62 protein-coding genes and 1 other RNA gene (1 of these 63 only partly in view) are annotated in these 115,343 nt (G+C 40.3%); 22 read left to right on the top strand and 41 right to left on the bottom strand.

Annotated features, from left to right (window positions below; all coding sequences use genetic code 11):
* The 5 genes from FFJ24_RS01180 to FFJ24_RS01160 form a co-directional block, all read right to left on the bottom strand.
* Positions 1–1,846: the 5' portion of a glycoside hydrolase domain-containing protein gene (locus FFJ24_RS01180; RefSeq protein WP_138820421.1), read on the bottom strand. It extends 245 nt beyond the left edge of the window; only the first 1,846 of its 2,091 coding nucleotides appear in the window; the start codon lies at positions 1,844–1,846; its stop codon lies off the left edge, out of view.
* Between the two features lie 1,181 nt (positions 1,847–3,027).
* The gene (locus FFJ24_RS01175; protein WP_138820420.1) at positions 3,028–3,546 is read right to left on the bottom strand and encodes a DUF2911 domain-containing protein; all 519 of its coding nucleotides are present in this window, start codon (positions 3,544–3,546) and stop codon (positions 3,028–3,030) included.
* Between the two features lie 125 nt (positions 3,547–3,671).
* Positions 3,672–4,295, bottom strand: coding sequence for a bifunctional 2-polyprenyl-6-hydroxyphenol methylase/3-demethylubiquinol 3-O-methyltransferase UbiG (locus FFJ24_RS01170; RefSeq protein WP_138820419.1), 624 nt, complete (start codon positions 4,293–4,295; stop codon positions 3,672–3,674).
* Positions 4,296–4,386: 91 nt separating this feature from the next.
* Positions 4,387–6,081, bottom strand: coding sequence for a sodium:solute symporter (locus FFJ24_RS01165; RefSeq protein WP_138820418.1), 1,695 nt, complete (start codon positions 6,079–6,081; stop codon positions 4,387–4,389).
* A gap of 100 nt (positions 6,082–6,181) precedes the next feature.
* Positions 6,182–8,650 (bottom strand): PIG-L family deacetylase, encoded by a 2,469-nt coding sequence (locus FFJ24_RS01160; RefSeq protein ID WP_138820417.1) that lies wholly within the window; start codon positions 8,648–8,650, stop codon positions 6,182–6,184.
* Between the two features lie 287 nt (positions 8,651–8,937).
* Between FFJ24_RS01160 and FFJ24_RS01155 the strand changes: the two genes are divergently transcribed.
* Positions 8,938–10,275: a sigma-54 dependent transcriptional regulator gene (locus tag FFJ24_RS01155; protein ID WP_138820416.1), complete on the top strand. Its 1,338-nt coding sequence runs from the start codon at positions 8,938–8,940 to the stop codon at positions 10,273–10,275.
* 106 nt (positions 10,276–10,381) lie between these two features.
* On the opposite strand, the gene FFJ24_RS01150 is transcribed toward FFJ24_RS01155, so the two are convergent.
* Positions 10,382–10,834 (bottom strand): hypothetical protein, encoded by a 453-nt coding sequence (locus tag FFJ24_RS01150; protein WP_138820415.1) that lies wholly within the window; start codon positions 10,832–10,834, stop codon positions 10,382–10,384.
* A 46-nt stretch (positions 10,835–10,880) separates the two neighbouring features.
* Here FFJ24_RS01150 and FFJ24_RS01145 point away from each other — a divergent pair, with 46 nt between their 5' ends.
* Positions 10,881–12,515 carry an ABC transporter substrate-binding protein gene (locus FFJ24_RS01145; RefSeq protein ID WP_138820414.1) on the top strand — a complete coding sequence of 545 codons (1,635 nt, stop codon included), beginning with the start codon at positions 10,881–10,883 and terminating at the stop codon, positions 12,513–12,515.
* 335 nt (positions 12,516–12,850) lie between these two features.
* Here FFJ24_RS01145 and FFJ24_RS01140 read toward each other — a convergent pair whose 3' ends face one another.
* From FFJ24_RS01140 to FFJ24_RS25915, 18 genes are all read right to left on the bottom strand, one after another.
* Positions 12,851–14,935, bottom strand: a complete 2,085-nt coding sequence (locus tag FFJ24_RS01140) for a prolyl oligopeptidase family serine peptidase (RefSeq protein WP_138820413.1) — start codon at positions 14,933–14,935, stop codon at positions 12,851–12,853.
* Between the two features lie 81 nt (positions 14,936–15,016).
* Positions 15,017–16,450, bottom strand: coding sequence for a SusD/RagB family nutrient-binding outer membrane lipoprotein (locus tag FFJ24_RS01135; RefSeq protein WP_138820412.1), 1,434 nt, complete (start codon positions 16,448–16,450; stop codon positions 15,017–15,019).
* Between the two features lie 11 nt (positions 16,451–16,461).
* Positions 16,462–19,593, bottom strand: a complete 3,132-nt coding sequence (locus FFJ24_RS01130) for a SusC/RagA family TonB-linked outer membrane protein (RefSeq protein ID WP_168202354.1) — start codon at positions 19,591–19,593, stop codon at positions 16,462–16,464.
* Between the two features lie 319 nt (positions 19,594–19,912).
* Entirely contained in the window at positions 19,913–22,360 is a 2,448-nt protein-coding gene (locus tag FFJ24_RS01125; RefSeq protein WP_138820411.1) for a TonB-dependent receptor domain-containing protein, read from the bottom strand.
* A 197-nt stretch (positions 22,361–22,557) separates the two neighbouring features.
* Complete coding sequence (locus tag FFJ24_RS01120; RefSeq protein WP_138820410.1) at positions 22,558–23,796, bottom strand: cyclopropane-fatty-acyl-phospholipid synthase family protein; 1,239 nt, start codon at positions 23,794–23,796, stop codon at positions 22,558–22,560.
* Between the two features lie 9 nt (positions 23,797–23,805).
* A complete protein-coding gene (locus tag FFJ24_RS01115; RefSeq protein WP_138820409.1) occupies positions 23,806–24,618 on the bottom strand; it encodes a DUF1365 domain-containing protein in 813 nt (270 codons plus the stop codon).
* A 184-nt stretch (positions 24,619–24,802) separates the two neighbouring features.
* Positions 24,803–26,191, bottom strand: coding sequence for an NAD(P)/FAD-dependent oxidoreductase (locus tag FFJ24_RS01110; RefSeq protein WP_246862712.1), 1,389 nt, complete (start codon positions 26,189–26,191; stop codon positions 24,803–24,805).
* Positions 26,175–27,206, bottom strand: coding sequence for a cyclopropane-fatty-acyl-phospholipid synthase family protein (locus tag FFJ24_RS01105; protein WP_138820408.1), 1,032 nt, complete (start codon positions 27,204–27,206; stop codon positions 26,175–26,177). Before FFJ24_RS01105 ends, FFJ24_RS01110 begins: the two co-directional genes overlap by 17 nt.
* A gap of 150 nt (positions 27,207–27,356) precedes the next feature.
* On the bottom strand, positions 27,357–28,157 hold the full coding sequence (locus FFJ24_RS01100; protein WP_138820407.1) for a DUF1295 domain-containing protein: 801 nt from the start codon (positions 28,155–28,157) through the stop codon (positions 27,357–27,359).
* Positions 28,158–28,244: 87 nt separating this feature from the next.
* Positions 28,245–28,580, bottom strand: coding sequence for a DUF1475 family protein (locus FFJ24_RS01095; RefSeq protein ID WP_138820406.1), 336 nt, complete (start codon positions 28,578–28,580; stop codon positions 28,245–28,247).
* A 1,315-nt stretch (positions 28,581–29,895) separates the two neighbouring features.
* On the bottom strand, positions 29,896–30,624 hold the full coding sequence (locus FFJ24_RS01090) for an acyl-CoA desaturase (protein WP_138820405.1): 729 nt from the start codon (positions 30,622–30,624) through the stop codon (positions 29,896–29,898).
* 138 nt (positions 30,625–30,762) lie between these two features.
* Positions 30,763–31,260 (bottom strand): phosphoheptose isomerase, encoded by a 498-nt coding sequence (locus FFJ24_RS01085; protein WP_025142534.1) that lies wholly within the window; start codon positions 31,258–31,260, stop codon positions 30,763–30,765.
* 362 nt (positions 31,261–31,622) lie between these two features.
* Positions 31,623–33,179: a RagB/SusD family nutrient uptake outer membrane protein gene (locus tag FFJ24_RS01080; RefSeq protein WP_138820404.1), complete on the bottom strand. Its 1,557-nt coding sequence runs from the start codon at positions 33,177–33,179 to the stop codon at positions 31,623–31,625.
* Positions 33,180–33,205: 26 nt separating this feature from the next.
* Positions 33,206–36,406, bottom strand: coding sequence for a TonB-dependent receptor (locus tag FFJ24_RS01075; protein WP_138820403.1), 3,201 nt, complete (start codon positions 36,404–36,406; stop codon positions 33,206–33,208).
* A 717-nt stretch (positions 36,407–37,123) separates the two neighbouring features.
* On the bottom strand, positions 37,124–37,852 hold the full coding sequence (locus tag FFJ24_RS01070; RefSeq protein WP_138820402.1) for a hypothetical protein: 729 nt from the start codon (positions 37,850–37,852) through the stop codon (positions 37,124–37,126).
* A 545-nt stretch (positions 37,853–38,397) separates the two neighbouring features.
* A complete protein-coding gene (katG, locus tag FFJ24_RS01065) occupies positions 38,398–40,674 on the bottom strand; it encodes a catalase/peroxidase HPI (protein WP_138820401.1) in 2,277 nt (758 codons plus the stop codon).
* A gap of 561 nt (positions 40,675–41,235) precedes the next feature.
* Positions 41,236–41,427, bottom strand: a complete 192-nt coding sequence (locus tag FFJ24_RS01060; protein WP_138820400.1) for a hypothetical protein — start codon at positions 41,425–41,427, stop codon at positions 41,236–41,238.
* Between the two features lie 12 nt (positions 41,428–41,439).
* Positions 41,440–41,610 (bottom strand): hypothetical protein, encoded by a 171-nt coding sequence (locus FFJ24_RS25915; RefSeq protein ID WP_168202353.1) that lies wholly within the window; start codon positions 41,608–41,610, stop codon positions 41,440–41,442.
* Positions 41,611–42,013: 403 nt separating this feature from the next.
* On the opposite strand from FFJ24_RS25915, the gene FFJ24_RS01055 reads away from it, so the two are divergent.
* Positions 42,014–42,724 carry a DKNYY domain-containing protein gene (locus FFJ24_RS01055; RefSeq protein WP_138820399.1) on the top strand — a complete coding sequence of 237 codons (711 nt, stop codon included), beginning with the start codon at positions 42,014–42,016 and terminating at the stop codon, positions 42,722–42,724.
* Between the two features lie 65 nt (positions 42,725–42,789).
* On the opposite strand, the gene ssrA is transcribed toward FFJ24_RS01055, so the two are convergent.
* Positions 42,790–43,156, bottom strand: a transfer-messenger RNA (tmRNA) gene (gene ssrA / locus FFJ24_RS01050).
* A gap of 382 nt (positions 43,157–43,538) precedes the next feature.
* Here ssrA and FFJ24_RS01045 point away from each other — a divergent pair.
* Positions 43,539–44,129: a GIN domain-containing protein gene (locus FFJ24_RS01045; protein ID WP_138820398.1), complete on the top strand. Its 591-nt coding sequence runs from the start codon at positions 43,539–43,541 to the stop codon at positions 44,127–44,129.
* A 904-nt stretch (positions 44,130–45,033) separates the two neighbouring features.
* On the opposite strand, the gene FFJ24_RS01040 is transcribed toward FFJ24_RS01045, so the two are convergent.
* Entirely contained in the window at positions 45,034–45,513 is a 480-nt protein-coding gene (locus tag FFJ24_RS01040) for a hypothetical protein (RefSeq protein ID WP_138820397.1), read from the bottom strand.
* Between the two features lie 537 nt (positions 45,514–46,050).
* Here FFJ24_RS01040 and FFJ24_RS01035 point away from each other — a divergent pair.
* Positions 46,051–47,166 carry an alpha/beta hydrolase-fold protein gene (locus FFJ24_RS01035; protein ID WP_138820396.1) on the top strand — a complete coding sequence of 372 codons (1,116 nt, stop codon included), beginning with the start codon at positions 46,051–46,053 and terminating at the stop codon, positions 47,164–47,166.
* 429 nt (positions 47,167–47,595) lie between these two features.
* Positions 47,596–48,765 (top strand): alpha/beta hydrolase-fold protein, encoded by a 1,170-nt coding sequence (locus FFJ24_RS01030; protein WP_138820395.1) that lies wholly within the window; start codon positions 47,596–47,598, stop codon positions 48,763–48,765.
* A gap of 249 nt (positions 48,766–49,014) precedes the next feature.
* Here FFJ24_RS01030 and FFJ24_RS01025 read toward each other — a convergent pair whose 3' ends face one another.
* The 7 genes from FFJ24_RS01025 to FFJ24_RS00995 form a co-directional block, all read right to left on the bottom strand.
* Positions 49,015–51,996 carry a glycosyl hydrolase 115 family protein gene (locus tag FFJ24_RS01025; protein ID WP_138820394.1) on the bottom strand — a complete coding sequence of 994 codons (2,982 nt, stop codon included), beginning with the start codon at positions 51,994–51,996 and terminating at the stop codon, positions 49,015–49,017.
* Between the two features lie 64 nt (positions 51,997–52,060).
* Entirely contained in the window at positions 52,061–54,973 is a 2,913-nt protein-coding gene (locus tag FFJ24_RS01020) for a glycosyl hydrolase 115 family protein (RefSeq protein ID WP_138820393.1), read from the bottom strand.
* A gap of 272 nt (positions 54,974–55,245) precedes the next feature.
* Positions 55,246–57,180 (bottom strand): RagB/SusD family nutrient uptake outer membrane protein, encoded by a 1,935-nt coding sequence (locus tag FFJ24_RS01015; RefSeq protein WP_138820392.1) that lies wholly within the window; start codon positions 57,178–57,180, stop codon positions 55,246–55,248.
* A gap of 12 nt (positions 57,181–57,192) precedes the next feature.
* A complete protein-coding gene (locus FFJ24_RS01010; RefSeq protein WP_210419441.1) occupies positions 57,193–60,282 on the bottom strand; it encodes a TonB-dependent receptor in 3,090 nt (1,029 codons plus the stop codon).
* Between the two features lie 668 nt (positions 60,283–60,950).
* Positions 60,951–62,921 carry a sialate O-acetylesterase gene (locus tag FFJ24_RS01005; RefSeq protein ID WP_138820391.1) on the bottom strand — a complete coding sequence of 657 codons (1,971 nt, stop codon included), beginning with the start codon at positions 62,919–62,921 and terminating at the stop codon, positions 60,951–60,953.
* A 193-nt stretch (positions 62,922–63,114) separates the two neighbouring features.
* Positions 63,115–67,278, bottom strand: coding sequence for a hybrid sensor histidine kinase/response regulator transcription factor (locus FFJ24_RS01000; RefSeq protein WP_138820390.1), 4,164 nt, complete (start codon positions 67,276–67,278; stop codon positions 63,115–63,117).
* 205 nt (positions 67,279–67,483) lie between these two features.
* Positions 67,484–68,584: an endo-1,4-beta-xylanase gene (locus tag FFJ24_RS00995; RefSeq protein WP_138820389.1), complete on the bottom strand. Its 1,101-nt coding sequence runs from the start codon at positions 68,582–68,584 to the stop codon at positions 67,484–67,486.
* Positions 68,585–68,878: 294 nt separating this feature from the next.
* On the opposite strand from FFJ24_RS00995, the gene FFJ24_RS00990 reads away from it, so the two are divergent.
* The 4 genes from FFJ24_RS00990 to FFJ24_RS00975 all read left to right on the top strand — a co-directional run bounded on the left by FFJ24_RS00990 (position 68,879) and on the right by FFJ24_RS00975 (position 76,468).
* Positions 68,879–69,967 carry an endo-1,4-beta-xylanase gene (locus tag FFJ24_RS00990; protein ID WP_138820388.1) on the top strand — a complete coding sequence of 363 codons (1,089 nt, stop codon included), beginning with the start codon at positions 68,879–68,881 and terminating at the stop codon, positions 69,965–69,967.
* A 291-nt stretch (positions 69,968–70,258) separates the two neighbouring features.
* Positions 70,259–72,886 carry a glycoside hydrolase family 3 protein gene (locus FFJ24_RS00985; protein ID WP_138820387.1) on the top strand — a complete coding sequence of 876 codons (2,628 nt, stop codon included), beginning with the start codon at positions 70,259–70,261 and terminating at the stop codon, positions 72,884–72,886.
* Positions 72,887–72,934: 48 nt separating this feature from the next.
* Entirely contained in the window at positions 72,935–74,314 is a 1,380-nt protein-coding gene (locus FFJ24_RS00980; RefSeq protein ID WP_138820386.1) for a glycoside hydrolase family 43 protein, read from the top strand.
* A 99-nt stretch (positions 74,315–74,413) separates the two neighbouring features.
* The gene (locus FFJ24_RS00975; RefSeq protein ID WP_138820385.1) at positions 74,414–76,468 is read left to right on the top strand and encodes an alpha-glucuronidase; all 2,055 of its coding nucleotides are present in this window, start codon (positions 74,414–74,416) and stop codon (positions 76,466–76,468) included.
* A gap of 737 nt (positions 76,469–77,205) precedes the next feature.
* On the opposite strand, the gene FFJ24_RS00970 is transcribed toward FFJ24_RS00975, so the two are convergent.
* From FFJ24_RS00970 to FFJ24_RS00955, 4 genes are read right to left on the bottom strand one after another with little or no spacing between them, the layout of a single operon-like run.
* Positions 77,206–79,137, bottom strand: a complete 1,932-nt coding sequence (locus tag FFJ24_RS00970; RefSeq protein WP_138820384.1) for a glycoside hydrolase family 97 protein — start codon at positions 79,135–79,137, stop codon at positions 77,206–77,208.
* Positions 79,138–79,173: 36 nt separating this feature from the next.
* Positions 79,174–81,615 (bottom strand): beta-L-arabinofuranosidase domain-containing protein, encoded by a 2,442-nt coding sequence (locus tag FFJ24_RS00965; RefSeq protein WP_210419440.1) that lies wholly within the window; start codon positions 81,613–81,615, stop codon positions 79,174–79,176.
* Positions 81,616–84,078, bottom strand: coding sequence for a glycoside hydrolase N-terminal domain-containing protein (locus FFJ24_RS00960; protein ID WP_138820383.1), 2,463 nt, complete (start codon positions 84,076–84,078; stop codon positions 81,616–81,618).
* 22 nt (positions 84,079–84,100) lie between these two features.
* Positions 84,101–84,976 carry an esterase family protein gene (locus FFJ24_RS00955; protein ID WP_138820382.1) on the bottom strand — a complete coding sequence of 292 codons (876 nt, stop codon included), beginning with the start codon at positions 84,974–84,976 and terminating at the stop codon, positions 84,101–84,103.
* Positions 84,977–85,452: 476 nt separating this feature from the next.
* On the opposite strand from FFJ24_RS00955, the gene uxuA reads away from it, so the two are divergent.
* Complete coding sequence (gene uxuA / locus FFJ24_RS00950; protein WP_138820381.1) at positions 85,453–86,637, top strand: mannonate dehydratase; 1,185 nt, start codon at positions 85,453–85,455, stop codon at positions 86,635–86,637.
* An 89-nt stretch (positions 86,638–86,726) separates the two neighbouring features.
* Complete coding sequence (locus FFJ24_RS00945) at positions 86,727–88,391, top strand: glycoside hydrolase family 43 protein (protein WP_138820380.1); 1,665 nt, start codon at positions 86,727–86,729, stop codon at positions 88,389–88,391.
* Positions 88,392–89,249: 858 nt separating this feature from the next.
* On the opposite strand, the gene FFJ24_RS00940 is transcribed toward FFJ24_RS00945, so the two are convergent.
* Entirely contained in the window at positions 89,250–90,350 is a 1,101-nt protein-coding gene (locus FFJ24_RS00940) for a glycoside hydrolase family 43 protein (RefSeq protein ID WP_138820379.1), read from the bottom strand.
* A gap of 490 nt (positions 90,351–90,840) precedes the next feature.
* Here FFJ24_RS00940 and FFJ24_RS00935 point away from each other — a divergent pair, with 490 nt between their 5' ends.
* The 9 genes from FFJ24_RS00935 (at position 90,841) to FFJ24_RS00895 (ending at position 106,699) form a co-directional block, all read left to right on the top strand.
* Positions 90,841–91,782 carry a sialate O-acetylesterase gene (locus tag FFJ24_RS00935; protein WP_246862711.1) on the top strand — a complete coding sequence of 314 codons (942 nt, stop codon included), beginning with the start codon at positions 90,841–90,843 and terminating at the stop codon, positions 91,780–91,782.
* 9 nt (positions 91,783–91,791) lie between these two features.
* Positions 91,792–93,165: a glycoside hydrolase family 43 protein gene (locus tag FFJ24_RS00930; protein ID WP_138820378.1), complete on the top strand. Its 1,374-nt coding sequence runs from the start codon at positions 91,792–91,794 to the stop codon at positions 93,163–93,165.
* A gap of 142 nt (positions 93,166–93,307) precedes the next feature.
* Positions 93,308–94,687: a glycoside hydrolase family 43 protein gene (locus FFJ24_RS00925; RefSeq protein WP_246862710.1), complete on the top strand. Its 1,380-nt coding sequence runs from the start codon at positions 93,308–93,310 to the stop codon at positions 94,685–94,687.
* A 756-nt stretch (positions 94,688–95,443) separates the two neighbouring features.
* Positions 95,444–97,396 (top strand): glycoside hydrolase family 97 protein, encoded by a 1,953-nt coding sequence (locus FFJ24_RS00920; RefSeq protein ID WP_210419439.1) that lies wholly within the window; start codon positions 95,444–95,446, stop codon positions 97,394–97,396.
* 373 nt (positions 97,397–97,769) lie between these two features.
* Positions 97,770–100,172 (top strand): glycoside hydrolase family 127 protein, encoded by a 2,403-nt coding sequence (locus FFJ24_RS00915; protein WP_138820376.1) that lies wholly within the window; start codon positions 97,770–97,772, stop codon positions 100,170–100,172.
* Between the two features lie 256 nt (positions 100,173–100,428).
* On the top strand, positions 100,429–103,566 hold the full coding sequence (locus FFJ24_RS00910; protein ID WP_168202351.1) for a SusC/RagA family TonB-linked outer membrane protein: 3,138 nt from the start codon (positions 100,429–100,431) through the stop codon (positions 103,564–103,566).
* 11 nt (positions 103,567–103,577) lie between these two features.
* Positions 103,578–105,047: a RagB/SusD family nutrient uptake outer membrane protein gene (locus tag FFJ24_RS00905; protein WP_138820373.1), complete on the top strand. Its 1,470-nt coding sequence runs from the start codon at positions 103,578–103,580 to the stop codon at positions 105,045–105,047.
* A gap of 4 nt (positions 105,048–105,051) precedes the next feature.
* Positions 105,052–105,720 (top strand): hypothetical protein, encoded by a 669-nt coding sequence (locus FFJ24_RS00900; protein ID WP_138820371.1) that lies wholly within the window; start codon positions 105,052–105,054, stop codon positions 105,718–105,720.
* A gap of 25 nt (positions 105,721–105,745) precedes the next feature.
* The gene (locus FFJ24_RS00895) at positions 105,746–106,699 is read left to right on the top strand and encodes a hypothetical protein (protein ID WP_138820369.1); all 954 of its coding nucleotides are present in this window, start codon (positions 105,746–105,748) and stop codon (positions 106,697–106,699) included.
* 433 nt (positions 106,700–107,132) lie between these two features.
* Here the strand turns inward: FFJ24_RS00895 and FFJ24_RS00890 are convergent, their stop codons facing one another.
* Together FFJ24_RS00890 and FFJ24_RS00885 are read right to left on the bottom strand one after the other, a co-directional pair.
* On the bottom strand, positions 107,133–107,342 hold the full coding sequence (locus FFJ24_RS00890) for a hypothetical protein (RefSeq protein ID WP_138820367.1): 210 nt from the start codon (positions 107,340–107,342) through the stop codon (positions 107,133–107,135).
* A 318-nt stretch (positions 107,343–107,660) separates the two neighbouring features.
* On the bottom strand, positions 107,661–111,194 hold the full coding sequence (locus FFJ24_RS00885) for a family 43 glycosylhydrolase (protein ID WP_138820365.1): 3,534 nt from the start codon (positions 111,192–111,194) through the stop codon (positions 107,661–107,663).
* A gap of 312 nt (positions 111,195–111,506) precedes the next feature.
* On the opposite strand from FFJ24_RS00885, the gene FFJ24_RS00880 reads away from it, so the two are divergent.
* A complete protein-coding gene (locus FFJ24_RS00880) occupies positions 111,507–114,572 on the top strand; it encodes a beta-L-arabinofuranosidase domain-containing protein (RefSeq protein WP_138820363.1) in 3,066 nt (1,021 codons plus the stop codon).
* Positions 114,573–114,677: 105 nt separating this feature from the next.
* Here FFJ24_RS00880 and FFJ24_RS25910 read toward each other — a convergent pair whose 3' ends face one another.
* Positions 114,678–114,842 carry a hypothetical protein gene (locus FFJ24_RS25910; protein ID WP_168202350.1) on the bottom strand — a complete coding sequence of 55 codons (165 nt, stop codon included), beginning with the start codon at positions 114,840–114,842 and terminating at the stop codon, positions 114,678–114,680.
* Between the last annotated feature and the right edge of the window lie 501 nt (positions 114,843–115,343).

Here is a 115,343-nt window from a genome sequence, read left to right as displayed (position 1 = left end):
GCACGTTTAAATAATAAATCGGCCACCCTACGCAGGCAGGAGAAAAACCGCTTGCCGCAAAAACATACCAGGCACTCATCGCTCCGGCATCATCGTCCATCGTACGCAGATAAGCATCTGGCTGGTTTCTGTAAATTTTACCGATGTAACTGCCGATTCCGCGGCTGTTATCGTTAAAGTAATTCTGGATTACCGTATCAGCCGCCAATTGATGCATCCAGTACTGCGATTTATAACCAGACCTGGTAATATTATACATCAATGGCACCTGCAAATCTGGTTCATTGGCATGGTTGTATAAGTCACGGGCAAAAAATTCATCCAGTTTTGCCAGATAAGATTCTTCTCCTCCGTCCAATTCAATTAATCCTTTAAAATCATAAGGCACAAACCACCGGTATTGCCAAATGGTTCCCTGGTATAAACCGCGGGCCTGCATGCGGTCAACATCATTTTTGGTCATATCTTTAAAGTCTTTGTTCCAATATTTCTTGTATTCAAGTGCTTTATTGAGATAAAAATCAGATTTTTCTTTATTCTTTAAAATCCTGAAGATTTCTGCCAATGCCCAGTTATCGTAACTCGATTCTAAAGCTTTATCCGGAGATTTATAATCCAGACCATTTGCTTCTTTCTCTAGTGAATCTGCAATTTTATTAAAATCTACCGGATAGCCCTTACGGTAGGCATCAAGCAAAACCACAATGGCATGTTCTGAGCGTACAGTATTTGAGGGTTCATTCTGCCCCGCATAATCTTTTTTACCTGAGTTATACAGATCAGCAATAGAACTCACCATTCCGGCATACCTGTCTTGTTCAATTAGCGAAAGCAAGGGTAACTGTGTACGGTAATTGTCCCATATCGCCCAGCCGTTGTAACGGATTTCTTTATCTTTCTGAATTTCACCCTTTGTATTGCGATATGTTCCGTCGGTTTCAGAAATCACATAAGGCGACTGCATGGTACGGTATAAAAGCGAGTAGAACAACTTTGCACTTTCCAGATCGCCATTTACGGTAATTTTAGAAAGATTTGAATTCCAATCGGCGTTGCTTTGTTCTTTTACGGTATTGAACGGATTTTTATTGATAGCTGCTTTTGCGGCTTCGACACTGACAGAAGAAAGGGCGATATTGATTCCTGCCGAAGTTACCGCTCCTTTGAGCATGGCAATCATTTTATGATCGCCGATTACTTTCCATGACACATTATCGCCGATTTCCATATAGTAGAACATCTTGTATTTACCTGCACCACAGGTTGTTCTTGAGGTAATCCATCCGCTTACCGTATTACCGTTCACATCGTGAGATTCAGCTACAAAAGCACCGTTAAAAGCATAACCTAAATCGAGGTAAAAACCTTTAGGGCCTTTCGGAAATTGATAAGCATGCTTTCCAGCCTTGCCTAATACGGTAAAACTGGCTTTAATGTTATTTTCAAAACCAACTTCATAATATCCCGGACTGGCTTTTTCAGAAACCTTAATCAGCTCTGACTGTGCCGGATCGTTACCTAAAAATGGTTTGATGAAAATATTACCGCCCGAGCCCTGACAGCCTACACCTTCAAACCGGTTGTGTGTAAAACCTTCGAATTTCCTGGCCAGGTATTCGTACCCCGTATGTGTTTTAGGGTAAGTCTGCGGACCAATGCTCAACATACTAAAAGGTGCCGATGCAGCTGGCGACATCTGCCCATGATCGGCAGAAGAGCCTAGAAAAACATTCACCTGATCAACAGGTTTAGCAGTTCTAATAGAAAAATGTTGTGCTTTTTGTTGTGCTAAAACGTTTAATGAAAGAAGCGGCAATAAGGCCAATAATTTAAAGGGAAACTTCATTATAGGGTGCTGGTTTGTAATTCGGCCTAAAATAACATTTTAACATGAAGTTGATATTATGTGTTAGGTTCTTTACAAAATGGGAGAAAATGCTTTAACAAATATGTTTGTTTATTTTGAAGCGCAATGCCTTTACTAAACAAGAAGTTTCCTCCCGTTTTTCGTTTTTACGCTTCGCTGCCTCGTACCTCGTTGCTGCAGGGTAAACGCTTCAACCGGGGCTAGGTGGCTACAGCAGTATTTCATTTGTTTGGCTGCAGGGTGTACAAACTCTTGTTTCTAAACCCGATTGCAATGAAAAGCCCACAGCGATGGACTTATAATGGAAAGCGGGACTGAAGATGCCAAGACCACCTGAACTGCTCATTTCCTAGTCAAACATATTCTATTTCGGTCTGTGAGACACCAACCCATAGGATAATAAGAAAAAACACAACACTTTTTATAGAATAACCACATCACTATTTAATATAGTCCCAAGGCAAGGATATCACAATAAAAGAAAGGGGTACACTACAGGAAAAATTTACGAATGCATTAATCGCATTAAAGAATATTCAGGAAAAGAGCATGGCTGCTATGCAATCAAAGAACTTCCCAAGTAGGAACATTAGAGAGGTTTTATTAAAAAACAGTTTTATAAAATAACAAGTTTGTTCCCGTTTTCTGCTTTTACGGTTCGCGGCCTCGTTGCTGCGGGGTAACGCTTTAACCGCGGCTATTAGGCCACAATAGTTTTCATTTTTGAGGTTAGGACGCATAGCCCACAGTTCTTAAACCCGACAACAGTGACAGCCTCCGATTTTTTCTATCGGAGCTATAGCGAATGGCGGGACTGCAAACCGCCAGGAACCACAAGCCCTTCCTTTCCTAAAGCCATTTTCGATATTAGTTTATTGAAAAATAGATTTCAAATTAAAATTGCTTCCCCGAAAATCGGTCCAAACTGTCGGCTGAAAAAGCCTCATCGCAATGACGATTTCCTATTGAGAGGTATTATGGTACTGACTCTACCTGCTTAGATCTTATCCAGGCAGATTTTGCTTCGCAGAGCCTTCGGGTTCTCGACTGCGTTACACCCGATTGCTATCGGGTCTGCTCGAAATGACGATTCTTCGAGGAGATACATAAAAAAGCCGTCCCAATTTTTAAACTGGGACGGCTCTTAAAATTTTATCTAATTATTTAATATTAACCGGAACAGAAATTTTATCCCAATCTAAAGAGAAACCACTTTTGGTAATTTTGTAAACCAAACGTTCTTGTGTTGCTTTTAATGCTTTGGTTTTAACTTCTACGCGTAAAGCATCTTTTGCTTCTTCGTATTTGTAAGCACCCCATTGTTTAGGTTCTTTGTTAAAAATGGCTGTCCACGTTCCGCTTTCTTTAGGAATTAAAAAGAAGCTGTATTTTCCTGCAGCCAAAGGTTTACCTTCTACCACGATATCTTTATCGGTTTCGAAAGTTGTAGCCTCGTTTGCACCAGCACGCCATACTTTGTCGAATGCTTCCAGGCCTCCCCAGATTTTACGTCCTTTTACGGCTGGGCTGCTGTAATTGATGGTGATGGTTGCACCTTTAACTTTTCCGGTTGCTGTAGCCGCGGGACTTGGCTTAGGCTGAGCATCTTGAGCCATTGCACTTACAGAAACGGTAATTGCTGTAAAGAGCAACGCGATTGATTTAATCATCGTTTTCATAGAATTATATTTATTTGTTTTTGTTGTTTTTTTGATTTTACGAATTTATGGCTTTCGGTTGAATAAAACTATAATCCCAGTGTCTAAAAACGCTGGAAATGCTTTATTATTTCACTTCTGATTTTCTATTTTTTCCGACCCACAAACCTAATTACAGAACCTTGCCCGTTATGGAACAAACCTTCGCTCAGTTCAATTTCTTTTTCTTCCAATACAATAATCTCATAATTTTCGAAATCGGCTCTTATTTCTTCGACAGAAAATAGCATATCGATTTCTTTTGGTCCACCAACTTTTTCATTTTTGGCAAGATAATCAAGATGTTTCTTGCTAAAAGCTTCGAAAATAAGCAAACCGCCCTTGCGCAAATAATTGCTTAGTGTTTTGTGGTAGGTTGATTTAATTGCTGATGGAAAGTGAGCATAAATTAAGGCAATGGCATCAAACTGTTCAGCTTTATAGTCCAGCTCCTGAAGTTCGCCCAACTGATAATCAATGCTAACGTTATTGTTTTCTGCAACTTGTAGTGCTTTGTTTTTTCCTTCAATACTAATATCAAAGGCTGAAACCTTCCAACCGAGTTTAGCTGCAAAAACAGCATTTCGGCCTTCGCCTTCTGCCGGAAAAAGTATTGTTCCGGTCTTGAGTTGCACCAACTGCTCTTTTAAATAGTTATTCGGTTGTTCACCATAAGCAAACTCATCAGTACTGTATCGGTCATTCCATCTATCAACCCAAGCGTCGTTCATATTTAGCGTTATCTATTTTACCGAAAATAAAGGTATTACATTTTAGGCTTGTGCACGGCGAATGAATATCTGCTGCACGTAAAAATTAACGTTATTTGTCGGATACGGTTTTGGGGTTAGCAAACAAGAGGCCGATTACTGAGAACATAATTACTGCTGCTGCACCGATTACATTGAGCCAGAGGAATGAAACAATATTGAACTCATATACAGCGACAACGGTAACTTCGGAAAGGATGGCTGCAATAAAAACCAGGGAGCCGTTTATCTTTTTAAAATAAAATGCCACCAGGAAAATACCTAAAATTGGCCCATAAAATAGCGAGCCCAGTACATTAACGGCTTCAATCAGCGAACCCATTTGTGTAGCAAACATGGCAACAGCTATTGAAAAAATACCCCAGGCTAAAGTATGTAAACGGCTATATTTTAATTCAGTTTCATCATCTACTTCTTTTTTACCGAAAATGAGGTGTACATCTTTTAAGGAACAGGCGGCCAGCGAATTTAATGCTGCTGAAATAGAGCCCCAACTGGCCAAAAATATGACAGCGAAAAGCAGTCCGATCATCCCAACGGGAAGCGTATTCTTTACAAAGTATAAAAAGATATAATTGGTATCGGTTTTTTCTGCATTGTAATTCGATTTGTTGATGGCCTCTTCCACTCTGCCGTGCAGTTCTTTTACCTGTTTTTGGGTCGATTTAAAATTCGCTATTGAAGAATTTAAAGATGGTGATTGCTTTTCCTTTTCTACAAGGATATTTTTTGATTGCTGGTTAAATTTCTGCGCTAAAACATCGTGTTCCTTTTCGAAAGCTGCGGCTTGCTGAGGTTGGGTTTCTTTTAAATACTGATAGGACCTTTCATTGAAATAAATTGGTGCCGGTTTTAAAGAGAAAAAAGCAAATAATAATGCACCGATTAAGAGGATAGCAAACTGCATCGGTATTTTAACCAATCCATTTAATAATAATCCCATTTTAGCATTGGTATTGTCTTTTGCGGTAATATATCTTCCAACCTGGCTCTGATCTGTGCCGAAGTAAGAAAGTGCGAGAAAAAAACCTCCAATTAAACCACTCCAGATATTGTATTTATCCTTCCAGTCGAAATCGGTGGTAATTACATTTAATTTACCCGATTTCCCGGCCAGGTAAAGCGCATCTTTAAATCCGATTCCATCAGGCATGTGCTGCACCAAAAGGTATCCGGCGAATGCCATGGTACCCAGGATAATCAAAAACTGTAGTTTTTGTGTATGTGCAATTGCCTTAGCTCCGCCTACATAAGTATAAATCAATAAAATGCCGCCGGTAAGGATATTGGTTAAATAAATATTCCAGTTTAAAACACTGGATAGGATAATACTGGGTGCGTAAATACTGATCCCCGTTGATAATCCACGCGAGAACAGAAATAGCAATGAAGTTAAAACCCTTGTTTTTTTATCAAAACGATTCTCCAAATATTCGTAGGCTGTATATACATTTAACCGTTGAAAAATCGGGATGAAAGTAATGCAGATCACAATCATTGCCAGGGGCAGACCAAAATAATACTGCACGAAGCGCATGCCATCAGTATAGGCCTGCCCTGGTGCTGATAAAAAAGTAATCGCACTTGCCTGTGTAGCCATAATACCCAATAGCACAATGTACCAGGGCATTTTATTATCGGCCTTTAAATAGGATGCATTACTTTTTTGCCCGCGACCAATAAAAACGCCATAGGTTACCACAGCAAGTAAAGTAAATATCAGTACGGACCAATCGATATTACTCATGCCCAGAATTTAGTAAACAGGTAATAAAATACAATCTGAAATACCAGTGCAAGTGCCAAAAGGATGTACCAGGTGTTCCAGTTTTTAAGTCGGTTTTTCATCACTTCCCGGCTGATAAAAAGTTAAAGAACAACCTGGCTGCGCCAACATTTCCGGCGGGCAATTGTCTAAAAAATGCCAGAGGCGTATAAATGAAATTTCCCTTGCCATATTTAGCATACAGGGTTGAGCCTCGAAGCGGCTCTTCACCGGTATCGTTCATTTCGAAAAGGGGTTCGTATTTGGCATCCCATTGATCAGGGAAATAAGCTCCACGCTCCTGCACCCAGCCTTTAAAATCCTCGGCAGTAATTTTATTCGGATAATTTAAGAGTTTATGGCCAGGGTTCAAGAATTTAACCTCCGCATTTTCTTCGGTAACCCTTTTGCCACTAATCGAGAATGGATAAATCCCGAAATCCTGTAAGGCCATGTCCTGTGTGGTATTGTACTGCATTACAATGGTTCCGCCATTTTCTACATAATTACGCAATGCAGTTTGCCAGTTTTTAATCCTTTTCTCAGTATTGATCATCCTTACGCCAGTTACCACGGCATCATAAGTGGCCAGTTTTGAAGCATTTAGGATGTCGGCTTCATTAAGTACATCTACTTGCAAACCAGCCTGTCTTAAAAATTCAGGGATTAAGTCGCCTGCTCCTTCAATGTATCCAATTTTTTTGGCCAATACCTTCACATCGCCTTTGATCAACCAGGTGGTAGCGGGCACAAAATACTGCAAGGTTGGTAAATGCGGGTATTGGATCAATACCTGACCTTTGGAATATTCATTCGCTTCTGACGAGAAAACAGCTTCAAGCTTATTCTGACTGGTTTTTATTTTGGCCAGATCTTCAACCGGGATCAGAAAATCTTTGGTGGTGATGGTATTCTCTGGCAAATTGATTCCCTGAAAGGTTTTTATCACCTGATTGCCAATCTTAAAACTCACTTTACCATAATTGATGTTTTTATTTGCTCTTAAACGGAGTGTAACACTTAACGCTTCTTTTTCTTTAGCAAAATAAACAGGCTCGGCAAAACTCAAATCAAGCGGTGGAATAATCCGCAGGGTTTCTACAACGTCACCTTTAACAGGATCTAATTTTTTATAAGATAAGGGCAGTTTAATCTCAAATTTTTCATTTTCAATCTTTAGCGACAATAACACATTAAGTGGCGACTGCATTTCTGGTAATCCGATTAAGGTATCGTTGGCAACACTGAAAGTCGCAGCATCTTTTGCTGGTTTGGCCAGCCAATAAGGTTCGGTAATTGCCGCATCAGCTGGAACCTGAATTTTACGTTCAATGGTAATCAGCGAATCGTTAGATAGAGTCCTGTTCAGGTTATCTGTTTGGTTTAACCAGTTTACACTTACTAACGTTACCGGAGTGGCTGATCTCGAAATTAAATTTAAACGGAAATTATATCCATTGCCTGCTATGGCTTCGGGCTGGTTTGTAACCACTTCGCCCATAAAACCTGCACAACTTAAAATAATCTGATCGATAGCCGCCAGTTTATCTTTTCTTAAACCCGGATCCTGTAATTCGGCAATTTTCTTTCTCAGCATCAACAGTCCATGCAGGCTTTTATCTGGCTGGTTGTAATTGAAAGATAACAACACAATATCAATCAGTTCATCAATATCACCAATTCCTTTTTCCGACCAGTTAAGGTTTAATCCATCAAATATTGTCCGCTTTGCAGGGTCGCCCAAAATATTGGTAAAATACTCAGTGCGTACACCAGCCACGGATTGTGTTCCTGCGCCCTGGCTTTTATGCAGACTTCGGCTTAAACCGGCCAACTCGCCATACCCCATGCCCAACTGTGCATCGTACTGACCAACGGTTACTTTTAACTGATTCTCGGCTGTAGTGTTTACAGATCCGAACCTGAAGGTATTCCACAACAATCTTTTTGGTTGCCAAACTGAAACGTATTTCAGCTGGTTGGGAAACATATTTTTATCGGCGGCAGCTTTGAAAGCCTTTTCTGCAACAACTGCAGAAGCAGCATGCTGTCCATGTCCTGCAGCAACGGTAGGCGGGAAACGGCAGATGATCACATCAGGTCTGAATTTTCTGATTACCCAAACCACATCAGCCGTAATGCTATCGGCATCCCACTGTTTAAAAGTATCGTTGGTATTTTTTGAAAAACCAAAATCAATGGCCCGGGTGAAAAACTGTTGTGCACCATCTAACCTCCGTGCTTCCAAAAGTTCGTGCGTTCTGATCAGGCCCAGGGCTGCGCCTTGTTCGGTACCCAAAAGGTTTTGCCCGCCATCTCCCCTGGTAAGTGATAAATAGGCCGTTTCTACATTTTGATCGTTAATTAACCACGAAAGTAAGCCTGTATTTTCATCATCCGGATGGGCTGCTAAATATAAAACTTTAGGCAGGTGTTTTAAGGTTTTGAGTTCTCTATAAATCTCTGAAGATTTTGCCGGGCGAACTTGTTGCGCCGCACAGAACATTACCGGTAAACATAGGGTGAATATGGCAGTTAATCTTTTAAACATATTATTTGTTTTGCGAAATTCAAATATGCTCAAAAAGCTTTTACTTTAGTGCCTCCGAAACGAAAAAGGTACAAATTAGTTTAGTCTGACGTCCTGAGTCCATAGCCTACAGTCTTAAGCGCCATCCATTGCCTAGAACCCACAGACCATTATTTTTAGTACCCTTTCATTCTGTGAAGATACAGAACCAGGGAATTTCAAAACAAGTTTAACCTTTACTAGTTTTTTATCCAAATTTTATCTGCCTCGGTGTTTTTATCCTTAATATTGCAGCATAAATTTAACCTATGAATGGGATGGTCCTCATCATTGATGATGAAAAGAAAATTTGCAGTTTACTTTCCAGGATTATAGAGCTCGAAGGTTTTAAAACCTTACAGGCCAATACCGGAAAAGAAGGGCTAAAGCTTTTAAAAAGTAATGACGTTAGCATTGTCATCAGTGATGTAAAGCTTCCCGATGTAAATGGTGTTGCGCTGGTTAAAGATATCAAAACCATAAAACCCTACGTAGAAATTATTAACCTTACCGCTTATGGTACCATTGCCGATGGTGTTTTGGCTATCAAAAATGGGGCATTTGATTATCTCGTAAAAGGCGACGATAACGAGAAAATTATTCCGCTTTTATACAAAGCGATGGATAAATCAAATCTGCAGCGCAGGGTTTCCGATCTCGAAAACAAAATCACGAGGAAACATAGCTTCGATACAATTATCGGTCAGTCAAAAACATTAAAGGAAGCCATTGATCTGGCAAAAAAAGTAAGCACAACAGATACTACCGTTTTATTGCTCGGTGAAACCGGAACAGGAAAAGAAGTTTTTGCACAGTCTATCCATTACGAAAGTCTTAGGTCGGCAAAACCATTTGTTGCCTTAAACTGCAGCGGTTTTAGTCCGGATTTATTGGAGAGCGAATTATTCGGATATAAAGCCGGGGCCTTCACGGGTGCCAATAAAGATAAGAAAGGGTTATTGGAAGAAGCTAATGGGGGTACTTTGCTGCTAGATGAAATCGGCGAGATGAACCTCGATTTACAGGCAAAATTGTTGCGTGTTCTGGAAAGTCAGACTTTTATCAAAGTAGGCGATACCCAAACCCAACAGGTAAATGTTCGGATTTTAGCAGCTACCAATAAAGATTTAAAAGCTGATGCACTATCAGGAAAATTCCGGTCTGATCTCTACTACCGGCTTTCAGTTTTCACCATCACCTTGCCTCCACTACGTGAGCGTAAAGCCGACATCCCTGCACTGGCCATACATTACCTGAAAGAATTTGCCAATAAGGTAAATCGATCGGCACCAAAAATGGATGATAAAATCTTATCCATATTGAGCGTACACAGTTGGAAAGGAAATATTCGTGAATTAAAAAACGTAATCGAGCGTTTGGTTATTTTATCAGATGGCGATGTCTTAAGTACTGCAGCTCTCCCACCCGAATTCTTTGAGTTTATACCAATAGAAAACGATTATAACCTGCAACAGATAGAAAAACAGCACATTCAAAAGGTGCTTATCCACACCAAAGGGAACAAAACCGAAACTTCGAGGTTATTGGGAATCGGTTTAACTACACTTTACCGAAAAATAGAGGAATATCAGATTAGAGAGGTTTAAAGGCAGGAAGGATGAAGGTCAAAGTTGGAATGTTTAAAGGTTGGAATGTTTTGAATCCGAGAACATCAGGATTACTTTTCTCATCTGTCTCAAATCTTACATCTTTTTAAACTTCAAACCTGATCCACTTGTCGCCTTCATGGCCGAAAATAAAGGACCCCGGATGCAACATCTCAGCAATATCTTCTATTAGAGAAACGGCGTTTTCTGCAGTTCTCTCGCGTTCTACATCATCGTTCAATAGGATTATCCGGTTATTTTTTACGGCTGGCCAATCGGCATCTAATACAGAAGGAACTTCCCGCATTAAATCAGTAAGCGTTTTGCCCGGCTGATAATAAATGATGAAAACGGCGCTTAAAATATCGGTTTCTAACATGCCTCCTGCCAATGCAATTTCTTCTGACAACAGATAGCCTGGATAATTACCGGTATCTATACAGGCTACAGGCATTTTATCCATAAATTTAATCTTGTGTTCCACTAAATCTAAACGTTCCTGCAATTCTTCCTGTTTAGCTTCATCGAGGCCAATAAATAAATCGTTTAAAAAAGACATCTGCATTAAATTTATTAATTTGTGCAAAAATAACATTCCTGATCGCATGAGAGGCTCATTTAAGTATATATTTTGGTTTTTTTGTGTAATCTTATTCTTTTCATGTAAGGAGAATGCTGATCATCATGACAAAAAAGTATTCAACATCAACCTCGATCAGGGTTTAACCTCTATTGATCCGGCTTTTGCACGCAACCAGAATGCCATCTGGATGACTAACCAGATTTTTAATGGTTTGGTACAGATCGATTCATCCTTGCAAACCCTTCCCTGCATAGCCAAAAGCTGGCAGGTTTCGGAAGATGCACTTACTTACACATTTAATCTGCGCAATGATGTATATTTTCACGACGATCCGATATTTAAAAATGGAAAAGGCCGAAAAGTAGTTGCAAGCGATTTTGCATACAGTTTTTACCGGTTAATTGATCCAAAAGTGGCCTCATCGGGTGGGTGGATTTTTAGCGACAAGGTAAAGGATAAAAGCAATTTTATTGCGCTGAACGACTCTACTTTCCAGATTAAACTGGTACGCCCTTTCCCACCCTTTATGAGTTTGCTCACTACACAATATTGCTCTGTTGTACCTAAAGAAATTGTAGAACACTATGCTAAAGATTTCAGGAGTCATCCCGTTGGTACCGGCCCTTTCAGATTTAAGTACTGGAAAGAAGGGGAAATATTGGTGCTTTTAAAAAACGAACGTTATTTTGAAAAAGATGAAAAAGGAAAGGCATTACCCTATCTTGATGCGTTGAAAGCCAGTTTTATTACCGATAAACAAAGTGGATTTATGAGTTTCCTGAAAAAGGACCTGGATTTTTACTATAATGTAGATGGCAGTTATCGCGATGATATCCTGACCAAAAGCGGAAAGATGACCTCGAAATACAAAGGAAAATTTACATTGACCAAAAGCCCGTATCTGTGTACCGAGTATGTTGGTATTTTGGTTGATACCAGTCTTTCGATTGTGAAGAATTCGCCGTTGCGCTTAAAAAAAATCAGACAGGCCATCAATTATGCTATAGACCGTGACCGATTGATTAAATACCTGAGAAATGGAATTGGTGTTGCGGCAACATCTGGTTTTATTCCTAAAGGTATGCCTGGTTTTGATAGCCTTGCTGTCCGGGGATATTCCTACAACCCAAAACTTGCTGCCAAACTTTTAGCGGAAGCTGGTTTCCCGGAAGGAAAAGGCATGGGAGAAGTCACCTTAAACACCACTACAACTTATAAAGATCTGATCGAATTTATTCAGGGGCAGCTTACTGCAGTAGGTATTAAAGTTAAAATTGATGTAAGTCCAAGTGCCAGCCTTAGGGATTTAATGTCTAAAAACAGTGTGAACTTTTTCCGAGGTTCCTGGCTAGCCGATTATGGCGATGGAGAGAATTTCCTTTCCATGTTCTACTCAAAAAACAAAGTTCCCTATGGACCAAATTACACCGCTTTTTACAACAAAGAGTTCGATGAGCTGTTCGAAAAAAGCTATTACGAAGCCGATAATGAAAAAAGGTTTGAGCTGTACCGTAAAATGGATCAGATCGTAATGGATTATGCCCCTGTTGTTCCGCTTTTCTACGACCAATCTGTAGTGATGCTGCAAAACAATATTAGCGGGTATTCCTTCAATCCGCTGAGCCTGATGATTTTGAAAAGAATTAAAAAGAAATAGAAGAATCGTCAACTTAAACGTTGTCAGTCTGAGCCTGTCGAAGACCTTTAACAGTTCTTCAATAAATATTGTCCTTAATATAAAAAACCATTGACAGATCCTTATAGAAAGATCGTCATCTAGATCCGATAGCTATCGGATGTAGCGCAGCGAAATGGAGAGATCTTTTAACCTGAGTTCGATTAATAATGTGCTTAATTAGGTTATTTGGCGCCTTGCATGAAGGGTTGTCACCCTGAACTTGTTTCAGGGTCTTTATAGCAAGGCGGTTTAACAGGAAAGATGCTGAAATAAATTCAGCATGATGATCGCGTCAAAAAAAGTAACAGTAAAATCTATTTCATCTCCATTAACTTCCTTTTAAGAAAATCGGCAGTTGCCTCACTCACCTTTAAACCGTTAGAAAACTTCATCCAGTGGTGGGTATCATCCGGAATAACTAAAAATTCGAATACCATTTTTTTATCCTCAAACCTTTTGGCCAGGTCTACACTCTGATTAAAAGCAACATTGCGGTCGTCATCTGCATGGATAATCAATGTTGGCGATGTCCAGGTGTTAATATAACTCACCGGAGATGATAATTTGGCAATACTTGCGGCTAGTGCAGCATCTGGGGCAGGTTCCTTTCCTTCGGCTCCCGGATTGCTAAACCGATAATTTACGCCATGGATATCTACGCCTGCTGCAAACAACTTAGCATCTTTTCCAAGCGCCAGCGCAGTTAAGTAGCCGCCATATGAGCCACCATAAATGCCAATTTTATTTTTATTGATGTTTTTCTGATTCGCTAACCATTCGCCTGCTGCCTTTATATCCTGATATTCTGCGGCTCCCTGCGCCCCGGCATTTAATGGTTTATGAAAATCAAAACCATAACCAATACCCAAACGATAATTTACAGATAAAACCGTAAAACCGATATTCACCAGGTACTGGTTTAAAGCATAATCAATGGAGTAATAATCCATCGGGTTCCAGCCCAAAAGCATTTGCCGTTGAGGACCACCATGAACATATACGATTGCTGGCTTGTTTTTAGTTCCTTTTTTGGGAGAAAACAATTGTCCGTATACAATATTGCCGTCGGCTGCCTTGAAATTTACGTGCTTTGGAATTACCATTTCTTTGATGGGGAAATTGTTAGGGATAAGTGATTCGCCGATGAGTTTAACTGCCTTTTTATCATTTAATACAGCAGGTAAAAGCGGGCGTTCTGCTGTAGAACTTAGACAGAAAAAAGTACGGTTATCTCCCGAAATTACCGGATAGGCTTCAATACCTTTACCAAAACTCAATGCCTCCATGTTTGCCTTATTTACGGATACTTTGTAAATATGTCTCCTGTCTAAATCATCGGCTTCTTTACCTGTGTTTGCTGCAAAAACCAATGTTTTTTTATCATTGCTCAGTTTAACATTTTCAATGGCAAAATTACCGGGGGTAAGCAATAAACGGCCTGATCCATCAGGATTAACAGCATATAGGTGCGGCCAACCATCTTCATACGAAGTGAATATTATCTTACCGTCGGCCCATTGCAAATTGGTACCACCATCAATCGAAGGATAAGAGCCCCTGATCGTTTCGGGAGCTTTCCAAATCTGTGTTCCTTCTCCGGTATTTACGTTAAACGTCCATATAGCCCAGGGTTGATGTTTTCGGGTTAAAATCGAATCCGTTTCAATGCCTGTTCCTGCCGTGCGGATAAAAGCAATCGCATGGCCATCTGGCGACCAAACTGGTGCATTATCTTTAGAAAAAGATGGTAACAGCCACTGTATCGCGGTTTGCTGATCGGTATAAATACCTATAAAAGAATGATCGGTCCGGTTGGATACAAACACAATCTTCTTCCCATCCGGCGACCATCTGTAACCTGTGTTAATGCCTTTTGCATAAAACAGGTTTTTGGCCGGAAACGATCCATCAATGGGGGCAACCATCACCTGACCTGTTTTGCTAAACAGCACCTGTTCGCTATTTGGTGAAATAACGGGATTATCTCCTTCACCAATTGCAATAACTTTTCCACCACCAAAAGGCACAGCAAACACCTGTATTTTTGGTGCAATTGGAAATGAATTTGCGTTAACCGGTCCGCCATCTCTTCCACCATGATCTCCTCCACGTACAAATACAATCCATTTGCCATTTGCAGAAATAGATAAACTGGTTAATTCCTGCCCGTCATCATCATGATAACCGGTATTTTTTATTGCTTTGTAATCAGGCGCTTCAGCAGTATAAATATTTCTTTTTCCTTGCTCGTTTGTGGCCCAAGCGATTTTAGCGCCAACAGGCGAGGCTACCAGTTGTGTCGGAAAAGGATAACTTAAAACTGATTTCAGTGTAAAGTTTTGCGCAAAAATTTTAGCGGCAGATATTAGCAGGAGCAGGATAAGCAGCGATTTTTTCATTACTTAATATGGGGCAGATAAATTAAAAAAGCCCTAACCGATGTGCAGTTAGGACTCTGATTATTGTTTTTTATAAGCATGTTACTGATCCCACCACAGTTTGGTTGTTCTTGCCACATCTGCCGGAACATTTGCCCCGTTTTTACTACGTTCACCCTGTGGATAATCCAAACGACGGATAAAGGTTGGAAGCGCAAAATTAACTGGCAGGGTAAAATCCTTGTACTTGTAATCGAAACGACGGGCATCGTTCCATGCTTCAGGATTTAAATAGGTTGCAATGTATTTTTCTTTAAAAATCAGGTCTTTTGTTAAGTCCGCAGCACCAACACTAACAACAGGATTGGCCAGATAAGCATCTCTAGCAGTTGTTGAAACCGTTAATTTATCCATATTAGCACCAATACCAGCCAGATAAGCTGCGTAGGCTTTCGTTTTATCGGTATCGAAATAAGCTTCAGCTTCGATAAATTTCAACTCGGCATAGGTAACAATAAGTATTGGTGATGTGTTGCTGGTCCATGGAGAGTTACTAGAAATATAACATTCATCTTTCGTGGTGTTTGCACCAGGTAATCGGTTACCGGCACCATTTACGGTTCCGATGTAAGTATTATTAACGGTTTTATCGGTAATTTTTTCGATGCGCGGGTCAAAAACGGTAAAAGTTTTACCGTTTAAGGCATCAATAAATTGCTCAGAAAGCCATCCACCCAGCGATTGTTGCGAATTGGATAGTGCCACATTCGCCCATGGATTACGCTCTTTAAAAGTAGCCATGCCGGCATCATCTGCATTAGTGGTAAAGGAACTACTTAGCGCTGCCAATACTGCTGTAGGATTATAAGAACTGGTTTTACTAATTTTGTTCAATAATCTGGCTTTTAAAGCATAAGCCATTTTTAACCAGTTTGCCCTTTCTGTGGCGGGAGTTTTTCCATAAATTAAATCGCTTGTAGGGGCCAGTTTAACTGTTGCATTGGTTTTGGCAAGTTCAGTAATGGCTTCATCCAATAGTACGATAGCCTGGTTATATACCTGCTGTTGTTTGTCGTATTTTGGCTTAAGGTTGTTGATATCGAAAGCCTGCGAAAACGGAGCATCTCCCCATAAATCATTTATCAGGGTAAGGTTATAGGCAATAATTACATCAGCCACACCTTTATATTCGCTGGAGCCTTGAGCAACTGCCAGTTTTTTCATTTCGTTAGCATCGGCCATGGCAAAATAAAGTGCATCCCAGGTAGTGCTAAAATCAATGGCCTGATAGGTATCACCAGCGGCGTTAGCTGAAGGACTGGCGGTATATTGCACATAAGGAGCGACAATACTTCCGATAAGGTAATTGTTATTTCCGATTTTGTAAGTTGATGTAGCCAACAGTGCATTGAGTGTTGGCACGGGAACCTGATTCGGATTATCAGACAATTTATCTAAATAATCGTCTTTACAACTCTGCAAACCTAGTGTTGCAATTATAGCTGCGCACCATGTATATTTTATAATTTTTTGCATCGTAATTCTATTTAAAAACCAACATTAAGAGTAAACATAATTGTACGGGCAGATGGATACGTAAATCCGGCAGAGCCATCATTATTACTACCCGAATCGAAAGAACTCGATTCCGGATCTACACCATAATATTTCGTCCATAACCATAAATTATTTCCGGTAACGGACAGTGAAGCATTTTTGATTGATTTAGCCGGCAACCAGTTCTCCGGCAAATTATACGTTAAACTTGCAGAACGTAAACGTACCCATGAGGCATCGCTTACAAAAGGCTCAGAAACGTTCCGGTAATAGATGCGGTAATAACCTTCTCCATAATTAACACCATCTACTGTATTCTGCCCCAGCCATACTGGTTTGGTGTTTGGTGTTCCATTGGCTAATACACCATCAAATACCTTATACGACCTTCTGTCAGCAGTATAATCAGGCAATCCGAAGGCCGAATAAAAATCCTCTAACCAGTTGTATTTTTCAAATCCTAAACGCGCATCAAACAATACATTTAAACTGAATTTTTTGTATTTGAAAGTATTGCCCATACCGATGATATAGTTTGGCTGCGAATTACCCAGTAATTTTTGCTTGCCACCTGAAATGCTCGGGAATCCGTTTGCTCCAATTAGTAATGGAAGATTTTTATCCAGTACAATCGGATCTTCCGGCGTACTGCCATAATAACGGTTAAAATAACTGCCATAAATATTGCCATAAGGCTGCCCCTGGATCAGTTTCATCGTTACTCCGGCATTGCCATAACCTCTAGCGGCACCGTAAACAATTTCAGATATGCCATTAGGCATACTCAATACCATGTTTCTGTTGGCCGAAAAATTAACATTTACATCCCACCTGAAATCTTTTGATACAATTGGTTTACCATTCAATACCAGCTCAACTCCCCTGTTCCTGATATCGCCGGCATTGATGGATTTGGTTACATAACCTACTGCCGAAGAAACCTGCGTTTGGATGATCTGATCTCTGCTTAATGAATAATAGTATGTAAAATCGAAACCTAAACGATTTTTAAAGAATGACATCTCTAAACCAGCCTCATAGGTATTGGTAAACTCAGGACGAAGATCGGGATTGCCAAGATTTGGCGCAATGGTTAAACCACCTGTTCCGGTTGGCAACTGGGTATAAGGCGAATATCCGGTAAATGTAGAATACTCGGACGCATCCTTTCCTATCCTTGCATAAGACAAACGTAACTTGGCCTGATTAATGACAGTTGGTAACTTAAACTGATCGGAAAATACATAACTTAAACTTGCTGAAGGATAGAAAAACGATCTGTTCGCTTTTGGCAACGTAGAAGTGATGTCATTTCTTCCGGTTACGGTTAGGAAAAGATAATTTTTGTAATCAAAAGTCGCTTCTCCAAAATAACCGATCAGTCTTTTTTGTTTCAAGGTCTGCGTTGGTGTAAGTACACCCGCATTTGCTAAATTAAAGAAATCGTACACACCAAGAATACTTCCTAAAGTACCGACCTCTTTCGATTTACGGTCGTAAAGCTCTTGTCCAAGCCTTAAAGTCCCGGTAATATCATCCGTTAGTTTAGAAGTAAGTGTGGCAACGACAGTGCTGTTAATGGTTCTAAACTTAGTATTGTATTCACCATAAAAACCCTGGGCATTATCATACATAGCTTCAGTAGCATACATTGGTCCGCGGGCAGTGCGCACACGGTTATCATTATAGGTATCTACACCTAAGCGATAAGAAAAGTTAAGCCATTTGGCAGGATCATAACTCAGGCTTGCCCCACCAATAAACCGGTTAACATCACCTTTAAACCTGTTGTTTGCTGTACCCCAGATTGGATTATTGGTACCGAAGTATTTTTGCGAACCGTCTGCATTCTGATAATCTGCTACATCATAACGCGGCGACCAATAAGCCAAACTTTCGCCAAAACGGTCTGCACTGTATGTATATCCGCCAGAATTGGTAAAATTCATATTTACAGCGGCCTTAAATTTTGGACTGATGGTAAAGTCTGTATTCAAACGTCCAGAGAAGTTTTTATTATCGGTATTTGGCATCATCCCTTTTTGATACAACTGCGAAACAGAAGAGAAAAACTTAATCGCTTCACTTCCTCCGGCAACCGAAATTGAATTTTTAACCTGCTGACCTGTACCAAAAGCACGGTCGTAGTTATTGAACAATTGATCAGGGTGAGTAGGATCGATCAGTTTCGCTTCGGCAATGGTTGGGCCCCATGCTGGTCCGATTCCGCCTGGAGGATTGGTATAAACACCTAAAACACCTTGAGTATATTCTGTTTGTACATCCGGCGATTTCAATACTTCATCAAAACCATAACTACTGTTGAAATTAACGCTTACCCCATTCTGCTTGCCTCTTTTAGTAGTAATTACCACAACGCCATTTGCACCTCTTAATCCATAAAGCGCGGTAGCGGCACCTCCTTTTAAAATATTGATGGTTTCAATATCCTCCGGATTAATATCTGAAGCCCTATTGGTTACCCCTCTTGAACCATAAGCGGTTCCATCGGGATTAGCCCCAACAGTAGAGGTAGAGTTATCAATCTGCACCCCATCTATTACATATAAAGGATCGCCGGAAATGTTAGGATCAATTGAGTTAACTCCCCTGATCCGGATACTTGCTCCCTGGCCGGGACCACCACCTGTGCTGGATATTGTAGCACCTGCAATTTTACCCTGTAATGCATTGAGCAAGTTAGGCTGGTGATTATAATTCAGGTCTTCAGATTTTACAGATTGTGCAGCATAACCTAAAGATTTAGCCTGTCGGGTAATTCCTAATGCAGTTGAAATATTTACTTCCTGTAGATCCTGCGCATCAGAAGCCAGCCCTACATTAACTGTGGTTTTACTGCCAACCGTAATTTCCTGTGTTTTATACCCAATAAGGCTGATGACCAGTACAGCATTAGTTGAGGGCACCTGAATGGTAAAGCTACCATTGGAATCGGTAGAAGTACCTGTTGTACTGCCCTTGATTTTTACACTTGCTCCGGGTAATGGACCTCCATCGTCAACAGCAGTTATTTTTCCTGTTATGGTTTTTACCTGCGCCATTGTGGATAGGCTTGTCAGTAAAATGCACAGAAAAAAAAGTGAGGTAAAGATTTTTCTCATATCACAATTATTTAGGTTAAGGATTTGTTAGTTATTGCAATATATGGTTTTTACAAACACAAACACGCACAAAACACGATCAACTAAGCTAAATTCCGTACAATTTTTGATACAAAAAGCCTTTACCTGCAAAAACAGGCAAAAATCCGAGATTAAAAACGCAAAACACTCAACAAAATTAACCAAACAACAAAAACAAGAAACCCACAATCCTACTTATTGTACATTTCACACTATATACAAATAGCAACTACCCTTAAAGCAAAAAAGTCTTCCCGAATTACCGGAAAGACTTATATTATATATTCAGATTGAATTTTTACTGCTGAACACCACCGCCCATTCCACTTCCTTGTCCTGGTTGCTGATCTTGCTTCACATCGTCGTTTTTGATTTTTTTCTTCTCTGTAAATTTAAGTTTACCAAAAGTATAACTAAAGTTTACTGTGTAGTTACGCAATGGGTAATAAATGTTTTGACTTTGATAAATTGTGCCTCTTTGATTAACAGCATTATTAACAGTTTTGATGTGAAGGTCTTTTGTAAAAGGATTTAAAACCCCTAATCCAATACTTCCTTTTTTCTTAAGTATTTCTTTTTTGAATGACCCACCATAGATATAAAATGGGTCTGTAACACCTTGATAGGTACGTCTTTTTGAAGTTATTACGTTAAACAACTCAAAGTTATAACCTTTACCAAACCCATATGCTGAGCGTACGAACCAGTTGAAGTTAAAGAAAGCACCTGTATTAACATTGGTTTCGTTATTAGTTACAGAATAGGTGTTTCCTGAAAAGTTGGTCATTAAAGTCCATTTTGGTTTAAGATTGTACGATGCAAAAACATTAAATCCGTAAACGGGAGCAGTACCAACATTTATGTAAGAAGTTAATGTCTTGTTTACACCATTTTCGGTAATTGGTGAAATCGAATTCTCAATTACGCCAACTGTGCGACGGTAAAAAATTGAGGCATTAATTATCGACCCTTTGATAAAAGTATTATATCCTAACTCTAAATTATCACTTAACTCAGGGTTTAATTGAGGATTACCTTGCATAATATTAAACTGGTCGCTTTCGTTACGGAAAGGATTTAAATAAGATTGCGACGGTCTTTGTACGCGACGGTTGTAGCTTAGTTTTATCGTAGCACCACCTTTTAAATTTTGCGAAATAATTGCACTTGGAAATAAGTTCAAATAATCATTTTTCTGAATACCACTGCTTTGCGTATTAAAATCTATCCGGGTATACTCAGCTCTAACTCCACCTTTAAATTTTAATTTTTTAGTTAAATCAAAACTGATTACACCATAAGCTGCACCTACATTTTGGTTATATTCAAAATCTTGAGCAGTATTATCAAACTGACTTTGTATATCGCGTAAAATTGCTTTTGCACCAACTTCTAAAGTTGTTCTTTTGTTGAATGGGTAAGTATAATCTGTTTGAAAGGTATACTCATTATTTTTACCGTTATTATTACTTATCGTTTGCAAACCAGATGGGAAAGCAGCCGAAGTAAGTAAATTACTGAAACTTGTAGGTGTTCTGCCATTTGAAAATTGTGCCGATATAGAAAATTCTTCTCCTTCTTTTTTACTGGTTTTACGGTAATCAACATTCCAGTCTAAGTTTCTGAAAGTCATGTCCATATCTCCAACATTAGATGCTGCCACATTATTAATTAAATAATTTGTTTCACTTGGACCACCGTTAGAAAAACTATTAAACTTTGCGGTTGTACTAATATTGTTATAAGCATTAAAATCGTAATCCAAACCTACACTGCCATTATATCCGTTACGGCTCCATTTAGAAAATCCACTTTGCGAAATATTATTTGTTGTACCGTCCAGGTAAGTTGTATTGGTGATAAATTCAGTTTGTGATTTTTGAGCATAAGCTAAATTTGTACCCAAACTTGTATTCACACTTAGGCGGCCTGTTTTTGCCGTTAAATTAAAAGAACCATTATTCTGGCGAGTTCCTGCTGCAGCATTAACTGAACCGCTCACTCCCTGAGCATTCGATTTTTTGGTGATGATGTTAATAATACCTCCTGAGCCTTCGGCATCATATTTTGCAGAAGGACTGGTAATTACTTCAACCGTTTTAATTTGCTCTGCCGGAATCATTTTTAATGCATCAGCAACACTACTGGCCATTGTTCCTGAAGGTTTGCCATTAATTAAAACACGAACAGCACCACCACGAAGTTGAATATTTCCTGTAGGGTCAACTGAAAGCATTGGTACTTTACGCATTACATCAGTAGCGTCGCCGCCGGCATTTGTTCCATCAGCCTCAGCGTTATACACCATTCTGTCGATTTTATTTTCAATAATGGCTTTGGTTCCCTGAACCTGAACATCGGCCAGTGTATTTTCGCTTGATGAAATATAAATTGTACCCATATTATTATCAGGTTTTGATGGCGTGGTGGTAACTAAAACAGATTTTGTTTTGTAGCCCATAAAACCAATCATCAATTTGTATGAATCAGGAGAAACGTTCTGTAAACTTAGTTTTCCTTTTTCGTCGGTTACGCCACCATTTACAGATTTGTTGTCTTTTACATTAATTAAAGAAACCGTTGCATAATCAATTGGCTTTTTAGTTAATGAATCTAGTATGGTTGCAGTAATACGTCCGGTAACTGTAGATTTTTTGGGTCCTCCACCAAATCCGCCGCTGGGAAACTGGGCATGTGCGCTAAAAAATATTCCAAGGATAAAGCTTAATAGTAAAAGTTTTTTCATTTTAAGAGTAGGTCTTTTGTAATTAGTCTACGCAAATTGCATTTTGTTACAATGATACGCTATACTTTTTACACCAACTCCATTAATTGTTCGGCAAACACTACACTTTTACCGGTAAAAGAAATCATGAAAAATATAAAACCGATAATATAAGATGGAATTTTCCCGTCATCCGCCTAATTTCTTACATTATATGATTACCTCGAAATATTGTTTGGTCTTGAATAAACCATTTGCATCACATTAATATTCCGCATGGCAAAAGCTGCTTCGCAATAGTTCAGGTAATAATTCCACTTGCGGATAAAGGTTTCATCAAAGCCCAGGGCTTTTACTTTATTCAGGTTTTTATTGAATGCGATATACCATAAATGAAGTGTATGGGCATAATCCAAACCCATATCTTTTAAATCGACCATGGTTAAATCGCCGGTTTCATTTATTGCTTTGTTTATGGCGGCTACTGAAGGTAAAAGTGAGCCTGGAAAAATGTGCTTCTGAATCCAATCTACACCGTTTCTCAATTTATCATATCTACAATCGGGTGAGGTAATTACCTGAAAGGCAAAAATCCCCTCGGGTTTTAATAACTTCTGGCATTTTTCGAAATAGGTTTCTAAATATTGGTGACCCACGGCTTCGAGCATTTCAATGGATACGATTTTATCAAAAGCACCCTCAATTTTGCGATAGTCCTGAATAATGACCGAAACCTGACCGGCCAGTCCTTCTGCATGAACACGCTCCATTGCCAGTTTTTGCTGTTCTTTAGAAATGGTAACCGAAGTAACTTTACAGCCGTAATTTTTGGCTAAAAAAATTGCATTACCGCCCCAACCACTTCCAATTTCCAATACATGGTCGGTTGCCTTAATTTTTAATTGCCTGGCCAGGCGGTCGTATTTAGCATATTGCGATTCTTCTAAACTTAAATCTTCAGGATTAAAATAACCGCTCGAATAAGTCATGGTTTTATCCAGAAAAGTCGCAAAGAAATCATTGTTCAGATCGTAGTGCTCCGAAATATTTTTCTGCGATCCCGCCAAAGTATTTTCCCTGCGTATATGATAGATTTTGTTAACCCATTTAAAAATATTCAGCGCAATGGAGTTTGCCTTGCTCCCGGTAACCGAAGGTGCATTTTCAATGTTCAGGATTACCCATTTAATTACATTGGTAATGTTTGTGGTATCCCAAAGGCCCGAGGTATAACCTTCGCCAAAACCGATATCGCCATAAAGCGCAATCGATTTAAAGAAATCGGGATGGTTAACCTGTATATGTGCTTCTATTTTATGTTCACCGTTTCCAAAAATCAGTGTTTCGCCATTTGGCAATGAAAGTTCCAATTTGCCTAATGTCATTTTAGAAAGCGCATTAAGCACTACTCTTTCGAAAAAACCTCTTGATGTTCTGGCAGCGGTAAGCGTATTCATAACTTTGATCTATTTTATTTGTGGTTTATAGGGTTTATATACGTTGCGTTGCAACTCAGGGTTTTCAGCTTTTGGATGAAAAGGTATTTTTTTTATCCAAAGTTTAAGTGCCTGCCAGTGGATCATGCCCATAACCTGTAACGGTATTAAGGGCATAGAAAAAAAATATCGTAGCAAAGCGGCATTCGTTAATGGCTTTTTCTCACCAATTAAGGTACTGATAAAAAACAATTTACCATTTTTATCCAGGTCGTTAATTTTAATATCGAGCTTATCAGCCGGCACTTTTAAGTTAAAATCGAAGGAATCGTCATGGTCGATAAATGGTGAAACATAAAAATATTTGGTAGTGATTTTTTTAAAGGTATCGCCATGCAATTCATCTTTTCCGAAGAAAAAAAGTTTCATTTCGCGGTAAGTATTGCTGATTTCGGCCACACAACATACCGGATTTCCTTCCTCATCGAAGCAATAATAAAAGGAAACGGGATTAAAATTGTACCCCAGCACATTGAGGTTGGTAAGGAGTTTTATTTTAAGCCTGCTGCCATCAACGCCATGCTCTTTTAAATAATCTTCTAAATGCTGTCGTGTATTTTTGGTTTGATCAGGATTTTCTTTTGGCAACTGAAGATGTTCGGCATCGCGAAAAGAAAAAAGATTAAATTTATTCAGGCTAAACCAACGAAGCTTTTGCGCGAGCATTTCCAGCTCGTCCAGATCGATATAAAACATATACACGCTGTACCAAAAAGAATGTTTTTTGGGTGCCAGGCGGTGGTGCATGACTTTAGCGGTATAGATGGATGAGTTGATTTGCATTAATATTACAATTTACGAAATTTATGATTGATTTTCATTCTGAGTATCCTGTCATTCTGAGCGCCGCGAAGAATCTTTTAATTAAAGATATCTTCATTAGAAAAGATCTTTCATTGCATTCATGATGACAAACTGAATTAAACCCCTAATCAAAATAATACTTATCTTACTGGTAATGAACTAACTAAACTAACAGCTCCCTACACAGGTCAACAGCACTTTTATAAGCATCTTCATGAAAACCATATTTAAAATAACTTCCGCAATAATATATCGGCCCGGTTTCGTTTAGTTTGTGCAATTGCTCCTGAGCCTGCATGGCAGGAACATCAAACAAAGGGTGATGATAATCGATTTCTTTAACAATTTTTTCAGGATTTAGTGTTCCTGTTGGGTTAATGGATACAAAGTAATTCTGCTTTTTAGAAACTCCCTGTAAATTATTCATCCAGTAAATGGTACTGGGCAATAATTTATCGCCCTGTTTTTCAACCCGGTAATTCCAGCTGCTCCAGGCCAGTCTGGTTTCGGGCATCTGCTTTTCATCGGTATGTACAACGGCTTTGTTTAGCTGGTATTTAAATTTAGAAAGGAGTTCAGTTTCTAAAGCTGTTTTATCTTTTACGATTTCAAAAGTCTGGTCTGCATGACTGGCCATTATCACTTTATCGAATTCTAATTTCTCGCCCTTTTGATTTTCCACTTCAACTTTACCATTCTCTAAACGTTTTACCGCAACAATTTTAGTATTGATTTTGATCCTGTCGCGGAATGGCGCTATCAGTTTTTCGCGGTAAGCCTGACTGCCATTTTGCAGCGTGTACCACTGATGCTGGGTATCTAATCCTAAAAACCCGTGATTTTTGAAAAAACGGATCAACGTAACCGCCGGGAAATCCAAAATCTGTTCCATCGGGGCACTCCAAACCGCAGCACTCATCGGAATAAGATATTGCCAAAGCATATCCTCACTATAACCAAAAGCTTTAAAAAACTGCCCGATCGAATAATCCTGATACTCGGGTTTATCCAAAATTTCTACACTTTGTTTGTTAAAGCGGTTAATCTGCATCAACATTTTTAAATAAGAAATATTAAACAGGTTTTTCCGTTGCGCAAAAAGATGGTTCAAACTTGAGCCACTATATTCTAAATTTTTAGGCAGAAATTGCACACTGAAAGACATATCAGTTTTAATGACCGGCGCATTAATCTCGGCAAACATTTCTGTCAGGTTTGGATAGGTCTGATAGTTAAAAACCATAAAGCCACTATCCAGGTAAATGGGGTGTCCATCTTCTTCGAGCGTAATGGTATTGGTATGACCACCGATATAATCGAGCTCTTCGAAAAGGGTAATATCGTATTTATGCTGCAGTTTATGGGCACAACCCATGCCTGCTATTCCGGAGCCGATAATGGCGAGTTTATTCATAATGTAATATGGAAGATGGATAATGTGATATGGATGACGGAAGATGTGATATGGATGATGTAAAATAGATGATGGGCATATTGCTAACTCCATTATCCATCCTACATCCTTACCTCTTACATTATTTATTCTTTTCAAACAAATAATGGCACACCATCCATTCGTTTCCTTTATTATAATTGAACAGTTCGGCGCACGACATGTAAAATAACCTCCAGTATACCCACCATTTCACCGCCTGATCTTTACCATAAGTCCGTTCTAAAATCGGCATGATTTCCTTTTTATGCCTATCCATATTGCTTAGCCAGGCCTCTGAGGTTTTACCGTAATTGGTTCCGTTTACCACCCAGTGTTTATCGATTTTGAGGTCGTCGTTAAAGTAGAAAAACAAGTGATTAGAGGGCATAATCCCACCTGTAAAAAAGTATTTACTCATCCAGTCGGTTTCGTCAATCACCTCAAACTTGTATGCCAGGCTTTTGTGTGTAAATATGTGCACGAATAATTTCCCATCTGGTTTCATAAATGAAGCAACCTTGTTAAGCAAAGATTTATAGTTGCGCATGTGCTCAAACATTTCTACTGATACTACCCTGTCAAATGTATCGGCAATGGTAAACGTATTCATATCGGCAGTTAAAACCGTTAAGTTTTGTATTCCACGCTGTTTTGCAGTTTCATCGATAAAGATTTTTTGGGTTGCAGAATTCGAAACCACCGTAAAAGTGCTCTCCGGAAATTTAGCCGACATATACAATGAGAGCGATCCCCAGCCACAGCCCAGTTCTAAAACATTCTGTCCATTTTGTAAATCGGCTCTTTTACAGGTTAAAGCCAGCATATCATCTTCTGAAGTATCAATATCTTTAACGCCCGGTTTCCAATAACCACTGCTGTATTTTAAATTTTTACCCAAACAATATTGAAAGAATTCGGTTGGCAGTTCGTAATGCTGTTCATTGGCATCAGCTGTATTTACCGCAATCGGCAATTGCTTCAGTTCAGCAACCAGGTCCATAAATTTTTCCTGCTGTAGTTCCTCATCGCCAAGCGTTTCATCATCCAGGCGCTGTTTGCATAATTTTCTGATGCCGATACGCAAGGCCGTATCAGGAAGTTTGTCGTTTTCTAAAAGTTTATCGTACCACATGTAATTTGGAGTTTGATGGTCGGAAGTCCGAAGTCGGAGGTCCGGTGTTGTTATTTTATATGCAAAATGCCTAATAGCAGATTGTTTATTTTTGATTTACAGTTTTATATTGGCAGCCAGACCCCGGTCTTTCGGACCTCTAACTTCTGACTACTTTTTCTTAAACCACGGAAAAAAAGCACTCGTTGTTTCCTGGTATTTCCTATAGGCTACAGGTTTGCTCCTCAGGTTTTGCTCTTCGTTGTTAGGCACACCGGTAACCCTGGTTAATAAATACAATATAACTGCCGGACTAATGATGGCGAGAATGCCCCATGGCGAAGCCAATGCAAAAATGAAATAGCCCATCCAGGTTAGCCACTCAAAAAAATAGTTGGGATGACGGCTGTAGTACCATAATCCGGTATCGCATACTTTGCCTTTATTGAGGGGATCTTTTTTAAACGCTGCAAGCTGCCTGTCGGCAATCATTTCTCCGAAAAAAGCAATTACCCAAACCAGCGCACCTGTAAACTCTAAAATAGAGATACCCTGCGATTGATTTGCCGTAATGATAAAAAATGGAATAGCCAGGATTACATTGGATATGGCCTGAAACTGAAAAAAAACAAAGAAATTACGGTCGGCTTTGTTGCCCCATTCCTTTCTGAGTTGCTCGTACCTCCCCTCTTCTTCCTTTAAATGACCGATAACACGTTGCCAAAGGTGAATGCCCAGGCGTAACTCTGCCAGTAAAAACATTCCACAGATTAAAATTTTTCGGGGATCGTAACCATCAGATAAAAAAAATGTGATGATTGTAATTACAGGGAAGTTTAGTGCCCAGAAAACATCGACCACACCTGCGTTTTTAATTTTCTTTGCCCAAAACCAAACCATGGCCATAATAAAACAACAGGCAAAAAGCGAAATGAGTGCGATGAATAGTAGATGTCCTGTCTGGAGCGGCATAAGGTCAAGGTAAAAGGTTTAAGGCCTAAAAGGCAAAATCAGCATTGCTATAAATAAACTTCTTGTAAGACCCCTACACCTTAAACCCTACACCTCACGCCTTAAAAGTAATTCTTTAACACCTTCGTCATCTTTTAGTTTGAATAAATACACCAAAACATAAGCTAAGGTTGCTATGCTTCCTAAACATACGAACAAAATGGTAATAGAGATTTTAAGAATAATGCTTTTTTCTTTATAAAACATCCACAAAGTGATAATGAAGATGTTAGCATAAAAATCCCAGAGGGTAGCGCACATCCAGGGTATGCCGCCCAGGAAATCCCATTGCTCTAACAGGTTACTTTCCAGCGAAGTGCTGATTACTTTATAACACATAAAAACTAAAAGGGCAGAGAAAATGATTTTGAGTAAGTTGATCATGCGGTGGTTTAAATTTTAAAACAGATTGGAGTATATACGGTAAGATAGGCAAAAAGGATTTATGGTAAAAGCCCAGGATTTTCTACATTGCCCTTCGACTCCGCTCAGGGTGACAAGCGCGGGATATACTCCGTGTGTTACATGTTTCCGTGGCTAAAAATAAATGCTTTTTAATCTGAAAAGCAAGGGCCTGTTTCTATCGGTTGCGATAGCCCTGCCATACACTTCAATCTTTTTGAGGTGCTGTTGTGCTGAAACTCAGGTATCCGTTTAGTAGGTGGCAGATTCTTCGTACCTCAGCATGACAGTATAGGTAAGGTTACTGTAAACAAAAAGGATTTTCGCTGCTGTCAGGCTTAGCTAACACAAAACAGTGCAAGAAAGGAAATCTATTAATCCGTGCTTCAGTGGCAAAAAAAGCTTACTTAGGTTACCCGGAAAGAAATTAAATAATGACCTGTGAAACAGCATTTTATGGCAAAACCCAGGACTCCTATATTGCCCTTCGACTCCGCTCGGGGTGACAAAATGCGGGATATACTCCGTGTTTTCCGTGTTTCCGTGGCTAAAAATAAATGCTTTTTTATCTGAAAAGCAGGGTCCTGTTTTTATCGGTTGCGATAGCCCTGCCAATCGCTTCAATCTTTTTGAGGTGCTGTTGTGCTGAAACTCAGGTATCCGTTTAGAATGTGGCAGATGCTTCGTACCTCAGCATGACAGTATAGGTAAGGTTACTGCAAACAAAAAGGATTTTCGCTGCTGTCAGGTTTAGCTAACACAAAACAGTGCAAGAAAGGAAATCTATTAATCCGTGGTTCAGTGGCAAAAAAAACTTACTTAGGTTACCCGGAAAGAAATTAAATAATGGCCTGTGGAACAGTATCTTATGGCAAAACCCAGGACTCCTATATTGCCCTTCGACTCCGCTCAGGGTTGACAGAGCGCGGGATATATTCCGTGTTTTCGTGGCAAAAACAAATGCGTTATTATCTGAAAAGCAGGGTCCTGTTTTTATCGGTTGCGATAGCCCTGCCATTCGCTTCAATCTTTTTTGAGGTGCTGTTATGCTGAGACTCAGGTATCCGTTTCATAGGCTGCAGATGCTTCGTGCCTCAGCATGACAGTATAGGTAAGGTTACTGCGAACAAAAAGGATTTTCGCTACTGTCAGGTTTAGCTAACACAAAACAGTGCAGGAAAGGAAATCTATTAAATCCGTGTTTCTGTGGCAAAAAACCTGTTTATTGAGGTTACTCTGGAAGAATTAAATGATGTTCTGTGGGGACACAGACCATGGAATGAGAAATTAGAGACGGCTAAACCTTTCTAATTTTAATAATCTTCATCCAGTGCAATACCTTCATTACCGGGTAGGTTGGATCAAATTCCCACCATTTGGTCGCGAAATTTGGGCTATTCGGTTTTTTGTGGTGGTTGTTCTGAAAAAGCTCACCCATCAACAAAAAGTCCCAGGGTAAAGAGTTTTTACTATGATCATCATTATCATGGTTTGAATAACCGTATTTATGGCCACACCAGTTTACAATTGCGCCGTGTAACGGCCCCATTAAAAAGTGTACCGGCAATAAAATGTACATCCACCAATGGTTGGCGAAAGCAATATAAAAGCCAATATAAAATAAACCACATGCTATTCTCCAGGCCCATGAATTTCCAATCCTATCAACCATCGGCCATTCGGGATAATTCCCCTGAAAAGCTGGTTCAGGTTGTATTTTATATTGCAGATAATTCATATACATGTTCTTCGTTGCAATCATCATCCCGAAAACATCCTTAAAAAAATGTGGTGAGTGCGGATCTTTCTCCGTATCGCTATAAGCATGGTGCATCCGGTGGAGGATGGCATAAGCTCTTGGATTTAGAAATGATGAACCTTGCGAAATCAGCAATACCAGGTAGAAAAACCGTTCCCAAAAAAGTTCCATTTTAAACATCTTGTGAGAAGAGTAACGGTGAAGGAAAAAGGTTTGGCTAAACAGGGATAAAAACCAATGGCAAAGAAAAAAAATAAGGATGATCATGTATGGGGGGTATGCTATATAAACGTATTTTGAAAGCGTTTAGTTTTAATCGAGTAGAAAAATGCTCCAAATTAAACGTTTAGATAAAAAGAATCCTGCTCGACTATATAGAACAGGATTCTATTATTTTATTAATTATTATCTACCGAAATCGTCTTGAACACGTACAATATCGCTTTCATCTGATGGGTTTGAAGCATCGGTATGTTGCCATATTTCTGCAACAACACCCCAGTCTTCTAAACCGATTAAACGGTGGCGTTCGCCTTGTTGTAATTTAATCTGGTCTTTTGGCGCGTATTTTTTCACTTCACCTTCTTCGTCAGTTTGGCTGGTTTTGATGCCAACAGTACCAGTTACTACTTGCCAAATCTCAGCTCTGCGGTGGTGATATTGCCAAGAAAGACGTGTATTTGGTGCAACGATTAAAATTTTCGGGCTTAACTTACCGCCAATTTTAAGGTCTTCAACATTTAATCCATCAAAATAAGTATCTGCAAATTGTTGCGCCTGCGCTTCGTCTATTACAAAGAAACCACCCCAAGGACGGGTTTCATCGCGGTTTACTACATTAAAACCTTCAATTTTTAAACGTTGCGCTACGCTTTCGAATATTTCTTTTTTGTCGTTTGTCATTGATAAAATATTAGTTTTTCTAATGATTGTTGAGGTTAACAGGGATTCACTCATCTCCTGTGCGGTTCCATAATTTCCCGCAAAAATAAGCCTAATAAATTAAAAAATCTCTTTCCCGCCTTTAATTTTTTAAGCGCAATTCATGAATCGCCTCAAAATCCATTTATACACTGATTAGAGATGGTAATTATTGATTATTTAGATCTCGATTTGACTGCGCTTTAGTCAGGAGATGAAGACTTTGATTAATGTTTCTCTCACCTAATTAAAAACGGGTATCCGAATATCGGGCACCCGTTTTTGTTAAAAAATTATTAATGGTAGGTGTGAACCCACCATTAGAAACAATAAAATACTGTTTTTTAATAACCTGGGTTTGGAGTCAGGTTAGGGTTATTCTTGATTTCCGGAGTAGGAATCGGAAACAATAAATGTTTGGTTTGCAAAGGTTGGTTTACACTTTTATTAATGTGGCCAACAAAATTATCAAAACTATTGGTGCTTTCATTGTACACTTTACGCAGGCGGACCATATCAAACCAGGTAATGCCCTCGTAACACAGCTCATGCCAGCGCTCTCTCCAAACAGCTTCTTCAAACTGTGTCTGACTCAAGCCCGCAAGATCAGCCAGTTGTGCCCTTTTTCGCACCGTATTTACCGCAGCATAAGCAGCAACATTCGGACTACCATCTGCCCTGTTCTGTGCTTCGGCATAAATTAATAAGGTTTCGGCATAACGGATCTGTGGAATATTCAGATCGCTCCTGCTTGTTCCCTCTACGCCTAGTGTTCCATTTGCAACCAGATCGAAGTGTTTAAAAATATAAGGTTTACCACGGTTAACCAGCGGCATTTTAAATCCATCGGTATAATAGTCGGTAAAGAAATAACCTTCTCTGTTTTTAGCCCTTAAATCTCCTGCCTCATACGAGCCATAAAAACTGGCCGTTGGAATAGCCGTTCCAATTCCATCAATTTTAGAAACCAATGGCTGGTGCAAAGGTAAATAAGATGACTGCAGGGGGTTACCAGATCCGGCAGCATCATTGTACTGGATTCCGAATAAATGTTCTACTTTATTGTCATTCTTTGCGTCATGCAGGGCTCCATAATTAGCGAACAAACCAAGTGATGCCTGATTACCTGCTGAATAATCGATTACCTCTTTGGCCTTATCTGCTGCTAATTTATAATAAGTCGCTCCTTTGTTAAGGGGTTGTCCGGCCATGGTTAAATATACCTTTGCCAGTTCAGATTTAATTGCTGCTGTAGAAACACGCCCGCTGGCATCCATAAAAGGCAAACCGGCCGCTTCTGCAGCCACCAGGTCATCAACAATGAGTTTGTAAACCTGTTCCTGTGGTGTACGTGAAGGAGAAAAATTAGGGTCATTAGGGCTGGTAATCGGTTTAGTGATTAAAGGCACATCGCCCCATAAACGCACCAGGTAAAAATAGGCCCAGGCCCTGATGAAAGCAGCCTCTCCCAAAATCCTTTTTTTCTGTGCATTGTCCATCGGGTTAATGCCCGGAACTTTATCCAACACCAGGTTGGCTTGTGCAATTACTTTATAAAATCCGTTCCAGTTTTGGTTAACATGCAAGTTTGTGCCATCATAAATGAGTGAATACAAATTGTTCAGATCGGAGTTTTGTGCGGTTTCGGTAGATTGTATGCCGGTTGGCGCATCCAGCATCTGCCAGTTGTTGGAATAAATACCGGCCCCGTTGCCAATAAACCGAAGCTCTGCATAAACGGCAGCAATGCCTGCTTCTGCATGTTCTGGTAAAGTATAAAAATTATCGGGCGAAAGATTGGTGGGATCTGTTTCATCTAAAAACTTCTTACATCCCGCGTTCCCGATTATAGCGCAGCTGAGCAACAACAAAGCAGCGATATTTTTTATGTTTATTTTCATGTTGATATCCTTTCTTTAGTTAATGTTTATAATCCAATGTTTAAGCCTACCATAAAAGTAGTTGGCTTTGGATAATCGAAAAATGTCTGACCTTGAGCAAATGCATTTCCATAGGTAGTAACCTCAGGATCGTTACCAGTGTACCTGGTGGCCAGGAAGAAATTTTGAACAGATGCATAAACACGGAGTTTGCTTAAGCGTAATTTTTCGACAAGTGTTTTATCAAAAGTATAACCCAGTAAAAGGTTTTTTCCACGGATGAAAGAACCGTCTTCTAACCAATGGGTATCAACGTTGGTTACATATCCGGCAGATTGGTCCCTGATTGCAGCAATCGGTGTATTTTGATTCTGGGGAGTCCAGGCATTTAATACGCTGGCAAAACTATTGGCCTGCACCTGTCTGTCTTCACCTGAGTGATGGGTCATATTCAGCACATCATTGCCATAAGAATATTGAAGCTCTACAATCAGCTCCAGGTTTTTATAGCGGAATGCATTACCAAACGATCCCCAGCCTTTTGGCGTTCCGTTACCAATAATCTGGCGGTCGGCATCCGTAATGGCATGATCGCCGTTTACATCCAAATATTTAATATCGCCTGGAAGCAAGGTTTTACCTCCGCGGTAACTCACAAATTTGGCTGCTTCTGCCCTTTCGGCTTCGCTCCAGGTGCCTAAACGTACCAGCCCCCAGAATGAGCCCACAGGCTCACCTACCCTGATAATACCGGTTTGATTGGTGAAATTTGGGTTACCCACACCAAAAATATCATCTGGAGTGGCCAGAGAAAGTACCTTGTTGCGGTTAAGGGAGATATTAAAACTGGTTTTCCAGGTAAAATTGTCAGTTTGTACGTTTACCGTATTAATCCCTAAATCTAAACCTTTGTTCTGCATAGATCCGATATTTTTCCTGATCACCGAGTATCCTGTGGTACGTGGAACCGGGGCATCCAATAACATATCGGTTGTTTTTCTGTAATAAAGATCGGCCTCTAAATTAATACGGTTGTTCAATAAGCCAAGCTCTAAACCTGCATCAACCTGTGCTGTTTTTTCCCAAACCAGGTCCGGATTGGCCAACCTGCCAATACCAATACCTGTTACCCTGCTATCATTAATAATGGCTGAGTTATTAACCAATGTAGCAAGCGACTGATAAGCAGGGAGCTCTGAATTACCACTTAAACCATAACTGGTTCTCAATTTCAAGTTAGAGATGGTCTTGTTTCCTTTAAGAAAATCTTCGTCTGAGGCTTTCCAGGCCAGTGCTGCCGAAGGAAAAAAGGCGAATTTATGGTTCTCTCCGAATTTGGATGAGCCATCTACCCTGCCTGTAAAAGTAACCAGGTATTTATCTTTAAAGGCATAGTTTAACCTGCCAAAATAAGAGTTAAAAGCCGACCGGTTCCGGCTGGAGCCCACCGTAATCGATTTACTTCCGGAGCCCATGTTATTGTTTCCATAAAAATCGGTTACAAAATTCTCAGCATGGCTGGTATTGCTAAAGAAGTTGGTAGCCTGCCAGGAGATCCCCAATAAGGCATTAATGGCATGCGATTCGGCAAAACGTTTGTTATAGGTTAAATAGTTTTCCAGTGACCAGAAGGTTTCCCGATCATTGGTTACATTCGCCGTTCCATTCTGTCCATCAGAGATCCCGTATAATTGTTTAGCATTGTACTCGTTAATGTTACGGCTCACAATATTGGCACCTAACTGGGTACGGAATTCTAAATCTTTGCTAAAGCTAACGGTAGAATAAATACTCCCCAAAGCCGTTTGGGTAACCATTCCGTATGTTTGATCGGTTAAGATGTGTACCGGATTGGAGCCTCCTTCTGCCCATGGAATCAATTTATTGTCGCCCCACTTGCCATCTGCCAGTTTAATGGGTAGAAAAGGGAATGCTTCCGTAATCATGCGGACTGAATTTAAGCCGCCCGTTCCCTGATCAACAATGTTTTCGTTCTGGTTATTGTAGCTCAAATTACCGCCTACCTTTAACCAGGGTTTAATTTTACTGTCGAAATTAAATCTGCCCGAATAACGTTTTAAATAAGAGTTCAGCAAAAGCCCCTGGTCATCGCGATAGCCTGCAAAAACACCGTAAGTGCTATTTTCGTTTCCACCTGTAAAACCCAGCTGGTGATTTTGCGAAAGTTTATTCTGTGTAGACTCCTTTAACCAATCGGTATTATATATTGGATTGCCATTACTATCGAAAAACTGAGGTAAGGCAATTCTGGCTGCTTTTGGAACCGGTGTAGATGCGTAACTTCCCGCTGCCCAACCTACCGGATCGTAAACCTTAATGTTATCATAAGCCAGGTCCTGCACCTTAACATACTCAAAAGCATCAAGCATTTTCACATGGTGTGCGGCCAGTGTATTTACACCAAAATCTGCATCATAGGTAATGCGCTGGGCATTTGCTGTTCCTTTTTTGGTCGTAATTAAAATTACCCCATTTGCACCCCTTGCCCCGTAAATAGCCGTTGAGGATGCATCTTTTAACACCTCTACAGAAGCGATATCGCTTGGGTTAATGTAATCAATAGCGTTACTGTTCTGTGTTTGCGATCCCACCGGCAAAGCCACACCATCTACTACATAAAGTGGGTTGTTGCTCGTATTGATTGAACTAAAGCCACGGATTTTGATATTCGTCTGACCGCCGGGTCTACCCGAGTTGGTGTTTACCTGTACGCCCGAGATACGGCCAGCGAGTGCCTGGTTTAGCGATGAAGATGGACGTTCCTGAAGTTCGCTGGCCTTTACCACACCAACGGAACCTGTAAGGTCTGTTTTTTTCACCGATCCGTAACCAATTACCACCACTTCATCTAACTTATTGGCTTCAGCAGGTAGCATTTTAACACTGATATTCGCTTCATTGCCAACGGTGATATCTTTATTTTGATAACCCACATAAGAAAAACGGATTACTTCGTTGGGGTTGGCCTCAATGCTGAATTTACCGCCTTCGTCTGTTACAGCAGTTTTACCTGAAGAAATGTTTTTGATGCCTACCCCGGGAATAGGAAGGTTTTTTTCGTCTGATACGGTTCCGGTAATTACTTTTCGGTTCTGGATGTGCACTAAAGGTACATTTGGTCCGGAAAATCCCTCGGATTTTTTAGCAACCGGATTCATCGAAAAAGCAGGGCTATTGAGCAAAAAAAGCACAGAAAGCCCTGAAATCTTTAGTAGATTAATTTTCATTGGTTTAGGTTTAGTAAATGGTTAGTTAATAATATATCGTTCAAACTGCCAGCAGATAAAACGTTTTATGAATTATTCAATAAAAAACAATTGACGGCAAATCATCATTTTTAATCAGAAGGCTTTAGGTTAAAAGCAATTGTGTATGATTGGGAAATCATATTTTAAACGGGTTAAAACTACACACAAATAAACTACACAGACATGTACTGCACTACAGTGCATAAATATTCTTAAGCTCATCGTCATATTTGGTTATTGATAAATCGATTTATCAACTCAATATTAACTATTTTATCACAAAATCAAGAATATTATTTCAATCATTAGCATTACATTTTCGTATCAGTCCGAATACAGTATGATTACTTTTACAGGCAATAAAATTTTTGAATAAATATTGCCGGTAAATCAAAAAATGGCGCGATCTGAATTCATTAAGCCTCACCTACTTAAGTATATTTTTAAGAATTTGATAAAAAATCAGTTTTTTTTATCAAAAGAAAGCGCAACTGGTTTCTTATCAGCAACAGTCATCTGTATTGCTTTTACCAATATGGCGTATGTGTTAATGCCGTATATAAATGAGAAAGCCCCATATTTCTATGAGGCTAATTATTTTGTTTTATTCGCATCCACCAATAAAACTAAACCAAACAAACTAATGAAATTAAAAGACAAATAAGTTTGAGAATTGTTTTAGTTATTGATAAAATTTTAAAAATCTAACTCCAAATACGTTTCTTTCGATCTATACTTCGGGATTTTCTTTACCGTACTGTATTTTGCCAACCTCTGGTAATACCGCCAAGAGTTATACTTTCGTCCATTGGTTAACGAATGCATGCGTCCCCAAAAATTATTGCCTCTAATGTGGTTGTTAATAAGATCCAGCTCCCTTACCAGGTCGGTATCCAGTAATTTTTTGTGTGTAACCATATTGGGTGCAATTTTTAACCTATACCGCCACGGTTCGTTAAAAACATACCTGATTTCCTGCTGGCGTGTGCGAACATTGTACATTTCAACCTGGCTAAAACACGCCTTCTCCTGTTCGGTAAGGCCTAAACTACTGCTTTCCCATAAATATGGGGTGAGTTCGCGCAGCGATTGCTTTTTGATTTCATATCCATACCTTCCTTTACGGCGTTTTTTTCGTTTAAATGTTTTATCGTGGTGGTATTCAACTGTGTTGATCTTAGCCAGCAATGTGGTATAAAATTCAGCTCTTACACTAAATGCAATATCTGCACGGAGTACAAAATATCTTTTCCAGCCTCTTTGATAGGGCTTGTCAAGTGGTACCATCGGCAGTGCCCGTCTTTGTATCCAAAGCTCCGATCTTCTTTTACTCAGCCTGATTAATTGTTTGTCGCGGTCTGTTTTTACCGACCGCTTTTTCTGCCGTGCGCTTCTAATCCTGCATGGCAATTCATGTGTGTCCATCGGACTTTCATTTAATTTCCTTTAACTTGAATGTGGGTCTCCATTCGTCCTTGAGCAAGGATATACCCCTTCTTTGGAAAATAAAATGTTGTACAATACAAATTGAACAGCCCTTGAGGCAATCAATCAAATAAAAAACAAATTATAGTAAATTATCGCCGATAAGGCAATTTATGAAGGGGACTATATGTAGATATATGCTGTCATAATTCCTAAACATTAAAAGATTGTTCATCAGGAATGCGGCAAAGGTAATAAATTTTCGGGATTTTAAAGAAAAGAAGAAATTCTAAACTGTTTTTTTCTTTATCATAAAAATGCCCCCAGAAAGTGTGTAACTTTTTAGGGGCATTGCAAAATTGGTGTCTTTAGAGCCTGTTCAAATTTTTATAGCGAATATGACAAAGCACTTTGCTGTAACGTTAAGCGTAATGGATTGCCTTTATTAATGCGATGAAAGGGTCTTCGACTACGCTCAGACTGACAAACGGATTAATTTTATTTAATTTTTAAACAGGCTCTTAAATTTTGCCTTGTATTTCTAATTAATTTAAATCAAAACGATCTAAATTCATTACTTTATTCCAGGTGGCGACAAAATCTTTCACGAATTTATCTTGTGCATCTGAACTTGCATACACCTCTGCTATTGCCCTTAATTCGGCATTAGAACCAAATACCAGATCGGCGCGGGTTGCCGTCCATTTTGGCTGACCAGTAGAACGGCTGCTTCCGATATAAAGTTCTTTGTCTTCTGCAACGGCTTTCCAGGCGGTTTCCATATCTAATAAGTTCACAAAGAAATCGTTGGTAAGCTGACCTGGTTTTGTAGTCAGGACGCCATTTTTAGAACCGTCGTAATTGGTATCCAATACACGCAAACCACCTATCAATACCGTTAATTCTGGTGCGGTTAAAGTAAGCAACTGGGCTTTATCAATCAGGAATTCTTCCGTAGCAACCGGTGATTTAGCTTTACGGTAGTTACGGAAACCGTCTGCCGCTGGTTCTAAATAACCGAAAGATTCCACGTCGGTTTGTGCCTGCGATGCATCCATCCGGCCTGGCGTAAAAGGAACAGTAACAGCATGTCCGGCATCGGCGGCGGCTTTTTCAACAGCAGCAGTACCTGCCAGTACAATTAAATCAGCTAAAGAAACTTTTTTACCGTCCATTTGTGCTGCATTAAATTCATTTTGAATACCCGCCAATACGCCCAATACTTTTTGCAATTGCGGAGGATTGTTAACCGCCCAATCTTTTTGTGGTGCCAAACGGATCCTCGCACCATTAGCGCCACCACGTTTATCAGAACCGCGGAAAGTAGAAGCCGAAGCCCAGGCGGTAGCAACCAGTTCGGCCACACTCAATCCTGAAGCCAGTACTTTTGCCTTTAATGTGGCAATATCACTTTCGGTAATTAATATATGATCAACAGCAGGTATCGGATCCTGCCAAAGCAATTCTTCCTGTGGTACATCCGGTCCCAGGTAACGTGTCACAGGTCCCATATCGCGGTGGGTCAACTTAAACCATGCCCTTGCAAATGCATCAGCAAACTGTTCAGGGTTTTCTAAGAAACGTCTTGATATTTTTTCATAAGCCGGGTCGAATCTTAAAGAAAGATCGGTGGTCAGCATCGTTGGCATGTGTTTTTTCGATCCATCAAATGCATCAGGAATAATCGCTTCAGCATTTACAGCTTTCCATTGGTGTGCACCGGCAGGGCTTTTAGTCAACTCCCATTCAAATCCAAAAAGGTTTTCGAAGAAATTATTACTCCATTGCGTTGGTGTGGTGGTCCAGATTACTTCTAGTCCGCTCGTAATCGCATCAGCACCTTTGCCAGAAGCATAACTGTTTTTCCATCCCAAACCCTGGCTTTCTATACCAGCGGCTTCAGGCTCTTTGCCTACATGATCTGCTGAAGCGGCACCATGGGTTTTGCCAAAAGTATGTCCACCTGCAATTAAGGCCACCGTTTCTTCATCATCCATCGCCATACGGCCAAAAGTATCGCGGATATCTTTAGCGGCAAGAATCGGGTCCGGGTTTCCATCAGGTCCTTCAGGGTTTACATATATTAATCCCATCTGCACGGCTGCAAGTGGTTTTTCTAAATCTCGGGAGTGTACATCACCATCGGCGTCATCATCTGTAACCACCACACCGTGTGCTTTATCTGCACCATCAGAGCCATGTCCATAGCGAAGATCGCCACCCAGCCAGGTAGTTTCCGAACCCCAATATACCGATTCGTCAGCCTCCCAAACATCCTCGCGACCGCCAGCAAATCCAAAGGTTTTAAAACCCATCGATTCTAAGGCAATATTACCGGTCAAAATCATTAAATCTGCCCATGAAATTTTGCGACCGTATTTTTGTTTAATCGGCCAAAGTAATCTACGCGCTTTATCAAGGCTCACATTATCTGGCCAGCTGTTCAGCGGCGCAAAACGTTGCAATCCGGCACCAGCACCACCACGGCCATCGCCCACCCGGTATGTTCCGGCACTGTGCCAGGCCATGCGAATAAATAAACCTCCGTAATGACCGAAATCTGCCGGCCACCAATCCTGCGAATCGGTCATCAGTGCATAAAGGTCTGCTTTTAACGCAGCCAGGTCTAAACTTTTAAAAGCCTCAGCATAATTAAATTCGCCATCCATTGGGTTGGATAAGTTAGAATGCTGACGCAAAATATTCAGCTTTAACTGCTTCGGCCACCAGTCGCCATTTCTGGTGCCACCACCACCTACATTACTTTTCATGCTGCCATTATGAAACGGACACTTGCTGATATCGTTTGATTCTTTTTCCATCTGTATATTATTTTGTTAGTGAAATACTCATCCTTTTTAACAGGTCGATCAGGATAATGATAAATTTAGAGAATTGAAATAACTAATCACAATCATTTAATTCTATAACGGAATAGTTAACATCTATTACTATGGTATATCAGCAATTTCTTTTTGCAATTATCTATTGCATTATCTCATAAAGTCCTCAACATCTTTCCTTTGCTTAAGGCGGTATCCTTATTCCAATATATCTACCATTTATGGGAAACCGTAAATTAATTGATCCGGGTTAGATTAGCTTTGTATAGGGCTTATATTGGTCCGAGAACTAATTATTAATTTAAAATTTATTATGGAAGCAATCAAACCTGGGCCTAAGCCCAAAACAGAGGAGGGGAATGACGATAAGAGAAGGAGAGTTCTGCCGGAGACCAAACCGAAACATCCTGATCTGAAGCCGCACATCCACAAACCAAAGGATTAAGCTTGTTGGCATGAGGTTTTTCAGCCTCATGCATAATAGCCCCTTTTTATAGTGCAAAATTGAAATTTGTTTCCCTTGTATTTAAGTGGGCTATTTTAGGTAAAGTGATGTTTAGCCAATTCTAAAGCTCTGTCGCAATTATTTTCCCAAAAGTATAACCCATGACCAAGCCAATCGTAATTTTCTTTACTAAATGAAATCGTATCTGGATCGTTTACTAATGGATTTGCTTTACTTTCATCACAGCCATGAAAGCCAATAATCATATTATGCCTTTGATCGTACATTAATGATAATGCTTAAGCTGGTTCTTCCTCTAATTCAGAATAGGCACTCATCAGCTTGCCTTTTTTTGTCAAAATACCAGCGTCGTTCAAAGATAAAATAGCTTCTGTCTTTGACATATTTTTTACTTCAGCAAGTTTTTTCTCTGCAAGCTCAATTAGTAACAATATGTCTTTTTCGCTCATTTTATAAATATTGAAATTAAATATAAAAATAATTGTTCAATTTATAAGTTATTAAATTAAATATGTTTTTAATAAAAAAAGCCATCTTAGAATTAAAAAGATCATCATCAGAAGCCTGCAAACAGGTTGTCAGAAAAATCTCTATTCTAATTGTTTAACTATTTGTTAATCCATAAATAGAGATTTTCGGGTGGCCTGGGAGGGATCACAGTTGAACAACCTCATACCTATTATGACATTTTTTGATAGTCTTATTATTTCTTTGATACTTTAGTAAATTTACAATTTGTTAAAAATCGGTTTTTGAATTTCTCAAAAACACCTTTTTGTTGTTATTTTTTTAAGGAGTTTGTATTTACATATCTAACCTTAAAGTTTATAAAAGGTTTTAAACATCAATATCATGAAAGATTTAGGATATGGGTTCAGGCTTATTGACAAGAGTGTTTTGTATTATGATTCAGAAACATTTACCAGCCTAAAAAAAATAATTGATTACAATTCATTTGAATTAATAGAAGCTTTTGAGGATAAAACATTTTATTTTAAGGATAAAAATAATGTTTATGTTACCAGTTATATGTGTACACCGTCTTTTATTAAGAATGCAAAACCCGAAAATTTTGAAGTAGTTAATGCAGCAAAGGGAATTGCCTATGATGGGGCTAGTTATTACTGGTATAATAAAATACTGCCTTATGACTACAGTAAGGGAGAATGGTATAATGAATATTATGTTCGGGAAGGTCAGAAAGTATTTTTTATTACCGAGTATGTGGAATTGGCAGATGTTGATTCTTTCAGTATTGTATGGCAAAATATCGGAAAAGATAACAACAGCTTATTTTTTAAGGGTAAGAGAGAAGCGGAGGTGGATATAGCCACCTTTAAAATGGTACCAGGGTGTTTTGATAATTTTCATTTAGATCAAAGCCATACGTATTATGCTTTCGATCAAAACAACGTCTATTTTATAAATACTTTGAGTAAGGGTTTGCGAAAATTACACAGAGTTAAGCCTTCAGATTTTTCAGTAAAAATTGTTGATGAGAAGCTTTATGGAATAAGTGGTGAGAGTATTTATTACTTTGGAATTAAAAAATCAAATGTTTGATTATCAAATAGTTAAAACACATTATTAAGCATAAAAAAACCGAACTTTTAGGGTTCGGTTTTTTTTAGTGGAGCCGAAGGGAGTCGAACCCTTGTCCAGTTGTGAGATAAATTATACCTTCTACATGCTTATTTTTCAATTGATTTTCGGGAAATAAACGGGCTGAAAACCGACCTTATTTAAATCCTTAGATACTTGATCTCACTTTAAGTCGTATCTCCTTAAAGCCAGCTTTGTTGTTTCGATGCCCCGGATTCTAACCCAACAATGCAGCAGTTAGAGGGGCAAAAGCTAAGCTAGTTCTAAACTAGGCAGCTAAGGCGTAAGTATTTTCGCCAACTAAAATGTGATCGTTCACTTTAAGTGCTCTCCGAACAACGCACTGCATGCTAACATAACTTTCGCCACCCCGTCAAATCCAAGAACGGCCCCAGAGAAAGTTTTCCTGGTAAAAATGCCAGACCACAAATATACAAAAAACTGTGTTAAATAACAATTCGCTTTATCTGCCAGTAGAAAGACTTGCTCCGGATCAATATAGATTTGATTGTTGCCCAAACCGCAAGAGCATCAGCAGACAGACAAGGACAAGACTGATTTCTCCAGGCAAAAAAGATATTTAATCAGCAATCCGGGAAAGAAAACCTGGAAAATGTATAGCGACAAGCCTCTTTTTGTCTTTAAATTCCGGGCGTTGGTCGATTAGCTTCCCAGGCTGGTATAATGCTGTAATTTGTGCTGAAACGTTTCCGGTGGCTGCACGTCTTAATATCAAAACAACAATAAAAACATTTATAAAAATAACTCAAAGTATATGAAAACTTTATTCAAAACATTATTCGCCTCATCTTTAGCATTGGTATTATCTACTTCAGCAGTATTATCAGCTAACGCAACTGAAACCATCAAACCTGTTCACGCTTCAAAAGTATTGAGCTTCAAACGCATCAAAGTAAAAGGAAATGTAGAACTGACCATTATACAGGGAAAACGTACCGGCATCAGATATGCAGATGAGAATACCGGGGAAGTTAAGGTGACACAGAACGGAGATGGTTTAGAAATTAGCGCTTTGGATAACAGCCCCGCGAAACTGACCATTTATGTAAATGAGATCTACCGCATCCATGCAATGGATAATGCCAAAGTAAAAACACAGGGTAAAATTAATACGCAATACCTGCAGGTTTTTCTAAGCGGAAATGCATCACTAGACTTAAACTCACAAACCGAAGGATTGTATACAGTGATTGAAGATCACGCTGATTTAACCTTAAGCGGTTCAACCGGCGACCATACGCTGGTAATGGGCAAAGGACAAAAGCTGACTATGGACAAATTTGTTGCCGCTAATACAAAAACCAGCCCTAACACTGAAAATGCATTAGCTTCTCTTAGCAAATAAAAAGAATTATATTTTGGTTCAGGCGGTCTGTAAACAGACCGCCTTTTTTGTTCGTTTCGAAAGCTAAACATTTGGCATAGTAAACGGGTGTTTTTCTCTTGAACCTGTAGGACTAACGCATTAAAATATTTAATATCTTAATGAGATATCTCCATACCAATCGATGCACTTTCTTTTGATTTTAATACTTTTGGTTGACGAAAGGTCTCTTATGAGTATCATAAGTGCAAAAATAAATGTCGTTGTCGAGACAAAAAGAAAAAAAGGTTTAGTATTAAAGACATTTTAATTACCTATAACTTTGTTCATCTTGCCTAGAACAACATCTAACACTATAAAATATCCAGAGCCGAAATTTGAATGGCACGATACAGCACTACTGACTTAGTATAATTACACAACTCCTAATCATCATCAGGAGGACAAACTAATTATACACGACCTTAATGTTATCTATATTCGAGTCCCTGATAACCAAAGATTTATTAATAAAAATTTATCCACAAGAGTTGCTAGTGAAAATTGATACTCTTGGAACTAACTTTAGATATTTTGGACAGAGGAAAACTTCTCACTATAAAATTCGAGTCTTGGGGCTATCCTTGCACCTACATCGATACAAGAACTGAGCCAGATAAAGGCGATAATAGAGCCTGCCAATAAGTTCTATCGAGTACGGGAAAAGCCTTATAATCGAATTACCTAGATGCAACACAATTTAGGCAAATTTCAGGTAAGATAGTTGATTTTAAAGAAATTGATATAATAGGAAAATCGGACTTCGGGTCATTAATCACCTTCCAAACGTTTACGATCTTGGCAATAAAATTAGGGTGGGGTTTCACTTCTGGTAGCTTCTTAACAAACCTAAATTCAAAGACATCTTGGTTATATCATAAGATCATTAGGGATTGCATTTCGCGTCTGCGATTGCCTTTATAAAAGTATCTCCATCCGATTCCTTAATTCTTATTCTATAAGTAGTTCCATCATCCATAAATGTAATTAATTTATAAGTGATTGCACCAAATAAAACAGGATCATCTGTCAAGATATATTCAAGTCCTCTTATCAAAAAAGTTTTTCTCCAAGAAAGAGATAATTTGAATCCTATTTGAGTTGTTTTCCCCAACTGGCTAAAAAGCATTGCGTCTTTAGTAATAACTAAACGACCACCTTGCCATCCAACAATTCCACTTTCTGTGATGGTACAATCAATGGACGCAAGTATGTCTCCATGTTTTTCAGCTTCCTTGTTGAGTTGATGCTTTTGGTATTCCTTAACACCTGCCGTAGCAATGCCTTTCGCGACTTGTTCGAAAATTTTCCCCCACATAAAATTTACTTTAATAATAACGAATGCTCTAGACTCACCCGCGTCCATCAAGCACTAGATTTGTAATAAACTTAGGAAATAATATGTAATTTTCATAGTAATAACAAAATTTAACTTCCAGTTATTTAGGCAAATAGCGTTAAAGCAGATACACAGTTTATTCTTTATTAACTGAAACTAGGAAATACTTTCAAAGCATAACAATCATTTCGACTATATTAGAGAACCCGAGGGCTTTGCGAAGCAAAATCTTTTAAATTTGTTCAATAATTTGGCACAAAGATCTCTCCATTTCGCTGCGCTACAGTCGAGATGACGACCATTCTATTAGAACTTGTTAAACGTATCTTCAAGGTTACATACTGAATTATGCGTTAAAAATCACCTAATTCGTTAATTTTCAACACAAAATGGTTCCCTAATCAAAATAAAGATACTGGTAATTGACCCTGTTAAACATTTCTGCTAGAAAACTAAACAAGTTAAGCATGCCTCAATGCATACATCTATTATCTTTAGGAAATCTGTTTTAATTCTGAAGATCGAAGACAAGGAAGTCCGTAACAACTTAAATAACCAAATATTATGAAATTCAAATTTATTATAATTGCTTTAGGAGCAAGCCTTAGCTATGGAATGTGCCAGGCTCAAAACAATCCGGAGGCAATTAAAGAAGACTTTAAACCTGCTGTAACGAACCAGCCCGGCCAGCAATTCCCGCAGGTCAATTCACAAGGCTACGCCAGGTTCCGAATCAAAGCGCCTCAATCAGACAGTATCAGGGTAAGTCTTGGTCTTGGGGGTCAGGGAGGAACTAAGCTCACCAAAACTGCTGACGGATTTTTTACGGGTACCACTGCGGGTGCCATGGATGAGGGTTTCCACTATTATCACCTGACCATTGATGGCGGAGTATTTAATGACCCAGGTGCTATGAACTATTTTGGCTCTTCGCGTTGGGAAAGTGGAATTGAAATTCCTGCAAAGGATGAAGATTTCTACGCAGATAAAAATGTAGCCCATGGACATGTGCAGCAAATCCTTTTTCCTTCAAAGAGTACAAATTCCTCGCGCAGGGCATACGTTTACACACCGCCAGGTTATGGCAAAGATAAACGACGTTTTCCGGTGCTGTATTTACAGCATGGATGGGGCGAAGATGAAACTGCCTGGAGTAATCAGGGCCGTGCGAACCTGATTATGGATAACCTGATTGCAGAAGGAAAAATTAAGCCATTTATCATCGTGATGACCTACGGAATGACCAATGAAACCAAATGGGGGCACATGAAAGACTTTAAAATTGATGGTTTTCAAACGGTATTAACCGAGGAACTCATTCCGTATATAGACAGCAATTTTTCAACTACGGCCACCGCAAATGGTCGTGCCATGGCAGGACTATCGATGGGTGGCATGGAGACGCACACCATTACACTAAACAAACCGGAACTTTTTGGCTATTATGCGCTGCTTAGTGGCGGAATATACAACTCTTCTGAGCTGAAAGACAAAGCAAAACCGCGATTAATTTTTATTAGCTGTGGAAGCAAGGAACGTCCTGAAGGCGTAAAAAATGCTGTTTCGGCATTAAAAGAAGCAGGCTATAATGCAGTTGCTTATGTTTCGGAAAATACCGGCCACGAATTTCAGACCTGGCGCCGGAGCCTGCATGAACTTGCTCCGCTATTATTTAAATAGATTACGCTGGCAACCTGTACAAAGTCAATATGAATGGCAGGGGTTTTAACGAATTATAGTAATTACTTGCATGATAGAATGCTTCGCCGTTCCTCCTCGCAATGACGACCTTTCTTGGAATGGTCTGTCAGTGGTAGAGGTTAGAATTTTTCAAATACATCGGATGGTTGATGACAGATATACAAGGGGCGTGATTTCGACCGCAGTGGAGAAATCTTTTAACATAGTTTAAAGATTTATTGCAATTCCAGTTCAAAGATTTCTCCATTTCGCTGCGCTTCAGTCGAAATGACGGCGATTTTTTAATCTGTCAATTGTGGTGGGGTAGTCGATTGCTTTATTGATAGGTTGAAATGGCCTTAGACTATGCTCAGACTGACATACGAAATGAATTTTATTTAATTTTTAAACAGGCGCAAATTATTAAACATGAAAGCTAAAAATATTATTATCCTCTTTGCCGGCTGTTTATTTAGCCAGGTTTGTTTAGCCCAGACTGAAATGAAGTCTGATTTAAAAGTATTCAGACCGGCTGAAAGCAATCAGCCCGGCAAATTATTCCCCCAGGTAAACGATGAAGGCAAAGTTAGGGTAAGCCTATATGCACCTCAGGCGGCTAAAGTCCAGCTGGATCTGGCTGGGAAAAAATACGAGATGATAAAAAGCGAGGAAGGCCTCTGGACAGGCGAATCCGAACCACAGGACGAAGGTTTTCATTATTACCAGCTCAACGTGGATGGTGCCTCAATTCCGGATCCAAACAGCCGTTATTTCTACGGTGCAGGGAGGCTGGGCAGTGGCATCGAAGTTCCGGCTTATGATGAAGCATTTTATGCGTTGCAAAAGGTGCCCCATGGCCTGGTTAGTGAAAATATTTACTATTCTAATTTAACTCAAACCTGGAGAAGATGTTTCATCTATACACCGGCAAGTTATTACGAGGATAAAAATTCCCGTTTCCCCGTGCTTTATCTTCAACACGGAAGCTTCGAAGATGAAACGGGCTGGGTTAATCAGGGAAAAGCGAATTTAATCCTGGATAATTTAATTGCGCAAAATAAGGCAAAACCGATGATCATTGTTACAGACAATGGTTACGCACTTAAACCAGAAGCAACTGAGACACCGGGAAAAGGACAGGGGATTTCGATTTTTGAAGATGTACTGATTGAAGAAGTGATTCCAATGATCGATAAACGCTTCCGCACCCTGGCCGACCGCGAACACCGGGCTATTGCGGGGCTTTCAATGGGTGCAAATCAAACGATGCGCATCGTGATGAAAAACCTGGATAAGTTCGCTTATTATGGCGGTTTCAGCGGCACCTCAAATTATCCCAGTTCAGATGTAATCGATCCGGATGTATTTATGGAAGGAAAGTTTAAGAGTGGAACTGAGGTGAACAAGAGACTCAAGTTATTATGGCTGGGACTAGGCACCAAAGAACCTGCCCCTTTCCCTAAATCTGTAGGGGCGTTCAGGGCCATGTTGGACCAGCAGGGAATCAGGTACACTTATTACGAATCTCCAAAAACAGCTCATGAATGGCTTACCTGGAGGCGCAGCCTGCAAAATTTTGCGCCATTGTTATTTAGATAGGTTATGCTGGTCTTTTTGAAAGCCAGAAATTATGTTTTGCAGGGCTGTGCGACAATTCCTTTCAAACACAGGTAAATCCAGCCAGATAAGCCGTACTGATGATCTCCCATTGCCAGGTTATGAACACAATGACAAATACGGAAGATCAGTGTACGCTGTTTTTTGCACTACTTATTAAGTAAATTAATGCTTGACTATCCTCCTGTGGATATATTGATATTAGGTTTATTGAGGTTTATATTCCTTAATCTATTTCTTTTTTTTCGGGATATGCTGCATAACAGGTGCTCCAAAATAACTTGGAAACCTGTTGTCAGGATTAACAACAATCTGCTCTAATACAATTTCCGGGTCCACCATGTAAATACGAAGATTTTGGAGGCCTGCCCGCTCCACATTAAGTTCGAAATCCAACCACCTTAAATTATCAAAAATTTCATTTCTTCGCGGGCCATTGGAAATTAATTTGATACCAGGATTTGCAGGCTGAATGGCTTTCAGCGTTTTCGATCTGGATAAATTCTCAGGCGTATATTCACTAAAAGTATCTGCAAAACCTTTTCTTGCATCAAGAACAATAGCCTGCTGATCATTTAGTCCAGCTGCGATGCGCAGGCCCCTGGCAGGATTGATATCCTGTGTAGGCAGTATGCCCAGACATATCCTGACTTTGCCGGTATTGTTGATGAACACTTTGTATTCCAGGTATGGTGCTTCAGACGCTTTCACGCTTGGAGCAGTAACCGGATAGATACCCATATTTCCCTCAGCACGCCCAAGGTCTGGTAAAAGGACCCACCTAGCCTTACTGCCCGGAACGTTGCGATTGAACAGAGGGGCAGGTATTGAAAACTCTGAGCCACTAAAGTTTCCGAAATAAGGTTCTGTTATAACAGGCAACCTGGCATTGATCGCTTCAACACCGACGGTAACGGAATCCTGACCGGACTTAATGGTTATTTTCCCTTTGGCTGTTCCGATGCTCATGCTATCCCAGTCAAGTTCAACTTGAATTCGTCTTTCAGTCGCTACAGATCCTTTAGTCTCGCTGAGTTTAATCCAGTCCATGTCAGGGGTTGCTGTAAAACTGAAAACCCCTGTTCCTTTATTGAAAATATCAATATAATAGGATTGCTTAAGCAGGCGATCGAAAACAGGCAAGACTGCCCTTTCATTCCCAGGCCAGGCGTTTTCACAACCTTCAATTGCAATCCCCATGGAAGCCTTACTGAGCGGTTTCACCATGACCAGCTCAGGATACTTATTTTCCTTTGGCATCGACCACATCGAATAACCTATATGTTTATCTGACATCATCTTATCCCATTTACCTTTTGAAATGCGCTTATTATAATTTTCACTCAGAAGACTGTCGAGGGCAAAAAGTTCGCGAACCCGGAGTGCATAATCATTGGCCGTTACTCTTCCCTGTTTTGCATATAAATTATTTTTAGCAGCAGCCAGGTAAATCTCTGCCACCCCTGCCGATGCTTTAGTGGGATAGCGCACAAGCTGATCATAGGCATCCTGATATTGGGGAGAAATTTTCAAAGCCAATTCTTCTGCTTTTCTTGTTAAAGCCCTCCATTTCTTCACCTCCAAATCTGCCTCATGATAATTTACGACACTAAATATTTTTGTAGACTGAACTTCGGGCTTACGGTATAAATTATATTTAGAATAGTCTGATACAATACCTCCAATCTCTGTAGCATAGCTGGGGCCAAAATTCTGAGCAGCCCAGCTGGTTGTATAATCCATCACTTTATCCGCTGGCAGCGCCTCTGGATTCCATGCATAGCGCATAATAAAATCGATTGGCAATTCTTTTGGTTTTAAGTCCCCTACATTTACCACCCATAGCTTGTCGATTCCGGTTTGGTAGGCCAGATTAAACTGCTCTCTTAATTTGGGAATTGTTGTGGTATTTACCCACCGGTCGTTCCAGGGTCCCCCATTCATATCAATATGATAATACAGCCCAAGTCCGCCACTCCGTTTTTTTTCCTGCTCCGGTCCGGTTCTACGGATATACCCCCAGTTATTGTCACATAAAAGCAGAATCACATCTTCAGGAACATTTAAACCTGCATCATAATAGCGCTGCACCTCAGTAAAAACAGCCCATAATTGAGGTACTTCAGCAGGGTTCTTACCATACACCTGTCCAATTATATTCCGCTGGGCAGATACCACATGTCTTAGCGTTTTGATATTAGCCTGGTCATCACCACTACCCATGGCGACATCACCATCACCCCGCATTCCAATGGTGATGATTTCTTCCTTGGTTTTGATGCGCTCAATGCCTTCTTCAAAAAACTGCTCAATACCTGCTTTATTGGTTTCAAAATTCCATTCTCCATTGCCATATTTGCTTTTGTTTTTGACCCATTCCTGATGTGGGCGGGCCATAGGTTCATGATGAGATGTTCCAATAACAATTCCCATCTTATCGGCAAGAATAAAATTATCAGGATCATCGGAATGAAAGGCAGCACTCCACATCGCCGGCCAGAGATAGTTTGCTTTCAGGCGAAGCAGGAGTTCAAACATGTTTTCATACATTTTGCTATTAAATCCCCCAAATTTGGTGCTTGTCCACCCACCCATTGAAGGCCATTCATCATTTATAAAAATCCCTCTATACTTGACTTTTGGCGATTGCTGAACATATCGTCCAGCTTTCAGAAAAAGTGCAGAACTCTTTTTTACCGGTACGTCTGCCCACCAATACCATGGAGAAACTCCAATCTTCTCAGAAATATCGTAAATTCCGTACAGTGTACCTCTTTTATCGCTGCCTGCAATGACGAGATCACCACCAATGGTCTGAATGACAAAAGACTCCCACTTCCCTTTTACGGCTGATACATTAAGCTTTTTCTGTGCAATTAATTTATCTATGATTCTACTTTTTCCAATCGTGCCAATAAGGATGCTTTTTATTACTGGATTTACCTGTGAATAAACAGCAGCCTTTAGGCCTGTTACCCGGTCAATATCTGCAGAGAGATCATTTGCCCCCCTAATTACGCCTTCCCAGTCCTGAGGATCCACATATATTCTGGCCGTTACTTTGTTGGCTGCGATTTTAAAAGATTTTTTTGCTGCAACCGTAGTAATATATTGAGGCAGACCCGCCAAAGGGGGCGCCGTGAGCTGCCGGGCCAGTGTATGCTGGAGTAGAAATAAAGTAAAAGTGAATAGGCTCAGGAATTTAAGTTTCATATTTCTCAATTCATTAAAAGATTGATACAAATGTTTAACTGATATAATTGCATGGTTGTACTTGCTATTGAACAAGCTTATTTTCTTGCGGGCCCAAATAACTAGCTGGAAGTTTACCCTTGTATATTATTATTTTTTCCAGCACTACTGCCGGATCAACCATCCATATTTTTACGGTATGCCTGCCAGGAACTTTAAAGAAATGTGAAGATGTAAGTGTTCTTGCATTATCCCTGACCGCATTTGCCCAACTTGCATCAGACCCCGAGGCGCTGGGTTTGGCTATAATGGTCAGGATTTGAGGGGCCGCACCATCTACCGAAATCCCTACCCTTAATCCTTCCGGGGAGAAATTTACAGTTGGCCCCACCACAAGATCAATTTTAACCTCCCCGCTTTCAGAAAAGAAAACAGGATATGCTAATGTTGGGTTACCAGGCTTACCCAACGAAGCTGAAGTGACAGGAAAAATCGACATCCCTGCATCTCCTCTTCCATAACCGGGTATAGCTTCCCAGCTTACACCATTTCTGCTTACCTTTTTACTTGCCTCAAAAGCCTCAAATGCAATTGGTGCACCTAAACTTGCAAAGCTTCCTTTTGCTTCAGCCAATTGCTTAGGTGTTGCCTTGCAGGCCTCAACTTTAATTACCACCAGGGTCGAGTCGTCTGATACTTGGATTTTACCCTGATGCTTTCCACCGCTGAGTTTCGCCCAGTCAATATCCACCAGTACCCTGTAGTCATTTGTTCCGGGAACACTTTCCTTTTTCAAACGAATCCAGTTATCGGATTTCAGCTCGAAATTGACTGGAGCGGATCCTTTTGCAAAAACTTCAAAGTAGGACTGAAATTTATTTAAAGATTCGAATCGCGGAAGCGTAGGCGCCGGAGCATTTGATGGCCAGCTAGCGGATGAACCATCAACAGCTACCCCGAAGCCTGATTTTGAAGGCACCTCGATTTCTTCTGTTTTGGGCATGATATTTTTCTTTGGATCATTCCAGCTCGTATAACCAATCCTGACCTGATCCATCATGTGATTCCACTTACCCCCTGCCATTTTAAGATTATATTCATCACTAAGCTGCTGATCCTGTTTAAAAAGATCGAGAGCAAGGTTACGCTGAAGGTTTGTGGCAGCCCTTCCCTGCTTAAAATACAGCCTGTTTTTTCCCACAGCAATATATAAATCCGTCACCGCTTTCATCGCCTGGATTGGATAACTCACCAATTGATAGAACGCATCTTTGTATTGCTGTGGCAACTTATTATTCACCTGCTCTGCCCTGTCGCTTAATGCGCTCCATTCCATGGCCACGCGCTGCGCTTCACTGAAGTTTACCAGACTAAAAGTTTCTGGCCCCAGCAGCTCAGGTTTGCGCCTGGTTGTATATTTAGAGTACAAGCGCACCAAACCTGCAATTTCTTTCGCCTGGTCAGATCCAAATTCACGTGTTGCCCAGTGCAGCAGAAAACCTGACAGCTTTTCCCGGCTCATCGCTTTGGGGTTCCATGCCATCCGTAAAAAGAACTCTATCGGAATCTCCATTGGTTTCAGATCACCCACATTGACTACCCAAATACGGTCGGCGCCATAATTGTAGGCCAAATTCATCTGCTCCCAAACTTTTGGCAGGGAGGTGGTATTAAGCCATTTATAATTTCTGGGCGCACCAACATAATCAAAATGATAATATATTCCGGATCCCCCGGTCCGACTGCGCTCCCGGGCCGTGGGCAAATGCCTTAAGTTACCCCAGTTATCATCAGCCCACAACAGGGTAATGTCATCCGGAACTTTCATTCCGAAATCGTAATAATCTTTTACTTCTTTGTATAAAGCCCAGAGCTGTGGTATCTTTTCTACGGACTTTTCCATATTTTCAGAAAGAATTTTGCGCTGCTCGGTTATGATATTTTCCAGCAGTTTAACATTGGATGCCATATCACCTCCTTCAACCATTGGTTCATCTCCATCTCCCCGCATCCCCATGGTGACCAGGCTTTCATAGTTTTTATTTCTTTTAATCCCTTCTTGCCAGAAAGCATTTAAGCCCTGAGGGTTTGTGGCATAATTCCAGGCGCCAACCCCGTGCTTTTTCCATTCCTGTTGCGCTCGGATCATTGGTTCATGATGAGAAGTGCCCATTACAATGCCATATTCATCAGCGAGACGTGGATTTTCGGAATCATCTTCATTAAATGCATTACCCCACATGGCTGGCCAAAGGTAATTGCCCCTCAGGCGGAGCAGCAACTCAAACATACGGGTGTACATCTTACTGTTCATCCCACCAAACTTTTCTTTGGCCCATCCTGTCATTGCAGGGGCTTCATCATTAATAAATATTCCGCGGTATTTCACTGCCGGTTCACCTGAGCTGTAACTTCCGGAAACAGCATAAGCACTTTTACGGGTTTTTGGTGGCACATCAGCCCACCAGTACCATGGAGATACGCCTAACTGTTCAGACAATTCATAGATACCATATATGGTTCCGCGTTTATCGCTCCCTGCAATAACCAGGGCCTGATCAACGCCAGGAAACGGTTTTTTAACTGTTGATATGATAAAACTCTCCCACTTGCCGGAAATGGTGGATTTACTCAGCTTTCCTGTGTTGATGAGCTGATCGATAAGTTTGTTTTTACCCAGGGTTCCGATGAGAATAACATCTTTCTCCGAAGGCTCAACGCTTTTCAATTCAGGCTTTATACCCGACACACTGAAAAAGTCATGACCTAAATCGCCAATTGCCCTTATAACGCCTTTATAATCATTCGTATCATAAAAAATATCCGCCGCTCTTCCTTTTTCTATCAGTGCAACATCTTCTTTATTACTTCTGGTATCATGAATAAATTGTTTTTCCAAACCCAAACTTGTCTGCGCTTTAGTGTAATCAATCCAAAAAGTGAAAAGGATAAGGAGCGCAAAGAAAATCTGGCTTTTTTTTAAAGAATTAACTTGCATTAGGGAATAATTAGGTTTTGATGTATAGCTATTTGTTTCGGAGAGGTATTATAGATATTGAAGCAATGCCCGTTATTGGGATTTTTTATTTCCGGATAGCGCAACCCTGTAGGTTAGAATGCTAAAATGAAAAGATGAGTTAAGAACAGGAATCAAATTACGATGATTTCATTTACCCAAAAATCTTTTGGCTGCCAGAAAAGCCAGGCTTTTATAAAAAAGAATGAGCGGCATCAATTGACGCCGCCCAACTAACTAAACCAAAATATTTTTTAATAACCAGGATTCTGGTAAGCCTTTTTTTCATCTGCACTCATCTGCATGCCATCTATTTGTGCCTGAGGGATCGGGCGTAGATATAATGCTGGTGTGATGGTACGGGTTACTGTCTGTGGCGTGTGATCGCCATAGTTGACTCCTGCAATAGTATAGGTAGAAGAAAGCTCAGCCCATTTTTGAGTCCTGATCAGGTCATACCTGCGGTAACCTTCAGCATAATATTCTCTTGAGCGTTCTGCTAAAATATAATTAATATCTATGGTAGCCGGAGTAGCCGCAACCATCGCTGCACTGTTATCTTGAACTTTAACAACATTTCCATTGTTATCAAAACGCCATTTACCAGCTCTTGCACGAATTACATTAATTAATTCGCGTGCACTTTTACCAGCTTTAGTTGTCGCTCCTTTTACGGCTGCTTCTGCTGCAACGAAGTAAAGCTCAGAAAATTTAGCTACCGGGAACGGGCGTGTGCTACCCGCATTTGGCTGTCCAAGTCCTGTACCATTGTCAGTGCGGTAAGGACCTAGTTTCCAAAGTCCGGGATAAACGATTCTGCTGATTCCTCCCGGAGCCACCACATAATCAGCTCTTCCAGGTAGAATACCTGCTCCTATACCACTGATTCCAGCGTCCGTTGGGTAAGCAATTGCAGGGTCATCTGTATTTAAAAAGGTCAATACTGCATCTCCGGGAACTACAGATAGCCCGTTTGCATTCACCAATGATGCCGGCGCACTTGATGGTGGATTGTAGCCTTTAGGCCAGTTACCTCTGTAAACCGTGGTGAAAGTACCGTCATATCTCGAATCCAATGTTTTATCGGCAAAAGTATTTTTTAATACTTCAACTGTTGGCGCCATACGGTTCCACGGACGACCTAAATGCTGCTCGGCTTCTCGCTGAACGGAACTGATGCCTCCACTACGGATATTCGTATAGTTCCAGGTCATCATCCAGCCAGCGAAATTATCAGGTGCACCACCACTTCCATTTGTCAAACTTCCACCATTAAATTTCTCGCTTGTCTGCGTATGATCAGCATACAATAACATTTCTTTATTACGGTCATTCACCGCCCAATTCACATCATAATAGGTATCCATTAGTCCAAATGCACCTGGGTTTTCAATGGCAGCAGTTGCAACATCGTAAGCCTGCTGGAAATACCAGTTCGCATCGTGCCCGTCCGGATCGGTTCTTGCAGACGCCGGATAAGTTGGAATATTGTTAGGATTTTGTAACCACCAGCCATACGTTAAATAGGCTTTTGATAAAAATAGCTGCGCAACTACTTTGGTTACTCCGCCGGTAACTCTTCCTGTTGCAGGAAGGTCGGCTATTGCTTTAATAAGATCCGGAAAAACTGCCTTTGTATAAACCGCAGGCACTGTATTTCTTACAGAAGTTCTTGATGGACTGGTATTGAATTTCAATTCCCCGGCGCCTAAATCAAGCGGAACACCGCCGAAAGTCTGTACCAAAAGAAAATAATCAAAAGCACGGAAAAATCTTGCTTCAGCCACCAGCGAATTTGAAACACCGGCAGCAGCAGCATTTTCGATGATGCCACTGGCATTGTTAATGTTCGGAAATGCTTCGCTCCACAATACACTGCTCGGATAACTAGTCGATAAAATTGAACCTACTCCAGAGCAGTCCATGTCTTTGAAGTTTCCATCAGCGTCTTTGCCCCAGGTGGCTTCATCGGTACCGGTGATCAAAGAATTATAGAAATACGACTGACCATACATGTTTCGTAAATGTGCATACATGCCGGTTAATGCTCCGTTTACCCCTGTCGCGGTCTTTAAATAGTCAGGTGTAAAGATGCTCCTCGGTTCTTCATCCAGGATTTTAGAACAGCCTGAAGAGATGACCATCAGTAACCAAATACCCAGAATGGCTTTTATTTGTATATTTTTCATATTCAAATGATGTTAAAATGTTAAGTTTAGACCTGCAACATAATTCCGCGTCGAAGGTGTGTTTGTTCCAATAGTTAAGATTCGTCTCTGGTAAGAGCTTACCGCCTGGTTTTCATCACCAAATGAATTGGTTTCCGGATCCATACCTGACTCGTCATGGTAAGGTGAGAACATGACAAACGGATTTTGCACCGTTACATACATGCGGAGCTTTACATTGGAATTTTTAATTAAATCCCTGTTAAAATCATAACCAAGCGATATGGTCCTTATTTTCAGGAATGAAGCGTCAAAAAAGCCCAGTGTGCTTCCGTACTTAGGGTTATCACCGCTGGCAATACCACCTGGTTTAGGATACTTTGCTCCTGTATTTTCAGGTGTCCAGTAATCTACCTTAACATTATTTCTACGACCTGTTAACAAATTAAGGTAACCCGCCGAACTATATAATGTACTTACTAAAGTTCCGCCGCTTTTGAAAAGACCAACAACATTCAGATCAAATCCTTTGTAAGCAACCCTGGTATTGAATCCACCGGTAAATTTAGGATCAATATCAATAATTTGCCTGTCTGCAGCTCCGATAGGCCTGGTCGGAACGCCATTTGCATCGTAGTCTCCGGTATATTTAACTTTGATCATACCCACATTACCGCCTGGTTCCAACACATTTAAATATGGGTCTCCTGCCTGCCACAATCCAACTTTTTCGTAGTCATATATCGCATTAATATTATGGCCCACAAACCATGCATTTCCTTCATCACGTGTTTGTCCGGAAGCTAATGCCGTAAGTTTGTTTCTGTTTGCAGAAATATTGAATCCTAAATCCCAGGTCCAGCCACCCTGATTTTCAAGAATCACACCATTAAGACTTAATTCCCATCCTTTATTCTGGGTTTGGCCAATATTAGCAGTATAGCCGCCTACTCCCGCTGTAGAAGGTAGTCCAAGATTAAGTAAGATATCTTTGGTTTTGGTATCATAATATTCAAAAGTACCTGAAATCCGGTTTTTCAAAATTGAAAAATCTAAGCCATAATTCCAGGTTTCAGAGTATTCCCATCCCAAACCCGGGCTTGGAAGCTGAGATAAATAATAACCGGTTGAGTAGGCGTTGTTACCAAAATTATATGGACGGGGACTTAACAAACCAAGTGTTTGATATGGATTAACCGCCTGATTGGAAGTCTGACCGTAACCTACACGGATTTTTAATTTATCGATGGCCGTTATACCTTTCATGAAAGATTCATTCATCATATTCCATCCCACAGAAACGGCTGGATAGGTATGCCATTTATATCCTGGCGCCAAACGCGAGGATCCATCCGAGCGAAGTGTTGCACTCAATAAGAACCTGTTATCATAAGAATACATAATCCTTCCCATGTAGGAAACAAGACCTGTAAGGCTATATTGTCCATTGCCAATCGTTAACTCTCCATTTGCCTGTCCAAGATTATAAAACTGGAAGGCATCAGAAGGAATATCTCTGGCAGTCATAGAAGAAGAATTGAATTTATTTTGTTCTGCTGAATATAAAGCAACAGCATTGAAACTGTGTTTTCCAAAACTGCGGTCATAGGTAATTAAATTCTCAAGCGTCCAGTGATAGGTTTGTGAATTACTTACCCCTGCTGTTGAAGGCGTAGTGGCTGTGGTACTGCCCACTCCAACACCAGTGAAGTTACCATTGTTACTTTGGATAAAATCCAGACCAAGATTTGCACGGTATTTTAATCCTTCAACTCCGGGAATTTTCACCTCTCCATAAAATGAATTGTAGGTGGCAAAACCACGGGTATCATTCAACCACTGGTCACGTAAATTCTTAACAATTCCATTGGTAAAAACATAGGCTTCATCCTGCGGACTTCTGACAGTCCTTTTTAAACTTCCATCAGTATTATAAGGATTTGAAATAGGGGTATTAGCCAGGTTGCCGTAAATTCCAACCTGATTGCCTTCACTAATATTGTAATTGTTATTTGTCGTAAATCCAAGGCGGAAAAGCTTTCCTATTTGCTGATCAAGAGACGCTTTCATCGAATACCTCGTATACTGCTGAGTAGGAATTAAACTCTGGTTTTTGTAATAACCACCACCAAAACTATAGTTACTGGTTGCTGAACCTCCAGTTACACCCAAATCATGACTGGTCATAATAGCACTTTTGTTATAAAACAAGTCTTGCCAGTCGGTATTTACATCATTGGCTTCATCTACACCAAGGGTGGTGAATTTTCCTGATGCTTTTCTCAGCGCAACTAATTCCGGTCCGTCCATCATCGGGTATTTTGCAAACAAGGTTTGCAAACCTGTATAGGTATTGTATGAAACTTTAGCGGGCGCTCCAACCTGGCCCCTGTTGGTGGTCAATAGGATTACGCCATTGGCACCCCTTGAACCATAAATAGCAGTTGCAGAAGCATCTTTTAAGATATCAATACTTTTAATATCGTTAGGATTGATATCGCCAATAGAGCCGGGAAATGGAATTCCATCCAATACCACAAGCGGCTCGTTACTCGCCGAAAGTGAACGCTGACCGCGGATGAGGATTTGCATGGTTGCACCTGGTTTCGTTGAAGTCTGCGAAATGTTAACCCCCGCTAACCTGCCCTGAATAGCCTGCGCGATGTTAGGTGCCGGTACTTCACGAATTTTTTCTCCGGCAATTGACGCCACAGAACCTGTTACAGCTTCTTTACGTTGAGTACCATAACCTACAACCACAACCTGAGCAAGCTCTGCTGCGCTTGGTTGAAGGGTAACATTTATCGTGCTTTGATCTTTCACCGGAATCTCTTTGCTGGTATAACCAACGTAAGAGAATACTAAAACCGGGTTTGCCCCAGTCGTGGTAATAGAAAAACTTCCATTATCCTGGGATGAGGTACTGGTATTGGTTCCTTTTAAAAGGACACCCACTCCAGGCATTGCCTTACCTTGTTCATCAACAACTTTACCTTTTACCACAGTTTGTGCCTGTGCAATAAACGCTGAAAATACCAACGCCGTTAGCAGCATAACTTTGGGTAAGCACCTGAAAAATTTCAAGCGCGATGTTACATAAGTTTGTAAAATTTCACTTCTCATATAAAATGGTTTATAAATGGTTAAAAATGAATAGAAAAAAACTTACAGTGTTAATTGAAAAATCAGCCAGCGAATAGTTAAATCACAAGCTATAAAAAACTGACTGTAAATTTCAAATCCAATTCATTATTGTTGTGATAAAGGTATTTACATTGATAAACGCCTCCTGATTTAATTGTGCATATTAGTAGTATAAATGTTCAAATCAGAATGTTTAGGTTGCTCTTCGGAGACAGGAAAACCCAGCCTAAAAAACAAGGCAATTAAGTGACCAACCGTGCGGTAAAAAATAAAAAATTACTGAGCTTAAAATTTAAAAAGCAAACAAAAAAAGGCCTTTAAATACCAATCAAAAGCCATTCGAATGAAAAAACCGATATTACAAGAACAGTTATACTTCGCCAAATTTTTGCAAATAAGACCTGTGAAATTACTTATTAAGAGGTAGTAAATATGTAAAAAAGAGCCATAATTTCAATTTATGCAATCGGTTGAATTTTTTTTATTTTATTTAACACAAGCTGTCCATATTGTAGATCCAGTTAAACAAAAAAATAGGGAGAAGTCTCTAATTTTACTGTTCTTTTATGGCTAAAAGAGCAGTAATTTACAATCAAAGGCAAGCTTGTCCAAGGTTTCGATGCATAAGTTTTCAGGTACACATTTGATTATCTCGAATGATCAACTTCTGCTTCAAAAGGGGAAGCCGGTAAATTTGCCTTGTTGTATAAATTAGCCCGATCGGGATTATCTGCCCATGCATAACGGACAAAGGCCGGTTTTACAACCAAAGGACTTGAGAGCACAACAGCATCTCCCACTATCCTGGCCTGGCCCCAATAGAAAACCTTATCCTCACCTGCAAGTGCGAAACCGGTCAGTTTATCTGATCCTTTAATCATCAACCCAGGTTCTACATGGTCAAAGTTTATAGTCAGTTCAGATCCTTTTGGATGATTTGATTTATAAATAGGTCCCGAATAAATAATCTCCTGGTCATGGTAAGCTAAATGTGCGGCCCATAGTGCCAAACGTTCACCGACGTCTTTTTTATCCAGCGGATGAATATCATTCCATTCGCCAGCATCAATGGCCACAGCCATTCCTGTGTTTGGTACTGAAAGCGCCTGCAGCTGGCTTTGCCTGAACTCTGCCCAGCTACTTTCTTCGGGCAGATAGCTGGCTTCCATAAAATTAGGCAACTGTGCATAGATAAACGGTAAATCTCCCTGCTTCCATTTATTGCGCCAGTCTTTTATAAGCGCCGGCAACAATTGTCCGTATGCTTTCGGATCTCCGGTATTCGATTCACCCTGGTACCAGAGAAAACCTTTTATTGCAAACCGTACCGCGGGCGAAACCATGGTATTGAATAATCCGGTTGGTTCATTCTGCGCAACTAATGGCATTTCTGCCCCGGCACGGAAACCCTGGTTTTGCCTTGGCTGAGCATAACCTACTTCGAAACTCCATTCCCCACGTAAGTCTATCTTTTTTTCCGGAGTGAGCAAGGAATAGTTTTTATCTGGAACAAAGCCGCCTTTACCACTGCTGCTCACAACTTTAACGATCAGGATGTTTTTTCCGCTTTTCAACAGCCCGGCAGGAATAACATACCTGCGTGGAGGATATTGATAGGTAGTGTTGCCAATAAATTTACCATTAAGGAACACGGAATCTGCATCGATGATGCGGCCAAGGTAAAGCTTAGCCTGCTGTCCGCTCATTTCTGCGGGGATTTGTAATTCTTTTCTGAAATAAAATATCCCGTTGAAGTTTCGGAGCCCCTGATCAGCCCAGTAGCCCGGCATCCAAAATTTTCGCCAGCCGCTGGCATTAAAATCCGGGTCGATCCACTTTACCGGACCTGAAAGTCCTTCATCAACTACAGGAACTGTTGTAGGCATTGCTAAGTTCTTCTCTTTAAGCCTTTTTTGATAATTGGCCATAAATGCCGAATCTCTGAAATTGTTTATTTTTTTCGTCTGCCCGGGATTCGTCAAAAATGCATCGCGACTCATCCAGGCCTCAATCGGGGTACCTCCAACGCTTGAATTGATGATGCCTATTGGAATGTTATATTTTTGAAAGAGTGTTTTTGCGAAAAAATAACTTGTTCCTCCGAAACTTAATATCCCTGCACCAGTAGCCGGAACCCATTTGCCGGGAGGAAGATCGATCGATTCTCCAGACAGGTTTGATTTGGTTGGAACAAAAAAGTTTCTGATCAAAGGAAAATGATCCTTTTCAATCACCTGCGGATAAGCTTCTTTTAACCGCTCCATTGGCAGGGCCATATTGGATTGCCCTGAACAAAACCATACATCTCCCAGCATAATATCATCAAGCGTAATCGTATTCTCACCCTTAACAATCATCTTAAAAGGGCCGCCGGCTTTCATCTTTTTCATTTTTACTGACCATGAGCCTTGTTCATCAGTGGTTGCCTTATACGTTTTTCCGTTAAAACTGATCGTTATTTTTTCTTTTGCTGCTGCCCATCCCCATATTGTCAGAGGAGTTTCCCGCTGAAGCACCATGTGGCTGGATACCAGCTGGGGTAAGGTAACCTTGCCAGAAACTGAAAAACTGAAAACCAGTAGCCAGGTGAAGCAGCATAAAATTAATTTTGTTCTCATATTCTTATCAATTATCAAAACTATCCAACAGCGCTGAACTTTACCTTATCGTTTGAATATAATGCTGCGATTAATGTTCAATTAGCCACCAATAGATATGTAGCAAATTAAAAAGACTGAAACGATACCCAATAAAATGCGGTAAGGTATAAGAAATCTTTAGTTTCCCTATAATGTGTTCCGGGATTTACCTTCAAGCAGAATTGTCCGGCTTACGGTGCAGATTTAAATATTCTGAAGGTTGCATTCCGAATTTTAACTTAAATGATTTGGCAAAATAGTTTGGTGTCGCAAAACCTACCAGATAGGCAATCTGAGAAATATTTAAATCACTTTTAACCAATAAGGCAGCTGCTTTATCGAGTTTTACCGAGCGTATATATTCAACAGGCGAAAGCCCTGTTAATTCCAGCACTTTGTGATAAAGCGAGCCCCGGCTCATCCCTACATTTTTACTTAAATCCTCAACAGATAATTGTGAATTATTGATATTGTCTTCAATATACTTCAGAATATTCTTGAGTAACTTATCACCGTGGGATTCAACTAAAATTTCTGCTGCCTCCATCTTGATCTGTTTGGTATAAGTATTTTTAAGGGTCCGGTTGAGAACTAAAAGGTTTTTGATTTTAACATTGAGGATATCAATATTAAATGGCTTGGTGAGGTAGTCATTAGCCCCGATTTCGAGCCCCGTTAATTGTTCCTGTTCGCCGGTGAGCGCGGTTAGTAAAATAACCGGAATATGTTTTGTCCTTTTATCTTCTTTTATTTTTTTGCACAATTCAATACCCGTCATATTTGGCATACTAATATCGCTTACGATGATTTCCGGGTGGTTTGCCAATGTTTTTTGCCAACCCTCCTTACCGTCAGCTGCTTCCACAATACGATAATTGGACTTCAAATTATCCCGAAGATATTCTCTGAGGTCCTGGTTATCTTCTACCAGAAGGATGGTATGGATTTCCGCATCTGTTTCGCTCAGTGATTTCTCTAAAGCCTCCTCCTGAGCTTCAAATGGTATTTCCGGACTGGAAAAATCCAGATTAAGCTTTTCAATATGGTCCAGTAGCGGCAAAGGCAGGGCGATCGTGAAACGTGTACCTTTCCCAACCTCGCTTTGTAAATCAATAGTACCTCCCTGGATTTTGACAAATTCTTTAATGATGGAGAGTCCAATCCCACTTCCCTGGTTGAGAATAGAAACTTCGGTGTCTGCCTGAAAAAATCTTTCAAATACTTTTTGCTGTTCTTCCTCGCTAATGCCAATCCCGGTATCGCTAACGCTTATTAAAACAGCTTCTTTCTGCTCATTGTGCTGATTTTTTTTCAAATCAACGGTAATAGTACCGCCTGACGGGGTAAATTTGAAGGCATTAGAAAGCAGGTTAAATAAAACGCGTTCCAGTTTGTCGTGGTCAAATTCAGTCGGATAGCTATCAAACTGGGTTTGAAAAGAAAGACTTATGGATTTACGTTCGCTTAAATCATTGAAAGATTCTATTACATCAGCTATAAAGGCAACCAGTTCACCTTTCGCATTATTGATCTTGAGCTCATTTTCTTCAATTTTACGAAAATCAAGGATTTGGTTTACCAGGTTAAGTAAGCGCCGGGCATTTCGCTTCACTATTTTAAGAGAAGCATTTTTACCATCTCCTTCCTCTTGTGAAAGTAGCTTCTCCACCGGCCCCAGGATTAGTGAAAGCGGCGTACGAAACTCATGGCTAAGGTTGGTCAGAAATTTAATCTTTAATGAATCCAGTTCATGCAGCCGCTCTGCCTCTTTTCTATCCTGCAAAATTTGCTGCTCAATTTTTGTTTTCTCCTGAACCAGCGCAAACTTTCTCTCCAGGTTTTTGATTCCCCGGTGACGAATGTAAAGCAAAGTACCGGCAATAGCGAGCAGGTAAAAAGCATAAGCATATATTGTTCTCCACCACGGTGGATGAACAATTATTTTTATCGAAGACTCTGCCGTGTTTCCGATACCGTCATTGTTGCTCGCCCGCACATGGAAAACATATTCCCCGGGATCGAGATTGGTATAGGAAACGGTTTTAGCCGTACCTGCATCAATCCATTCTTTATTAAAACCTTCGAGTTTATAACTATAACGGTTTTGTTCGGGCGCAGTGTAGTTTACACTCACAAAACTCAGGGAAAAATTTTGCTTATAGTCCAGATCAATTCTTTTTGCAACAGAAATATGGTCGGTTATAGGTCCGTCTTCACTCGCCTCAATTAAATTATTGGAAATCTTTAGCTCGGTAAAAAGCACTGAAGGAACATTTTTATTTTTTCTGAATCCGGCAGGATTGAAATAATTCATCCCTTCTGCTCCACCAAAGAATATTTCACCGTCTTTACACTTCAGGGCTGCTCCCCTGATAAAGTTATTGTTCTGAACCCCATTGTATATGCCATAGTTGCTGAATTTTTGAATTTTAGGATCAAAACGGCTAATCCCTTTATTGGTACTTAACCAAAGATTATGGTTGTCATCTTCCACGATGGCGTCGACAACAGCATTAGCCAGGCCATTCCGTTCACTAAAATTTATAAATTTACCTGACTTTTGGTCCAGCAAATTTAAGCCCCCACCTGCCGTTCCGATCCAGATCCGCCCCTTGGAATCCTCAAGAAAAGCCTGCGTAACATCACCCTGGAGGCCGGAATTAAGTTCGTTATAATGTTTGATAATGGTCTTATTGGCACTAATCATGGCCACTCCTGAGCCATGAGAACCAACCCATATATTTGCGAACCGGTCTTCTTTAATAAAACGGATGTAATTATTAAGCGGCAGTTTGCGGTCTATGGGTGACTGAACTTTGCTTGTATACCTAAAAACTACCTTGTGATTTGAATCCATCACATTGATCCCGCCTCCATTGGTACCCACCCATATCAAGCCGTTTTTATCCTGGGTTGTGCAAAAAATCTCATCTGAATTAAGGCCGGAATCGTTGTTTGTTTTTCTAAAAGATGTCGCTTTTGTCAAAGTTGAATCCATTACAATCAGGCCATAGCCAAAGGTACCCACATAAAGTTTATTAGCTGAACTGACAAATAGCGACATCAGGGGTACAGGTGATTGTAAACCAAGTTTTTTCAGGTCTACTTTATGAAAAAGGGCAGTATTTCTGTTGAAGATACTCAATCCGCCCCCTTCAGTAGCTACATATATATTGGTGTTGTCTTTATGTGCAAATGCAGTAACCACAGGTGCATTTAAACCATATACATCGAAAATATTACTTCGGATCAGATTGAAAAGGTTGAGGTTACTATCAAACTTATTAATGCCCTCACGGTATAACCCCAGCCAATATATTCCCTGTCTGTCTATATACACATATTTTACACTGGTTCCCCGCAGGCTGTAAGGGTTTCGGGGATTTGGCCGGTATACCATTACTTTTTTGGTACGGAGATCAAAAACATTAAGACCATCTTCGGTGCCGAGCCATAATTGACCATTTTTTGATAAGGCGATGCTTTGAACAATATTGTTGCTGAGTGAGTTGGGATCACCCGGAATATGCTTATAATTCTCAAAACCCATACCATCCGGTTTGAGCATACTCAGTCCAGAAGTGGTGCCGATCCAGATATTTCCGTTATCATCTTCAGCTAAAGACTTCACCATAGTTCCTGCCAGGTGCACGGGTTTATCTGCTGCAGACCCTATTCTGGTAAAAGAAGTTTTTTTTCGGTTAAAAAGAAATAATCCATCGTCCGTTCCTACCCACATCCTGTGTTTGCTGTCTTCCATCAGGATGTTGATCATTGCCGGCGGAAGTTTACCGAACTGACCGGCGGCTATTGGAAACTTGGAAACCTTTTTGGTATCCGGATCAAAAACATCAAGCCCGGTAAAGGTTGCCACCCATATCTTACCTAAATAATCACTGGTGATATATCTGATCAGGCTGTGACTGAATCCTGTTGGGGTATTTGAAGCAGGATAGTTGATGAACGCATTTTTTCTCCTATCAAAAAGTGCAAGCGAACCTCCGCTTGTACCAATCCAAAGATTTCCCCGTCGATCTTCGTAAATTGCCTTAACCTCATTTGCCTGTATACTCGCAGAATCGTTTGCCTGGCGTTTGTAGGTTGTGAAGTTAGTGCCATCAAATTTATTTAATCCGTCTTCAGTGCCAAACCACATCAAGCCATATCTGTCTTTGAAAATTACGGTTACATTATTAGAAGATAATCCATTTTTAGAGGTGAGCGCGGTGAAACGCAATTCAGGCTGTTGCGGTTTCGGTTGTGCCACAGCATTTACAGCACTAAAAAGCACGTAAATGAATAGAACCAACGACAGATATGCAGACCCTTTGAGCATCACTTAATATTTTGCTGTATTAATAAAATTTTAACTTCAAAGGCGCCGGCTGGCCACAAAATGAGCTACAATCTGAGGAAGATTCAAAATTGTTTGGATACATGGTCTATTTGGTTTAATGGTGGTAAGATAAAAAAACTAATCTAGTTCAGTGCAACCTAACTGCTTGAACGGCGTATTTTCTTCATTTTTTAGATAAAACCGATTATTTACTAAAATTAACGACACCCCGGTAAGCTTTTTTTCTTTGCAGATTTTTATCAAAGAGCAGTGGATAGTTTTTCCTTCCGGGTACCGGATATTGATCAAGCCATGTAGAGCGATCTGAAAGATTCCAGAAAGTTACACTGCTGATCTCCTTTTTAAATTCCCTGAAAATAGAAAAAACCTTTGCGTACCTATCACTTTGCTTTTTTTCAAGCGCTGCTGTCAGGCTGTCGGACTCACCGGGTTTCTTTGCTCTTAAATTTTTCTCCCATTTATAGATAGACATATCCAGTTCTGTAATCTGAATTTGCAAGCCAAGAGAAGCATATAATTTTAAAGATTCCCTTAACTCGGTGTCGCTAGGCTCAAAAATAGACCAATGCCCCTGTAAGCCTACCCCATCAATAGGCACCTTATTATCAACCAGTTTTTTTAGCATTTTATAGATTTTTGCTCTTTTTGCAGGTCGTTCCGAGTTATAGTCATTATAAAAAAGCAATGCATCAGGATCAGCCTCATGTGCATATTCGAACGCCTTGGCTATAAACTCATCCCCACAGATCTCTGTCCATAATGAAGGTCTCAAATATTGATCATCTTCATCACCAATAACTTCATTAACCACATCCCAGGCGTACACCCGTCCCTTGTACCTTCCCACAACGTTTGTGATATGGTCTTTAAGCCGTTTAAGCAACAATGCTTTATCAACCCGTCCTCCTGAACTATTCTTAAAAATCCAGGCTGGCGCCTGCTCATGCCAGCACAAAGTATGTCCCCTTATTTTGAGCCGGTTACTAAGCGCAAAATTAACCAGTGCATCGGCCTCGGCCCAATTATAAACATCCTCGCGAGGATGAATGGGTTGCATTTTCATCGCGTTCTCGGGCGTTACACTGTTAAATTCTTTTAAAAGCAGCGCCCCCTGCTCTCCTTTTATGGTTTGGGCCGAAACCGCAACTCCAATATTGAAGTAAGACTGATAATAATCTTTCAAGCCGGGGTTATTTCTCTTAGCCTTGTTGTAACTTCCACAACTGGAAAAAGCTGCTAAAACAGCAGTAGTAAAGATGGCAATATGAAATTTAGTTGTATGCATTTATATTTGGTTGAATGGCAAATCGATTTCGTCCCTGCAACGTTGCAGAAAAAAACCGGGTAAATTTAGACCTAAGTATATAGACCAGCTGTCATATTTGTTAAAACAATAACTACAGATGTTCAAAAAAGCAACATAGCGACAAAGAACATCTGCATAAATGGCCAACAAAGCCTTGCAAAGGTTTGTCATAAATCCATTACATGACATTTGTTTCATAAAATTGACGATAAGAAGCCTGATCAGCATAAAAAACATACGATTTTGCAACCTTATAGTCTTGCCTGATCAAATATGAGAAAACCGAATATCATCCCCCGCCTGGCCGTGTTACTTCTTATTAGCGGAATAGTTTTTAGCGCCTATAAAAGCCAGGAAACTAATGCCAAAGGATTGAAAGACCACTACCGAAAATATTTTCCTATAGGTGTAGCCGTTACGCCATGGGATCTTAGTGGAGATAAACGGAATTTGATTCTCAACCAGTTCAACAGCATCACATCTGAAAATGCAATGAAAATGGGTCCTATTCATCCCATGGAAAATACCTATAACTGGAAAATTGCAGATTCTGTGGCCGCTTTCGCCAGGATTAATGGTTTAAAGTTACGTGGCCATTGCCTGGTGTGGCACAAGCAAACACCAAACTGGTTATTTAAAGGCGAAGATGGAAATATGGTTTCGAAGGAAATTTTATTAAAAAGGCTCCAGGAGCATATCAATACAGTAGTAAACCGGTATAAGAAAGATATTTACGCCTGGGACGTAGTAAATGAAGTCATTGCAGATGATTCCGCTTACTTCAGAAAGTCACCGCTATACCAGATCGCAGGTGAAGATTTTGTAGAAATGTCTTTCAGGTATGCCCACCAGGCAGATCCGAAGGCACAACTTTTTTACAACGATTACAATACCGAACAACCATTAAAACGGGATAAAATTTACAGGATGCTTAAAGGCCTGCTGGCTAAGGGTGTGCCAATACATGGCGTTGGCCTCCAGGGACACTGGTCTGTAAATAATCCAAGTCGTTCTGAACTTGAAAAATCCATTGCACTATTTTCGTCGCTTGGACTTAAAGTTCAAATCACCGAGCTTGATGTATCGGTTTATAGTGGTAACCAGGGCGGACGGTTAATCAAGGGCAACGCAAGCAGCGAGGTTGAACCATTCACTCCGGAAATGGAAGAAAAGCAACTTAGCCAGTATAAAATGATTTTTGAAGTGTTGCGCAAATACAAAGCCAACATTACGGGGGTCACTTTCTGGAATTTATCAGATCGGTACAGCTGGCTGGACAATCGCGGACCTAAGAACTACCCCCTGTTATTTGATAAAAATCTAATGCCTAAAAAAGCATTTTTTGAGGTGATAAAATTCTAATGAATACATTTACCTTACATTCACAGAATAAGTATTCACTAAAACCTCGTTTTAAAATTAGCATCGAACCCGTTAAAAAGCTTTTAGCGCCTTTATTTATGCGTCGAAATGGTCTTCTACTACGCTCAGACTGACATACGAAATAAATTTTATTTAATTTTAAACAGGCCCCCAGTCTATTCACAATAATATTAACCAAATAAATCTATCCAAATCATTGAAATCTTCCTTATCTGTAAAGCGAACAGATATAAAGAAAATTCTTATCAATGAATTTTTAGAAGCCAAATTATGAGAAAACACAACTACTTTAAAAAATTATTTCTTGCTATCCTTTTATGCAATTTATGCAGCTTGGTTAAGGCTCAGGAGTATCCTTTTCAAGACTACAAACTTCCATTTGAAAAAAGAGTAGATGATTTGGTTTCAAGGCTTAGCCTGGAAGAAAAGGTGATGCAAATGCTTAATGCTGCACCGGCGATTCCGCGCTTTAAGATTCCTGCCTACGATTGGTGGAATGAAACGTTACACGGAGTGGCGAGAACACCTTTTAAAGTGACCGTTTATCCTCAGGCAATTGCCATGGCTGCAACCTTCGATCCTTCTGCGCTTTATAAAATGGCAGATTATTCGGCTTTAGAAGGAAGGGCTATTTACAATAAGGCACTAGCGCAGGGAAGAACAAATGAACGCTATCTGGGCTTAACCTACTGGACGCCAAACATCAATATCTTTCGGGATCCACGCTGGGGAAGAGGTCAGGAAACCTACGGTGAAGACCCTTATCTGACAGGTACCCTGGGAGATGCTTTTGTAAGGGGTTTGCAGGGTGATGACCCAAAGTACCTTAAGGCTGCCGCTTGTGCGAAGCATTATGCGGTACATAGCGGTCCGGAACCACTTCGACACGTGTTTAATACTACGGTAAGCGATTTTGATCTCTGGGATACCTATTTACCGGCATTTGAAAAGCTGGTTACACAATCTAAAGTTGCGGGTGTAATGTGTGCATATAACGCTTTTCAAGGCCAGCCTTGTTGCGCAAATGATCTTTTAATGACTGACATTCTGCGCAGGAAATGGAACTTTAAGGGCTATGTAACCTCCGACTGCTGGGCCATAGATGACTTTTACAAAAACCATAAAACACATCCAAATGCGGCATCGGCTGCCGCGGATGCAGTTTTTCACGGAACTGACCTGGACTGTGGTACAGAGGCCTATAAGGCTTTGATTACAGCGGTGAAGACAGGAATAATTAAAGAAAAAGACATCGATGTTTCGGTGAAAAGATTGTTCATGATCCGTTTCAGACTGGGTATGTTCGATCCATCCTCGATGGTTAAATATGCCAATACCCCGAGTAGTGTGCTGGAAAATAGCGAGCATAAGGCACATGCACTTAAAATGGCACGAGAATCGATGGTATTACTCAGAAATGAATCACATACGCTGCCTTTAAAAAAGAATCTCAAAAAAATCGTTGTATTGGGTCCTAATGCAGATAACTCAATTTCTGTACTGGGAAACTATAATGGCATTCCTTCCAAGATCACCACTGTTTTACAAGGCATTAGGGATAAAGTTGGTCAGCAGACCGAAGTTGTTTACCAACAGGCTGTTTCTTTCACCAATGATACGCTGTTAAGTTACCTGGATTTAAACAGCGAATACAAAATTGACGGTGCTCAGGGGTTTAAGTCAGAATATTTTAGCAACATTTCACTGGAAGGGAGCCCGGTGTTAACCAGGACAGAGCCCAGACTTGAAAACAGCTGGCAGGAAGGCGAAAAAATTGCCGATAAATTAATCGCTAATAATTTTTCTGCCAGATACAGCACCACATTCAAGCCCACAACCACTGGCTCCATCACCTTCGAATTGAATGCTGATGATGGGTACCGTTTTATCATTAACGGCAAAAATGTAATTGACGCATGGTCGAGAAACCGTTGGGGCGCTAAAACCTATAAATTAGAAACATCAAAAGATTCGGTTTACAATCTGGTTATAGAATACTGGCAGGGCGAGGGAAGTGCAAACGTCCGTTTAAGGGCGGGCTCCTATGTGAGAACTGATTTTAAAGCGCTTGTTAAAACCCATGCAGATGCTGACGCCTTCGTATTTGTCGGTGGGATTTCTCCGCAGCTGGAAGGCGAGGAAATGAGGGTCGATTATCCGGGATTCAGCGGTGGGGACAGGACTTCAATTATGCTCCCTGCGGTTCAGACCACATTAATGAAATCCCTGAAAGATAGTGGTAAGCCAGTTGTTTTTGTCATGATGACCGGTAGCGCTATTGCGATACCATGGGAAGCCGAAAACATTCCGGCTATTCTGAATGCATGGTATGGCGGACAGGCTACTGGTGAAGCAGTAGCGGATATTCTTTTTGGAGACTACAGTCCTTCGGGAAGATTGCCTGTAACCTTTTATGCAAGTGATAAGGACCTTGGGGATTTTAGTGATTATAGCATGAAAAACAGGACTTACCGGTATTTTAAAGGCAAACCGCTTTATGGATTTGGTTACGGGCTTAGCTATTCTTCTTTTTTATATGAAAAATTTGTTGCTCCTGCGGCATTAAAAGCAGGCAAAGGCACAGAAGTATCGGTCAGGGTGAGCAATAAAGGAACGTTTAGAAGTGATGAAGTGGTTCAGTTGTATCAACTTAACAACCAAAAATCCATCAAATCAGCGGCAAAGGCCCTGAAAGGATTCAAACGCATTAGCCTTGAACCGGGAGAAAGTAAACTGGTTAAATTCAGCTTAAAAGCTAATGACCTGTCTTACATCGGTCAGGATGGCTCAAGACAATTTTACAAAGGCAGTATTACATTAGCTGTTGGCGGTAGTCAGCCCGATGAGCTTTCTCCAAAAAGCGGAAATATTATGAAAAAAGTTATCCGGGTAAACTAAACCTAATTGCCGCGATAAAATAATTGACAACACTTTAAAACAACTATAATGAAAGAATTAAACCAAAAATACTTTAAACTCGCACTCCTGTTTTGTTTGTTATTCACGTTGGCAAAAAATTCCTTTGCCGATGATCATATTGCCAGCCACCGGCACCTGGCAGATCCGGCTACACTGGTCTACAACGGAAGAGTTTATTTATATGCATCCAACGATGATGACAATTCAGATGATAAGGATAGTGGATATAAAATGAAATCGATTGTTTGTATTTCAAGCAGTGATATGAAAAACTGGACGGATCATGGTGTGGTGTTTGAGGCGCCAAGAGACGCAACCTGGGCCAACAGAACCTGGGCGCCCTCAGTTATCGCCAGAAATGGTAAAATTTATCTTTATTTTGGTAATGGCGGATCTGGGATTGGTGTAGCTACATCCTCCTCTCCAATTGGTCCATTCAAAGATCCATTGGGCAAAAAGTTAATTGACAATGAAACCCCTGGCGTACAACCTGCAAAAAATATGTGGTTATTCGATCCCATGACCTTTTTAGATGATGACGGACAGGCCTATTTATATTTTGGGGGGAATGGTGAAGATAATATGCGGGTAATTAAACTTAATGAAGATATGATCAGCGTAAACGGCCAGGCAACTTCTTTTCATGTACCTTCCTTTTTTGAAGCTTCATGGATGCATAAACGAAATGGAAACTATTATTTCTCCTATTCCTCAAATCCGAAAGCAGAAATGAGGATCGATTATATGATGAGTAAAAGTCCAACCACTGGATTTGTTTACAAAGGCGTTATAGGCGCACAACCACCCAATAACAACAACAATAATCACCATGGCATATTTGAATTTAAAGGAAAGTGGTACCATGCCTATCATAACAGAGTTGTCGCTATTAAAAAAGGTATTCCTCCGGTTTATAAACGAAACCTGGCCATAGAAGAATTGAATTATAATGCTGACGGTACAATCGCCCAGGTGATTTATACCGAAAACGGCGTAACACAAATTGGCGTAGTAAATCCTTATCAACGAAACGAGGCGGAAACCATGCAGGATCAAAACGGGGTTATGACCAAAAATACAGATGATGGTGGGATGCAGATTTCGGCCATGAAAAATAACAACTGGATCAAAATTCAAGGTGTAGACTTTGGAAAAAAAGGTCCAAAAGATTTTAGCGCCATGGTGAGTGGTCTCTTGCCCGGTACGAGCCTGGAAGTTCGCGTAGGCAGTTTAGATGGAAAACAAATTGCAAAACTGGTTTCTTCCGGCAATAAGTCAACCAGCTTACAACTACGCTCTGGAAAAGCCGAACTTATCCAAGGTAAACAAGATTTGTATCTTTTGGTATCCGGCGGTGACACCTCTACTGCAATTGATGTAGACTGGTGGCGTTTTCAGCAGCGTTAAACATCCAGGCATTTTAAGCCTGATATGATCACATGAAGGCTTGGAGGGAACAACCCGGAACATTGGATCAAATACTTTAAAGCAAATATAGAAAGAAAAATGGCATATATTAAAAGGATAATTATTGTTGCATTGCTGATGCTAACACAAGCAACAATATTAAAAGCTGAAGATGGCCACGCACTATGGCTTAGAAATGGTTCTGGAATCAAAGTTAGTATTTCCAGCCCGGTCCACTCTTCTATTGTAGACCTTGCAACAGATGAACTCAGAAAAGGCTGGCTTGGCAAGGAGAATATGGTTTTGAAACTTAACCTAAGCAAAAATCCGGCTATCAAGGGCGATGGATTCCAACTGGAAGAATCAGCAATCAATGCCCGTACAGAACTGGGTTTATTATACGGTGCCTACGAATTACTGAGGCGACAATACCTAAACCTCCCGCAGCGCAATTTTATTTCAAACCCATCCTACTCCAGAAGAATCCTCAATCATTGGGATAACCTGGATGGCAGCGTTGAAAGAGGTTATGCTGGTCATTCAATATTCTGGGGAGAAAAAGAAAATGGACTGGGTATTACGGAGCAGGATAAAGCGAAATGGACAGCCTATGCAAGAGCAAATGCGTCTATCGGCATCAATGGTTCGGTGTTAAATAATGTCAATGCATCTGCCAAAATTCTATCTAAACCTTATTTGGAGAAAGTAATGGCGATCGCTGAGCGTTTACGCCCTTACGGTATAAAAACTTATTTATCAGTCAATTTTTCTTCGCCTGTACTTATTGGAGGATTAAAAAAAGCCGATCCATTAGATCCGCAGGTTCAGCAATGGTGGAAGGATAAAGTGAAAGAAATTTATAAACTCATCCCTGACTTCGGAGGATTTCTGGTAAAGGCAAACAGTGAAGGACAACCCGGACCACAGGATTATGGCAGAACCCATGTTGATGGTGCAAATATGCTGGCCGATGCCTTGGCTCCTTTCGATGGAATCGTGATGTGGCGCGCTTTTGTTTACAATCCATCACCCGAGGACAGAACCAAACAAGCTTATAAAGAATTTTTACCGCTAGATGGAACTTTCAGGAAAAATGTAATTTTACAGGTAAAAAATGGTCCGCTTGATTTTCAGCCGAGAGAACCTTTCAGTCCCTTACTTGGAGGAATGACAAAAACGCCCGTTATGCCTGAATTTCAAATTACCCAGGAGTACCTGGGTGGCTCAAAGCAACTTGTTTTCCTCTCTACCTTATGGGAAGAGTGTTTAAATAGTGACACTTATAAGAATGGGAAGGGCAGCACCGTTGCCGCCTGTACCGATGGCTCATTAAGCAAAACTGATTTTACTGCCATTGCAGGAGTGGCTAACATCGGTAATGATGTAAACTGGACCGGACACACCTTTGCGCAAGCCAACTGGTACGCATTTGGGAGGCTTGCATGGAATAATAAACTTGAAAGTAAAGTAATTGCTGCAGAATGGATTAAACAGACCTTTCTTGATTCAAAAGAAAAAAAAACCGATGCTAAATTTGTTAAAACTGTTCAGGGGATGATGATGGAGAGCAGAGATGCAGCCGTTGATTATATGATGCCACTAGGTTTACACCATATTTTTGCTGAAGGCCATCATTATGGCCCTGCGCCATGGTTTTCTAATGATAAAATCCGTGCAGACTGGACATCTGTTTATTACCATAAGGCAGACGCCGGGGGGATAGGTTTTGACAGAACCCGCAACGGAAGTGATGCGGTTGACCAATATCATGAGCCATTGAGTTCAACCTTCAATAACCTCTCCAGCTGCCCGGAAATATATCTGCTCTGGTTTCATCACGTGCCATGGTCTTACCGATTAAAAAGTGGAAATGATTTGTGGACTGAACTCTGTATGCGTTATGACCGGGGTGTTAATAAGGTAAGGTCCTTTCAAAAAGACTGGGATAGAATGGAAGGCGCAATAGACAGCGAACGTTTCTCAGCGGTACAATCTAAACTCCGAACGCAATGTAGAGATGCTCAAATTTGGAAAGATGCTTGTCTGTTATATTTTCAGCAGTTTAGTAAAAGGGAAATCCCATTTGAAATTGAGCGCCCGGTCCATGATCTTCAATCGCTGAAAGAATTAACTAAAAGCAAGGATTACAATTAGAGAATATAGCGTCTGTATCATAATAAAGCATATAATCCTGAAGGATAATTTATGGTATAAATCAATATAAATGACAGTAATTAATCTACAAGTAAAAATTCTCTCGTATTACCGTCATTTCGAGCGGAGTGCTACCTTGTACCGATTTTACATCGGTAACGCAGTCGAGAACCCGAAGGCTCTGCGAAGCAAAATCTGTTTTGATAGATCTCTCCACTTCGCGATGCTCCGGTTGAGATGACGACCCTTGTATATCTGTCATCACCCCTCCGACGTATTTGAAAAATTCTAACCTCCCATTAACAGATTCAAATAGAAAAGTCGTCATTGCGAGGAGGAACGATGAAGCAATCTTTTATGCCAGCGATCTTTACGATAAAGATTGCTTTTCCGAAAATCGGGACAGGCTGTCGGCTGAAAAAGCCTTCTCGCCAGGACGATTATTCTTTCGGTCCGTCACCCTGAACTTGTTTCAGGGTCTTACTTTTATTATAGTTTTTCACCATATAAGAAATGTAAGAGCATATAAGGCATTGCGCCTAATATTTTGTTGCTCTTTGTGTCTTGGTGCTTAATCTTTTCTCCACTGCATCGTCTTTGCGAGTAACCATCAGGCCTTATTCCTAAAAAAATATGAATGAGGCCTTAAAGAGCACTGATAATCAATTATTTACAGGAATGATATTATAATAAACGAAGCAATCTCCATAGGACGACAATAAGTTTCCAGTCGCTAATTAATCTTCAAAAACCAGTGTAAAACCATCATTCCCTTTTAAGCTTAAACCCAATTTCCCATCAGAGCCCACTGTTATTTCCTTAGATTTTAAATTAACTTCAGCAGATCCTTCTGAAAAAATCAACTTCGCTTTTTTATTTGCCAGGAAGGCTAAATTAAGCGATAAGTCTCTTTGTTTATTTTCGCCATTAATACCAGAGACATACCATTTTTTGCCGCTTCTTCTGGCTACGATATAAAATTGTCCTGGGTAACCGTCAATAAACCGGGTATCATCCCAGTTGGTTGGCAATTCCATAAGGAAGGTTTTAACAAAATCAGGAACATGAGACATACCGGAAGGTGTTTCTGCAAAATGCTGTATACCTGAGAGAAAAATAACGGAGGTAGCCAGTTCAAAAGCCGGCGTAGTTATCCTTTTTATCCCTGGGATTTTATACAACACCATTGGCGTAAAATCCATCGGATCGAATACATTACGCACCATCGCACTCATCACAGCATGAGAAGGGGCTTTATTTGCTGCATCCTGGCTGAAGGAAATCATTTCGTATCCAAATACTGCTTCGGTGGTCATCAAATTAGGATAGGTCCTCTGTAGTCCCCTTGGCAGGGTGGCGCCGTGAAAATTGACCAGTAATTGATAACTGGCGGCGTCTTCCAAAATATCCCGATAATAATTTATCATCGACTGTCCATCTCCCGCAAAAAAATCTATTTTTACGCCTTTTATCCCCATTTCTTTTAAACGGGCAAATTCCTGAACCCTGCTTTGATGAGTTAACAGTTGATCTCTGGGCGTAAATTTTACGGTATTCCAGTTTCCGGCAGAATTGTACCAAAGGAGCAGGCCAACATGCTTTTCTTTTGCATATTTGGCAAGCACAGCAATAGAATCATACCCAATGGTTTTATCCCAGTTAGCATCGATTAAACTGTATTGCCAGTTCATGCTGGCCGCATAATCAACATATTTTTTCTGCACGGGATAGATCGTTGCGGCATCTTTTTCCAGCACCCAACTCCATGCGGCCTTTCCAGGCTGAATAAATGCTTTATCCATTGCTATAGCTGGCTGGGCAAGATCAGTTCCCAGGGTAGATTCCGAAATTGTCTTTAAATCACCAATGGCCATAATTCTCCATGGCGTTTTCCAGGGCAAAACCGATTCAGGAAGTATAGCAGCATCAGGAATACCTTCGGCTGGCTGAGGGAAGTTAACCAAATACTCATTATTAACCGATTTTTGGGCAAGCGAGGTTCCGCAGTAGCCCCGTCCCAGATCTGCTTCGGTAAGGAGCATCCAAAACTGACCTGATTTAAATAAAGCCGGATACACCCAGCCATTTGAACTGCTTGATGGCGTTCCCACCGGTATATCCATATTATAATGAGCCTCATAAGATGGATTAGTGTGTTCAAACCCCGTTTGTGCATCGGCTTTAGGTTGCATCCAGGCCCTGGTTCCATCTAAAAAACGGAAACTGGTCGACTCTTTTGTTATTCGTTTTAAGTCTTTATTCTTTTCAGGAAACTCGTACCTGAATGCTATCCCGTCATCAGAAATATTGAAAATAATGTTCATCCGGCTCCCTTTAAGGGTTTTAAATTCAAAAGTTGTCTGGGTGGCTTTATAAATGATGGAACTTTTCTTTGCATTCACCATCGTATAATTTTGGCTCACCGTGGTGGGCTTAGATACTTTGGTTAATACAAGTCCTTTAGAGAAATCCTCATCCTCACGCACGAGGCCCAGCTTTGAATCAGCAAGCACCAGCTTGCCCTTATATGAAATAGTGTAATTTAATTTTTTCGGGCTACACACCAGCTCCAGGTTTTTGTTGGGGCTAAGCAATTTATAATTTTCGGTTTGTGCTATGCCGGCTTTGCAGCACATAACCAGGCCGATGAGCCCAATTAATATTTTCATGTTTTAATTTTGATTAAATGTTCTATTTAGAGTTCGTTATTTATTATCAACACTCTTAAGCAGGCGTATATAATAAATTGCACTCGATGTATTTCCCTGCGAAGTCTGAATCCGAAGCCTGATATTTTTCTTTCCCGAAAGCAACTCGCGAGGTATTGCATATTCCTCAGTCTTGAATTCAGAAGTATTCCATTTTTCTGAATTATCTACGGTCAGCAGTTTTTTATCGTCAATGTAAATATCAAAAACTTTCTTTCCCCATTCGGCGCCCCAATACTTAAGCGAAATTTTAAGATCGGTTTCCCCTGTAGTTTCAAGGAGATAGCTAAAATATCCACCATTATTGGCTGAACGCCAGAACTGGTCAGAAAAAGTTCCGGTTTGGGAAGTGCTTTGAAGCAACTGGTGATCGACCTCTGGTTGTTGTTCACCTGGTGCCACAAAATCAACCGTTCTTTTTTCAAGTAAAAGTTTTCGTTTTTCCAAAGTTTGCAGGGAATCTAAATAATTCTTGTATTGGTCCTCGTTCAGGGTCATCCAATACATCATATACCTGGAATCGTGGATTTTATAAAAGGGCTCAAGCGCTAATTTAGCGGAATTAATGATTTTGAGGTTTGCAAAGCTGAATTCCATTGGCTTGCCTTTTTCAGGTACTACACTGGAGATAACCTGTTCAGCGCCGTTTGCGATCAATATAGGTGCCTGATCAACGGGCAGTTTTTCGCCACTGGCAATATGCCCCCATCTACTCTGATCCGCTACAAGACCTTTCAAATCCTGTGTATCGGTTTTCGCAGCAAGCAATATCGGCCCGTGAAGGATTGCGCTATAAATCGGAAGGTTTGGCAATTGCTCCAGGCTGGTATGCATAGGCAGTTCGATTTCCACAACATCTCCTTTCTTCCAGCTTCTTTTTATTCCAACATAAGATGAGGCATCTGCATCGCTTTTTACTTCTTTATTATTAACGCGTATTTTTAGCTCACCTGGTTTTACCCATACCGGATATCTTACCATAAGGGTAAAGTCTGCATTCCCCTTTTCAATCTCGATTCTGGTTTTTTCAGCATCAGGAAAATTAGTTTTTTGTACAATTTTAATACCTTTTTTCTGCCAGTCAAGCTGCGAGGCTATAAACAAGTTTAAAAAAAGCGAATCTTTACTGTGGGTATAAATTACCTGCCCAAGCTTACCATAATTTTCCATTCCACTCCCTACACAACACCACATGGCTTTATTTGGCGCAGAATATACCCGATAGTGCCTTGGGCGGGCGGGCGTAAAATAAACATAGCCACCGTGAACAGGATGTTGGGCAGACAAAATGTGGTTAAACAAAGCTTTTTCATAAAAGTCCATGTATTTTCCAAACGGCTGATCACGGAAAAGTCCTTCAGAAAGCTTTAGCATATTGTAGGTATTACAGCTTTCCGGCCCTTCTACATCATTGATGAAATCAGACGCAGAAGCCGGGCTTGGAAAAAACTCTCTCCTGCTGTTTCCTCCTAAAGCAAGTGTGCGATTATGGGAAACGGTTTCCCAAAAAAAGAGACCGGCCTGCCTGTAATTATCCGCATGACTTAATTCGCCTATACGCTGAAAACCGATCGCTTTGGGCACCTGGGTATTTGCGTGTTTATTGTTCAGGTTATCTTCCCTGTGTGACATTGGATCAAGTAACTGATGATGAGAAAAACGCATAGCAGCATTCAAATACTTTTTATTTCCGGTAATCTGGTAAGCATCTGCAAGAACCTCATTCATCCCACCTTGTTCGGTACCCAGCATGCTTTGCATTTGCTTGTCAGATAATTTAGACGTGATCTCAATACTCCAGTCACAGAAACCAATAAACATTTTTTTAGCATCCTCATTAGCTGAATACAGCCAGGCGTCGCGCAGGCCTGCAAACATTTTATGAACGTTATACCAGGGAACCCAGGCTTTACCGAATGCTTTAAAATCACCTGTTTTGAAAGTTGACCAGATTTCAGCACTGTTAGGCACGCCTCCAACATATCCAATCGCCCAACCGGGATGATTTACGGCATTTGCAAGCTGACAAGCTTTGAGCTCTTTAATTATATAATCCAATCTTTTTTTACACTCCCCATCTCCTGTTGCAGCATATGTTGTTGAAAGTGCAGAAAGGTAATGACCTCCTACATGGCCATCCAAACCATCCCAGTTTTCATAGGAACTTTTTTTAGGTTTCAGACCAGCCTGCTTCAGGTAAGGCGCCAACAATCTGTCGACATCATATTCGAGCAGTGTTTTTAAATTCAGGTCCTGGGCATGTTTAAAGGGTCCATCTAAAAGCCGAACTGACTGAAGTGGGAATTCATTGGCATATAATCTATCCTGGCCGTTTGCATTGGCAGTCCAGCTGATCATAAAACCCAAAAGATAAAAAATATGCTTTCTCGTTACGGCGCTCAGTTTTGGTTTACGAATCATAAATTGTGTCATCATCATTTATTTTTTATACAGGGTGTAGACTTTTCCTACATCTGTTTTAATATCATATAATTGAGTTTCAGGCAAATCAACAGATCCGCCAGGTGCCAGTTTGGACACTATTGGTTTTGGCGTTTTTGTTATGAAGAAAAAAGTATTTTGATTCTCACCATTTGCATTTCTGGCTTCAAGTTTCGATAAATTTAATTCATTAGGCACTCTGATCCGTAAATTTCCGCCCAGGTTCGATTTAATCACCAGTTTAGTGATCATGCCATTTACCCATTCCAGTTTAACAATCTCAAATCCTCCCTTTGCCCGTAAACCACTAACATGTCCATTTGATTTCCAGACATCAGGAAGTGCAGGCAAAAGTTGAATGGCGCCATTATCTGATTGCATAAGCATCTCTGCGATACCAGAAGTGCATCCGAAATTGCCATCAATCTGAAAAGGCGGATGCGCATCAAAAAGATTATTGTAAGTGCCGCCACCCCCCCGGTTTCCACCCACCGGCGTTAACTGGTTCTGAATAAGTTTGTAGGCATGATTTCCATCCAATAGTCTTGCCCACCAGTTCACTTTCCATCCCATACTCCAACCTGTAGAAACATCGCCACGCTGGATTAGTGTCTTTTTGGCTGCCAAATATAATTCAGGTGTTTGGTACGGCGATATTTGAGCAGATGGGAATAAACCATATAAATGAGATACATGCCGATGGTTATCTTTTGGATCGTCAATATCATCAATCCATTCCTGCAACTGGCCATATTGCCCAATTTGCATTGGCGGGAGCTGGCTGCGCATCTTTTTCAGAGTATCTGCAAACGCTTTATCTTCACCGAGAATTTCTCCCGCACGGATGACAGTGCTAAAAACATCATAAACGATTTGATTACTCATTGTGGTACCTGCATCAAGCGAGGAGCCCTGATGTGCTGCAGGAGCATTTTCAGGAGACATATCGGGATTAATGACCAGATAGCCTCTTTTAGGGTCTTTAACCAGGAAATCAACATAAAACATTGCCGCTCCTTTTAAGGTTGGATAGGCTAATTTAAGAAATGCCTGATCTCCGCTGTAAAGATAATGCTCCCACAGATGCTGACTGGCCCAACCTCCGCCATGGCTCCATGCTCCCCAGAACGCACCATCAACAGCGCCGGTAGTTCTCCAGATGTCGGTATTATGATGCGCCATCCATCCCCTGGCACCATACATATCGTGGGCTGTCTGCTTTCCGGTTTCTCCCATTTCCTGAACCATTTTCAAAAAAGGCTCATGCAATTCGGCCAGATTTGTTTTCTCCGCAGGCCAGTAATTCATTTCCGCGTTAATATTGATGGTGTATTTGCTGTCCCAGGCAGGATATAATTTATTATTCCAGATCCCCTGCAGGTTAGCAGGCTGACCACCAGGCTGAGAGCTTGAAATGAGCAGGTAGCGTCCATATTGAAAATACAGGGCTGCAAACTGCGGGTCGTTAACGGAATTGAAATTCTTAAGTCTGACATCAGTAGGGACATTTTCAAAATTCGCAGCGCCCAGGGATAAATCTACCCGATTAAAATATTTGTGATATTGTAATTGATGAGCTTTTAAAATTGCCTCAAATTTTTTCGGAAATGCACGGTTTAACATTTCCCTGGCCTTTAACTTTTCGTTCCCACTAATATCTTTGTAACTGATAAAGTTTGTGGCAATAGATAAATAGATAGTTACCGCGTCGGCATTTTCGACAACAATTGTACCCTCCGTGCTGGAAATTTTACCACCAACGTTTTTAAATGCAGCGATCCCATTGAAACGGACAAGGCCCGGTACGCCTTCATGTGCGCTTGAGGTTCCGGTAATTTCAATTTGCCCTGGCACTTGCGTGTTGATTTTCGCACCAGGATGCAGGGAAGATAATGAAGATGTAAAACTTAACGCACCTGGCTTACTTGAGCGAAGCTCTATGGCAATCACACCATCGGCCAGTGAGGCCAGAACACGCCTGGTATAAACCACGTCTTTTACCTTATAACTGGTGGTGGTTACCGCATTACTGATGTCTAACTCGCGATAAAAGTTTGTATAGGCTTCATGGCCGACAAAATCCAGGTGTAAATCTGCAACGGGTTGAAAAATCTGCCCCTGAGACTTTTTGCTGATAATAACTTTATTGGAGAGCAATTCTGCCTGCTTTTGTTTACCCTGAAAAATAAGCGTCCTAATGCGGGCCAGAGAATCTAATGCTAAAGGATTATCATTCCTGTTAGGGCTACCGCTCCATAGGCTATGCTCATTTAACTGAATAATTTCATTAACAACATTTCCATAAACCATTGCACCAAGCCGCCCATTACCAACAGGTAATGCATTCTCCCAAATTTGTCCAGACGGGCTATTATACCATAATTTTAATTTTGGTTTTTGCCGGGCAACACCTGAGAAAACAACATGGATTAATAGCAGCAGTATCGCAAAATTTTTCATGGAGAAGAATAATAATCAGGTGTTAAGGGTTGAGACTATAATTTTGGAAGGAAGCCTGATCAACGGGTTTAAACAACAGCTGACTAAACAGGTACAGATCATTCTTCCATACTTTAAAATCATGCACACCTGGTTCGATATAATAAATATGTGGCACATTTTTATCTGCGAGATACTCGTGGGTACGCTGAGAGAAGTTAAGCAATCTATCATTATCACCGCAAGAAATCCAAAGCAATTTAAGCGTAGCTTTAGCTTTTGCCGGATCTGGTAACAATTCTGCAGGCACCTTGGTATTTGGAGCAGAAGAAAAGCCACCAACCCAGGCAAATGTATCCAGATTACCCAATCCAAAATTCAAGGACTGTCCCCCACCCATAGACAGTCCGGCAAGGGCGCGATGCTCCCGGTCTTTAAAAACATGATAATTTTTTTCCACGTATGGAATCAGATCAAGAAGCAAGTCCTTTTCAAAATTTGCAAAGGCAGCAACTTTTTCCGGAGCCATAATATTTCCCGTGGCACGGTCATCTTTCATCGCCCTGCCGTTTGGCATCACAACCAACATGGGTTCAAGCTTGCCCGAAGCATAGAGGTTGTCGAAGATGACCTGAGGTTTCCCACCATTCAGCCATTCCTTTTCATCCCCACCAATGCCATGCAGCAGATATAAAACAGGGTATTTTTTAGTTTTCAGATAACCTGGCGGAAAATAAATGGTGGCTTTTCTGGTTGTTCCGACCGTTTTTGACGCATATTGTATCGTATCTATTTTTCCGTGGGGGATTTCTGCCTGACTAAGATCGAAACCTGCAGGAGCCGCAGGAATCTGTTTTTGCGCGAAAACTGCAGTTTGAATAAAAATCAGTGTTGCCAGGATGGAGATTAATCGTTTCATTTTAGTTGGTTAGAGTTGATTGACAGGATTAATTGATTACCCGCCAGAATTAATTATCATTACAAACTTAAGTGCATCGCACCGCAAGATGATGGAACCATTGATTATATTGATGCAAAAAATGTTCAAAAATACCATTGAGCGGAACAAATCATCATTTATTTAAAAATCTTTAATGAACTTAGGTTATAGATTCTTTTTAAAAAGAAACCTAACCAGAGCATATTTCAAAAAATAATTGACCTTAAACTTCACTAAGCTAAGAAAAAATTAAAGTTATGCAGCATTTTTAGCAATCGATTGCATTAAAAAGTTTAGATTGATGCAGGTAATTTTATTATGGAACCAAGCCTAAAAACAAAATATGAAACACACCATTAGAGAAGTGGAAAAATATTGCCGCTCAAATTACAAAAGCAAATTAAAAATATGACGATAAGCGATCAAAAGATACTTCAAAACAATACCCATCTGCTATGAAAATGACCCAAACAATGCGCTGGTACGGGCCCGATGATATTGTTACACTAGCCCATATTCTGCAGGCAGGCTGTACAGGAGTGGTAACTGCTTTACACCACATCGCCGTCGGAGAAATATGGCCGGAGGAAGAAATATTGGCCCGTAAGGCGATTATTGAATCCAGTGGACTGACCTGGGAAGTGGTCGAAAGTCTGCCCGTACATGAAGATATAAAAAAGAGGCAGGGCAGTTATCAGCTATGGATTGAAAATTATAAAATCAGTCTGAAAAATCTGGCAAATTGCGGAATCAAAGTAATTACCTATAATTTCATGCCGGTGTTAGACTGGATGCGCACCGATTTGAAATTTAAAACCCACACCGGCGCACTTGCTTTAAGATTTGAAAAAACTGCATTCATTGCTTTTGACCTTTATTTATTAAACCGACCCGGAGCAGCCAATGACTATACGCCACAGGAATTGGAAGATGCCAAAAGCTACTTTATTAAACTCAGTTCACAAGAACAGCGCACTTTAATGAGTAATTGCCTGCAGGGCCTGCCGGGAAGTAAAGATCATTTCACTAAAGATCAAGTACTTACTTTACTGGAAGGATATAAAAACATTTCTGCAGAGATACTGAGCAATAATTTAATCAGTTTTTTGCAGGAAATCACCCCCACAGCTGATCAAAGCAGGCTACAGTTGGCCATTCATCCGGATGATCCTCCCTACCCGATTTTAGGTTTGCCAAGAATTATGAGTACAGAAGAGCATGCGCATAAAATATTAAAAGCTGTACCTGCGCCCTCCAACGGAATCTGTTTTTGTAGTGGTTCTTTTGGTGCCCGGCCAGATAATGACTTAAAGGGAATGATTGAACGGTTGGGAAACAAAATATATTTTCTACATCTGCGAAGCGTTCAACGGGAGGATAATGGCAATTTTTATGAGGCCAACCACCTGGAAGGAAATGCAGATATGAGTGTTTTGGTTACTGCAATCGTAAAACTTATGCGCGCCGGGGACAGATCTATCTATATGCGCCCTGATCATGGCCACCAAATGCTTGATGATCTGGATAAAAGCCCTTACCCTGGCTATTCTGCTATAGGAAGACTGAAAGGACTTGCCGAACTGCGGGGACTCGAATTGGGGATCAGCGAAACTTTAAAAACAGAAAACTTACATCATTAAATACATGCCGCAACTCTTAGTTTGATATTAAGCATAAAAAATCAACAAAAAGCCTGAGCATATTTTCTTCAATAGCCAAATATACAATTATGAAAAAAATCCTTTATTTATTCTTGCTATGCCTCACCTCTCAAGCATTTGCACAAATAAAATTTACAAATCCAATTCTTGCAGGTTTTTATCCAGATCCAAGTATCACTAAAGTAGGTACTGACTATTACCTGGTTAATTCTACTTTTTCCTATTTTCCGGGCATCCCTGTCTTTCACAGCAAGGATTTAAAAAACTGGAAACAGATTGGAAATGTAATTGAGCGAAATACGCAGATGACTTTTCTGGGAGATGGAACCTCACGTGGTTTATTCGCACCTTCTATTAATTATTATAAGGGAACCTTTTATATGACTTGTACCAATATAGACAAGGGTGGAAATTTTGTCATGACTGCTAAAAATCCTGCAGGCCCATGGAGCGACCCTGTATGGCTTCGCGAAGTAAAAGGAATCGATCCATCTTTATTTTTCGATAAGGATAAAGCCTATATCGTTTACAATAGTGATGCCCCGGACAATAAACCACTTTACAGTGGCCACCGTACCATCCGGACGTATGAATTCGACCCTGCAACACTCAAAGTTAGCGGAGAAGAACATTTGCTTGTAAATGGCGGAGTGGATATTTCTAAAAAACCAGTATGGATTGAGGGACCGCACATTTTTAAACGCGAAGATTGGTATTATATATGTGCTGCTGAGGGTGGAACAAGTGTAAATCATTCCCAGGTTATCCTTAGAAGCCGGTCAGCTACGGGCCCTTATGTTCCTTATGAAAACAATCCAATCCTAACCCAACGGGATCTGGATCCAAACCGTCCGAATCCGATAACCTCAACTGGTCACGCAGAACTGGTGGAAGGACCTGATGGAAAAACTTACGCTATTTTTCTTGCCGTGCGTCCATACGAAGGAAATTTTTATAACACCGGAAGAGAAACATTTATTGCTCCGGTTAAATGGACAAATGGATGGCCTGTAATAAATCCTGATTTTAAGGAAGTTCAATATCATTATGCAGCGGATTACAAGGAAATCAAGCAAGCAGGCGCGCCACCACAAAACGGGAACTTTTCGTACAGGACTACATTTGATAACAAACTAGACCAATCTTTACTTTTCTTAAGGAAAAAAGACAGTTCATGGTATAGCTTAAGCAAGAAAAATGGGTTCACGATGAAACTTAAGCCTGAAACCTGTATGGAGAAAACCAATCCGGCATTTCTTGGAAAACGTCAGCAGCATACATTCTGTACAGCCAGCACAGCACTTCAATTCACCCCGAAATCCGAAAATGAGAAAGCAGGGTTAATGATTTTCCAGGGAGAATTTAATTTTTACTTTATGTGCAAATCCATCAAAGAAAACAAAACAGTTATTCAGCTTTTTAAAGGTGATAAAAAGGCCGGAAATATGGTATTGATTACTGAATTACCACTTTCAAATCCATCGGCAGCGATACAGCTGGAAATTGAAGCTAAGGGAGGTTTATACGATTTTAAATATAAACAAGGGAACGAAGGCTGGCTTACTTTAAAAAACGATGTTGACGGTAAATATTTAAGCACACAGGCTGCAGGCGGATTTATCGGATCGCTGTTCGCATTGTACGCAACGTCTTCCGGCCAGCAGAGCGATAATACAGCTAGTTTTAAGTGGCTGGATTATAGTGGTAATGATAAAATCTATCACTCAAAATAACAGACGACACTAAGTCGTATAATCAGTTTAAGGTCCTCCTCTCCATCCGGTAGTTATCGGATCGAGAGGAGGGCCTTTCTAATTGTCATCCTGCGGGTTAACTTATTGTTTAAAATCAATATGTGACGTATAATTGTCTTCTCTTGTCCAAGGGCGCGGTCTTGCCTCGGCTCGCCGCCGCCGAAGGGCTCTTTCTTTTTGGCATCAAAAAGAAACAAAAACTGCCGGCTGAAAATTTTTCTTTCGAAGCTGGTAGGTTGGCTTGGACAGTACAGGCCGAAAAATTTGTTAGGCCGGATTTAAGTAGAACGGGGATATCGTGCTATGGCCTAGCTGGATGGAAATGCGAAAGCAGTTAAAATGCTGATTAATAATTATTTGTAAAATAACATCAATGATAGAGGTAATTTATGGAATAAAATTAATAGGAGAAACAGGAGAATTTAATATTGTAGATCCCCCCAATAAATCGTCATTGCGAAAAGGCTTTTTCAGCCGACGAAGCAATCTTACAACGATCGCTACTAGCGTGAGCATTAAGATTGCTTCGTTTCTCAGCAATGACGATTTTTTTATTGGAATCTTTTAAGATAGTCTGTTGAAATACCTTTGATAATACAATGAACATTTTGATAATCTTTAGAGACTGTCTCATAAACATAGAATTGTCATCCTGAGCCTGTCGAAGGACCTGTTTTAAATGCCTTGCAAGGCGTTTCGACAGGCTCAACGTGACAAATTCAAAATGAATTACAAGTTATGATACAGCCTCTGAAGATAAAAATTCAAAAAAACCTGGTTTTGTAATACCAGTGCTTTCTTTTTTAGAAAGGTTTAACTTAATTCTTACTTGCTAACTTAATCTTTATTGGGTTTTATCAATTCAATTGTGCCATCTTTAAGGTGATTAAGTTCAGTTACTTTCACGTTTCTTAAATGTGTTTTTCCCGAGAGTTGTGTATCATGATAAAAGATATACCACTTACCTTTGATTTCAACAATGGAATGATGAGTAGTCCAGCCCTCAACAGGAGTCATGAAAGTGCCCTGATATTTAAAGGGTCCCCATGGATTATCCGATATTGCAGATGCGAGAAAATGAGTGTCGCCTGTTGAATAAGTAAAATAATACTTCCCGTTATATTTGTGCATCCAGGCGCCTTCAAAGAATCTACGGTCATGATCCTTGGTAAGAAGCGGTTTGCCTTGCTGATCTAAGATTACAACATCTTTTACTTTCCCGTCAAAAGCAGTCATATCCTTGCTAAGTTTTACTACTTTAGCATTCAAAGCAGGTTCGTTTTCTTTTTCAGAATCAGTTTTAGAACCATTCGGATCATATTTTCCGTCTTTCCAGCGTTGAAGCTGTCCGCCCCAGATTCCACCAAAATACATGTAGCTGCTGCCGTCAGTATCGGTAAAAACCGCAGGATCAATACTAAAGCTACCTTCAATTGGCTCTTTAGCTGCTTTGAATGGTCCGGCTGGATCTTTAGATGTTGCCACTCCAATCCTGAAGACATCATTTTTATCCTTCACAGGAAAATAGAGATAGTAGGTGCCATTTTTATAGGCCGCATCCGGTGCCCATAATTGCCTGCCCGCCCATGGAATGTCACTTACAGAGAGTGCGGTATCATGAATAGTAACCTTACCTCCTATACTGTCCATACTAAGAATCCGATAATCCTTCATATCAAAATGATCACCGTTATCATTTTCCTTTATACCCGATTCAATATCATGAGATGGATAGATGTAAATTTTCCCGTTAAACACATGTGCAGAAGGGTCTGCAGTATAAATTTCCTTCACCAGCGGTTCAGAAAGGTAGTGTTTTGCTTCAGTTTTTGCAGCTTCAGTTTTTTCTGAGTTCTTGCTTCTTTCCTGACACGAGCTACCTAAAGCAGCAATTAGCGCAACGGCCAAAATAGATTGGCTTTTAATTTTTGGATTCATTATTATTCATTTTTAGTTAAATACGATTACAGAAAAATTTATCCTATTCAGGAAGCACCATGATTTAGATAGGTTTAAAATCCTATCGAATTGCCTCCATCTACAGGCAATACAACACCAGTTACATAAGAAGAGTGCTCCAAGCATAGATTTATTTGGTTAAAATTTTGCCGCAATTTTTCGGATAAACAGATTCGAAAAATATAGGTGAGGCAAAAGATAAAACTATGTTAAAAGAAGAATTTAGGATAGAAACTTTGAATAATATGATAGCAGAAATGTTGATTATAAAATTATAAAACAGGTATAACGCCCGCTTTTTTTAATGCTTCTGCTTATAATCTGTTATTCAATTGCCAAAATTAGTTTATCGCAGGTATCAGGCTGGCCGATAAATTTTGCCCAAATGAGCTTTTTTTATGATGAAAAATGCTAGTTCCAATCTGAAGCATTTAATATTTTAGCTTCAGGTTAAACGATGGAAATTAATATGAAACAAATCATTACAAAAGGACTAAAACATTCGATAGCATATTCGATGAAAACGATAGGCACCAACCTGAATAACGTTGCGCTAAAATTTACCAAACCTAAAACCTACAGCAAATGCTTCGGAATTGCCTTGTTGCTTGCATCCTTGTTGTGCAATAGCGAAAAATCATACGCTCAGAAACCTAAATTATATGTTTTCCTGAGCTTCGGTCAATCTAATATGGAAGGAAATGCTCCTTTCGAACCTCAGGATACAACAGTAAATAACAGATTCAGCGTTCTGCAGGCAGTTGACTGCCCGGAGTTAGGCAGAAAGAAAGGGAATTGGTACACGGCTAAACCACCTTTGTGCCGATGCAAAACCGGCTTAACGCCAATGGACTATTTCGGAAGAACCCTTCTGGATTCACTTCCCAAAGATGTAAGAATTGGTATCATCAATGTAGCAGTTGGAGGTTGCAAAATTGAGTTATTTGATAAAGATAATTATCAAACCTATACGGCCACTGCGCCAGAATGGATGAAGACAGCCTTAAACGAATACGACGGAAATCCGTATGGCCGTTTAGTGGAGTTAGCCAAAGTTGCCCAGCAATCCGGCGTTATCAAAGGTATTCTGATGCACCAAGGTGAATCCAACACCGGCGATCAGGAATGGCCAAAAAAAGTGAAGGCAGTTTATGAGAACCTAATCAGGGATTTGAATTTAAATCCGGCATCCACACCCCTCCTCGCCGGCGAGGTAGTTAATGCAGATCAGGGAGGGATATGCGCTTCGATGAATAAAATTATTGCAAGCTTGCCAGAAACAATTCCTAATGCATACATCATATCATCAGCTGGCTGTACCGATGCTGCGGATAATCTACATTTCAATGCACAAGGCTACCGCATGCTTGGCGAGCGTTATGCTAAAACAATGCTTTCACTATTAAAATAACATCAAAAAATGCAGAAAAAAATATTTGGGATATCACTTTTTACGGGCCTGCTGTCAGTATTGGCAAGTTTTGCCCAGAACCCAATCGTTCAGACCTATTATACAGCTGACCCGGCACCAATGGTACACAATGGAACCGTTTATCTATATACTTCGCATGATGAAGATGTTACGGTGAAAAACTTTTTCACCATGAACGATTGGCGGTGTTATTCTTCAAAGGATATGGTTAACTGGACTGATCATGGAGCAATTTTATCCTATAAAGATTTTAGCTGGTCGCGCGGTGATGCATGGGCAGGCCAGTGCATATTCAGGGATGAGAAATTTTACTATTACTTACCCGTTAACCAAAAAAATGGCGGGAACGCTATTGGTGTTGCCATTTCAGACACGCCTACAGCAGGCTTTAAAGATGCAATAGGCAAGCCATTGCTTTCAGGCTTTGGCTACATTGATCCAACTGTTTTTATCGATGATGACGGGCAGGCTTATCTCTATTGGGGCAATCCTCAATTATATTATGTAAAACTGAATAAAGATATGGTCTCTTATGATGAAAAAGTCGGAATCGTGAAAGTGCCGCTAAACAAGCAGGGCTTTAGTACGAGGAAAAAAGATTTGGAAAAAAGACCATCGGAATATGAGGAAGGACCATGGTTCTTTAAGCGGAAAAGCAAATATTACCTGATTTATCCGGCTGGAGGCGTTCCTGAACATTTGGCTTATTCTACCAGCAAAGGTCCAACAGGCCCTTGGATATATGGGGATACGATTATGAAAGTGATCGAAGATCGTGGTGCATTCACCAATCACCCCGGCTATATCGATTTCAAAGGCCAGTCTTATTTATTTTATCATGACGGGGCTTTACCTGGGGGTGGGGGCTTCAAACGTTCGGTTTGTATTGAACCATTCAGCTTTAACCCTGATGGATCTATTCCGAGAATTAACCGCACAAAAACAGGCGTACTGAAAAGCGCCTCAAACTTAGATCCTTTTACCCGTGTTGAAGCCGAAACCATAGCATGGTCAGAAGGTATAAAAACCGCCAAAGATAGCTTAACAGGGGCTATTTATGTATCCAATATTGACAATGGGGATTACATCAAAATCCGCAGTGTAGATTTTGGCAAAGGCGCTACGAAGTTTGAAGCAACAGTAGCCTCCCTATCCTCAAAAGGAAATATAGAACTTCGGGCAGATAGCTTAAGCGGTAAGCTACTGGGAAAACTGGAAGCAAAATCAACCAAAAATACTCAGGATTGGAAAGCCCAGCTGTGTAAAACAGACCGGATCACTGGTGTACATGACCTGTATTTGGTATTCAAAGGTGAGGGCAGTGAGCTTTTTAATTTTGACTCCTGGCGCTTGATCCGCTAATGGCAGGTTATTAATCACCTCAGGTTCCAGCGCTGTGGCGCTCACATTAAGATGTTTAACTGCGGTTTCTTTATCAGGAACTAAGCAAATTAAATGGAATTATGGCTAGGAAAATCCACATCAGCCCTTAAAATAAAACTAAATGAAAATAACACATATAAAAATGGTAAAGAAATTCAGAATAGGCGCAAGCTTACTTTTAAGTTTCGTAACGCTGGGCACTTTAGCCCAAAATCCTATCATACAGACTAAATTTACGGCCGATCCGGCACCAATGGTATATAAAGATACCGTATACCTGTACACCTCCCATGATGAAGATAATGCGGGTCCTGGAATGGGTAAATTCCTGATGAAGGATTGGCTTCTTTATACTTCAACAGATATGGTAAACTGGACAGACCACGGCGCTATTGCATCTCTGAAAAACTTCACCTGGGGGAAGCAGGATAACGGAGCCTGGGCACCTCAATGTATTGAGCGTAATGGAAAATTCTACCTGTATTGTCCGGTACAGGGAAGTGGCATTGGGGTCTTGGTAGCAGACAGTCCTTATGGCCCATTCAAAGATCCTATAGGAAAAAGGCTTATTGATGATGACCATCTGTGGAATGACATTGATCCCTCTGTGTTTATTGATGATGACGGACAAGCCTATCTGTATTGGGGTAATCCAAACCTCTGGTATGTAAAGTTAAATAAAGACATGATCTCCTATTCAGGGGAAATCGTTAAAGTAAAAGATGTAGGTAAAGAAAAAGGGCAAACCAAAGCTGATGCTTACCACTACCAGGAAGGTCCGTGGACTTATAAACGTCACGACCACTACTATCTCGCCTATGCCTCTACTTGTTGCCCGGAAGGGATTGCTTACGCAATGAGCAAAAATGCAACCGGTCCCTGGGACTATAAGGATTACCTGATGAAACCAAATGAAAAATCTTCAGGAAATCACCCTGGAATTATTGATTACAAGGGTAAATCATATTTGTTTGGTTTTAATTTCCGGTTAAATTTTATGATCACCGATAAACATCATGAAAGACGCTCGGTTTGTGTGGAAGAACTCAGCTACAACCAGGATGGTACAATCCAGGAGATGCCATGGTGGTCGGAAACCGGAGTGAAACAAATCGGTAATTTAAGTCCTTTCAAACGTACCGAAGCTGAAACCATAAGCTGGTCTGAAGGTATTAAAGCAGAAAAAGACGCTGTAAACGGGCGTATTTTCACCACCAATAAACAGCCAGGTGCTTTCATCAAAATTAAAGGTGTGGACTTTAAAAGTGGTGCTAAAAAGTTTGAAGCCAGTTTAACTTCCATTACTGGCGGAGGAAAGCTGGAAATCAGAATTGATGATCAAAATGGCAGGTTAATCGGAACACTTCCCATAAAAAGTAAAGATACCAAATGGGAAACAATCTCCTGTACGCTTAATGAGGTAAAGGGCAAGCACGACCTATTCCTGGTATTTAAAGAGGGAATATTCAGTTTAGACTGGTGGAAGATGATAAAAAAGTAAATCCGGATTGATAAAACTGTTGGTCGTGGGGCCTTTGAGTTAATTGCTAATTTCGAATTGTTTTATTCTATTTTTAATCGTTCTAAGGATTGACTACAAAAATTGTTTTAAAGTTATAAAACGGAAAATTGGTTAATCTAATCCTATTCAGTTATTTATTTTAGAACGTGTTTAAAAATTAAATAAAATTAATTCGCATGTCAGTCTGAGCGTAGTCGAAGACCATTTCAACAAATTAATGAAAGCAATCCATTACGCTACCATCAACAGACACCAATAGGATGGTCGTCATCTCGACCGGAGCAACGCGAAGTGGAGAGATCTTTGTACTATTTATTGAAATCAAATTTAAAAGATTTTGCTTCGCAGAACCTTCGGGTTCTCCACTGCGGTCGAATGATACTTCTAGACCATTCACCTTCTTTATCCATCTGTATTTTATATATAAATTATCGTTCAGGATGATAGCCAAAGGCTAGGTAATATTTGCTGTAAAAATTTAAACAGGATCTTAGTTAAGCAAAATAACTTTGAGGATTTTGAGAATAAAAAACTACCGGAGCTTAGTGGCAGCAACAGTTTTGTTCAACTACTGGTACAGAAGAAAAAGAAAATGGGAAAAAAATAATAAACGTTACCATAACATTTAAAAATATTGCCTAATTTTCGCTTTCGAAACTGATCAGATAAATCTATACCAAATAAGCTTATTCCGTTGTGATGAATATCCCAAAATTACTCCACAAATCTTTAGCTATGAATTATTTTAAAGGCATTTTACTGGTAATGGCATTGGTTACCAGCCACGTTTTATCTTTTGCCCAAGACCTGAACGTTACAAGTCCAGATCAGAAATTAATGGTTAAATTATATTTAAACGAGGGTAAACTTTATTACAATGTAGTACTACGGGGAAAAGAAATGATTGAGCGATCTCCTCTGGGACTTCGCGGAAGCCAGATGGACTTATCTTCCGGTCTCAAGCTAACCGGTAAGCAATTACGACGAATCGATGAGCGTTACAATGAACCAAAAATCAAGATCAGTAGTGTAAGCTACCAGGCAAATGAGCTCATCTGCAAATTTGAGAATACCAAAAAGAACCAGATTGAAGTAGTATTTCGCGTGAGCAATAACGATATTGCCTTTAGATATCAGGTTCCTCAGACCGGTGAAGCCGCAACCTTTGTAATTGAAGAAGAATTGAGCGGATACAAATTCCCGGCAAATACCACTACGTTTTTAACCCCGCAGGCTACCCCCATGATAGGCTGGATGAAAACCAAGCCTAGCTACGAAGAAGAATATAATCCTGATCAGGCCATGGGCGTCCCTTCAAAATATGGCATAGGTTATACTTTTCCCGCCCTTTTCCATTTAGGGAATGAAGGCTGGGTATTACTTTCAGAAACGGGCGTAAATTCGCTATACTGTGGTTCCAGGCTAAGCGAAGGCACTAAAGATGGTCATTACAAAATTGCTTTCCCGGAGAAGGGAGAAAACAATGGCATCGGTAGTGCAAATCCAACGATATCATTACCAGGCAATACACCCTGGCGTACCATTACTGTCGGACGTACACTTAAACCGATTGTTGAAACTACTGTTCCATTCGATGTTGTAGCGCCGCAGTATGCCGCATCGAAAAACTATACCTTTGGCCGGTCTACCTGGAGCTGGCTGTTATGGCAAGATGAAAGTATTAATTTCGAGGATCAGAAAAAGTTTATTGATCTTTCTGCGGCCATGGGTTATGAGTTTGTACTGATTGATAACTGGTGGGACACAAAGATCGGACGGAAAAAAATCGAGGAACTGGTTGCCTATGGCAAAGACAAAAAGGTTGGCATTGCCTTGTGGTATAACTCCAATGGTTTTTGGAACGATGCGCCACAAAGTCCTAAATATAAAATGAATACCGCCTCTGCAAGAAAACAGGAAATGGCGTGGATGCAGCAGATTGGGGTGAAAGGAATTAAGGTAGATTTCTTTGGTGGCGACAAACAGGAAACCATGAAACTGTATGAAGATATTTTAGCTGATGCCAACACTTTTGGTTTAACGGTAATCTTCCATGGCTGTACAATACCCAGAGGTTGGGAAAGAATGTACCCTAATTATGCTGGAAGCGAGGCGGTATTGGCATCCGAGAACCTGATATTTGGGCAACATGCCAATGATAACGAAGCTTTCAATGCCAGCCTTCACCCCTTTATCCGAAATGCTATCGGCTCAATGGATTTCGGCCCCGTTCTTTTAAATAAGCGCCATAACAAGAAAAATGACGGAGGAACAATCAGAAAAACAACAGAAACTTTCCAATTGGCAACCGCTATTCTTTTCCAGAATCCAGTGCAGAATTTTGGCATCACCCCAAATAACCTCAGCGATGTTGCGCCTCACGTGATCGATTTTATGAAAAATGTGCCAACAACCTGGGACAATACTGTTTTCCTTGATGGATATCCTGGAAAATATTGTGTATTGGCACGTCGCCATGGCGATGCCTGGTATATTGCCGCTATAAATGCTGAAACTACGGAGAAAACAATCGACATTTCGCTTCCAATGTTATCAGGTACTGAAGTTACCTTATACTCAGATGCCGGCGACCGTTCACCTCAAATAAAACAGCTGAAATTAAATAAGACAAAACAATTAAAACTAAAACTTTTACCAGGCGGAGCGAATGTAATCGTGGCAAAATAAAATAGCTCCACAGGAGAGTATGTAATAGAATGGTTGTCATCTCGACTGTAGCACAGCTAAATGGAGAGATCTTGGAATCTGGCAGGCCTGTAATAAACAAAAAATTTCAAATTATTCTATACAGAAACTAGCTCTTATTACCACAAAGATTCAGGGTCATATATTGGTATATCAGAGCAATAGAATGTTCTCATACACCCAAGATTGAGGTAAAATCTTGCTACGACCTGCAAAAAAACACTTAGACTTTTATTTTCAAATGCGCTAGCTTCGTGTGATTCTAAATATAACCGAAAAGCTAATCAGCTTATATACTATTTTGAATAGTCAGGTTTATATAATGAACACAAAATCCTTAAATAACCAGATAAGTATGAAGAATAAAATAAATCAGCTAATCCTATTTTGCACATTATTAATCTCATTGGCATTCAATACGTTTGCGCAAAAGAAAGATTATCCGATCAAGCCCGTAGCGTTTACAAAGGTTCATGTAGAGGATAACTTTTGGCAGCCAAAAATGGAGATCAATGCAAAAGTAACTATCCCCTATGTAATTGCACAATGTAAAGCAAATGGCAGAATGGATAATTTTCTGAGGGCAGGAAAAAAAATGAGTGGAGATAAGATGAGTGAATTTCCGTTTGATGATACCGATGTATATAAAGCAATTGAGGGCGCATCTTATTCCATTCAGAATAAAGCAAATCCAAAACTTGAAGCTTATATTGATACGCTTATCAGCATAATCGGCGGGGCACAAGAACCCGATGGATATTTATTCACTTTCAGGACGGTGAATGCAAAAAAACCGCATGAATGGATCGGCGCTAAACGTTGGGAGAAGGAAGAGATATTAAGTCATGAGCTTTATAATGCTGGACATCTTTATGAGGCCGCAGTGGCCCATTATCAGGCAACCGGTAAAAAGACACTATTAAACATTGCCATTAGAAATGCAAACCTTTTGGTAAAAACCTTTGGTCCCGGAAAAACAGAAGAATACCCGGGCCACCAGATTGTAGAGATCGGGCTATCCAAAATGTACCGTGTTACCGGTAATCAAAAATATCTGGACCTCGCAAAGTTCTTCCTGGACGTGAGGGGTCCGAAAGGAGATGAATATAATCAGGCACATGAAAAAGTTACCGATCAGCATACAGCTGTTGGCCATGCCGTGAGGGCAGCCTATATGTATACAGGAATGGCAGATATTGCTGCGCTTACCGGAGATACAAAATACCTGTCTGCTATTGATGATATTTGGGGAGACGTAGTAAATAAAAAATTATATGTTACCGGAGGTATTGGTGCTACAGGAGCTGGTGAAGCTTTCGGAGAAGCTTACCAATTACCAAATATGTCTGCTTATGCCGAAACCTGTGCCGCTATTGGAAATGTTTACTGGAATGAAAGAATGTTCCTGCTGCATGGGGATTCTAAATACGTTGACGTATTGGAAAGAACATTATATAATGGATTATTATCTGGCGTTTCGTTAAGTGGCGATCGTTTCTTTTATCCAAACCCATTGGCATCCATGTTTCAACATCAGCGGAGCGCGTGGATCAGTTGCGCATGTTGCATTAGTAATATGGCCCGCTTTTTACCTTCTCTGCCAGGTTATGTGTATGCACAGGATAAAAACGACCTGTATATAAACCTGTTTATGAGCAACACCAGTAAAATTTCCCTTGCCACCACGGGGGTAGAAATCACACAGACTACAGACTATCCCTGGAAAGGAGAGGTAACCATCAATATCAACCCGGAAAAAACTGCTGTTTTTACCCTAAGAATCCGGATTCCGGGCTGGGCAGCCCAAGAGGCCTCGCCAGGAAATCTTTATTCATTTATGGATAAAAAAACAACTCCTGTAAAGATTTCAATCAATGGGGAGGTCACATCATTTATTACAGAAAAAGGCTATGCTGTTTTAACCAGAAAATGGGAAAAAGGCGATAAAATTTTCTTAAACCTACCCATGGAAACCGACAAAGTGATCGCTAACAAAAACGTTAAAGACGATGCTTCACGTTTTGTATTACAACGCGGACCTGTTGTTTACTGCCTTGAAGGCCCAGACAATAAAGACAGCCTGGTACAGAATATTATGATCGGTAAGAATGCAATTGCCTCTTCTCATTATGAGCAAAACCTTCTTGATGGTGTAGGAGTAATCGATATTAAAGGCCAAAGCACAAAACGGCAAATAAAGAGCGACAGCCTTTTGGTAACCGCTCAGGATGTTAAGGCCATACCGTATTATGCCTGGGCAAACAGGGGGCCAAGCGAAATGACAGTATGGATACCTTATGAGCAATCAGCGGCCATGCCAAAGCCTGCACCAACCATAGCAAGCAGAAGTCAGGTATCAGGCTCGTTAAAAAACAAGAGAATGTTCTCGGCAATCAAAGATCAGTACGAACCTGCCAATTCAAAAGATACAAATTTCCCCTACCTGCACTGGTGGCCCGCAAAAAACACCGACGAATTTCTGCAATATAATTTTGAATCGGAGCAGACTGTCAGCGAATCTAAAGTTTACTGGTATGATGATGGTCCCTGGGGTGGCTGTCGAATTCCAGCCTCTTACAGGTTACTTTACAAGAAAGGCGAACTGTGGATCCCTGTAGAATCAATATCTCCTTATGAGATCAGTAAGGATAAATGGAATGTTGTAAAATTCAAACAGGTAAGTACCTCTGCTTTAAGGATGGAAATAAGGCTTCCGCCAGAACAAGCAACTGGCGTACATGAATGGACGGTAGAATAATCACTAAAGACAAAAAACTCCTTATTCCTTTAAAGAAATAAGGAGTTTTTTTATTAGAAATACATTCAATAATATCTGGTATCCATAAATAATAGAAAAGCTTAAATCAGATGATAAGGTAACAACGAGAGAAGATTTATTCTACTTTAAACTGGTTAAAAAATGATTCGAATAGGGTAAAATATTCATTACAATCAAATCATTAATGGGTAAATTTATAAACGTTACCACAACGTTTAAACTAACCAATAAACTAATGAAATCAAACCTTACTTTAGGGCGGAGTAAGTTCCTGGGCATCATCATATTCCTCATGGTACCCTTTCTTAGCTTCGCACAAACCAAAGTTACCGGAACAGTAACTGATGGAAAAAACCAGCCTTTACCCGGGGCATCTATTAAACAAAAGGGCACAACAAACGGTACCTCTTCGGATACAAAGGGAAACTTCTCGCTGACCTTAAAAGAAGGCTCATCAATGTTGACGGTAAGCATTGTTGGCTATAAGTCAAAAGAAGTTTCTGCTGCAGGCCAGACAAGCATTAATATTGAGCTTGCGGAAGATAACAACTCTTTGGATGAGGTGGTTGCCATAGGCTATCAGAATATCCAGAGAAAAAAAACAGCTGGTGCTATATCTTCTGTAAAAGGAAAAGATTTTGAAAATACGCCTTACTCTACATTTGATGCCATGCTGCAGGGAAGGGTTGCAGGACTGACAGTCTTGAGTACTTCGGGCGAACCCGGAGGGAACAACATCGTCAACATCCGTGGTGCAAGTAATGTAAACTTAGGCCAAAGCAGTTCGCCCTTATACGTTATCGATGGTGTGATTTATGATGTCAATGATATTGGGTCGGCCTATGGAAGCAGTCCATTACAGGCAATAAACCCCAACGACATCGAATCTGTCGATGTACTTAAGGATGCATCTGCTTCAGCAGTTTATGGTGCCAGGGCGGCAAACGGCGTTATTATTGTAAAAACAAAGCGTGCAGTTATTGGCGCTCCACCACAGATCAGGATATCAAGCTATTTCGGTATTGCGAACAAACCGGCACTGAAACCAATCCAAACCGGTACTGCGGAGAGAAGACTGAAAATGGATTTACTCTATGGGGGCAATGCATCATACGACCTGCTCAAAAATCTGAATATGATGTTAACCGACAGTTTAAATACTGCTTTCAACAACAATACAGACTGGCAGGGGTTATTTCTCCAAACGGGAAATATCAGCAATATTGATGCAAGCATATCGGGGGCAACGGATAAATATTCTTATAGATTCTCTTTCAACCGTTACTTTGAGGAAGGGGTAATGAAAGGTTATGATATCAACAGGATTACCCCTAGCCTGTTCTTCCAGGTATCTCCTACTGAAAAATTGCTGATCCAGACCAATCTATTTGTCGGCCTGACCAAAGCCAAGCACGGTCAAGGCGACCAAAACAAATACCCCTTCACAACCTGGGGTTTCCCATCATCTTTTTGGAGCATTGGCCCAACTGAACAGGCGTTATATACTGGCAGATATGATGAACTTAGAGACGATGACAAAACCACCAGTTTGAATGGTAACACAATGGCCCAATATACTATTATACCTGGTTTAAACTTAAAAAGCACGATATCGTACAATATAAACAATAATACCAGAAGCTATTTTAAACCAAATCTTTTAAGTTCCAGCGGCCAGAATGAAGCTTACGGATATATCTACCAAACCAACCGTTGGGAATTGGAGAACACATTAAACTACTATAAGTCATTGAAAAGCGGACATAATTTTAACATCGTCCTGCTACAGGGAATGGAAAAAAACATACTCAACAATACTTATAGCTCAAGTATAGGAAATTCGGATGCGGTAAAAACCGTTACGGGAATTGCTGCTGGTCCAAATTTGTATGTAAGTAACGATATCCAGGAGCGCTCGCGCTTATCTTGGATGGGAAGTTTTGTTTATGATTACAAAGGAAAATATCTTTTTCAGGCAGTATACCGTGCCGATGCCTCTTCAAGGTATAGTGCTGACAGCCGTTGGGGCTCCTTCCCTTCAGTTTCAGCAGGCTGGAATGCATCTGAAGAGCATTTCTTCTCACCACTGAAGAATATTGTTTCCTACTTAAAGTTTAGGGCGAGTTATGGCGTAACCGGAAATGATCCCGGCGCTTATTATGCCCAGTACCAATCGTTAATAGGAGATGCAGGTTATCCAACATCAGTATTGGCAAATGGTGTAGGTGGCTTTCAGAATACCTATAATGGGACATCAGTATTATACCCGGATTATTATGGAGCAGCATCAGCAAGTTCGATCAGCTGGGAAAGAAGTCCGCAGTTCAACGCGGGAATCGACATGGGACTGCTTAAGGACAGAATAACCTTAACAGCCGATTACTATGTACGGGATTCTAAAAGTAAGGTATTTCAGGTTGCCGTACCACTTACTACTGGTTATTCTCAGATCTCAAACAATTTTGTTGATCTGCGTAATTCCGGTATTGAGTTAACTTTAACCACGAGAAATTTTGGGCCTAAGTCAAAATTTCAGTGGACAACCAATTTCAATATCGCTTATAACGATAATTATATTACCAAACTGCCAAACGGGGGAAGAGATTTTACTTTCGGGCCGCCTTGGCTACAACAGACCCTGAGCGTTGGCGAACCATTGTTCACCTATAAGGTCTGGGACGTGAAAGGAATCTATTCAACGGACGCAGATGTTCCTGTAGACCCAAAAACAGGCAAAAGGATTACGCACTTTGGGGGAGCACAATACAGTGCAGGTGATCCGGCAAGGGCAGATCAGAACGGGGATTACAATATCGATTATAATGATTATGTATCTTATGGAAATCCAAATCCAGACATTACAGGCGGTATGAACAATTCATTTTCATACAAAGGCTTTTCTCTTGATGTGCTGGTTACTTTCATTTCTGGCCGCAGCCTGCGTAATGGCTACCTCTCAGATAAGTTTCAGGATGCAGGAACTTCTAATCCATACTTCTACTGGGGGCCAAGATCAGGACCTGCATCAAACTTTAATGTTTCGGATTTCTGGTCCAAACCGGGAGATATTGCCAAATACCCAGGACTGATTACCAATACAGTAGACAAATGGCATATAGGCCAGAGCATGTACGTAGAGGACGCAAGTTTCTTACGCATCAAAAATATCCGCTTGGGCTATGCCTTGCCTCAAAAACTCACCAAAAAACTAGGCATGAGCATGATTAGATTTTACGGTGTAATGGATAATGTAAAAGTATGGTCCAAATCCACTGTACCTGATCCGGAAGCGGTTGGAGTAGATGGGTATTCTGGCGGAAACGACTACCCCATTCCCAAAAAGTACACATTTGGCATTGATTTAACATTTTAAACATTACTACGATGAAAAGATTAGCAATATATATATGCTGTGCAATCGGATTGAGCATGGCCACTTCATGCAAAAAGTTTCTTGATGAAAAACCCATTAGCACCTCTACAGATATTACCTTTTGGAAAAATGAGAACGATGCAGACAAGGGTATAGCAGGAGGTTACGCACTATTGAGAAAAACCTTGAATAAGGCAAATGGACTTGCTTTTTATGCCTACGGAGACCTGCCTACTGATGAATTCTCTTCTGCGAATTCTTATCGTTTCGACAACATTGCTGCGATCAATTGGTCCATACCTGTTGCTACTGCAGAAACAGGAGATCCAATGATGCAAATGAGAAGATATGACAGCTTCTATAGCGCCATAGATCAAGCCAATAGATGTCTCAAATTTATCCCGACAATACCAGATGATAAATTTTCTTCTCCTACATCAAAAAATAATCTCTTGGGCGAAGCCTATTTTTTAAGGGCATTCAATTATTTCTACATGACCAGAATTTGGGGAGATGTTCCCCTGGTTATACAAACCGGAGCGATTGCAGATGCTGTAGATATTCCACGCAATAAGGCAGCTGAAGTTTTAGCACAATGCTTAAGTGATGTTAACATGGCAATAAGCCTTTTGAACTGGGATTATGCGAACCCTGCAAATAGAGCCGTAAGAGCAAATAAAGGTTCAGCTTACGCCCTTCTGGCACATATTTATGCCTGGCAGGGCGATTACCAAAACTGTAATTTGACAACCAGCAAGATTATCGACCAAAACTTTTATCAGTATGTAAACAGGGATAGTTACCTTGACATATACAAAGGTAAATCTAATGAGGGCATTTTTGAGATTGCCCAAAGTGGTGAAAATGAAGGCAATGTAGCTAACATAGCAAATTACACGTTAAAAAGCCCTTATTTAACAACTAATACCGGAAATGCTGTTTTTTCACTCAATACCACTACGTTAAAGAATCTTTTCGATGATCTTAACGATAAACGGTATTCCAAAGCCTTTGCGCTGACCAATTCAACAGACCCGATCTGTATCAAGTATTCGAATATCACCTATGTTAACGGACAAAACGTAATTATTCCGGTAGCCCATAATAACATCATCATTTTCAGGCTTGCAGATATAAAGCTTTTAAAGGCAGAAGCACTTGCAGCATTAAACCAGTTTGATCAATCCAGGGCCATACTCAATGAAGTAAGGGGCATAGCAGGTGCGGGTGCCTGGAATGGCGATAATGCCAACTTGTTTGAGGCCATTATAAACGAGCGTGGAAGAGAACTATTTCTGGAAGGACATCGTTTTTACGACTTGGTTAGGCTTGGCAGAAAAACCGGCACTATTAAATTCGGCGATGACAAGATGAACAAAGGCGACTTCGATGCAGGCAAATATTATTGGCCGATAGACCCGGCGTTAATGATTATAAACAAAAAGTTAACCCAAACTCCGTTCTGGAGCTCAAAGATGTAAAATAATGAAAAATAAAATATTCTATTCCATAATATGCTGTATGGGGCTTGCCTATTTTACAAGCTGCAAGAAAAGTGAATACCTGACAGATGGCGGATTAAGTACCGCCAAAACCCCATTAACAACATACGATTACCTTAAACAGCACAAGTACCACTTGTTTGATACGCTGATTATGGTGATTGATCATTACAACATGAAGCAGGAAGTAAATGGTGCAGCAACTTTTTTTGCCCCCACCAACTATTCCATTAACAGCTACCTGAAAATAAAAAGAGATTCGGTCAGACTTATTAATGAAAACAATAACTATGGCCTTGCCGATATGTATAAGGATATCAGCGCAGATTCGCTCAGGATGTACATCTCCAAATCAAGGATTGCATTGATGACAACACCCTTACAGGCGACCATTGTGGGTAACGCAGCAAATACGCAAACAGCAATCCAAAGGATTTTGCAGCCCAAGCCAGCCGAATCCTGGTCATCTGCACCGATATATTATCTCTATTATATAAAAGTTAGGGGTGGTCTGGATCCTCCTAATGTAACTGCACAACCCAATGATCCAAACGTAGACCTTAAAGCACAATGCCAGACCACCGATATAGAACCATCATCTGGCGGAATGCTGCATGTGCTGAGCAACAACCATACATTCATCAGATTCTAACGTGGAATCATAACAGGTAAAAATCATGAAGAAAATATTATTAATTTCATCCATATCTGCGCTAGCTTTGACCGGCATTTTTTTCGGCTGTAAAAAGGTAGAAAAGGGTTTCATCAGTGACTATATGTTTTACAGTCCAAACCCTTTAATTGCTACCCAGGGAAATGTAACAAATTCAAACGCGATTGAATTAGATGGAACCACCGGACCAGTAAAGGTTAAACTTCTTGCCGTTAGAAATGCAGACACCGGGCAGCCGGCGCCCGAAATGACAAAAGAGTTTACGATTAAACAGTTTCTTGGTCAGATTACCAGTGCCGATTCAACCGTTGCTTTAGTAAACAAAAAAATTGTACTTAAACCGGCTTTACCCCTGGAGGTGAGTGAGATTGGAGGAAGAATATCTCTCTCCCAGGCTACAGCATTTGTTGCTACCGGCAATTATGTAATAGATGTAGAGGTAAGCAACGTTAAAGGTACCCGCCAGATTTTAAATGCATGCAGGATACAGCTATTGCCAAAGACTTATTTTGCTCTCGACGCTGGACCGTTTGTGACTACCTCTGATCCGGATGCTGAAACAGGCTTCAGTGACAGGATAAACCTACCCATTACCGTTACGTACGACAATAAAGGTCCTAATAAGATCAGGTTTGTATTTTTGGATAAAAATGGTGCAGCTTTTGATCCTTCTGCCGGACAGGTAATCACCAGAGGCGATAGAGGTAACTTTTCTCAGATGAACCCCTATTTTCCACTTGTAAAAACATCCTCAGCACTAGAATGGGAGTTTATTGATCTTCCTAACGGCTTCCCCATTAAAGATGGCGCCAACGGAACCGGAAATTATTACCGTATCCCCGCAAGATTTACTGTAGAAAATAGAAATGCTAACCCTGTTTTTTTTGGCTTCAAGGCTTTGTCAGCAGGCAGCTATACCGTATCTATTCAAATACCTACAATTACGAAAAAACCTTAGTTAGTTAATAATGATGATGATGCCCAGGTCGTGTAAAAGCGGTCCTGGGTTTTTTGTTTGCAACATGGCCATCTTAAGGCCTCATTGACAGATTCCAATAGAGTGGTCGTCATCTTGACTGAAGCGCAGGGGAATGGAGAGATCTTTGAACTAAGTTATTGAAATCAAATTTAAAAAATTTTGCTTCGCAGAGCCTTCGGGTTCTCCATTACAGCCGAAAGGACAATTATCTTCGAACCTGTTTAAAATTAAATAAAATTTCGGATGTCAACCTCCAATAGAATGGTCGTCATCTCGACCGGAGCAACGCGGAGCGGAGAGATCTTTGGACTATATTAAAAGATTTGCTTCGCAGAGCCTTCAGGCAATCTCATTAAGTTAAGGGATAAATCTCAAAAGATGCCGCCTTGAGGGGTAATTTATGGTTTATAAATCAATATGAGTGATGTACAATTAATGTCTTTTGCCATACGCCACGATCTTGCCTCGGCTCGCCGCCGCCGAAGGGCTCTTTCTTTTTGGTGTCAAAAAGACCAGCGAAGCTAGCTTGAATGCCATTGAAAACATAAAAACACATGAAAAAACAAAAAACACCGGCTGAAAATTTATTCATTTGTTGTTTATAACTTTCAGCTGCATTCATGAGGGCTTCGCCGTTTTCTTTCGAAGCCAGTGGGATGGCTTTGTCAGTGGAGCCCGAAAAATTTGTTAGGCCGGATTTAAGCAGAACGGAGATACCGTGCTACGGCCTAGCTATAAGGAAATCCGTAGACTCCGCAAGTCGCTCATTAATAAATAATTGCAAAACAACGTCAATGGTAGCATAGCCTAAGGGCATTTATTTGCAATTTATCAAATCTCAGGAAGTCTTCGACTACGTTCAGACTGACCAACCGCGGCGCTTAACTTAATGACAAATTTGGTCAGTCAATCTCAATAACAAATTATTAATTTTTCTCTTTTATTTCTTCTGGATGATCTTAAAATCACTAAACGATGCATAACCAGAAATATCACCATAAGTAGCATGATATACGCCCACCTCTAAAACTCCGCTACTCATATTATCTCTTTTTACAGGACTGCCGGGAAGATTTACCCAATCCTTTCCATCATGGCTGCCACGCATAAAAAATAGATTTCCCTGCCTTTGTATTTGTAAATGACGATAAAAAGCCCATCCCGATAGGTTGTTCAACTGTTTGCGTTCCCCCTGGTTAAAATCAGTTATGATGTTTCCGACACCCCAGCCTGGCATCACACCATTTTGTATGAGCTTTGCCCCACTTGATGGTTCTTTAACCATTATACCTGCCTCATTTGCACCATAAGCTTTCTTTTGGTTCAGCCCTAACATATCGGATAGCAACACCTCGGCAGTAAAATTACCTTCTACCTGGTTGTAAGCAAATGGTCCTGTTGCCATTGATCCATCCCAGAATGTATTGTGCGACACCAACTTCAATACACCGGAATGCTGGGCAACGGTGTCCGCATTTCCTATCAAACCGTCCCAGGAAGTACCTTTCAAACCATCTGCTCTTGCCGGAACCGATAACGCTGCTCCATTTTGCTTTCTGATTACAAAAAGTATAGAATCTGTTGTAACGGCACAGGGTAACGAGGTTGGGGTAACATTGCCAAAGTTATCTCTAACCTTTACAGTGTAAGTATAGCGCTTTTCTGGCGCAACTGAAAAGTCAGTATAATCTGGAGATTTTAACCATTTTAGGGTGCTTTTATCTCCATCACTTTTAAAAAGGTATTCAAAATTGGTACCAGGCAACACTGGTTTATCCGCAGCCATAGAAACCATATTTGGCGTAACAGCTGATGGTTTTAAGGCGAATGACGCGTGTGAGAGGTTGTTATTTAGTGTCTGTTTCCAAAAATTAAATTCCAACATACAACGGCTATCATCAAGACCATAATTAAACACATAAATTGATGATATGGCTACTGAAGTCCCTTCCGTTGCAGATCCAATTAAAATACGCTGATCTTTTTGTCTGTTAGGGGGATTATCATTTCCAGCTAATTTACCATTTACAAAAATCTTGAATCTACCTCTGTAATAAGTACAGATCACCTCTTGCCACTTTCCGGTTCCTGCTATCCTGGCCGTTTTATTTCCTTTGCCAAAAAATAAATCTGTTTTTGATCCGGCTTGCGAATACAATGAAAAAATGGCGCTAAAAGGTTTTGAAAAATCTGGTGCTTCGGTCATTTCATTGCTAAGAAGCAATTTACCCTTATTGTACAATACCACTGCTATTTTCCCATTTACATCGGCAACTTCTGCTTTTCCCTTACTTCCAAGTACCCCCAAAGCAGCACCGTTGTTAGTCCACTTATTCAAATTGCCATAGTCGAGATTTTTTGCCTCTACATGTAGCACGGTATTATTAGGCAGCCCTTTTTTATAAGCTGCTTTAATTTCTTCATGGCTTAGTGGCACATCATAAATTTTTAATGAAGCCAATGCACCGGAAAACCCTGCACTTCCATCTTCATTTCCGCCGATGAGAAAATGCCTGAGGTTATTGATAAAGAGCATTCTTCTTTCTCTCCTGTCCAATTCTCCATCAACATAAATATGTTCCATTGTACCATCAAAAACAATGCTGATCAGATGCCATTCATTTGCTTTTGGTAAATGCTTGTATCCTAAATCTGCCCATCCCAGATGGGTTATTGCGCCTGCAGTTTTACTATTCCCATAACCGACTGCAGCGTTACTTAAATTAACCCCTCCCCGCCCTGTCCACGAAATAATGGTTTCTTCTTTATCAATCTCTGGATTTAAAACCCACATACTTACGCTATAGCTGCTGTTTCCAAGCAGAGACTGTGGCGCAGGAACTGATGAAGATAAGCGCTCCTGACCAGTAAAAACCAATGCTTTTTTGCCTGCGATCATTGAGGTAATGGGTCTAGTTGTTCCACTAGCCAAAAAATGCCCACCCAACTTACCTTTATTTTGAACGTTTGCTACAACGGTGCCTGTCCGGAGATTATCTAATGCCAGGTCTACCAATAAACCTTTTGGTTCAAAAGCTTTTAAAGGTTGCCATTTTTTAATTTTGGTATTCATTACCGGATGATATTCTGCATTATCGAAAACTTTAATATTCCATATCGCTTTATTCAATCCCGGATATTCAGTCTGTAAAACCATAGTACGGAGGTACCTCGTCTTAATATTTCCGAAATCAATCATCGGGCTTCCATGTTGTGTATTTTTACTGCGATCGGCATATATTTTCCATGTTTTCCCGTCAACCGAATACATGATCTTATATTGATAGTACCAGGTGGCGTATTCAAACTGCGTATGGATACTTTTAATAGGATATATTTTTCCCAAATCTACCTGCACCCAGGCAGGCCCTATATTGCTTTTGCTTTTCCATAATGTTCCATTATTATCATCAAAGGCAAATTCCGCTTTAAAATTTTCATCATAGCTGGAGGATGCGGACACTTTTTTACCCTGTGCTAAATTTGGATGTGGGTTGGCATTTTTCGCCAGATAACCGATTCCGGTATGGGTAGGTAAAATCTTAAGGATATTCCCTTCATCATCAAACTGCATTTTATCTACAGCAACCTGCCTGTGGTAACCGCCATCATTATGCGGATTATTATGCCGGTGATAAACCAGGTAAAAATCATCACCCTGTTGCAATACAGATTGATGTCCCGGCCCGTGCACCGTTCCGTCTTTATTTGTAGATAAAATGGGATTATTAGCGGCATATTTAAAAGGTCCCATCGGGTTGGTTGCAGTTGCATATTGAACCCTGTAAGTGCCATCCTCACAATAACCTGAAGAATAGGTCAAATAGTAAATTCCTTTTCTTTTAAATACAAAGGGTGCTTCGAAAAACTCTTTTGCATCAGTATTGGGAATCTGTGCCAGCCTGGAAAAGGATTTCATATCTTTATTTAAAAGACCAACACCACAGCCATGGTTGGGATAAATGCCCCAGGTGCCCCAGTACATATAATATTTGCCATCATCATCCTTAAAAGTCTGTCCATCAAGCGTAATTACATTTGGCACCATAAAATTAGAAACAATCGGTTTACCTTTAGGTAATAGCGATGTCCAGGGACCAACAGGGGTATCAGATGAAGCTCCAAAAATCTCAACAGGCTGGCAGTAATACAGATAATACTTACTATCGGCACCCTGGGTTACATCTGGCGCCCAGTAGTAGTGCGTGGTTGGCCAGTTCATATCCTGCATGACCCAATTCACAAAATCTTTAGATGTCCATACCTGGGAAGGACCGAAACCACCACCGTTACCATCTGTTGTAGCATATATGTAATAAGTATCTCCAAACTTCTTTACCGTTGGATCTGCAAAATAACCCGGTATAATTGGATTTCCGTGTACCACAGCCTCCTTTACAGATTGCGCCAGTACCATTTGAAAAGTAGAACACAGTAGAAATAAAATGAATGGCTTTAGATATTTTTTCTTCATGGTTAAGTGTTACGTCAGGAATTTTGGAAACAGCTGTTATAGGTCAGCACGTAAATATAAACGAAGTATAATCCAGATTACCGTTGTATATTAATCCATAGTATCAATATTTTAACCTTTCCCATTTTTAATACTCCAATCTTTAAAATATTCCCTTACCCGGAGGGAAAACAAAAACGACTCAAGAGAATCAATTCACACCACAATTGGGCATTACTTTGCATTGTCAACATAAAATAAGGTTAAAATATGCACAATACCTGCAATTTCCAGGGCTTCGTCTATTGCTCTTTTTGTTTAATTTTATCAATTATGAAAATTTACAAAGTCTTCCGCTCCATGTCATACCTTGCTGTTTTTATAGTAACAGGCAACACGGTTCTGGCACAAAATGGTGATCAAATCCTCGATGGCATTGGCGAAACGGCCATGAGTGCCAGATATGAACTTAAAGGTGATTTAAAGGACTGGTCCAGAAATCGATTTAATGCAAATTTTATTGGAGGTCAACCGCAATTTGCACAAGACAGTCGCTTCGGAAAAGTACTTTCTTTGCCGGGAACTACCGGAACTTATGTAAGCATCCCTGCGGGAGCATTAACAGATATTGAATCCATCAGCATAACCAGTTGGGTTTTACTTAAAAGCGAACGATCGGAACAAAGTTTTTTTGACTTTGGTCAAAGCGACGATAAACATTTTTCCTCACAACTCAACAGTAAACAGAATGATCAGGGTTTTCTTGCTATGATCCAAAATGGAAAGCAATCAAGTATAATCACAAAGGGGCCGACTCCTGCTCTCAACCAATGGGCGCATCTGGCTATTGTTGTTGACATTCCCTCAAAATCTCTGACAAGTTACCTTAATGGAAAAAAAGTTGCTGAAGCAAAAGATATCAACTTTGATCTTACTGCTATTTTCGGTCAGAACAAATCGGATAAGAAATTGCTAAACCTTGGCAAAGCCATATCAGTTAAAAACACTGAACTGAATGCTTTAATCCATGATTTCAGAATTTATCGGGTACCTTTAAATGCAAAGCAAATTGTTTCCATTTATCGCCACGAACAATATGAGGCCAACGAAACGACAGTAAACACTTCGGCTAAAACAGATGATAACCTGCAACATTTTCCCGCAGATGCATCCCAATTATATACCAAATATCTAACTCAGGTAAATGATATTGACGTAACAACGAGTGTAGGTAATCTTCCCCGATTACCAGGTGCTGTTGCCGGAACTTATCAAGCAGGTAAAACTGGCCCAATGGTAAAGGTAATCTGGCCAAACCCAACAGATAATTTGACAGTTGCCCAACCGGGAAATTATACCATTACCGGTTATGTACCAGGAACAAACTTTAAGCCGAAAGCACAGGTAAAGGTGACTCCGACCGACAACGAGGCGACACCTGCTATTAAGCTACAACCTTTTGCCTTGAACCAGGTGATGCTAAAGGCTGATCATGAAGGGCATGATACGAAATTTATTGAAAACAGGGATAAATTTATCCGAACATTGGCTAAAACAGATCCTAATTCGTTCCTGTATATGTTTCGTCACGCTTTTGGCCAGAAACAGCCGGCCAGTGCGAAACCACTTGGAGTATGGGATAGCGAAGATACTAAATTACGAGGTCATGCTACCGGACATTATTTAAGTGCTATTGCACAAGCTTATGCAGGCGCAGGTAATGATAAAGCATTGCAGAAAATTTTCGCCGATAAAATGGAGTATATGGTTAATACACTCTATACGATATCTCAATTATCCGGAAAACCTCAAAAAGCGGGCGGCGCTGCTGTTGCAGATCCGTTAGCTATTCCTTTTGGTCCTGGAAAAACAGCCTATAATTCTGATATTAGCGAAAAGGGAATCAGAAGGGATTACTGGAATTGGGGAAAAGGATTCATCAGTGCCTATCCGCCAGATCAGTTTATCATGCTTGAAAATGGCGCTAAATATGGTGGACAAAACAATCAGATTTGGGCACCTTATTATACTTTACATAAAATCTTAGCCGGACTGATTGATATTTACGAGGTTAGCGGTAATAAAAAAGCACTTGAAATTGCAACCAATATGAGTGACTGGGTATATACCCGATTAAGCCATTTACCACAACAAACCTTAACCAAAATGTGGAGTACCTATATTGCTGGTGAGTTTGGTGGCATGAATGAATCAATGGCGCATCTCTACAGAATCACCGGAAAAGAAAATTATCTGAAAACAGCACAGCTTTTTGACAACATCCGTTTGTTTTATGGCGATGCCGCACATAGCAGTGGCTTAGTTAAAAATGTGGATCTTTTGCGTGGCCTTCACGCTAATCAGCATATTCCTCAGATTGTTGGTAGTATGGAACTTTATCGTGTATCAAACCAGTCAGATTACTTTAAAATTGCTGATAACTTCTGGCATAAAGTCGTAAATAATTATATGTATAGTATAGGCGGCGTTGCTGGTGCAAGAAATCCGGCCAATGCAGAATGTTTTATTGCACAGCCGGGAACCTTATACGAAAATGGATTTTCTGAAGGTGGGCAAAATGAAACCTGCGCCACCTACAATATGCTTAAACTTACAGGAGATCTGTTTCTCTTCGAACAAAAAGCAGAATTAATGGACTACTACGAACGGGCTTTATATAATGACATCTTAGCTTCCGTAGCAAAAGATAATCCCGGAAATACTTACCATATATCGCTTAGACCAGGTTCTGCAAAACAATTCAGCAATGATGACATGACCGGTTTTACCTGTTGCAATGGTACCGCATTGGAAAGTAGCACCAAGTTACAGAATTCTATTTATTTTAAAGATCAGAATAATCAATCTTTATATGTTAACCTTTTCATTCCATCTGTATTAAACTGGTCCGAGCGAAAAATTAAGATTGAACAAACTACCAGCTATCCAAAATCAGATCAAACCAGTTTAACCATCAACGGTAATGGTCAATTTGACCTGTACGTACGGATCCCAGGATGGGCAACAAAGGGTTTCTTTGTCAAAATTAATGGCCAGCAACAAAAGTTAAATGCAGTACCGGGAACTTACCTTAAAATTTCGAGAAACTGGAAATCTGGAGATCAGGTTGATTTAACAATGCCTTTTCAGTTTCATTTAGATCCGGTAATGGATCAGCAGAATATTGCAAGTTTATTTTATGGCCCCATACTGCTTGCCGCACAGGAACCAGAGGCAAGAAAAGAATGGCGTAATGTTGTCCTTAATGCTGATGATTTGGGGAAAACCATCAAAGGCAATCCAGCCAAACTGGAATTTACTATAGACGGAGTTTTGTTTAAACCATTTTATGATAGCTACGGAAGGCATTCTGTTTACCTGGATGTGACCTTAAAATAAGCAATTGGGGAAATGCTCAAATTGAAGTGATAAAAACTTGTTTAAAAATTAATTCGTACGTCAGTCTGAGGGGTAATTTATTGTATAAAAATCAATATGAGTGACTTACAATCGTTTCCCTTTTCCTACTGCTCGGTCTTGCCTCGGCTCTCCGCCGCCGAAGGGCTCTTTCTTTTTGGCATCAAAAAGACCAGCGAAGCTAGCTTGAATGCCATTGAAAACATAAAGACAAATGAAAAAACAAAAACTGCCGGCTGAAAATTTATCCATTTGTATTATAGCTTTCAGCTGCATTCATGAGGGCTTCGCCGTTTTCTTTCGAAGCTAGTAGGTTGGCTTGGACAGTGCAGCCCGAAAAATTTGTTAGGCCGGATTTAAGCAGAACGGGGATATCGTGCTATGGTCTAGCTGGACGGAAATACTAAAGCAAATAAAGTGCTGATTAATAATGATTTGCAAATAATGTCAATGGTAGCGTAGTTGAAGACCATTTCAACGCATTAATAAAAGCAATACACTAGGTTATCAATGACAGATTTAAAAAATCGCCGTCATTTCGATCCGATAACTATCGGATGAAGCGCAGCGAAATGGAGAAATCTTTGAACGATATGAAAAGATTTCTCCACTACGGTCGAAATGACGCCCTTGACAAAAGTCCAAGCATACAATCCGATCGGGTTACAATGCCGCCATCCTCTTGTATCGAAAAACTTATTGACAAATCATTAAACACCAGTAAATCTACAATATCCATGCTGGCAAAAAAAG

The sequence above is a fragment of the Pedobacter sp. KBS0701 genome (assembly GCF_005938645.2).
Taxonomy (GTDB): Bacteria; Bacteroidota; Bacteroidia; order Sphingobacteriales; family Sphingobacteriaceae; genus Pedobacter.
This window is presented reverse-complemented; position numbering and strand designations above follow the sequence as displayed.

Coding starts and splice junctions, on each gene's coding strand:
- FFJ24_RS01175 (WP_138820420.1), bottom strand. CDS start 3,546: ATGAAAACGATGATTAAATCAATCGCGTTGCTCTTTACAGCAATTACC.
- FFJ24_RS01170 (WP_138820419.1), bottom strand. CDS start 4,295: ATGAACGACGCTTGGGTTGATAGATGGAATGACCGATACAGTACTGAT.
- FFJ24_RS01165 (WP_138820418.1), bottom strand. CDS start 6,081: ATGAGTAATATCGATTGGTCCGTACTGATATTTACTTTACTTGCTGTG.
- FFJ24_RS01160 (WP_138820417.1), bottom strand. CDS start 8,650: ATGTTTAAAAGATTAACTGCCATATTCACCCTATGTTTACCGGTAATG.
- FFJ24_RS01155 (WP_138820416.1), top strand. CDS start 8,938: ATGAATGGGATGGTCCTCATCATTGATGATGAAAAGAAAATTTGCAGT.
- FFJ24_RS01150 (WP_138820415.1), bottom strand. CDS start 10,834: ATGTCTTTTTTAAACGATTTATTTATTGGCCTCGATGAAGCTAAACAG.
- FFJ24_RS01145 (WP_138820414.1), top strand. CDS start 10,881: ATGAGAGGCTCATTTAAGTATATATTTTGGTTTTTTTGTGTAATCTTA.
- FFJ24_RS01140 (WP_138820413.1), bottom strand. CDS start 14,935: ATGAAAAAATCGCTGCTTATCCTGCTCCTGCTAATATCTGCCGCTAAA.
- FFJ24_RS01135 (WP_138820412.1), bottom strand. CDS start 16,450: ATGCAAAAAATTATAAAATATACATGGTGCGCAGCTATAATTGCAACA.
- FFJ24_RS01130 (WP_168202354.1), bottom strand. CDS start 19,593: ATGAGAAAAATCTTTACCTCACTTTTTTTTCTGTGCATTTTACTGACA.
- FFJ24_RS01125 (WP_138820411.1), bottom strand. CDS start 22,360: ATGAAAAAACTTTTACTATTAAGCTTTATCCTTGGAATATTTTTTAGC.
- FFJ24_RS01120 (WP_138820410.1), bottom strand. CDS start 23,796: ATGAATACGCTTACCGCTGCCAGAACATCAAGAGGTTTTTTCGAAAGA.
- FFJ24_RS01115 (WP_138820409.1), bottom strand. CDS start 24,618: ATGCAAATCAACTCATCCATCTATACCGCTAAAGTCATGCACCACCGC.
- FFJ24_RS01105 (WP_138820408.1), bottom strand. CDS start 27,206: ATGTGGTACGATAAACTTTTAGAAAACGACAAACTTCCTGATACGGCC.
- FFJ24_RS01100 (WP_138820407.1), bottom strand. CDS start 28,157: ATGCCGCTCCAGACAGGACATCTACTATTCATCGCACTCATTTCGCTT.
- FFJ24_RS01095 (WP_138820406.1), bottom strand. CDS start 28,580: ATGATCAACTTACTCAAAATCATTTTCTCTGCCCTTTTAGTTTTTATG.
- FFJ24_RS01090 (WP_138820405.1), bottom strand. CDS start 30,624: ATGATCATCCTTATTTTTTTTCTTTGCCATTGGTTTTTATCCCTGTTT.
- FFJ24_RS01085 (WP_025142534.1), bottom strand. CDS start 31,260: ATGACAAACGACAAAAAAGAAATATTCGAAAGCGTAGCGCAACGTTTA.
- FFJ24_RS01080 (WP_138820404.1), bottom strand. CDS start 33,179: ATGAAAATAAACATAAAAAATATCGCTGCTTTGTTGTTGCTCAGCTGC.
- FFJ24_RS01075 (WP_138820403.1), bottom strand. CDS start 36,406: ATGAAAATTAATCTACTAAAGATTTCAGGGCTTTCTGTGCTTTTTTTG.
- FFJ24_RS01070 (WP_138820402.1), bottom strand. CDS start 37,852: ATGGACACACATGAATTGCCATGCAGGATTAGAAGCGCACGGCAGAAA.
- katG (WP_138820401.1), bottom strand. CDS start 40,674: ATGGAAAAAGAATCAAACGATATCAGCAAGTGTCCGTTTCATAATGGC.
- FFJ24_RS01060 (WP_138820400.1), bottom strand. CDS start 41,427: ATGTACGATCAAAGGCATAATATGATTATTGGCTTTCATGGCTGTGAT.
- FFJ24_RS25915 (WP_168202353.1), bottom strand. CDS start 41,610: ATGAGCGAAAAAGACATATTGTTACTAATTGAGCTTGCAGAGAAAAAA.
- FFJ24_RS01055 (WP_138820399.1), top strand. CDS start 42,014: ATGAAAGATTTAGGATATGGGTTCAGGCTTATTGACAAGAGTGTTTTG.
- FFJ24_RS01045 (WP_138820398.1), top strand. CDS start 43,539: ATGAAAACTTTATTCAAAACATTATTCGCCTCATCTTTAGCATTGGTA.
- FFJ24_RS01040 (WP_138820397.1), bottom strand. CDS start 45,513: ATGGACGCGGGTGAGTCTAGAGCATTCGTTATTATTAAAGTAAATTTT.
- FFJ24_RS01035 (WP_138820396.1), top strand. CDS start 46,051: ATGAAATTCAAATTTATTATAATTGCTTTAGGAGCAAGCCTTAGCTAT.
- FFJ24_RS01030 (WP_138820395.1), top strand. CDS start 47,596: ATGAAAGCTAAAAATATTATTATCCTCTTTGCCGGCTGTTTATTTAGC.
- FFJ24_RS01025 (WP_138820394.1), bottom strand. CDS start 51,996: ATGAAACTTAAATTCCTGAGCCTATTCACTTTTACTTTATTTCTACTC.
- FFJ24_RS01020 (WP_138820393.1), bottom strand. CDS start 54,973: ATGCAAGTTAATTCTTTAAAAAAAAGCCAGATTTTCTTTGCGCTCCTT.
- FFJ24_RS01015 (WP_138820392.1), bottom strand. CDS start 57,180: ATGAAAAATATACAAATAAAAGCCATTCTGGGTATTTGGTTACTGATG.
- FFJ24_RS01010 (WP_210419441.1), bottom strand. CDS start 60,282: ATGAGAAGTGAAATTTTACAAACTTATGTAACATCGCGCTTGAAATTT.
- FFJ24_RS01005 (WP_138820391.1), bottom strand. CDS start 62,921: ATGAGAACAAAATTAATTTTATGCTGCTTCACCTGGCTACTGGTTTTC.
- FFJ24_RS01000 (WP_138820390.1), bottom strand. CDS start 67,278: ATGCTCAAAGGGTCTGCATATCTGTCGTTGGTTCTATTCATTTACGTG.
- FFJ24_RS00995 (WP_138820389.1), bottom strand. CDS start 68,584: ATGCATACAACTAAATTTCATATTGCCATCTTTACTACTGCTGTTTTA.
- FFJ24_RS00990 (WP_138820388.1), top strand. CDS start 68,879: ATGAGAAAACCGAATATCATCCCCCGCCTGGCCGTGTTACTTCTTATT.
- FFJ24_RS00985 (WP_138820387.1), top strand. CDS start 70,259: ATGAGAAAACACAACTACTTTAAAAAATTATTTCTTGCTATCCTTTTA.
- FFJ24_RS00980 (WP_138820386.1), top strand. CDS start 72,935: ATGAAAGAATTAAACCAAAAATACTTTAAACTCGCACTCCTGTTTTGT.
- FFJ24_RS00975 (WP_138820385.1), top strand. CDS start 74,414: ATGGCATATATTAAAAGGATAATTATTGTTGCATTGCTGATGCTAACA.
- FFJ24_RS00970 (WP_138820384.1), bottom strand. CDS start 79,137: ATGAAAATATTAATTGGGCTCATCGGCCTGGTTATGTGCTGCAAAGCC.
- FFJ24_RS00965 (WP_210419440.1), bottom strand. CDS start 81,615: ATGATGATGACACAATTTATGATTCGTAAACCAAAACTGAGCGCCGTA.
- FFJ24_RS00960 (WP_138820383.1), bottom strand. CDS start 84,078: ATGAAAAATTTTGCGATACTGCTGCTATTAATCCATGTTGTTTTCTCA.
- FFJ24_RS00955 (WP_138820382.1), bottom strand. CDS start 84,976: ATGAAACGATTAATCTCCATCCTGGCAACACTGATTTTTATTCAAACT.
- uxuA (WP_138820381.1), top strand. CDS start 85,453: ATGAAAATGACCCAAACAATGCGCTGGTACGGGCCCGATGATATTGTT.
- FFJ24_RS00945 (WP_138820380.1), top strand. CDS start 86,727: ATGAAAAAAATCCTTTATTTATTCTTGCTATGCCTCACCTCTCAAGCA.
- FFJ24_RS00940 (WP_138820379.1), bottom strand. CDS start 90,350: ATGAATCCAAAAATTAAAAGCCAATCTATTTTGGCCGTTGCGCTAATT.
- FFJ24_RS00935 (WP_246862711.1), top strand. CDS start 90,841: ATGAAACAAATCATTACAAAAGGACTAAAACATTCGATAGCATATTCG.
- FFJ24_RS00930 (WP_138820378.1), top strand. CDS start 91,792: ATGCAGAAAAAAATATTTGGGATATCACTTTTTACGGGCCTGCTGTCA.
- FFJ24_RS00925 (WP_246862710.1), top strand. CDS start 93,308: ATGAAAATAACACATATAAAAATGGTAAAGAAATTCAGAATAGGCGCA.
- FFJ24_RS00920 (WP_210419439.1), top strand. CDS start 95,444: ATGAATTATTTTAAAGGCATTTTACTGGTAATGGCATTGGTTACCAGC.
- FFJ24_RS00915 (WP_138820376.1), top strand. CDS start 97,770: ATGAAGAATAAAATAAATCAGCTAATCCTATTTTGCACATTATTAATC.
- FFJ24_RS00910 (WP_168202351.1), top strand. CDS start 100,429: ATGAAATCAAACCTTACTTTAGGGCGGAGTAAGTTCCTGGGCATCATC.
- FFJ24_RS00905 (WP_138820373.1), top strand. CDS start 103,578: ATGAAAAGATTAGCAATATATATATGCTGTGCAATCGGATTGAGCATG.
- FFJ24_RS00900 (WP_138820371.1), top strand. CDS start 105,052: ATGAAAAATAAAATATTCTATTCCATAATATGCTGTATGGGGCTTGCC.
- FFJ24_RS00895 (WP_138820369.1), top strand. CDS start 105,746: ATGAAGAAAATATTATTAATTTCATCCATATCTGCGCTAGCTTTGACC.
- FFJ24_RS00890 (WP_138820367.1), bottom strand. CDS start 107,342: ATGAATGCAGCTGAAAGTTATAAACAACAAATGAATAAATTTTCAGCC.
- FFJ24_RS00885 (WP_138820365.1), bottom strand. CDS start 111,194: ATGAAGAAAAAATATCTAAAGCCATTCATTTTATTTCTACTGTGTTCT.
- FFJ24_RS00880 (WP_138820363.1), top strand. CDS start 111,507: ATGAAAATTTACAAAGTCTTCCGCTCCATGTCATACCTTGCTGTTTTT.
- FFJ24_RS25910 (WP_168202350.1), bottom strand. CDS start 114,842: ATGGATAAATTTTCAGCCGGCAGTTTTTGTTTTTTCATTTGTCTTTAT.